Below are 115,343 nucleotides of genomic sequence, written 5' to 3' on the forward strand. Positions count from 1 at the left end.
TGCCACGTTGTTTATGACGTGATGGCGTTCTTAATTTGAGGCCCCTTGGATGCGCAGTGGCAAGCAGGAAAGAATCCGGGCGGTGGAACGGTTTCAATCGCGGAAAGCGAGCATTACGCTACTGGACGTCGCTTCAGATTCGTCATATATTCTTCCGCCCGCAGGCGTTGTCGTGGTCGCCTGGCGGAAAGGACCCGGGCGTGTGTCCGAGTGGCCAAAGGAGACGGGCTGTAAACCCGTTGGCTCTGCCTACGCTGGTTCGAATCCAGCCGCGCCCAATCAAAACTCGTGTTTCCTCCGTGGACGGATCGCCACGGTCGATTTGCCTTTGCTGACGGGCCGGCCGGGCGAATCCAGGGCCATGGGCAAAGGATGCCACCGGTCGAATGAACCTTCCCAACCAGATCACCTTGGCACGGCTGGTTCTGGCGATCGTGTTCTTCTGCCTCCTTGGTGTGTTTGAATGGCCTCGCCGGGTCGATCAGGCCTGGATGATCGAGTCCGCCTTCTGGCTTTTTATCATCGCGGCGCTGTCGGACATTCTCGACGGCTACCTCGCGCGGAAGCAGAACCAGGTCACGTCGTTCGGGCGCATTCTCGATCCGTTTGTTGACAAAATTCTTGTTTGCGGCGGATTCATCCTGCTTCTGGGGCCGGGCTTTCATGACGAAACCGGCGCGTCCGTGACCGGATTGGCGCCTTGGATGGTGGTCGTCATCATCGCGCGCGAGTTGCTTGTCACCAGCCTACGCGGATTCAGCGAAGCCGGCGGTACGCCCTACGCGGCCAACCTCTGGGGCAAGGTGAAGATGCTGCTTCAGTCGATTACGATTCCCCTGATTCTCAAGTCCATCCATGCGTGGCGCGATATCGAGTGGGTCATGACCACCCGGAGCATCATGATCTGGATCACGGTCGGCGTCACCATCCTAAGCGTCGGGTCGTACCTTGTCGCCTCGCGGCAGGCGCTCTCGCAGCGCGCCCGTGGCTAGAATCGGAGCGCGCCGGTGATTGATCTCGTCAAGGCGATGGTCCTCGGAGTGATCGAGGGCCTTAGTGAGTTCCTCCCGATCTCCAGTACCGGCCATCTCATCGTCGCGATGCCGCTGCTCGGGGTGGACGGCGAACAACCGGCGTGGAAGGCTTTCCTGTATTTCATTCAGATCGGCGCGATCCTCGCCGTGCTGCTTCATTTTCGCAGGCACCTTCTGTCGGCCGTTTTGTCCGTGCCGCGCGGCGGAATCACCAGCCACCTCATCACAAAACTTGTTGTCGCCATGCTGCCTGCGGCGGTCATCGGCCTGCCGCTGAACGACTACGTCGAGAAGATTCTCGAAAAGCCCGTCCCGGTCGGAATCGCCCTGATCCTCGGAGCGATCGCGATGATTCTGATCGAACGGAAGTACCGTCGCACCACCGGGCCCGGAATCGACGACGTCACCCTGCGCCAGGCGTTTCTGATCGGCCTCGCACAAGTTGTTTCCATCATTCCTGGTACCAGCCGCGCCATGGCCACGATCATGGGAGGCATGGTCGTCGGCCTCCCTGCGCCGACCGCCGCGCAATTTTCATTTTATCTTGCGATCCCGACGCTCCTGGGAGCAGGTGTTCTCAAGCTCATCAAACACCGTCACGCGATCGGGTCCGAGCAGGCAGCGGTGCTGGCAGTCGGATTTGCAATCTCGTTTACCGTGGCATGGGTGGTCGTAGCCGGCTTGATGAAGTACCTGCAAACACGCACGCTGACTCCTTTTGCGGCCTATCGCATCATTCTGGGGCTGGTCGTCATTGGCTGGTGGCTTGGGGTTGAATAGCCCCCCCCCGGATCGTTGCCCGCTTGCGGGTGCGGTGGAACCGCAACGTGCGGCTCTTCTCGTAGATTGTCTTAACCACGCGCTCGCTCAACAGGGAAAGCGGTCGATCGGAATCGTGCCGCAAAAATCGAGTGAGCACGGCGCAGCCGCCGCGCAGAAATTGCGCGTCGGAATGATCAAGTTGCCTGAAATGGGTTAATGGATCATGCGCAGGCAGGCCGGCCGCCGAAGGCCATTGATCGCCGGAGCCTTGGAGCAAAAAAATTGTAAAAATTTTTCGAGATTCCTCTGGAACACGACGGTGGATGGAGGTATATTTTCCCCGCCGCAAGAGTTTCAAGGAGGAAATGCTCGAACTCTTTCATTCCTCGGCAAGGATGCCGAGGCTCGAATCTGCACCCACACTGTTGACTACACCGGTCAGTTCACGGATGGACCGTGCGCGCGCACTTCCTCCTCGGGTTCGCGCGCAGTGCCAGCAACGGAGTGTGAGGCATGAATTCCTCTCGCGGCGACGTCAAAGGGCTTTGGAAGAAGTACTTGAGCAGCCGAGCGATCAAGATTCGCAATCTGCTCGTCGAGCACTACCGCCCGCTGGTGCACATGCAGGCGGCCCGGCTTGCCCAGAAGCTCCCGGCACAGGTCAGCTACGACGAGATCTGCTCCGCCGGGTACGACGGCCTGATGGAAGCCGTCCAAGCCTACGACCCCAAACACAAGGCCAAGTTCGAGACGTTCTGTCAGCAGCGTATCCACGGCGCCGTCATGGACTGGCTTCGTGCGCTTGATGGCCAGTCTCGCACCGTGCGCAGCTTTGAAAAGCAGAGGATGTTGCACAAGGAAATCCTCGATTCCGAGCTGGGCCGGCCGCCGACCGAGACGGAGTTGTCGGCACACATGGGGATCAGCCACGAGCGCTTCGCGGAACTGTCCCGGTTGAGCCGCCTGGGGCACGAGGTGCATCTGTCGGCCGTTCAATCCGACGACGACAGCCATCGTGGTTCGCCGAGCGGGTGGGACGTGTCGGACGTTCACGCCGTTGATCCTTCGCAGCGGATCTCGCGGCAGATGCTGACCGACTACATCACGCGGGGGTTGAACCGGGAGGAGCGGCTCGTGCTCGTGCTCTATTACACCGAGGGTCTGACGATGGCCGAGATCGGTCTCGTGCTGGACCTGTCCGAGTCGCGGGTCAGCCAGATTCACAAGGACGTCATCGCCCGGCTGCGCCGCCGTTTTAAGGACGAGGTGGCCGAACTGGTGGCTTGATCGACTGCCTTGTGGAGAGGGAAAGCCAGATTTATGACGCCGGCAGGCCTTTGCCGGCTGGGGGGGCTTATTGTTAGTGAGGGATCGGGGCATCCTTGCGCCTCGTGAACGGTCGCGTCCGTGTGGTGCAGCCGGTAGTCTGTCCTTGCAGCTGCTTGTCTTCACGTGCTACGCCGGCCGGTTCTGATTGGTTCGAAAGAAATTCACAAGGCCGCCGCGAGGGGTCTGGATGCATCGGTAGTTGTTGCTACCGGGATGGGGGCATTCAGTCCGCCAGCGGAGGGGTACCGGAGAGCCGATTCGTCTCGGCCATGGCGCAACAAAGAAGATCGGCCCCGCAAGGGCCGTCGAACTTACGCCTTCAATTCGAGGCGCGGTCGTACATCCGACGCGATGCCCAAGCAAGGGTTATTGACCTACGGCTCGCCTTAACGGCATGGTCATGCATCGCGGGCCACCCAGGCCGCGCACCAGCTCCGAGCCGGAAATTTTCAGCACGTTCACCCCGGCGGACTCCATCGCCGCGATCGTGCGGACGTTGCGCCGATAGGTGCAGGCGACGCCGGGGGCGATGGCGAGGATGTTTGTGCCGTCGGTGCGCTGCTCGCGATTGGCGAAGTGCTCATCGCCGCCGCCGGTGCGGATGACGCGCAATTCGCGGCCGAACTCGTCGCTCAAGATCTCCTTGAGCGATCGCGAATCGACTTTTTGCACGATGCCGCCGCCGCCGTCGGTGGCGATCTGCGTGATGGGCATGGCGCGTTCCATGATGCCGGGGTACCAGACCACGACGCCAATATCGACTATTGTAAAAACCGTGTCGAGGTGCATGAACGTCCGCTCGGTCGGGATCGGAATTTCGTAGAACCGCTTCGCATGACCGCCGGCGAAGGCCTTGCGCGCCAGCGCCTTGATCGTCTCGCTGCGCGTCCGCTCGCTGACGCCGACCAGAACGGCTTCCTCGTTGATCACGATCACATCGCCGCCTTCGATGGTGAAAGGACGATCCTCCAGCGGGAATTGTGAACCGCCATAGGCGATCGTGTGGCCTTCGAACTCGGGATGATGCTCCAGCACCGCCCGCACCAGCAGCGTCTCGCGGACGCGCTCGGTGTAGTGCATCTTGCAACTGACGACGCAGCGATTGACCACGACGGCCGGGTCGCGGCTGAAGTAGGCGTTGGGTATCGGTGGGAGGATGAACGTCGTGCGGACCGCGCCATCCAGCACGCTGCGACCGGTCAACTCCGCGTATTCACCGTGAGTCAAGCCTCGGAACAGGATTCGCACCAGTACGTCGTCGGGCGTGCGCGCGGGATCGAGCAGATCGGGCGCGATGGCCGGCGCCTGCGCCGCCGTGCAAACCTGTTCGACGACCTTGGCCTTGACGAGCGGCTGCCCGCGAAACAGCTCGAGCAGCAGAGACTCCAGGTACAACACGCGGATGTCGTGATCGATCATCTCGCCGACGAATTCATCGTGTTCCTCCTGCATGCCGGTGAGGAAGGGGATGTCTTCGAACAGGAAGCGTTTCATGTTCTCATGCGTCAGCCGGTCGATTTCGTCGCCGGGCCGATGGACGAGCACGGTTTCGAGTTTGGCGTATTCGTTGGGGATGTAGAGTTGCATGGGTGATTCGCGTTAATTGCCTGTCGCTCAACGGAATACGGTTGAATCCGGGGATTGTACGGGCCGATCGCCGAATGCGGAAGCCGCTATCTCGATTTGACGGTGCTTCGATCGGCGGCTTTACCGCGGTCTCGGCAAGCGTCACAATAACGCAGCTTTGGCTGATCCGTTCACCAGAAGGGGATGCCCCATGCGATTCGACACCATTGTTGCCAACGGCACCGTCGTCAATGCGAACAAATCCACCAAGGCCGATGTCGGCATCATCGGTGAGACCATCGCCCGCGTCGAGAAGGGCCTCGCGAAAAAGGCCGCCGCCGACGGCACGCGGATCATCGACGCGACCGGCTGCTACGTCATCCCCGGCGGAATCGACGTGCACGTTCACCTCGCGCTGCCGTTCTGCGGCACGACGTCGTCGGATGATTACAACACCGGCACTCGGGCCGCGGCGCGCGGCGGCGTCACGAGCGTGATTGACTTCGCTATTCCATATGCCGGCGAGTCGCTGCAACAGGCAGTCGATAACTGGATGGCCAAGGCCGACGGTAAGGCATGTGTGGATTACACATTCCACGTTGCGTTGACCGACTGGAAGCGGCACCGCGGCGAGATGGCCGACATGGTGAAAAAGGGCTTCCCGACGTTTAAGCAGTTCATGATCTACGCGCGCGAGGGCTGGCAGGCGGACGACGCGGCGATTTTCGGAGCGCTGGAGCAGGTGCGCGATCTGAACGGCATGTTGCTGATCCACGCCGAGAGCAGCCGCGTGCTGGATGAATTGATCGAGCGGCATCACAATGAAGAGGAGATGCGCAAGCTCGGGGCGCAGCTGCACAGCATCACGCGACCGAACTTCATCGAGGCCGAGGCGATTCAGCGCGCGGTGACGTGGGCCGAGGCGACCGGCGGACGGTTGTACATCGTGCACATGTCGACGGCCGAGGGGACGGACATCATTCGCGCGGCGCACAAGCGAGGATTGAACAACGTGTTCGCCGAGACGTGCGCGCAGTACCTGGTGCTGGATGATTCGCTGTTCGAGGGGCCGGACGGACACCTGTACGCCTGCTGCCCGCAGATCAAGAAGAAGCGCGATCAGAAGCGGCTGTGGAAGGGTCTGGCGAGCGGTACGGTCTGCGTTGTCAGCACGGATACGTGCACGTTCACGCGCGAACAAAAAGCAATGTGGCAGGGCGACTGGACGAAGATTCCGATGGGCCTGCCAGGGCTGGAGACGTTATTGCCGATTGTCTATACTCACGGCGTGCTGAAGGGCAAGCTCTCGATGCAGGAATTCGTAGACAAGGTGTGCACCAGCCCGGCGAAGATCATGGGTCTGGGCGATCGCAAGGGCGCGATCAAGAAAGGATACGACGCCGATATCGCCATCATCCACCCCAAGCACCGCATCGAAGTGAAGCCGTCGGAGATGGAGACCAACGCCGATTGGTCGCCTTACGAGGGATGGAAACTGGCGGGCTTCTCGCGGACGACGCTGTCGCGCGGGCGCGTGATCGTGGACGATTACAAGTTCTGCGGCCAGAACGGCTGGGGCAAGTGGCTGCGGCGCGAGTCGGCCGGCGTGGTGTAGCGCCGACAACGATGAATCGTGAACGTCCGATCATGCCGAGCGATCGTTGAGATAATTGTGTTCCAGCGCGTCAAAGAGCCGCGAGCTTCAGCTCGCGCGGCGCTGCGTACTGCGCGAGCGTTTCCGCGCGTCAAAGAGCCGCGAGCTTCAGCTCGCGCGGCGCTGCGTACTGCGTGAAGCGTTCACGCGCGATCTGCGCGAGCGTTTCCGCGCGTCAAAGAGCCGCGAGCTTCAGCTCGCGCGGCGCTGCGTACTGCGCGAAGCGTTCACGCGCGATCGGTGAGCCGCGAGCTTCAGCTCGCGCGGTGCTGCGTACTGCGTGAAGCGTTCACGCGCGATCGGTGAGCCGCGCGGGCTGAAGCCCGCGGCTCCTTGGTTTTGCCCGCGGCTCCTTGGTTTTGTCCGCGGCTCCTGGTTTTGCCCGCGGCTCATCATGACGTGAAGGCACCAAGTTTTGGACCTGTTTTCAAAACAGCGTGATGAAGCCATGCGGCGGGTCAGCCCGCTGGCGGCGCGGATGCGCCCGCGCACACTCGACGAGTTCGTGGGGCAGCGGCATTTCCTCGGACCGGGCAAGCTGTTGCGGCGATTGCTGGATGCGGACCGGCTGACGAGTGCGATCTTCTACGGCCCGCCGGGCACGGGCAAGACAACGCTCGCACACCTCATTGCCGAGCACACGAAGGGCGCATTTGAAGCGACCAACGCCGCGTCGATCGGAGTGAAGGAAATCCGTGAAATCATCGCCCGCGCGAAGGAGCGCGTCCTCGGCGATGGCCGGCGGACGGTGCTGTTTCTTGATGAAATCCACCGCTTCAACAAGGCGCAGCAGGACGTACTGCTCGGCGACGTCGAAGCGGGCGTGATCATTCTCATCGGCGCGACGACGGAGAATCCGTTTTTCACGGTGAACGCGCCGCTGGTCTCGCGCAGCCAGGTGTTTCAGTTCGAGCCGCTCTCGAATGAAGACATCGTGGCGCTGCTGCATCGCGCGGCCGCCGATGCCGAGCGCGGCTTGGGTGCGCTCAAGGTGCAATTATCCCCGGAGGCAGCGTTGTTTCTCGCCGAATCCAGCGATGGCGACGCGCGGCGGGCGCTGGGCGGTCTGGAGGTGGCGGCGTTGTCGCAGCGTGCCGCCGCGGAAGGCGTCGCGGGCGCGGCAAAAGCGACGGGTGAACCGCTTCTTATCACGCTGGAAATCGCGCAAGACAGCATCCAGCGTAAGGCGATTGTTTATGACGCCGCGGGCGACCAGCATTACGACGCGGCCAGCGCGCTGATCAAGTCGATGCGAGGCAGCGACCCGGATGCGACGGTCTATTGGCTGGCCCGCATGCTGGAGGCCGGCGAGGATCCGCGATTCCTCGCCCGGCGAATCGCCATTTGCGCGGCCGAGGACGTGGGTAACGCCGATCCGCTGGCACTGGTCGTGGCGAGCGCTGCGGTGCAGGTGACGCTGCTGGTCGGCATGCCGGAGTGCCAGTTGCCGCTGGCGCAGGCGGCGATTTACATTGCCTGCGCTCCCAAGAGCAACGCCAGCGCGATGGCCATCTGGAACGCGGCGAAGGACGTGCGCGAGGGTCGGACGATTCCCGTGCCGCGGCATCTTCGTGACACCCATTACCCCGGATCGAAGCAACTGGGCCACACGGGTTATCAATACGCCCACGATGCGCCGGGTGGCGTCGCGGCGCAAGACTATCTCGGCGTGGATCGGTCGTACTACACGCCGACCGATCGCGGTCATGAGCGCGTGATGGGAGAATACCTGGCGAAGTTCAAGGCGCTTCGCGAGGGAAAAGCGAACCCGCCTTCCGGGCAGGCCAGGTAACGATGTCTACCTTATGCCTTTATGAAGTCAATGCAACGTGCGCGGACGCCGCGACGGCGGACGCATGGGTGCGATGGATGCGCGACCGGCACATCGCCGACGTGGTGGCTGCGGGGGCGATGTGCGGACGGGTGTTGCGGATTGACGGAATCCCGCATGGGTTCGTCGCGCAGTATGAGTTTGCCTCGCGCGCGGAGCTGGAGAAGTACCTTTCGCATCACGCGCCGCGGCTGCGCGCCGAGGGGCTGGAGAAGTTCGGCGATCGCGTCCAATGCACACGGCGGGTGTCGGAACTGATTGGCTGATGGGCGCGTCAGAATTCCTGCGCGCGAAACGCCCGGCTCCCGACGCGCATCGCCAGGCCGCAGGAAGCCAAGCCGAGTGTCACCATACCGGCAAACAGCCCGCCGCTCACGAGATCGAGCGATTCCAGGCTGCCGTTTCCGACGAGCCGGACGCAGATGCCGCCCATCATGGCCGCGTTGGCCGCCACCAGGGCCACGCTCGCGACGAGGTTGACCGTGCCGCCCAGGCCCGATGCGATGCGGCTGGTGTTTCGCTCCTGATAGCTGGGCATCCGCGCGCCCAGTCCGATCGCCAGACCGCACAGACCGATGCACGTTGCCGTCACGCCCCCCAGTTGCACGAGCGCCATCGCCGGGGGCAGGTCCAGTGCACGAACAGAAAGCGCCGACACGACCAGCGCCGCCAGCATCGTAATCGTGACCGCGTACGCCAGTTTGGCGCGAAGCACGCGGGGCCGATCGAACGGGCACAGCCCCAGCAGCCACATGTTCTTGCCTTCCATGGAGATCATGGGAAAGACAAAGCGGCTCGTAAAGGTCGAGAGGATGAGCGTGACCGCGCCGAAGCTCAAGAAACAGATCAGCGCCTGCCACGGAAGGGAGAAGCCGTCCGGCCGCGTCGTCGGGAGATAGAACAGATACAATGCGAGAAGACCGAAGAGAATGACCAGTTGCGACCATTGCAGCGGATCGCGCAGAAACGCGCGCACGTCTTTCAACACGAGCCAGCGGGACGGCTCCGGCAGATAGAAGAACAGCCCGCGCGTGAGCAACGCCGAGAATCGACCGGTGTAGCCGCGCGATCGGCTCAAGCCGCTGTGCGCGTTGGCATACGCGCGAAGCAATCGCGCGCCGACGATTGTCACCGCGGCCCAACTGAAGAACAGCGCGGTGGCGATCGTAACCGCGAGGTAGAACGAGGCCATGGCGGGCTGGTCGTCGATGGCGAAGCGGATCGTGTTCGTGACCCAGGTGGAGGGGAGCAGGGCGGCCTTGAGATATTGCAGTTCGCCAAGAAAACGATGCAGCCATTCTTTGGAGTCGAGCGAGGAGATGGCCCAAAGCCGGCCCCACCAGAGAACGACGCCGATCAGAACCGCACCGCAGGAGTAGATGAGAGTTTGCTTCGCGACGCGCGGCAGGTACATGGCAACGAGCAGGGCGGCAACCAACCCCAGCGCGCCGGGAATCGGGACGAACCCGAGGAAAGCCAGCAGGAACAGGGCATAAAACCGCGGCGGCAATCCCTGAACCTGTCCGATGGCGATCATCAGGGGGATGCCGAGCAGGATGAGCGACCAACTGGAGAGAAACAGCGCTTCGAGGTACATGACCGCGACGACGCTTCGCGGCTGCAATGGTGCGGAGAGAAGGAACGCCGGCTCGGCGCGGGCGAACAGCGCGCCGTAAACAATGACGGCCGTGGAGAACGCGAGCAGCGCGGTCATCGCGAGGAAGAACGCATGAAAGACGTAGGGCATCGCGATGACGGCTGGTTGCTCGAAGCGTCGCAGGAACGTGAACACATGCGCGAAGACGGCGTAGAGCAGCAGCCAGATCACGGCGACAAAAAAGATGATCAGCAGCAGTCGCATCGGCGACTGATCGAGCAGCTGGCGCACGCGGTTGCGCAGCAAGGTCGCCTTGAGGCGAATCAGGATACCGATGCCGACCTGGGCATCGACGATCGCGGGTGCATGGCTTCTGGGCAGTTGGGTCATCGCGCGTGGTTGGAACATCAGGTTCTTGGGACGACATCCGCCTCGGTCATCTCCTGGGGCTCATCGGGGCGGGTCAGTTCCAGGAAAATATCTTCAAGCCGATGCTCGCGCTCGGCTCGAGCGCGCAGCTCCGCCAGCGTGCCGCAGGCGACGATCCGTCCGTGATGAATAATCGCGATGCGGTCGGCGATGGCCTCGGCCACGTCGAGCGTGTGCGTGGACATCAGCACCGTGCGGCCGGCGTCGGCGCGCTCGCGGAACAGCTCCTTGACGGTGCGGACGGAGCGCGGGTCCAGCCCGACCATCGGCTCATCGACGACCAGCACGGTCGGGTCGTGCAAGAGCGCGCCGGCCAGCGCCACCCGCTGCTTCATGCCGTGGGAAAATCCTTCCGCGAGATGATCGGCGAAACCAATGATCTGAAGCCGCCGCATCAGTTGTGCGGATCGCTGCGTGATCGTCGCATCGTCCAATGCGTACATCCGCCCGACGAAGGACAAAAACTCCCGCGCGGTCAGCTTTTCATAGAGAAACGGCTGATCCGGCACATAGGCCAGCATCGCCTTGGCTGCCTGCGGTTCGCGCGCAATCGAGCGGCCGCATACGGCGATCTCGCCTTCGTCGGGCGTCAGCAGGCCGCAGAGCATTTTCATGGTGGTGGTTTTGCCGGCCCCGTTGGGACCGAGGAACGCGAGGACCTCGCCGGCCGAGGCCTGAAGGCTGACACGATCGACGGCGCGCAGGCGTCCGTAGCACTTGGTCACATCGCGGATATCGATAGTGATCGAGCGAGGTTCGTTCATGAGCTTCATCGACCCTCACGCCGGCGCGAACGATCGCGCGATTCCTTACGGGGCGTCGATATGCGCGTCAAGGTCATGGCTGCTCTGCGCGCGGCAGCGTCGTACGGTTCATCGAGCAGAATCCATTTGCCCAGAAACGGCAGCGTGACTTCCTGGCGAAGGATGCGGCCTTCGTCATCGGCCCAGGCGATTGCGCCGCGCGTTTCGATTCGATAACACTCCAGCTCCACACCATTGATCGACTGCTGCTCCCGCCGCGTGACGCGCGCCAGCTCGGTTTGAAACTCCATCGCCTCGCCTTTCAGCAGGGCGAGCGGATCAAGCAATCGCAGCCGCCAGCTTTGGCCGACGTGCAGCTTGCCCATGTGCGTGAAGGGGCGGAGCGTTTCACTCAACACGCTCGAGGTGCGCCCGTCGAACGGCATGGTCATCGTCGAATCGCCCAGGCGAACCGTGCAGGCGAAATCGGAGCCGAATCGCTCGGCCGAGACTCGAACAGGCATCGGCCCGCCCATGAGATTGAGCTTGAAGTCATCGAGCGTGTTGTCGCCGCTGAAGATCACGACGGTCTCAAGCAGGAGGGGTCCGGAAAAGGGCGCGAGACCCGTCACCTTGCCGATGTCGAGTTGGGAGAGGCTGTAAACGGTGGTGACGTCGGCCGTCGGCGTGGCGTTGACCCAGGTGGTGCCGACGCGGTCGCCGCGTTCGTTGAAGATGCCGGTTTGGAAGTCGCCGGCGCGCAGGGCACGGCCGGGAGAATCTTCGGCGAGCCAGTAGGGCAGCACGTCACGGTGGACGAGCGCCGCCATGGCGAGGGTCCAGGTGATGCCGAGCAATAGCCCGATGGTTCGATTCGCGGAAATGGCCAGCCCTCGCGGTGGTTGAGCTTCGGCTCGAATGCGGTTCGACGCGCCACGGTGTGGCCCTCGGATTCTATGGAGCATGGGGCGAGGGGGTCAATTCGCGCCACGCCGCATGGCACCGTTCGATTGATTGGCCACGGGCCTGCCGGGTGGCCGGTCGGCTCGCATCGATCGCGTGTCGCGGTGACAATTCGTGACCAACGGTCCTGGGAGGCTTGCAACGGGATGATTGGGATGTTGCCGAAATGGTTCGCGCGGCGAGCCTGGCGCCGCTACGCGGCGCTGACCTTGCTCGCGACGCTGGGCGTTTTCGCGGCCGGCGCCTTCGCGCTGCTGCGCACGCCGACCTGGTATGCGCCACCTGCCATTGCGACGGACCAGCGTCAGCGCGTGCGGAACAGCCTCGTCGAGGCCGAGCAGCGATTCACCGAAAGCCTTCGCATGAATCAGCCATTTGTCTATCATCTGTATGCCGAAGATGTCAATCGCTGGATCGCCATGCGGCGCGAGATCTACCCGCTGCTGGACAGCCTGACGCCGCCCGAGCTGGGGGAGCCGTTCGTGGTGTTCGATGATGGGGAGATCACGGTCGCCGGGCGCTACCAGCTCGGCGGCGTCCGCGTCATCGTGTCGCTGGATTTCTCGGTTGGATTTCATGACGGCGCGATCGAGCTTCGCGCGTTGGCCACCCGGTGCGGTTCGGCGCGCGTCCCGCTCGACGTGAGCCGCCTTGGAATGGAACGCGCCGTGAACTATCCCGAAGGCAAGCTGTGGCCAGGCAGTCCGCGGATCAGCGGTGACCTTGTCAGCGGGCTACGCGTCGACGACGAGGGCTGGTGGAAGAACGGCGGCATGGCGTACCGCGTCACCGATCTGATGGTTGAGCCGGGGCGGATCAGCCTCACGGTGCAGCCACTGGGCCGGCGGCCTTCTCCTCGCTAACCGTCGCCGCAATGACATTCCAAGCTGTTTCAAAACCCCCTCTCCCTTTCAGGGAGAGGGTCGGGGTGAGGGTGAATCATTTCATTTGAACCACTTTTCCCCCTCATCCAATCTCTCCCCCAAGGGGGAGAGGAGTTTTGAAACCAGTTCTCACCTGTTGGCACAGGCGTCTCGCCTGTGATGCACCTGCCGCGGCGGGCGCCACGCCGTCTGGATCAATCTGCGGTCCCGCCTAGTCAGGGACCGATTCACACTGGTACGCATCCCCGTGCGCATCCATTGATTTCAAGCGATAGCGGCCCGACAGCTTTCCGCCGCGAAATGTAACCAGCCAGTCCCGCCCGTCATCGACCGCCGCGTCGCAGTCACCGGCGTCATGACGAACGACCTGCCCTCGATCGCCGGATACCGGCCCTTCGTAATCGAGGTAAACGCGACGGTGATTGCCGATGCGCTGACATGGCAACGAACCGTCGGCCGCATCTTCGGGGGGTTGCATAAACTTCCATGTCGCCAGGTCCGGTCCGAGATCAATCATCAGGTCAAAATGCAAACCGGCCGCATCGGTGTGTTGGAGGACGACGAATCGCCGGGGGTTCTCGGCCCTTGGAGAGGGTGTGAGACGGCTGTTCATTCAAGTGCGTTCCGATGCCGATCCGACAAGAGGCGTTTCATCCCAGCCGGTGCCCGACTCGACCGGTCGTCCTTGCGGCTGCCTCGCGGGAGTATTAGCATCATGCCTATGTTAACGAAGGTCGTGCGAGCCGGATACTCAACGCCGTGGCGCGGTACCAAACACCGCATGGTGGTTGCGTGCGCGCTGGCGGTTCTGGCTGGGGCCGGTTGCGGTCGGCCGACCAGCGGCTACGACGAGCTGATGACCGAAGGTCTTTCCGAGTACGAGAATCAACGGTACGCCGAAGCGATCGCGATGTTCAAGAACGCGGCCGAAGCGGATCGGGAGCGGCCGGAGCCGTCGTATTACACCGGGTTGGCTTTTTTGAAGATGGCCGACAAGCAGTTTCGAGAGGATGATCTGCCCGGGGCGCTGCGGTACTGTGATCGCGCGCTGTCGACCTTCGACGCGGCGGTGGGGGCGTTCCCTGGATACAGCCGGGCACAGCAGGCCAAGGCTGACGCGCTGGTGTTGAAGGGCAAGCACAAAGACGCGCTGGAAGTCGCGACGTGGGCGGCGTCCTATGTCGGCCCGCAGGCGAAGATGCACATCTTCAAAGCGAGGCAGTTCGCGCAAGCCGGCGAGATCGACAAGGCCGAGTTGTATTTCAAGCAGGCGGTTTCGGTCGAACCGGAGAACCCCGCGGCCTATGCGGAGCTGGGCTTGTTCTACATGCGTTGCGGCAACGACGCCGAGGCGGTCAAAGCGCTCCAGAAAGCGCACGCGATGCGTCCCGGTTCGCCGGGAGTCGTAGCGGCGCTGGCGCGATTGGGCGCTTCGCCGGCCTACACCACACCGCAGCCTCCGGCCCGACCGTGAGCGCGCTGCCACCGGCTCGCCTCGATTTCCGTTTGGGAGGCGACAAGTCGTGACTGCTCGATTTAATTTCGATGAACGCGTTCGTACGCACCTGTTGCGTGCCGCGCGCGATGCCATCGAGGCGGAAGTTTGTGGCCGGCCCCTGCCCAGGACTCCTGCGGACGAATCCAATTATCCGAATCATGGCGTGTTTGTGACGCTTCGCAGCGGCGAACGGCTGCGCGGCTGCATCGGCACGTTTCATCCCGAAGGCGATTTGATTTCCACCATTCGGCGCATCGCCGCCGAGGCGACGCACGATTCGCGATTCACCGGCGCGCCGCTGGGGCCGCGAGACCTGGCGACGCTGCGCATCGAATTGTCCCTGCTTTCGCCGCTGAAGCCTGTTCGGGATGTCAGCGAAATCGAGATCGGCCGACACGGTATTCACGTGGCGGTCGGCGGTCGCCGCGGCTGTTTCCTGCCGAGCGTGGCGACCGAGCACGGCTGGGATGCGCCGACGTTTCTGTCGGTTTGCTGCGCCGAAAAAGTCGGTGTTTCGCCCGATGCCTGGCGCGGTCCCGATGCCGTGGTGAGCGTGTTTGAGGTTGAGAAGGTGCAGGAGTAGGCACGAAGGAGATGGAAAAGAGCCGCCGCAGGGGACGTCCTCGACGCATCGAGGAATCTGCCCACGGCTTCCTCACGCTTCTCACGTTGCCAGCTCGTTCACATGGGCCGCGACGGAATTTTGCAGCGCCGTCAGGTTGTACCCGCCTTCCAGCGCGCTGATGATCCGCCCCTCGCAGAATTCGTCGGCCACTTGTTTCAAGTGCCGCGTCATGGTCACAAAGCCCGTCTCCGTGAGGCGCAGCCCGCCGAGCGGATCGTCCCGATGAGCGTCAAACCCGGCGGAGATCAACACGAACTCCGGCTGAAAGTCGCGCACCGCCGGCAGGGCCACTCGTTCAAACGCCGCCAGGTAATCGCGTTCCGATGTGGCCGGCGCGATCGGGATGTTGAGCGTGAAGCCGGTTCCATCGCCCAGGCCGCATTCGTTCGCCATGCCTGTGCCGGGCCAGAGTGGATGCTGGTGCAGCGAGATAAACAACACCGACGGGTCGTCGTAAAAAATCTCCTGCGTGCCGTTGCCGTGATGCACGTCCCAATCCACCACGGCGATTCGATCGATGCCGTGTTGCTGTTGCAAGTAACGAACAGCAATGGCCACATTCGCGAAAATGCAGAATCCCATCGCCTCCTCGGGCCGTGCATGGTGCCCCGGCGGCCGCACGGCGCAGAATGCATTGCGGACAGCGCCGCTCATCACATCGTCGGCCGCGGTCAAAAGCGTGTTCACCGCGTGCACGGCAGCGTCGTAGCTCATCAGGCAGGCGATCGTGTCGCCGCTGTCCAGCAGATGCCGGCCGTGTTCGATGTCGTGGCGAATGCGATCGTGGTAGGCGGCCGTGTGAACGCGTGTGATCCATGCGCGGGCATCGTGAGACTGGGTCGGGCGGTGATTCAAATCGGGCACGAGCGGTCGCAGGGCGTCGGGCGCGAGCACCTGCGCGCGGGCGATGCACTCCACGTGATGACCGGTATCGTGTTCGAGTGAGGCGGCGTCCCAGTAGTAACCGGTGTGCGACATGATCGCACCATTAGCCGGCCTGTTTGATGGCGGCGACAAGATCGAGGATGGCCTTCTTGCCGTCGCCAAAATACATGAGCGTGTTGGGCGCGGCGAAGAGCGGGTTGGGAATGCCCGCGAACCCGGGGCTAAGGCTGCGCTTGACCACGACAACGGTGCGAGCCTTGTCCACGTCGAGAATCGGCATTCCGGCGATGGGCGACTTGGGATCGGTACGGGCCACGGGGTTCACCACGTCGTTTGCGCCGATGACGATCGCAACGTCGGTTTGTTCAAAGGAGGGATTGATCTCGTCCATTTCCTTGACCTTGTCGTACGGGATGTTCGCCTCGGCCAGCAGGACGTTCATGTGGCCCGGCATGCGTCCGGCAACCGGGTGAATCCCGTATTCGACCGTCGCGCCGCGCGCCTCGAGTGCATTAGCCAGCTCGCGCACGGCGTGCTGTGCCTGCGAGACGGCCATGCCGTAACCCGGAACGATCACCACGCGGCGCACGCCGTCAAAGAGCATGCCCAGTTCCTCCGCTGAAGCGGACTTGACCTTGCCGCCATAGACATCGTCGGCCGACGCGCCGCCGGTGGCGGTACCCAGTTTGCCGAAGAGGACATTGCCCAGCGAGCGGTTCATGGCCTTGCACATGATCTGGCAGAGGATGATGCCCGATGATCCGACGAGCGAGCCGGCGATGATGAGACCGTAGTTGTTCAGCACGAATCCCGTGGCCGCGGCGGCCATGCCGGAATACGAGTTGAGCAGACAAATCACCACCGGCATGTCAGCGCCGCCGATGGGGGTTGTCACAAATACGCCCAACACCGACGCCAGCACAACCATCGGGAAGAACAACCAGAGCTTTGACAAATCGTACGTCGCCCAGACGGAGAGCGCGATCGTCGCGAGCAGCAGCACGGCGTTGGCGAGTTGCTGCGCGGGAATCACGTTTCCATTGGGAACCCACTTCAGTTCCTGCAACTTGCCGGCGGCGATGAGGCTTCCGAAAAACGTGACCGCGCCGATCAATCCGGCGGCCATGGTCGATCCGACAAAGAAACGCATCTCGGTGATGGCCGCCGGATCCGTTGGCGGATCGCCCGCGCCCATGCGCGCGATGAGTTCGCAGGCGGCGACCAGAAGCGACGCGCCGCCGCCGAAGCCATTGAGCAGGCCGACCATTTGCGGCATGCCGGTCATGGGCACGCGAACCGCGAGAACAAGTCCCGCGATGCTGCCGACGACGAGGCCGATGCCGATCAGCCAGTACCCCAGGCCGGAGATATCGGGGTCTTCGTAGGCGACGTAGCACGTGACGGCGATGGCGACGAGCATGCCAAGCGCGCCGGTGACGTTGCCGCGAACGGCGGTACGCGGGTGACTCAAGCGCTTCAGCGCGATGATGAAACAGATCGATGCGAAGAGGTAGAGCGCGTTTCGGACGGCTTCTGACACGTATCAGCCCTTTTTTTTGAACATGCCGAGCATGCGGTGGGTGACGGCGAATCCGCCGACGACGTTGATCATCGCGAAGATGATGGCGAGGATGCCGAAGGCAATCGTGATGAAGTTGAGCTTCAGACCGGCGGCGAGGATCGCGCCGATAATGGTGATACCGCTGATCGCGTTCGAGCCGGACATGAGCGGCGTGTGCAGGGTCGGCGGCACCTTGGTGATCACTTCGAACCCGACAAAGGTCGCCAGGATGAACACGGTGACGGCCGTTACGAACATCGACGCCGGCGAAGGAGCCGCGGCGGCACTGTGGGTTGCAGCGCCGTCGGCCAGCAGGGCCGTCGAAAACATCAACAGGTTCATGATAATGAGAACTCCTTCTTCGCGCGGTGCGATTCGTCGCGCCGCGACCGCTTAAGCCGGTTGCAGGGCCGGCGCGCCCAGGCCCATGATTTCGCGCAGGCGCGGGCTGACGATCTGCCCCTCGCGCGTGATCAGCGTATCGCGAATGCACTCGTTGTCCATGTTCATGACGAGTTCGCCGTTCTTGACGATGTCCGCCAGGAACGACGTGACGTTACGCGCGAACATCTGGCTGGCGTGGTAGGGAACGGTCGCCGGGAGATTCACCGGCGCGAGGATTGTGACCCCGTGCTTCACGACCGTCTCGCCGGGGCAAGTCAATTCGCAATTGCCGCCCGCTTCGGCTGCCAGGTCGACAATCACCGACCCTGGCCGCATGTGCGGAACCATGTCGGATGTAATCAATCGCGGCGCCGGTTTGCCGGGGATCAACGCCGTGGAAATCACCACGTCGTTGTCCTTTACGTGTTGCGCGATCACTTCGCGCTGCCGCTGTTGATACGCGGCAGACATCTCCTTGGCATAGCCGCCCTTGTCCTGCGCGTCTTCCTGCGGCGCGTCCACCACCACAAACTTCGCGCCGAGGCTCTCCACCTGTTCCTTCACAACCGGCCGCACGTCGAACGCCTCAACAACCGCCCCCAGTCGCCTGGCCGTTGCAATCGCCTGCAACCCCGCGACGCCCGCGCCGAGCACCAGCACCTTTGCTGGGGTGATCGTTCCGGCGGCCGTCATCATCATCGGAAAGATGCGCACCAGCTCGTTCGCGGCGAGCAGCACCGCCTTATACCCGGCAAGGCTGCTCATGCTGGAAAGGACGTCCATGGCCTGCGCACGGGTGATGCGAGGCATCAATTCGAGGGCGAAGGCCGTCAGCCCGCGCGAGGCGAGGTCTTTCACAAGGTCATGCCGCACGAGCGGATTGCACATGGCGATCAGCACCGTGTCCGTCCGCATCCGATCAAGCAAATCCGGTGTCGGCGGGCGGATTGAGACAATCAGATTGGATTGTTCGCAAACGGCTGCGGTGCTGTCGACCAGGGTCGCGCCGGCCGATTCAAAGGTCGAATCGGGAAAGCCGGCGGCGTTGCCCGCGCCGCGTTCCACGACAACATCAATGGTGAGTTTCTTGAGTTTCGCCAGCACCTCGGGGACGAGAGCGACGCGCGTCTCGCTTTGGCCGATGGCGGAGGGGATACCGAGCTTCATGATCGCCTTTCGCGTGGATCGAGGTCCATTCTTCCCGAAGGGTTTTTCGGCATGATGGCAGAGGATTTTACTGGCAACCGGCTTCGTCGCAACCGTGCCCGGTCGACCGCGTTATGCGCAATCTGTGTCATGAGCCGCGTTTGTGTTAACATGCCTCTGTGTCGGCCGAGGTGATCTCGGCCCCGCGTGAGAACTCCCGACGTATCGCATCCTGCCTTCGGTCAACCCTATGCGAGACCGCGATGAGCAACAACTGTTCCGCGCCGTCCGCGAGGGCGACGAAAGAGCATTTGAGCGCGCTTATCACCTCTACCACCAGCGTGTCCGACTGATGGCTTGGCGGCTGGTTCGCCGCAGCGACCGCGTGGACGATCTTGCAAATGAGACTTGGTGCCGGGCTTTTAACCGGCGAAGCGATTACGACGGCCGCACGCCGTTTTTGGTATGGTTGGCGGGGATTCTTCGAAACATAAACCGGGAATCGGCGCGAAAGTACACTGGGGATGCGTCCGGACCCGCTGTCGGCGAAACCGAACCCGCATTGGACGAAGCGACGCCGGAAGCGATTGCGGCAGATGCCGAAGCGCTGGCGGGGTTGAACGACTGTGTCTCGCGATTGCCGGAGTTGGATCAGACGATCGTGAGGCTGCGATTTTTTGAGAATCGCACGTTAAAGGCTGTGGCACAAGAAGTTAGCATCCCAGAATCCACGCTTCGGGACTCCCGTTTGCCCGGCGTGCTGGAGGCCTTGCGGGTGTGCATGGAAAAAAAAGGCATCGATTTTTCACTTTTTTCCGCGCTGGGAAGGGGGAATTTGCAAAGAGATATAGAGGACTAAGATGGACTCCGCTCACAACAAGCTCCAGGCATTGCTCGGCACGCTGGGAGAGGCTCGCGAAGCGGGCTGTTTCGCAGCGGCGGCGGGCTTCCCTTGGCAATCGCCGCAGGCGAAGGTTACCGGCCTTCTCCGAAGGCGAATGGCATGGGTTCGCGTGGGGCTGCCTCTGGCGGCTGCGGCTGCCGTGGCGGTGTTGTTTGTGGGGCCCAGCTTGGTCAAGACAGTCAACACGGTCGATCGAACGTCCGTGATCCCGACGGGCACCCAGCCGCTCGAAGTGGCCGAACTGGCGACGGCCGGTCCGGCAGCGACCTCCGCCATGGCGGAGAATTGCGACTACAACGGCGACGGCGTGGTGGACGGTCGGGACATTCAGGCGTTCATCGATCGGCTGCGGGACGGCCGAGGAGATCCGCAACTCGAGGCGGAAGCACTCCAACGCTGTCTGCTGGGCAGGTCTTAACGCCCGGCTAGATCTCTTGCAACGTGAGGCCGGATTGGTGCTTACCGGAGCGCCAGTTCGGCCTCGCGTTTTTTACTGGGCGAAAAGCAGCGGGCCGTAGGGTGCAACCCGGAGCGGATTGGTTGTGCAGCTCACGCTTCGGTGCAAAAGCTTAGCATACAGCGTGCAGGCAACGCGTCACAGATAGCCTGAAAAGGTTTAACCGCTGCCCAAAGTCGGCACGCGATTGGGCTTATGATCGATATCGCTCTCGTTCGGTTCTGGTACGGTGCTTTTTTCTACAAGCTGTTTCAAAATCCCTGTCCCTTTCAGGGAGAGGTTCGGGGTGCGGGTGAATCATTTCGTTTGAACTACTTTTCCCCTCACCCAACCTCTCCCCAAGAGGGAGAGGAGTTTTGAAACCAGTTCTACAATCATAATGGTTCTTCTGATGGTTTCCATTGGCCGTGCTGATCCAGCAATTGGTAGGGACCGAACGCCGCCTTGTAATTCATCCGATCGCATTCGCGGATGTAGTATCCCGCGTACCAATAGGGCTTTCCCATTTGTCGGCAGAGGTCGATTTCCTTCAATGCGCTGAAGGTGCCGAGGCTGCGGCGGGCGTGGGCGGGGTCGAAGTAGAAATACACGCTCGACAGCGATTGCGAAGCGATATCAACGATGCCGACTCCGGCGACGGCCGATCCGACGCGATAGACCATCTCCAGGGAATGCACGGGCGATTGATAGAGAAACGCCTCAAATTCCTCGCGCGACTCCACCGGGTTCGACGCGTGATGATCGCGCTGATAGGCTTCGAAAATGCTATATTTCTCGTCGTCGGGCTGTGGTTTACCGATTTGCACAGAGACATCGCGGTTGCGCCGCTCGGCGCGCCGCTGCGATCGGCTGGGGCGAAAGGTCGCCACGGGCACTCGAATCGGGACGCATTCGCGGCACGAATCGCAGGCGGTGCGATACACCGCGATGCCGCTGCGACGAAATCCCGCGTCCATCAACGCCTGATAATCTTCAGCGGTTAGCGGCGGGTTGGTTCCGATCGGCGCGAATGCCTGCGGCACGGAGTATTCCGTTGTGGCGGTTCGATCCGGCAGGTACGAGCAGGGATGCGGCTCGCTCTCAAAGAGCGGTAGGGCGATGGAAATTCGTGGTTCAAGCGGTGCGGTCACGGTGATTGGTTATCGATAAACATTGCCTAACGAGCGTCAGATCGCATTGTAGCCGATCGTCATATGGGAATAGCATGTGACAGAGCGGTGTTCAACAAAGAGGCATTACGCTGTCGTCGCGAGGTTCACCGCATCGCCTTTGCCGCAGCGCATCGGTGGGATAGCTTTGAGAATCGCATTGACACGGTTCGCGAATCAGCCTAAAACAACCATGTGGGGTGGGTGTAGGGCTGGACCGTAGCCACTACGCCATCGGGGCGCACCGGCCCGAGAATCCAGGGATGGAGCCGACCGCGACCGCCGCGATCGGGATGACCAGCCTGACGAACGTCAACGAAGCGGCCGACCGCGAATCACGAACATGACGCGGTCGGTTGTGGACAGGAGCGAGTGACGGACATGACGCATTCTTCACCGATGCCGCTGGCGGTGGCACTGGACATGGCCAAGCGTCTTCGCCATGAGTTGATTCGCCACATGACGCCGGAACAGCAGCGCGACTTCATGCGGCTTGAGAATCTTCTGGCCGAGGCGAACAAGAATCACCAGGCGGCGCTTCTCAAGGCCAAGCAGGAATCAGCCACGAAGGCCGCCGTCCAGCCCGCCACGCACACCCGCAAGAGCTTCTGGGGCCGCTAGAAGCCAGTCCTCCTGTGAACCAGCGCGGCCCGTCGGCCGGTCATGCGCGGTTTGATCCGCTCGGATTTCGCACGTACCATGTCGCAACGTGAACGGGGCAGACCTGCCACGTTTTACCATGGATGCCCTTGCGCATGTGCGGATTCCAGCCCCTACCAACCTGCCGGATTCCTCTGCGCCGGCGGGCTGCGGTGCGAGGATCGGTGCCGGCATTGCTGCTCATCGTGATCTCGCATCTGCCGGCCGCGCGCGGCGAAGAGCGAGCGATCACCGAATTGGTGCCAGCCGACGCGTTGATCATGTACTGCGCGAAGCCCTACACGTGGCTGGATCAACCGATCGGGCGTGCCGAAGGGACGACGCAGCCGACGGGCACGGCGGCTTCGATTGCGTCAATCGTTTCGGTTCTGAACACGGCGGGCCTGATTCCGGCGGAGGGGCAGGTCTTCGCGGACATTGCCGGCGCCTTGCCGCTCTTGGCGCAGTTTGAGCACACCCTGGCTCTGCTGGACGTGTCGAGCCGGATCGTGGAACAGCCGCAGGCTTCGGTGTCGCGAGCGGGCGGGGAGGACGTAGACATCAGCCTGCGTCTGCGCAACATGCAGGCGGCGATGATATTTCGCACGCAGGGTCGGCATCAGGTGGTGATCGATCAGCTTCGGCGGGTGACCGGGCGTTATACCAACAACGAAGTCGCGAAGCTTGAAAAGGGTGAGATCCAGGGCGTCCGCTTCGACCGATTGGTGGATTCGCGCCTGCCGGGTTGGGCGGTATGGGAATGGGGCCAGGTCGGCGAGTTTTTCGTCATCAGTTTCGGGGCCGACGCGTTCGTGAAGGTGGCGGGCACGGCGTCCGGGAAGCATCCTTCGATGAATCAGGATGCGTGGTATCGCAAGGCATTTGAACGAACCGACGGCGAGCGAGCGTTCGCGCATTGGTTGATTGCGTTCATGCGGTTGGAAGAGGCGCTGGGGCCGCAGGCCGGGGGACGGTTCGAAGCGGTGACGCAGGCGTTGCAGGCGGCGGACCTGGATCGGGATCTTTGGACGATCGGCGCAGACGGCAAGCGATTGAGCTGCCATCGCTGCTACCAAAAGGCCGGCAGGGACGTCGTGCAGAGTTACAGCAACCCGCAGGCGTTTTCGCAGGATCATCTGCGGATCGTGCCGAAGGAAGCCGAGCACATTGCCGTTATTTCCGTGCCGACAAGCTGGCTGGTGGACAACGTGCCGCGCGGCTGGCTGGCGGCGCAATCGATCAGCAACGTGCAGAAGTGGCGGCGAGCCTGGCGTCAGCTCGAGCGCGACAGCGGCGTGGACATCGGCGGCAATCTGATCAGCCATTTTGGTCAGACAGTTGTCTTGTACGACTATCCGCCGCATCCGCTCAAGATCCCATTCGCGTTCACGTTGGCGATAGAGATCGACGATGCCAAGGCCGTGAAAGCGGCGACCGATGCGCTGCTGGATGCCTGGACGCGCTACCTCGACGAGCGCGCCGAACGAAACAAGACGACGCTCGTGCGGATCAAGGTTCGCCGCGATCCGGACAACGTCTGGTATCTTCAGGCCGGAATCCTCGGCCCCGCGATGAAGGTGATGGACCGGTATGTCCTGATCAGCTGGTCGCCGCAGGCGCTGCGAGAGTGCGTGGAGTACATTGAACAGCACGACAAAGCTCGTCCCAAGCCATAGCCGGCTCCGTGGCCGGCCCAGCCGTACCCGTGTCCCGCCGGTTTTGTCCCCGACGTTACCGGTCGCATTGACTTTCTCCTGACGGGATGATAAATAAGATACTTGCAAACCATTACTCCGATTCCGCGCTCGGCAAGCCGAGGGCCCTCGGAGCAACCAGTACCGGCCAGCCGCTTCCGGGGGGACCGCAGGCGCAACCGCAAACCCGGCCGGTCTATCAGCGAGGTCGTCAGCGTGGCTGGAAATTCGTCTGGCAAGATGGGCGTCGTTGTCGGCGTGGCCGTGGGCGTACTCCTGGCGGGCGGTCTGGCTGCGACACCGTATTACCTGCCGATGTTTCAGGGGAAATCCGAGCGGACCGAGGCAGCGCTCTCGGAGCAAGTCGAGGGCCTGCGTCGTGCGGTGTTGGCGTTGGATGAACACCTGGCGACCATTGCGGATGTGACGGCGGGCCGGGCGGAGTCGCCCGAAGTGACCGCGAAGTCGGACGAACTGTTCCCATCCGTGGTTCGGGCTCAACTCGAGGACACGGCCAAGCTGCTTCGCGCCGCGGCTGAACAGGACACCCAGCGCGGCACGGCCATGACCGCGGCTGGCAAGATTCAGTCGGGTTTGCCGAACGCCAAGGCGGCGTCAAGCGAGCTTCGCACGCGTCATATCGCAGCTCATACAAAAGTCTTGAACGACGCCGAGGCGCAAGTGCGATCGCTCTCGTCCGCCGAGGGCGCACGGGACAGTCTCGCGGCTGTCCGTGTGCAGGCCCTGATTGCGTATTGCAAGGCTCGAATCAGCCGGAACCGTGCGGCGTTCGAGCGTTGGCAGGCGCGGCAGTACCGCGATCGCGCGTTGGAAATGGTCGACTCGATCTCCGACCTGCGGATCCGCGTGGCATCGGCCGAGGCCCGGATGCCGACCGAGGCGATGGCGGACGTGGAGGAGAGGATTCAACAAGCGGGCCGGCAACTGGAAGCGCTCGAGAAGGCGGAGGTCGCGTTGGCCGCGCAGGTATCAGAGCGCAAGCAGCAGGCAGAAGCGCTGGAACGCGAGGCGGCCGACGCTCGAATCGCGATGACGTCGTATCAGGGCAAGCCTGGAGCGCTTCCCGGGGAGTATGAGACGCTTTCAAGCAAGGCTCGCGAGGCCGAAGCGCAGGCGATGGCGCTGGTGAACGGCACGTTGGAAGGCGCAGTGGCGTTGCAGAGCGAGACGGGCGCGATCGAACCGCCGAAGTACTCCGGCGGAACGCGGCGGGTGGGTCTGCGTGATCTGGAGCTTCAATTGGCGGCGCTCACCGAGCAAATTGAGACGGTGAAGGGAATTCGCACCAAGCTGCATGCACACCTCGACGACCTGAAGAAATCGGCGCAGCGACTCGAGGCAGACCGGGAGGCATCCGCAGAGGCACTTTCGTCCCTGACGCAACGCAGCAATGAACTGGTCTCGGAATCCGCCCAGCACGATGAGGCTGCGCGCAAAGCAGAAGAGGCGGCGTTGAAGGCGTTTGCCGATGCGGGTCGGCTGGCCAAGCAGGCTGCAACCCTCGCGGCAACCCGCGCTCGTGAAGCCGGCACGGCTGCATCCGAAGGTCGCACCACACCCGACGAATGTCTTAGTCGCGTGGCGACCGAAGGCGACACGGAAGGCACCATGCACTTTCTTGCGGCCGAGATCGCTTATCATACGGGGTTGACGCACGTGGCGCGATTGCGAGCGGCGATGGATCAGGCCGTTGCGACGGGGGTGATCGAAGGCAAGCCCGTCTCGGTCGATGAGCAGGTTGCCACGGAAGCCCGCAAGGCTGCGCGCGCGCAACTAGCTGAAGCGGTGACGTTGTTCAAAAAGGCGGGTACGGCTATCAGCAAGACCAAGGCCGACGCGATATCGGGGAAGAATTCGCTTTGGCAGGTGCAGGTCGGCGAAGCGGCGGTCCACATGCTGCTTGCCATTGTTGCGGAAGGGGAAGACGAGGCCCTGGCCGAGCAGAAACTGGCATACGATCTACTCAAGGAGGCCGGCAAAGGCCGTGAACAAAGCCCGCTGTTGATGCCTGCATTGGACGCGTTGGAGTTTCTCCAGCAGTCGCCAAGTTGAACGAATTCAAAGCCACCCCATTTCAACATTCATGCTCACAAACTCCGATGGGTTCAGCGATCCGCCGGGGTACGCTGCAACGTCAGCGGGCAGACTAACCGCTCCGCCAAGTGAACGCGGGATGGCGTTTGGCGAAGGCAATGGAAAGCCGCTATCATAGATCGTTTGTCGAGACCGACCGAGGCTGACTCATTGGTGAGCCTGCCCGCAACGATGAAAGGGAGTCGTATCGCATGACCGTCGCAACCGCCGCCCGCGAGGATTACAAAGTCGCCGACATGAGCCTGGCCGCCTTCGGCCGCAAGGAAATTGAGCTGGCCGAGCACGAGATGCCCGGCCTGATGGCGATCCGCAAGGAATACGCTTCGCAGAAGCCTCTGGCCGGCGCGCGGATTACCGGGTCGCTGCACATGACGATCCAGACGGCGGTATTGATTGAGACGCTGGCCGAGCTGGGGGCAGACGTTCGTTGGTGTTCGTGCAACATCTTCAGCACGCAGGATCACGCCGCGGCGGCGATCGCCCAGGCAGGCATTCCCGTCTTCGCGTGGAAAGGCGAGACGCTGGAAGAATACTGGTGGTGCACGCTTCAGGCATTGACGTGGCCGGACGGAAGCGGGCCGACGCTGATCGTGGACGACGGAGGCGACGCGACGTTGCTGGTCGTGAAGGGCGCGGAATACAATCGCGCCGGCAGCGTACCGTCACCGGATACGACTGATGTGGAAGAGATGCAGATCATCCTCAAGCTGCTGGCGGCGGAGCAGAAGCGCGATCCCAGGCGGTGGATCGGCGTTGAGAAGGGGATCGTCGGAGTCAGCGAGGAGACGACAACGGGCGTGCATCGGCTGTACCAGATGCAGGAGGCGGGGACGCTGCCCTTCCCGGCGATCAACGTCAACGACAGTGTGACAAAGAGCAAGTTTGATAATTTATATGGATGTCGCCATTCACTGGTGGACGGCATCATGCGTGCGACCGATGTCATGCTGGCCGGCAAGGTGGCCGTGGTTTGCGGCTACGGCGACGTGGGCAAGGGATGTGCCCAGAGCCTGCGCGGCCAGGGCTGCCGCGTCATTGTGACCGAGATCGATCCGATCTGTGCGTTGCAGGCGGCGATGGAAGGCTACCAGGTGCTGACGATTGACGACGTGGTCGGCACGGCGGACATCTTCATCACCGCGACGGGGAATCTGAACATCATCACCGCGGACCACATGAAAAAGATGAAGCACAACGCCATCGTCGGCAACATCGGCCACTTCGACAACGAGATCGACATGGCCGGCCTGAAGAAGTTGCCGGGCGTCAAGCGGATCAACATCAAGCCGCAGGTGGATGAGTGGAAGTTCCCCGATGGGCATTCGGTGATCGTGCTGGCCGAAGGGCGATTGCTGAATCTCGGCTGCGCGACGGGGCATCCGAGCTTCGTGATGAGCAACAGTTTCTCGAATCAGGTGATCGCCCAGATCGAATTGTGGCAGAATCACAAGAAGTACGAGAAGAAGGTGTACACGCTGCCGAAGCACCTGGATGAAAAGGTCGCGCGGCTGCACCTGGAAAAGCTCGGCGCGAAGCTGACGAAGCTCTCAAAGGAACAGGCGGCGTATCTGGGAATCCCGGTCGACGGTCCGTTCAAGCCGGAACATTATCGTTACTGACGGCGCGCATCGCACGATGCGATGGCCGTCTGGATTGTTCATTTTCGAAGCCGTCGGATTGCGATCCGTCGGCTTTTTCGCGCGCGGTTCAAATGCTATTCTCCGTTGCGCTTCCTCGCAATGCGTTTGCGGACCGAGGGGAGCGGCAGCGTGTTCAGCACCTGTTTAGCTTCCAGGCCGGCCCGCCGGGCGATGGTCACGCCGAACTTCATTTGCTCCATTTGAATCGCCGCGTGCGAGTCGGTGTTGATCGCCACCATGACGCCCGCGTCCCGCGCCATCCGCGCGTGCAGGTCGTTCAGGTCCAGCCGCTGCCACGACGAGTTGATCTCCAGAATCGTGTGCGTCTTGGCCGCCTGCTTCACGACCGCAGCCATGTCGAGGTCCATCGGCTCGCGTTTGTTGATCAGCCGCCCGGTGGGGTGGCCGAGAATGGTCACGTACGGGTTTTCCATCGCCTTGAGCACGCGAGCGGTGATCTTCGCGCGATCCTGTCGCTGGGCCGCGTGAACGCTCGCGACGACGAGGTCACACGCGGCTAGTAGCGAGTCGGGATAATCGAGTTTTCCGTCGGCGAGAATGTCGCACTCACAGCCGATCAGCACGGTGATCGTCTTGTGATCCTTATTCAACGCGCGAATTTTCTCGATCTGCCGCCACATGCGATCGATCGTCAGGCCGTTGGCGATGGCGCTGGAGCGGGAATGATCGGTGATGGCGATGTATTCGTACCCGCGCTTCGAGGCGGCGTCCGCCATTTCGGCGGCGCTCATGGTTCCATCGCTGGCGGTCGTGTGCATGTGGAGGTCGCCGCGGATGTCGGACAGTTCAATCAGCCGCGGCGATTCTTTCAATTCCAGCTCGCCGCGGTCTTCGCGCAGCTCCGGTGGAATCCAGGGCAGACCCAGCTTCTTGTAAACGTCTTCTTCCTTTTCGCCCGCGACAGCCTTGTCGCCGGAGAAGAGACCCCACTCGTTGAGCTTGAACTTCTTTCTCACGGCCAGCTCGCGCAGCCGGACGTTGTGTTCCTTGCTGCCGGTGAAGTATTGCAAGGCCGTGCCGTAGGACTCGCGCGGGACGACGCGGCAGTCTATTTGAAGCTCTCCGCCGCCCCGGCGCTCCACAAGAATCGAGCCTTTCGTTTCGCCGGCCGCCAGAACACGCACCGCCTGTGGCAGCTTCGTGAACACCTCGATTACGGCTGCACCGTTTTCGGATTCGCAGAGAATGTCTACGTCACCGATTGTTTCGCATCCGCGGCGCAGGCTGCCCGCTGCCTCGGCGCGGCGCACACCCGTGATCTTTCGCAGGGCGGCAAGAATCTCATCGGCGAGGGTCCACGCCACGCCGAGCGGCGTGCGATCGCCGGAGCGTTCGGCGAAGTCGATCCCCTTGGCGATCTGCTCGACGCTCTTTTCGCCCATGCCCTTGAGTTTCGCCAGTTCACCGGACTGAATCTTCGCGCGGAGCGCATCCAGTGAATCGACGCCCAGTTCTTTCCAGACCAGCGCGATTTTCTTCGGCCCCATGCCGGGAATGGCGCGAAGCTTCAGCAGCCCCGGCGGAATGGACGCGCACAGCTCCTCGTGCATCGTGATTTTGCCGGTCGAGAGAAACTCTTCGATCTTGGCGGCCATGCTCTTGCCGATGCCGGGCAGGTCAGCCAGCCCGCCGCGCGCGGCGAGTTCGGCCAGCGGCTCGGTCACGTCTTTCAGGCTGCGCGCGGCCCGGCGGTAGGAATTGACGCGGAAAACCTGCTCGCCGTTGATCTCAAGGATGTCGGCGATCTCGTTGAAGAGGCTGATCAGGTCGCTGGTGGCGGGCATGTAACGAATATATGGCTGGGGCGGGCAAATGTCATGTCGGCACCTGGCACGCGGCGGTGCGACTGGTCCGGCAGGCCGGCTCGGCGCAAGGGCCACAGGTCGCAGCGGCAGGTATTATTATTGCGCAAAGTCCGTCGCGGACGCCTTGCAAACGCGCGCTTCCGGAATGCCGATATTCGTGGCGAAGCAGAAAGGGTTCTCATATGGCTTCGAATGGTGCACCGCGTGCGAGTACAGGTCGACAGGAAATCCGACGCATCGGCATTCTGACCGGCGGTGGCGATTGTCCGGGTCTCAACGCTGTCATTCGAGCGGTGACCAAGACCGCGCTCTTCGATCACGGCTGGCAGGTTTTCGGAGTCGAGGACGGCTACCTGGGGCTGATCGAGGACAAAGTGCGACCGCTCACGGCTGGCGACGTCAGCAACATTCTGACGCGCGGCGGGACGATCCTGGGCACGAGCAACAAGGCGGAGCCGAGCCGGTATCCGATCGGGGTCGGCAAGAAGGGGGAGCCGGTCTTCGGCGATGTGCGCGATCGCGCAATGGCGACGTATGAGAAGTACGGCCTGGATGCGTTGGTGGTCATTGGCGGCGACGGCACAATGAGCGGGGCCAACGGGCTGATCGAGCTGGGGATGCGTTGCGTCGGTGTGCCGAAGACCATCGACAACGACCTGATGCACACCGAGGTCACGTTTGGATTTCAGACGGCGGTGGAAATCGCCACCGAGGCGATCGACCGGCTGCACACGACCGCGGCGAGCCATCACCGAATCATGGTGGTGGAGTTGATGGGTCGAAACGCCGGCTGGCTGGCCCTGCACGCCGGCGTGGCGAGCGGGGCGGACATCATTCTTATACCGGAGATACCGTACGACATCGCGAAGCTGTGTGATTTCTGCAAGGATCGCAAGAAGGCGGGCAAAAAATCGACGATTGTCGCTGTTTCGGAGGGGGCCAGGCCGTTCGACGGCGAGGCGGTGGTCGACCGGACGATCGCCGACAGCCCGGACCCGATCCGATACGGCGGTATCGCCAACGTGCTGCACCGGCAGTTGGAGATGTGTTCAACCATCGAGGCGCGGGCGGTGGTGCTGGGGCATGTCCAGCGCGGTGGGACGCCGTGCGGCTACGATCGGGCGCTGGCGACGCAGTTCGGCTTTCACGCGACCGAGCTGCTGGCTCGCGGGGAGTACAATCGGCTGGTCGTCGTCCATCGCGGGCGATATGACAGCGTGCCGATCGGCGAAGTGGCCAATCGTCAGCGCGTCGTTCCGCCGGACGATGATCTCGTTCGGGCGGCCCGCGCCGTCGGCACCGGGTTCGGCGACTAGCCAATGCTCCGAATACGCAGCGGTTTGCACGCGTGAGGCTCTACGAGCAACCGTGCAATCAGTCGGAAGCGCCTTTCAAGTTACCGGCCGTTGGGCGATCAGCGACGCCGCGATGCGCCGCGGCGAGACCAACCCCTCACGTGAGACGATAACCCTCCAACTGTTAAAGAATGAGGCCAGTTCGCCGGGACGCAGGACGCGCTCCGGCCGGGCGGGTTTGCCGAATCGCTCGCGTTGCGGATCGACGAACGTCTCATAGCAGACGAATCCGCCGGGTCGAACGGCCTCGGCCAGCGCGGGCATGAGCGGGCGATGCAGAAAGTTGAAGCAACACACGGCATCGAACGCACCCGGTGGAATCGCTCCTGCAATGGTGACATCCCGCACGCTTGCAGCGAGTCTCACGCCCGTACGGCGCGCAAGGTCCGTGCAACGCGTCACGGCATCGGGCAGAATGTCCCACGCGGTGACATGCAGACCCTGTTCCGCGAGGAAAACAGCGTCGCGTCCGGCACCGCAGGCGATATCCAGCGCGATGCGGCCTTTCACATCGCCCCATTCAGCTTGCATCGCAGCGATCAGTTCGTGCAAGAGACCGTGTGGTCGCCAGAGGCGTGCGGTGGATGCGCCGGAGACCATTGCCTCATCGTTCCATCGCACGTTGTCGGGAGCGATGACTTCAACCAGCCGATCACGGTCGTGAAGGATTGCGGCGGCTTGCTCGGCTCGCAGCGGATCCATGTCGAACAACAAAAGGGTTTCATAAGGCGGAGGCAACTCGTGAATGCGATCGGCCAGTTCCTCCAACGGAATGTTCACGGCACGGGGATGGTGTGCGGCGAGGAAAAGCGACTCTCGACGGACATCGAGAAACAGCGCGTCGCGTTGGTATAGATTGTCGGATGCGGCGTATGGCTGCACAGTGAATCCTCAACGGCGAGCAGGGTGAAGCGCCGGCCTCAAGCGATTATGATTCCGGTATGACCAACGTACCAACCGGCCTGAACGACGACCAGCTTGCCGCATGGGCGACGAATCAACCCGCCACGTCGCCGGCGTTTCGTCCGACCGATCTTCGACTCGATCGGCGGGAGGGGTTGACGGTCACGTGGGGCGATGGTGTGGTGAGCCGTTATCCACTCGTGTACCTCCGCAAGCGGTGTCCATGCGCGACGTGCCGAACGGAACGGGAGGCTTCTGGCGCGAACGAACGCGGGGCCGCGAGCGCTGCGACCTCGTCGGCGGGAGCGCCGGGGAAACGGTCGATCAGTCTGACGATTCTGCCGGAGGGCATTGATCGCGCCACGCAGTTCGTCGATGCGAAGATGGTCGGGTCTTACGCCATCCAGATCACCTGGGGCGACGGACACAGCACTGGGATATACGATTTTCGCTATCTGCGCGTGATCGCGCCGCGCTAGCGCCGTAGTGGAATCGCAGAAAGATCCATAGGGTGTGGCGCCTGCCTGTGCGTGAATCACAGGCGAGACGCCTGTGCCACAAGTGAATGCTCATTGCGGCGCCGCTGAAGGCAATCAGCTTGGCTGCATGGGATTCATCCGGCGCTGCCGGCAAGATGGCGCTGAAGCGTGTGAATCGCGTCCCGTGCGCCGTAGAATCGCGGATGGATCTGGAGGACCCGGCGATAGGCCTCGAGCGCTTCTTTCTCGCGGTGCAGGGCGACGAGGCAATTGGCGCGCAAGGCATGCGCCGCGAAGTGATACGGGTTGATCGAAATCGTGCGGTCGGCGTCGCGCAGCGCCTGGGCAAAGGCCCCGTCGAGGTAATAGGCCTGACCTCGTTGGTGGAACGCCTCGGCGAATTGTCGATTCGCTCGGATCAACGGCTTCAGTAGTGCCGCCGTATTCTCGGTGACGCCCGCACGGATCGCTTCGGCGATGCGCCACAGCGCTTGGTGCTCGAGCGGAGTACCGGCGCGGAAGCTGATGGTCCACATCGCCTCTTCAGCGGCTTCCACGACTTGTTCGTCCGCGTGATGCAGCAGGGATGCCAGGCGAGGAAGGCTGTCGGCGTGGCCGATAAGCCCGATGCATCGCGCCGCCGTCGCGACGACGACCGGGTCGGATTGGTCCAGAAGCAACACGAGGCATGGGACGGACCAGCTTTCGCGCAGGGCGCTTGCCAGACCGTCACGGTCGCTTCGTGCGAGGTACGGGGTCGCCAAGTCGAGCAGCCGGGAACCGGCGACGGTGTTCTCATCCATGAAGGGCGCCTCCAATGAGCCGTCCTGATGCAGCAATGTCCAGACAAACGTCTTGCCTTGCGCGGCGATCCGCGTCGAATATGGCAAGCACGGGCCGGGAGGTTAGAAAGGGAGTTCCCCAGCCCGCCACCCGGAATCGGGTGCGGCAACCAACTATACGCCTGTGAAATCCGCGGAATCAAACACGCAGTGCATGGCTGGACAGAAGTTTATGTGTTAACATCCGGCGATTGTTATAACAATGGGTTTCCGCTTGAAATTCAGCGGTTTCCCGCCTGAAGGGCATGGCCGCTCATGCATCCCGAGCAACTCAAATCCATCCTTGTACGCGTTCAAAAAGGCGAACTGCCCGTTGGTGATGCCATGTCCGCGCTGGCGAAAATCCCGTTCGAGACGTTGGACTATGCCAAGGTGGACCACCACCGGGCGCTGCGGTGCGGCTTTCCGGAAGTCATCTTGTGTCAGGGCAAAACACCGGCGCAGGTGTCAGGGATTATTGAGAAGCTGGCCGCAGCCGGGGGGAATGTGCTAGCCACTCGTGCGTCGGCGGAACATTATTCAGCGGTGTCTGCGACTGGGCTTGCTGTAACGTATGACGAAGTATCGCGCTGCATCACCTTGCGCCAACAGGCGAGTCGTCGCTCGCAGGGGACGATTGCGCTGGTTTGCGCGGGGACGGGTGATCTGCCGGTGATCGAAGAAGCGCGCGTCACGTGTGACATCATGGATCAGCGGACCGCGTCGTACTATGACGTGGGGGTGGCGGGCATTCATCGGTTGTTGGCGCATACCGAGGAAATACGCCGGGCGCGCGTGGTAGTCGTGGCGGCGGGGATGGAGGGGGCGCTGGCGAGCGTGGTGGGCGGACTTGTCGAGGCACCAGTGATAGCCGTGCCGACGAGCGTCGGATATGGAGCGAGTTTCAAAGGTCTGGCGCCGTTGCTGACAATGCTGAATGGCTGCGCGCCGGGGGTGTCGGTGGTGAACATCGATAACGGATTCGGCGCGGGCTATCTTGCGTCGATGATCAACCGGATGGCAGAGAGTGCGTCGGAGGCGCAACGTCCGTGAAGTCAAAAAGCGAATCGCTGCCGAGGCTTCCGCGACGGGGTCGCGACGCCCACAAGGGGGATTTCGGTCGCGTGCTCGTGATCGGCGGCTCGCGCGGCATGGTCGGCGCGCCGGCACTGGTGGCGAACGCCGCGTTGCGCAGCGGGGCGGGCCTGGCAACGGTGGCGTGCCCGGCGACGATACAGCAAGCCGTGGCGGGTCTTTGCCCCTGTGCCACCAGTCTGCCGCTGGCGGAGGATTCGACCGGCCGCGTCGATTTTCGGGCGGCCATGCGTACGTTGCGGCGTGAAACCTGCCTCGGTGCGAAATCAGCGGCGACCGTGGCGGCGATCGGCCCGGGATTGGGTCGAGGGAACGCGCGGAGCGACGCGAGTTTGACACAATTGATGGAGTTCCTGGCGGCGTCGGGGGTGCCGCTGGTGGTTGATGCGGATGCGCTCAATGCTTTGCCGGTCATCGCGCTGGATGCGGCGCGTGGCCGTGGAAAAGGCGGTCGGATTCCGCGATTGGGCCGTGCCGTGCTGACGCCGCATCCGGGCGAGATGGCGCGCCTGACCGGTCTGACGACGCAAGCAGTCCAGGGCGATCGGCGTGGCGTGGCGGTGCGATTGCAGAAGGCTCTCTCGTGCGACGGAGCGGAAGTTGTCATCGTGCTGAAGGGCGCGGGCACGATCATCGCCGGAAGCGGTCGCGAGACCATTAACGCGACCGGCAATCCGGGCATGGCCACCGGCGGCAGCGGTGACGTGCTGACGGGTGTCATCGCCGGCTTGATCGCACAGGGCATGAACCTGTATGACGCCGCGCGGCTGGGGACACATGTTCACGGCTTGTCGGGGGATCTTGCTGCACAAGAGCTTGGCGAGGCTTCGCTCATCGCGACGGATATCCTGATGCAGTTGCCGGGGGCTTTTCGAAGAATACGAACCTAATCGGCGGATGGCTGACTGGAGGGCGCGTCGGATTCGTCATCGGGCATGGGCGTCGGGTGAGGCGGGGCGTCGAGGCTTCCGATGTCTTCGATGCGCGCCAGCTCGACGGGCACTTCGATTCGTTGAAAGCGTCGTTTGATGGTCAGGACGACCGTCTCGCCCGCGGCGCGGTCGCTCAAGCGGCGTTGCAATTCCGCAAGATCGCCGGTGGGTTTTCCATCCAGCGCGATGATTTTGTCGCCGTCCTTCAGTTCGGCGCGCTGTGCGGGCGACGGCTTGGCGATGCGCGCGATCTTCACTCCGCGGGATTGTGGCAGCAGTTTATCGAGAAAGCTCAATGCATCGTCCGCTTCGTCCGGTTCCAACATGACGCCAATCTTGCCCGGCTCGATGTTCTGCCCGGCAGCCAACCGCTCATGCACGGCGTCGATTCGATCTTTGTAGATCGCGAACCCAATGCCGCCGTCGTACCACTCGGCCCCGGCCAGCGCGCCGCCGCTGCCAGCCATCGGCACGAGGATGCCGATCACGCGGCCATCCAGGTCAATCAGCGGACCGCCGTAATTGGCGGGACTGATTTTTGCATCCGTCTGAACGGCGTTGCCGTTTCGACGATTCAGCGCGGAGACAATCCCGACGGACACAAAAGTCTGGCGCGTGCCGGCGCCACGCGTGCTGCCGGTCATGCCTTTGCCACAGGCGATGGCGTACTGACCGATGTGCAGCTGCTCGCGCGGCGTCCAGGCAGGCACGGGCAGATCGCGAGCGTCCACCTTGATGAGTGCCAGCCTGCGAATGTGATCCCGCGCGATAAGCTTCGCGACAAGGCGGCGGCCGTCGTGCAGGACGACGGTGATGACGGATGGATCTCGCGCGAAATTAAAGCTGCTGGAGAGGATGTGACCGTCAGCGGACAGGATGACGCCGGTCGTCGGCCCTTCGGCCAGCCGGAAAGACTCCTCCATGGGTCCGCGGCGGGCGTCCTGGCGGATCGGTTGCGCCCCACCGATGGTCTCGATGATGACTATCGACGGTTCAACGGTTGCGAGCGCGGCGCGAACCACGGCGGACAGATCGCTGCTGGCGACGGGAATCGCCTGCTGTGCCGCCGCTTCATGCGATGCGTGCAGTGCGCACGCGAGCGAGAGGCTGGCGAGGAGCGCTCGCAGCATGCTCGAGTTCCGGCCGCTCGACCGGTGGCGACCGGTGAGGCCCGTTGGATTCCACGCCTGCCTCACGGTTGGCCTCCTGTGGGTTTGGCGGTGACGGTGACTTCGACGGTGACGATCTCCGTGCCGCGTTTGAGTGTGAAGGGGACGCTCTGACCGGGGATCAGAGTTGCAATCTGCTTTTGATAATCTGCGGCATCGGCGACGCGACGGCCATCCACCGCGATGATGAGGTCATCGGGTCGAATGCCGGCCCGGTCGGCGGGGGAGTCTCGCCGTACTCGTCCGACAAACGCCCACGTTTGACGGTATCCGAGCTTGGAGAGCGTGAGACCGATGTAAGGCTCGCTGGCCGAGGTTGATGCGCGGGCGGTCGGAGCGGTTGAGGCGGAATCCTGTGCAGGGACCGCATCGGTTGTGGCCGCGCCGCGAGCCGGGACTTGCTCGAGGAAGGCGATCAAGTCTTCGCCGGGAATCGCATGATTGACGCGTGTATTCGTCGCGGCGGATTCGACGATCAAGCCGACCAGCCCCACGAGCCGTCCGGCCGCATCCATGAGGGGGCCGCCCGCCGCGCCGGGGTTCGCGGTGATGGCGTCATAGACGAGCACAGGTCCGGGGTAGTCGTATTCCTGTGCGAGGCGTCGCGCGTCAATGGTCGCCTTGAAGCTGAAAACGCCGCGCGTCAGGGAGACGCTTTCATCGCCCTCGGCGATCTTGAACCAGTTGCCCAGCGCATAGACCGCGTCGCCGGATTGCAAAGCGTCGCTTGGATGCGGCGGCAGATGAGGCAGTCCCGAAGCCTTGATCCGAAGCAGGGCGAGCTTCCGGGCGTCATCCTGCCGGACCAGTTCGGCTTCCTGTGCCGTTCCGTCGTGCAAGACCGCACGAATCGAGCGGCCCGCGAGCATGACGGACAGGTTTGTGAGAATCAATCCATCCGGCGAGACGAGGACGCCGGAGCCGTAACCCTGCTGGCGTCCGACGCTTGCGCCGTAGAGTTTCACCACCGCTGGAGCTGCGCGGTCGAAGATTTCGTGGGCGGTCAGCGAGCGAGCGGGGACAGCCGACGACTGCGATTCGGTCGGCAGGGTGTCGCCCAGCGAAGCCGTGCAAGCGACAAAGAACGCGAACAGGGTCAGCGCCAGGCGATCGGTTCGATGTTCTGTGAACAAGCGAATCATGAATACCCGATATTCAAGGCCCCACCGCTATTGCGGAATCGTATTGTTCCTCTGCGACCAGGCGATCATCCTCATGGATGCGCCGCCGCATGGGCAGTCGCAGCGTGCCGCTGCGCTTGACTTCGCCGTATTCGTAGCGCGCTCGCACCGCCTGGGTGCCGTGTGTGAACTCGACAAAAAGCAGTTCACCGGTTTCGTCATCCAGCCCAATACGCGGCTGGTGCACGTCATGTTTTTTCAGCTCCAAGACCACTGCGATGCGACCATCAACTTCATCACTGCCGACCACTTGAAACGGAGATCGCGGGGCGTTCGGCTCGGCCCCGTACAGTTCCCACCGAATCATCCGTTCGATGTCACTGGGCGCAGCGCCGGGCGGCAAATCAGCCGTGCCCGGCGGTTTTTCTTCATCTCGCTCAATTGGAATGGGGGCGTTGCCGGGCAGGTCGACGTTGAACCGCCGTCCCGACCATTCCAGCTTCATGGTTCGGTTCAGCGCGTCACTCCCGCCGCAGAACTCGATGAACAATTTCAGCGCGCGGCGGACGGCGCGACGATTCGCCTCGCTGTCCGGCGGGATCGGTGCAAAGGGGTCGGGCATCTTGCGCTGTGCCCCATCTCGCGCGCCGCGCGGGCGGGGCAGCGGCGAGGCTTCGAGCCGGCCGCGAAACTTGATCGTTATATCGCCGCGTTCCAGAACGGCCTCGACCGGCCACCCGGCGGGATAGGTTCCCAGAAGCGACAAAAAGTGATTTGCCGACCGAATCGGCGTACCGGCGAACTGCCGAAGCCGATCACCGACCCGGATGCCGGCGCGTGCCGCGGCACAATCCTTTTCAATTCGGTCAACGGTTACGCCATCCGGCCCATCGGCCACGGTAAAGCCGGCGGCGCCGTGCTGGGTCGTCAGACCGGCACGTAATGCGGGAATGAACCGGCGAATCTGGTTGATCGTGATCGCATAGCCGACTCCGACATTGATGCGCCCGCGCTCCTCGATGCTGACGCGGCCGTTGATGCCGATGAGCTTGCCCGTCATGTCAAACAAAGGCCCGCCCGAGTTTCCGGGATTGATCGACGCATCGACCTGAATGCAGTCGGAGTAGATCAAGGCCCGACCGGCGCCGGGCTGATAGCGATGCAGGCCCGAAACAATGCCGAAGGTAACCGTCGGTGTGAAGTCCTCGGCGAGCAGGAAGGGATTCCCCAAAGCGAGGGTTTCGTCCCCCACGGCCAAGGTGTCGGAGTTTCCCAGCGTGGCTGCATGAAAGGGCGAATCTGATTTGAGGCGAAACATCGCGACATCGCCGACCGGGTCCAGCCCGAGCACTTCGAGCGGGTAGAGGTTGCCGTCGGCCAGACCGCCTTCGCCTTCGCGCGATGGCAGGAGTGGTGCGACGACGTGATAGTTGGTCAGACCGTATCCGTCGGCGTCGATCAGGACGCCGGACCCTCCTCCGGCGCGATTGTCCTTTGGAAAAATGCAAACAACGCTCGGCGTCAGGCGGCGAATCAGTTCGATTCGAGCCGACTGGGCCACCTGCACGCGCGCGCGGCGCGCGGCGAAATCATCATCGCCGGGAGGCGTTGAGCCGTCGCCCGCGACGTGGCCGGCAAGGAGAACCAGGGTGACGGCGAATCCCATCGCAGGCATGTCAATCGTCCGATCGTTCAGCGGCGGTTCGCGGTTTGACAAGAATAGGCTCGCCCCAGACGGCATGATCGCCGAAATCCAGATCGTCCGTCGGATCGCATTCCAACTCCAGCAGGCGGGCGCCGGCCAGCCTCACATTCACCGGAAGCGGTGCATCGCGCCGCCGCAGCACGGGTGATTCGTAGGCCACGCGGCCGTCAAGCTTGACACGAAACACGACGCTGGCACGTTCGGGAGCCGAATCGTCGATGCCGATGGAGGTCGAAAAACGCTCATAGGAGTCAGCCAGATCGTACGCGAGGAGGGTGTAAGCGTGGACGCCTAACCCGCGTGGAAAGGTCTGACCACGAATCATCAGCGGCTGACCTCGTAGGTTCGTATTGCGCCCGACTGACCAGGTTGCATCGAGGACCGAGCGAATCTGCGAGGTGACGGGCGTAAGATCGACCAGTGACACGACGCGCGCGCTGGAGAGGTCGATGCGTTGCACGATTGACAGGGGGAGGTCGATCTGTCCAATCAGGTCACTGGCGACAAGAACGCGCTCGGCACGAATCGCGACCAGCGTTCCCGCGATGCGATCGCCGTCCTGAAGCGTGATGCGCGCCGGAGGCTTGTGTCGCGGGGTCTGCGAACCGAACACGATGCCGACGAGAGAATGGATCGGCGCGGTTTGGAGCTTGCGACCGACTCGGAATTTGCACTGATCCGCAGCGAGCGATTCAACAGCGCCGGGAACCGCCAGCACGTTCCCGTCTCGCGCGAGGAGCAGAACGTCTCGCCCCGGCTCGCGGCGGGCCAGGCGTTGATCGAAGTCCGCGGCATCTGTGCGGCGAAACCGAATCCCAGCGACGGCGGTGAAAGGAATCGACAACGTATCGCGCCAGAGCGGGTTGAATGCGAATGCACCGGGCGCCTGGTCGGAAGGCGGTTCGACAACACCGCTTAGCTCGGTTCCATCAACGAGAGTGACGACGGAGTCGGAAGGTTGCGCGTCCGCGGCAGGCGTGTTGCGGTTGGTCGGTGCATGGTTCAGCTGGATGCCGGCGATTTCCGACAACGGTACGGCGCGAGGCCCGCCCTCGGCCGCAGCCTGAAGCCGCTTGTCAGCGATTTCCAGATCGGCGGCTTCGAACGATTCGCCGGCAATGGTTTCGATTCGATAACGCGTGGTCGTGGAGGCGGCCGCATCGGGTCCCGCGTACACCGATGCGAGCGACAGCGAAACGAAAGCACCGGCGCATCGAATCGCTGCGCGGAGAAGGGAGGTTGCGCAATTCGTGCGGGCAGGACGTTCAATCGCCAGTGAGTTGGGCGGGGGCGTCACGACGGCGGCTGGTCCTTTGCAAGTTGACGATAGTATTGTTCCAGCAAGTCGCGGTACTGACTGGGGAACTGCCGTTGCAGCGTCTGGATGATCTGCTCGCGCTCGCGCGGCGGCATCTTGCCCCAGGCCTCGCCCGGCGCGACGCGCGATCGGCGCAGCGCCGTGTCGCCCGGCGGCGCGCCGGACGGGATGCGCGACTCCTTCGCACCGGAACTGGGCTGCGGCTTGTTGCCTTTTCCTCCGCCGCTGGGGGATTTCTGCCGCGCGTTCTTCTCGTTTTCCTCTGCCTCGTGAATCATGTTGTCCAACAGGGCGACCGCCTGCTGTTGGCGTTGCGCGACCGGCTCGCCGGTCTCGCCCAGTTCGATTCGATGGTGTGCGTACGCAAGCAGATCGCGCACGTCCCCGAGTTTGCCGGGGATGCGCCGATCGATTTCGGTGACGATCTGCGTGGCCGTGACGCGCAGCCGCTGCGGCGCTTGTGGATAGGTTTGGAGGAAACGGGTCAGGATGGCTTTGGCCGCGTCGTAGCGAAGCTCGCGAATGTAGCTGTAGCCCAGCATAAAGAGCATGTGATCGGCGCCAGGTGCGTAACGGTCCAAGGGGGCGTATCGGTTGAAAATCGGCTCAAGAACGGCCAGCGCGCGAGGAAACTGTTCCATTTCCACCAACGCGGTTGCGGCGAGGTTTGCAGCATTCACGACCATGAAGGGTTCGTCGCCGGCGGCGGCGATCCGCTCGAACCGATCGGCTGCATCGGCGATGCGTTCGTCCTCCATGGCTTTGAGGGCGTCGGCGAAATCGGGGGAGCAGACCGCCAAGGCACTATTGAGAAATTCACCGGCGTTGTCGAAAGTCGCGCCGGAAGCCTTCGCAACAACAAACTCCCTTGCCGCAGCGGGATAGGCCGCATGGGCACGCACGGCTTCGACGAAGTTTGTGACGATTTTCTCCGCAGCGCGTGGTTCGACCGCCGGAACGGTATAGGGCGGTTCGGGCGAGGGTTGTGCGGAGGGTTGCGATGCCGCTGGCTGGCTCTCGGCGGGTGGAGTGGATCGCGGCGAGCCGGATTCGGGGGCCGCGCGGACTGGCGCGAACGACCAACCGGTGAACAGTCCAAGTGTCAGATATATGCCAGTTGTTTTTCGCATGGTGTGATGGCGCGGCGACCGCTGCCGTCCTCTTATTGCGTTCGGGTCAGGCTCTCGTGCATCTGTTTTGCCATTTCGGAGACTTGTTTCTGTCGTTCGGCAAGCCGTTTGAGTTCCTCCGCCAGCTTCGATGGGTCGTCGTTGCCGGTGCGCAGCGTATTCAGTCGCGAGGTTGCGGAGTTGATGCGCACCTGACAGGAACGCAGCAGCTTCAACTCGGCCGAACCCGGCAGAAGGGGCGGGTTCTGGTCCTGCGACTGGCCGCCTTCGGATTCGTCCGGAGCGGATTGCAACTCCTCCTGCTTCTTCTTGACGGCCTCCAGCAATTCGCGCAGGGCTTCCTCGATTCCCCGTTGCAACCCCTGCGTGATCTCGGCTACGTCGGCCGCCGCGAGAAGATCCCCGGCGGCGCGGCTGTCATCGCGAATCTGGGAGACGATCTGCGGAAAGGCCACGGTCGTGCCTTCTTCCTTCAGGATCGTCAACGCCTGGTCTGCTTCCTGCGAAATCCACTGCTGCCCGGACGCGAGATCGGCCAACGCCAGCTGGTCGGTGCGTTTCCAATTCGTACGGCCCAACTCGTGCAGTGCCCCGGTTGCTTTCAGGCACTCAAGCTGTTTCGCCAGCATCGCAGCGAAGCGCGTTTCCAGCGCGGCGAGCAACATCTCCTGTTGCTCCTTGCGAAGCTGCTCGAGCGTGTCATTCAATAGCTCGCGAGCGGCCTTGAGTTTCTTGAGCGCTTCGGCCTGCTTCTCCGCCGCGTCCTTTGGCTTATTCTTTCTTAATTCGTCGGCGGCCTCGCGCTGCAGCGGAACGGCTTTCTCGACTTCCTGCTGGCCGGGCAGCGGTTTATTGTCGCCCAGGTCCTGCTCGGCCTCGTCCTGCGCGCTGTCCGGTGAATCAGACGGTGATTTCGGCGGCGATGCGCCGTCCTGCGACGGTTGACTATCTTTTCGATCGGACTTGTCGCCCTCGGCGGGGCCACCTGCGTGGCTGGGTCCGTCGGCCTTGGCGGGGTTCTTGTCGGCTGATTTCATCTCGCCGCCAAGCTGCTCCGTCTCGCGTGCGGTTTTTTCCTGCTCGGCTGCCTGCTCGCGCGGCGAGGGGGTTTGGCCATCCAGCCGGAGTTGCTGGTCAATCTGTTCGATTGCTTCCTTCAGCGCGGTCTCCGCCTGTTCCTGTGCCTGGGTCGCGCCGGCCGCATCGGCTTGGTCGAGACGCTCGCCCGCCTGCTTCATCGCATCGGCGGCGTTCTGCGCAGCCTGGGCGGCTTGTGTTGCCGGCGACGACGCTTCGCGCGGGAGGTCATGCAGGTTTGCGGCCTGCTTCGCCGTGTCTTCCGCGAGGCGGCGCTGACGGGCCGCTGCGGTTTCGGGAGGCACCGCGCCGGCCTGCGTCTGATTTTTCAACTCCGTCTGACGCTCGGCTAGTTCCTGAAGCGCGCGCTGGGCGACTTGGAGCTGTGCATTGCGGGCCGATGCGTTGGCGGCGGCCTGCGCCTGATCCAGCTCCCGCTGCTGGTCCTTGATCACACGCTCCAGGAATTCGCGCGCGCCGTGCAGCCGCTCCATTTCGTGCTTGCGAGCGGCCGAGTCGTCCGGCTCTTCGAGGAGATACTTGAGCAGGGTTTGCAGGTCGCCTGCGACGGCCTCCTGTTGATCGCGAGCGTCGGCGTATTGGCCGGCCTTCAGCGATGAAATAATCTCGTCTATTTTCTGCCGCACCAGCATGCTGCGCGAGGCGCCGAGCGCGCCGAGAAGCTTTTGCGCCTTTTCCGGCTCGTTCTTGCGAAGTGCCTCATGGAGCTGGAACATGCGATCTTCCAATCGCATGACGCGATCCCGTACAAGGGCCTGACGTTCGGTCAGCGGTTGTGCATCGCCGGAGGAACCTCGTGTTGCGGCGGCCTGGTTCGTCGGAGCCGGCGCGGTATCCTGCACCGGCATGGCGACGGAGTACGGCGCCGTGAGACCGCCGGCGTACAACGCCGCACATAGAACGATCCATCGTGTCGGTTGAATTCGCATCACGGCTGCGGCTCCGATGGGGGTCCGTCGCGGGCGGGCTTCGAGGTCGCACCGCCCCCGAGCAGGCGATCAATCTCTGATTCCAACTGGGTCTGGGTCTGCCGGGTCACGTCGCCATGCAGTCGGATGATGTCGCGGAGCAGGGTGACCGCCTCGTTGTACCCTTCCCATTTTAGCATGTTGGCAAGGACCGAATACATGATCTCCAGAATCGCGGCATGGCCTCGTTCGATGGTATCGGCGATTTGAGTGTCGCCGCCGCCGGCCAATTGCCCGAGCTGGTCTGCCACCCCTGGTAGATCGCTGGAAATGAGCCGCCCCAAGGGGGCCAGAATGCCCGCGTCCAGCCGCCGTCGAACGATCGGATTGTCGAGTTGGTTCGTGCGAAGCTCGGCGAGGATCTGTTCGAATTGCCTCCGGATGGTCGTCATGCGTACGGCGATCTGGCGCTGGGCGCGTTGTTCCGAGGCATACTGTGCGGCGAAACGGGCCGAGCCGAATTCCGCGCGGGCCTCGTCGTTCAGATTCATGACGCGGTCACGAATCTGTTCCTGCGTCTTGATGAGTAACTCGAACTCGCGTCGCCACTCGCTCTCACGCCGGCCGAGTTCGGCAAGCAGTTCCTCGGCGGTGACGATGCGCAGCGTGAACGCGGCGCTGCGACCCAACCCCGGTTCAGACAGGATTGCGTCGCCGTCGGCCGTCGCGGTTGTCGTGGTAGTCGGCGGGGCGGCCGACCCAGCGGGTTGGAGATCGCGTGCCTCGACGAGTAGCGTCAGCTGGTCGCCGGGCTGAAGCGTCAGGGGGAGCAGTTGGAGCACGTGGCGCAGTTCGAAGCGCGTCTGGCGCGGTTCGAGACCGGGCAGGGCGACCGTCGTTTGCAACAACGCGGCAGCCGCGTCGATGCCGGAATCGGGCGCGGGCCCCTCGATTGCTTCACACTTGCGAATCCTGTAAACGAGACTCACGTCTTTCATTCCCAGGTTGTCGTCTGCTTGAACGGCAAGATCGATCACCGCCTGTGGCACGACGGCATCGCCCGCACCGGGGAGAGACAGCTTGACTTTCGGAGGAGGGTCATTGACGAGACGCAATGCAAAGGTGACGGGGCGCAGATCCGAAAGGCCTTCCTGATCGAGCAGATCGAAGTGATAACTGCCGCTTTGCACGGGCTGGAATTCCGCGGTGAGTTGGTGGTTTTCTTCGAGCTTGGCCGGTATTTCCAATCCGGTCGAACCACGAAGCGTCGCGGCGCGAAGCGGTTTGCTGGTCTTCGCGATGAGCGCGATGGTTGAGCCTCGCAAGACCTCGGCCGCCGACTGACCGGCGGGCAGCGCGAATCGTTCGACGCCGGAATAGGCAGGGGGCGTGATTTCCATGCGTACCGAGCGGATCGACGGTCGCATCACACCGACCACGTTAAACCAGCCCGTCGATTCGTCTGCGCCGAAACGACGAATCAGCAAACGGAGCTTGAACGATTCGTCGAGCGGCCCGTAGTCGAGCACAAATTGGCGTTCGCCGCGCAGGGCCATGTCGCGCACGCGGGACTGGCCGTCCGGCGCGACGATTTCCACGGCAACACCCGGCGGGACGGCCCCCTCCGCGGTGACGGCCAGTGTCAGATCATCGCCGAGTGGCCAGCGAAGCAGACCATCCGAGAAGCCCTCCAGCGCAAGGCGGACATTGGACGGCCAAGGTTCATCTTGCAGCAGCCAGTTGCGAGCGAGATACACGCGCGCGTGGGAGCTTGCCGCCGCAGACAGCACGCCAGCCGTGATCAGGGCGACCCCACCGATCGCCAGGGAGCGGTGCAATCGGCTGCGATTGAAGACTTCCGACGGGTTCAGCGCGGCGGCGTCTTTCATCGCCTGCCGCATCAGCTCGGCGGCCAGTGCGGGCGAAGTTTGGCTGGGCAAATCGCCGCGCTCGGCAAAAGCAACGGCGGAAATCAGGCGGTCGTGCAGGTCAGGATGGCGCCGTTCAAGGACGGCAACGACGTGCTCCGCGCGAGGCTTGGCCGCGACTGCCCACCAGACGTGGCGGCGTAGCAGACGAAGCGCCAGCGCAACGATCGCCAGCGTGACGACAACACGTGGGCCGACGCCCAGCGCCAGCAGGCGATCCAGTGCGAATTGAGACAGCAAAAGGCCGATCAATGCAGCGAGCCACACGGCGGCTGCCGCGAGCAATGCCCGGCGGCGCGCGGCACGGGCCACGCGCGTCAGCGGCGCGAGCACTTTCGCTTCAAAATCCGCCAGAATGGAATCGCGCGGACCGGTCATAGCAACCTCGCTTGCCGGCGCAGAATCCATTCCGTGGTAAGCAGTGCCAGGAGGATGCCGAAAACGGTTGCGTTGTCCCAGAGCGGTCGAGGTCGCTCGCGCGTGACTTGCGTGCGACCGGCGTCGGGTATCAGTTCGCCCAGCGCGCGAGCTTCGTCGACGTGGAGGTATCGCCCGCCGGTGGCTGCGGCGAGTTGTTGCAGCGCCGCGAGATTGAGCGCCGTGGCGCGCATTTCAAGATCGGGGCGGACGACGGGCAGCTCACGAGTGAGCACGGCGGGCGCGGCCCCATCCATTCCCGGTGAGGTGAACGATACGCGATAGATCCCCGGACGGTCGGCGGTAAATCGTGCTTGATAATATCCTTCGCGCCCGGGGATCGGGACGGCGTGAATCGTGTGGGAGGGGTCGAGTGAATCTGATTCGCTGGTCGACGCCGGTTCACCCGCTGTGGCGGCGCTGGACGGGGGCTCCACGCGAAGCTCCAGCTCGGGTGCGATCAAAGGCCCGTAGCGGGCATCCAGCGCGCGAAGGGTCAGCGGCACGGTCTGGCCGACCTCGTATTCATCGCGCTCGGTGAGAATCTGGCCGCGGCTGCGTCCGCCTGCCAGGCGGCCCTCGACAAGATAGCGGATCGTCTGAATCCAAAAGCGGTTGAAGGGTCGCTCGTCGGCCTGCCGCCAGCGCCACGTTGAATTGATGCCCAGCCATGCGGTCCGCCCCGCGCCGACGAACTGGGTCGCGAACAGCACCTGCGGACCGGACGCGCCGATCATCCGCGGGTCGCTGTGGCGCATCAAGACCGACGCCACGGGCTTTTCGCGTCGGACAGGAAAATGCCAATAGATGCCGTCCAGGCGCGACCAGATGGCTCGATTCTCGATCGGATTCCCTGCCAGCCGGAGGATCGGATCAAAGATTGCCTGCTCGGGGATCACGATCGGCCAGGCGCGGGTCTGTACCTGTCCAAGATCGTTCAGCACGATTTCCGCGTCGGGATCCGGCACAATCGGCAGCAGTTCCACGAGGCTGGTTGTATGCGGATTGCGAAGGAAGCGGGCGGTGTATTTGTTTCCGGCCTGGAAGAGCACGCCGCCGCCGTGCTCGCTGACAAAGGTGGCGACGAGACTGGCCCAAGTGGGGTCGAAATCAGCGGGGTCGGCATCCATGAGAATGAGCGCGTCGTACTTGAAAAGCTCCTCCTGGTTCGCGGGGAGTGACGTTATTATGACATCTCCCTCTCGCACGGCATGGGCGTCGGCGGACTGAAGCCAGAGGCTTACGTCGATCCCCGGGTCGCGCTCCAGCATCCGTGCCAGGTAGCGGTAGTCGTATGAGGGCGCGCCCGAGACCAGCAGGATCCGTACCTTGTCATCGAGAATCTGCACCGGCGGGATCAAGGCACGGGCGTTGTCCGTCGTGATGGATTCGTCTTCCAGCGGATCTACGCGTGCGACTAGGCTTAGCGCCCCGGGGGCGGATGCGTGGTGCTCAAACGTCACCGGTTCGATGATGCCGGCGGCGGACGGACGCACCGATCGATTGGCCACGAGACGCGGCGACGACGGTCCGGCCTGTTCCCACAACTGAACATTGATCGATTGCTCGGCCAGTCCCTCGGCCTCCAGTCGCACGGAGACGTTGAACGGATCGTTCTTGAAGGCGTGACGCGGTGCCGAGAGCTCTCGCACTGCGACGTTGACCGGCGGCGCCGGATCACCGATGCCCACGGCGTACAGCGGCACGCCGCGCAGCTTGAGCATTCGCGCGATGGTATCGAGGGATTCGCCCTGGTTGATGTTCCCGTCGCTTAGCAGCACGATTGCCGAGGCGGGGGCGCCGCCGAGGCTGTCAAGTGCGGTGCGTACCGCGGCAGCGAGATCGGTGGCGTCGGTGTCGGCGGGCGCAAGCCCCGGTGGTTCATCGCCGTTGCGCACATTCGGCGAGATCGCCTGCCCCTCGGTCGCGCGCGGAAGATACCCGCGCTCGACAGGCCGGCGGGCGAAGTCGAATCGTCGGACGGCGTTGCGCTTCGCCAGTGAACGAAGCAGCGCGGAATCCTCCGCATGAAGCAGGGTCTCGACGACGGCGTTTCGGCCGGGGTTGCCCGCGTCCAAGTCGATCCCCGCGCGGCGAAGGCGCTCCGCGTCCTCTTTGTTTCGGTAGCGATCGGTGAGGGTCATGCTGGCGGACCCATCGGCCAGCAGGATCGTGACGGCATCGAGTCGTCGATGAATGTATTTGACGAGCACCGGCTCCAGGCCGATCAAGCCGAGCAAGACCAGCACCCCGGCGCGAACGGCGATCAGCACGCCGCGGAATCGAGCCGTGATCCGGCCGCGGGCCTCGCGCCGATACATCCGCACGACGAGAACGAGGCAGATTGCCGTGGCCAGCGCTCCGAAGAGCAGGGCATTGCCGGAAGACCAGCGCGCAAGCTCCAATTGGTTCTCGATTCGTTCGGTTCGAGCTGCTTGTGCCAGGATGTTGACCATGTCGCCGGACATTTATCCTCGCGTTCCAAACCACCATGCCAGGGATTGTTCGGTCATCAGCACAACCACCGCGATCAACAGGATCGGCCACCACATCTCCGTGCGCAACGCCTCGCTACCGGCGATCATGGAGTCCATGTCTCGCACATAGGTGAACGGCACTTCCGGCAGACCCGCTTCCAATTGCGCGCGCGTCGCCGGTGCGAGATTCGATTCTCGCGTGTCGGGATTGACGCAGCCTCGCCGTGGGCGAATTAGTCCGGTTTGTGTCATCAGGAGGATTTCATACGCCCCGACCTTGTCCGTCTGATCGAACTCAAACAACGCGCCGCTTTCACTGGTCCGCGCACGCAGCGGCCATTCAGCAGTGACCGGATAGTCCGGTCCGCGGACGATGGCGGAATCCGAAAAACGGGCAGGATCGACCGGGCAGATCAGGGGGAGACCGACGATGGTTTGAAGCAGCGCGCCGGGCGAGCGGGCGATGTGCTGCACAAGTTCCAGCATCATCGGGACGTAACTGAAGCTCGAAGCCCAGTTGTTCCAGTCCTGATCGAGGGATGATGTCAGCATCACGCACTTCCCACGGCCGAATGGGCGTTCGACAAGCAGGGGAGATCGCGCCTCATCGCCAAGCCGAATCAACACGCGTGGCCTGGCGCGATCCTCCGACGGCGCGGAGTCGGACCGCATCGTGGCGGTGGTCGGGGGAGGCTCGGCCTCACGCAGCGTGAGAAAAACGTCAAATTGCACCTGTCGCAGCGCGCCCGCGAGCGGATCAACAAACGCACGAAGCGCCGGATGGGTTGCATCCCATTCGAATGGAAACAGAGGCCCACCCACCGCCAACGCCTCGATCTGCTCTCCCAGTGCCAGCGGAAGCGGTCCATTGCCGCCGCGATAGAGCGATTCGTTGTACCAGTCCAGGTCGAGTTGCTTGCCCGCCGCGATGAGGAGCCCGCCGCCGTTACGCACAAACAGCTCCAGTTGATTCCGGCCGGCGGGATTGAGTCGCGCGACGTTGGCAAGCACGACGACGTGAAACGACGAGAGGTCCATTCCATCCAGGTCCGCCTCCGAAACGACGGTGAGGTCGTTACCGCTTGCGGCGCGGCCGGCGGGGCGCAGGGCCGTCCGCAGGAGGTACACCTCGTCGCGGAAGGGGTCACCGCTGGGTTCGCCGTCGACCAGCAGGACGTTGACCGCCGTTTGCACGTCAACCGCGGTCGCGCGGCGGTCGTCCAACGGCAGGGGGTCGCGCGCAGCGGCAACGCCGGCGAGCTGGCCGGTCAGGATCGAGGAGCCTTCGGCGGGAAACGTGATCTCAAGCGGTTCGCGGCGCACCTCGCCCGCAGCGAGTCGACCGATGTGGACCGGCGGAATGACCTGGTCGGCCAATGACAGGCTCAATTCCAGTCCGCTGACTACTTCGGATGAGTAATTTGCCAGCACCGCTTCGAATCGAGCCGGTACGCCGGAAACGACCTGGGGCTGCATCGCGCGTAGCTCCACCAAAGCAAGATTGGCCGGCGTTGCGGACGAAACGTCGATCAGCACGACATCCAAGTTGCGCGACGGTGCGCGCAGCCGGGCCAGAGCGGCTGCGGCGGGCGTGGGGGTGTGAGCCGGATCGGGCGACGCCCAATCGACGCGCTGAAAATCGCTGATTACATAGAGCGAGGCGTTGGCCTGTGTTGCTGCCGTGCGAAGGGTCTGGTCGATCGCGTCGAAGGCGATGTCAAACTGGGCTGTGCGGTGGGAGGGCTTCGCGTTCTCAAGCGCGTCGTGAATTCGCCGGGCGGCTTCGCCGTCGAGGCGCGGCACGGCGACAAGGGGCCGGGTCGTGCCGGAGGTGAGCCAGATCGAAACAGCGTCGCTTGATGATTCTGCGGCGAGAAGCTCAACGAGGCGGTGGGTCGAATCGACAGCTCGCTGGAAGGTGGTCTGGCCGGCGCCGGTTCGTGCGGCCATGGAAAAGGAATCGTCCAGGATGATGATGCGTTCGCTTCGTGGAGCGGCGCCGATCAGCGAGGCCAGCGATCCGCGCGACAGGAAAGGCCGGGCGACCATCAGCGCAATGAGCAACACCGCCAGGCAGCGCAGCGCCAGCAGAATCAGTTGCTCCATGCGGACCCGGCGGCGGTTTTTCTTCAGGGCGTCGAGGAGGAACTCCATGGCCGCCCAGCGCACACGCCGAAAGCGCCGGCGGGAGAGAAAGTGAATCAGGATCGGGCTGGCGACGCCGAGCGCGCCGGCCGCCAGGGCCGGATTCATCAGAAAGCCGGAGAGCCAGGTCAGCATGGGTGACTCCCGGTGGAGAGAGACGTGGGATTGGGATGTGAATTGATGATTGTCGTCATGCGATCATGCCCTCGCCTTCACGCGGTGTGAGCGGGCCGCGAGGTATTGTCGCAAGGCGACGTCAATCGGTTCCCCGGTGGAGAGCTGCAGGTAGTCGGCGCGTTGATTGATGCAGGCGGAGCGAATGCGCTCCAGGTGACGATTCAGCGCTTCGAGGTAGCCCGAGCGCAGGGACTGCGGATCGACAAACAACTCGGTGCCCGCCGCCTCGATCCCTTCAAACAGGGTGTTGTCCATGAATGGAAACGTGCGTTCGTCCTGATCGAGGACATGCGCCACGATCACTTCATGATTGGTCTGACGCATGCGCTCGATGCCGGCGATCACATCGTCCACGTCGGCCAGTAAATCGGAAATGAGAACGACGACGCTGCGCCGCCGAAGCCGACCGGCCACTTGCGCGAAGGACAGCCGCGCGTCGGTGGGGCGATCCAGGCGGGCTTGCTCGAGGTGGTGAATAATCGCCTGCAAATGAGCCTGATTCGATAGCGGTTGAACCTCATCACGCACCGCGTCGTCAAAAAGCAGCAGCCCGACGGCGTCCTGTTGCTGCGTGAGGAGGTAGGCGAGCGACGCCGCGAAGGTCGCCGCATACTCGAACTTCGTCATTCGGCCGGACTCGATGGGGTGCTCGGGATAGCGCATCGAGGCGGAACAATCAAGCACGAGGTGCGCTCGGAGATCCGTCTCTTCCTCGTATTGCTTGATGTAGAATCGATCGCTCTTGCCGTAGACGCGCCAGTCGAGATGGCGAAGGTCGTCTCCAGGGACGTACTCCCGGTGCTGCGCAAACTCGATGCTGTGGCCTTGATACGGGCTGGCGTGCATGCCACTGACGACGCCCTCCACGACGAATCGCGCGCGCAGCTCCAAGTCGCTGATGCGCGCCAGCACGTCGGGATTCAGATAGGGTTTATTCGAGTCGGGCATATCACTTCCGATCGCATGTACGATCGATTTTCTGAAGAGGGTTTATCACGAGAATACTTTCGCGGAGCGTGTTTCATCCGCCGATCCGCCCTGGTGCGGCGGCGTGGCTTCCAGTAATTCCGCCACGAGTCGGTCGGGGGTGTAGCCCAGCGCCTGCGCGGCGAAGTTCGGAATCACACGATGCCGGAGCACCGGCGCCGCCAGCGCGCGCAGGTCCTCGGTCGATACGTGGTAATGCCCGCGCAAGACGGCGCGGGCCTTGGCGGCGAGGATCAGGTACTGCACCGCGCGCGGTCCCGCGCCCCACGCGACATTCTTGCGAATGAACTCCGGTGCCGTCGGGTCGGCCGGACGACTTTTGCGGACCAGATCCACGGCATGGCGCACGATGGGAGGAGCAATCGGCACGCGGCGCACGATGCGCTGCAACTCGACAATCTCCGCGCCGCTCAAGAGGGAAGCGACTTCGGGGGTGGTTTCGGTCGTTGTTCGTTGAGCGATTTCGCACTCCTCATCATACGTGGGATACCCGATGAAGACTTTGAACATGAAGCGATCCTGCTGCGCTTCGGGAAGAGGATAGGTGCCTTCCTGTTCGATGGGGTTTTGGGTTGCGAGTACAAAGAACGGCTCGTCCAGCGCATGGCGAACGCCGCCGACGGTGACCTGTCGCTCCTGCATCGACTCGAGCATGGCGGCCTGGGTTTTGGGCGGCGTGCGATTGATTTCGTCTGCGAGGATGATGTTCGCGAACACCGGTCCTTTGAGGAAGCGAAAGACGCGGCTGCCGGTCGCACGATCTTCGGCAATGACCTCGGTGCCGGTGATGTCGCTGGGCATCAGGTCGGGTGTGAATTGAATGCGGCTGAAACTAAGCGAGAGGCACCGCGCCAGGCTCGAGATCATGAGCGTCTTGGCGAGACCGGGCACGCCCTCGATGATGCAGTGCCCGCCGGCGAAGAGGGCAATGAGCAACTGCTCGATGACGTCGTCCTGGCCGACGATGATCTTGCGAAGTTCCTCTCGAATGCGGCGATGGGAATCGCGGAGCTTCTGGGCGGCGACGAGATCGGCAGAATCGGGCGTATCATTCGATTGAGTTTGCATGGCGTCCTTTCCGTGGCGGCGGTGGCCGCGCGAGGGTATGGTTCGTCTAACGCTGCATGATCGGAAGGTTGTTGTAGGGGAGCTGGAGGATCATCAGGGCGATGGCCGTGCCGTAAACGTGGCCTACGGAGTCGCCATCCCAGGAGCCGTCCTCGTTCTGGGTCGCCAGGAGATGATCGCGCACCTTCGGATAGTACGCCTTCCAGGTTTCTTCGCCGGCGAGGTAATTTACCTGGGCATAGTATAAATGGGCGTAGAACCAGTGGCCCCAGGTGCCTCCGCGGTTTTCGCCGATCCCGATGTTCTGCTTGCAATAGCGCAGGGCATTGAGCGCCAGCGGGTTGTTGTATTGACCCGCGTTGAACCAGCACGCGACGGCCGCCGCCGTGATCGGCGGACGTGAACCCGTCATGCCGACGCGGTAGGCGATCCCGCCGTCGGGCTGCACCGATTTCTCAAGGTACTCCATGGCGTGATCAATGACTTTTTTCGGCACGGCGATGCCTGCGTTGCGCGCCGCGCGAAGCCCTTGCACCTGTGTCACGGTGACCGACCCTTCATCGCCGTTCATGTCGGGTGTGTACAGCCAGCCGCCGAGATTGCTCTGCGAGCGTCCCGTCAGTTCGACGGCTTTCTGAAGCGTGAAGCGAATCTGATTGAGGCGATCGGCATCGTCTTCCATGCCCATCACTTCGGCGAGAAAGAGCATGGAGAACCCGTGCGCGTACATCGAACGGGCTTCTTCCTCTCCGGCGCGACAGATCAGTCCATTGCGCTGTGCGGAACGAAGGATGAACGTAAGCGACTTGCGAAGGTGGGGGGCGTAAGGCCCCTGGGTCGGCGTGCTCCCCGAACCCGCCAAAGCCAGGCCGGCCAGGGCAGTCATGGAGACCGGATACGTGCCCAGACCGCCCTGTTCACGGAAGGCTCCGTCGGAAGCCTGTCGCGCGGCGAGGAATTTCAGGGCCTTATCGATTCCGGCCTGCGTCGGGGGCGTCACCAGCGGCGGATGACGGGCGAGGTCGGTCGGCGCGGCGAACGACGCAGCGGGTGCGGAAAAGATCCCGTCCTGCGCGGGCGCTCCGACGAACAGGAGAAAGAGTGCCAATATTACGGCAGTCATGCGTCGCCAGCGTCGCATTCGATTCATGGTGTCGGTTGCCCCTCCATGGTTCCGCGATCCACCGCGGGGTCGCGCGGCGGGCCGGGTGCCCTTTGCAGAACATAGTAACCTTCCGACGCAACCGCCACGATCCGGTCGTTGAACACCAGCAGATCGGTAAACAACCTCGCCCGACCGAACTCGTCGGCAGCCAGATCGCGGTTGTGAACGAATGGCGCGGCCAGCATGCTCTTGCCGGTGGACTTATCCAGCACGTCGAAGGCTGCGACGTCAAGGTGGGAGGCGCCGCGGTCCATGAGCTGGCGCGGGGCGTCGGGTCGAATTCGGTATTCGATGATCGGGAGATAATCCGTAGAGGCACGAAGCATGCCGGGGCTGATCACGGCGAACCGGCCGAGGTTGCGTTTCCAGAGCAGCGCCTGCGATTCCAATTCGTAACATGCAACGAGGTAGTCCGGGGGATCGTCATCGGTGTTGGTGTGCAGCACCAGCCGCGCGCCCGAAGTCGTCACACGCGAACCGGACGACGCCCCTTTCGGATATTCGACAACTGCATCGGCCGGCGGGAGCAGAAGCCCCGTGGTCTCAAGGTCGGCGATCACGTCACCAGTGGATGCGCGAACGACGGCGATGCGTTGGCCGCGATAACAGACGCCCACCAGTTCGCGATTCAGCGGAAGCAATCGGCGAATGCGCCCGCTTACACCTCGCTCCCACAAGACTCGACCGGTGGAAACATCCCGCGCGGTCACCTTCTTGAAAGCCGCCTGACAGACGATTGAGCCAACGATCGTTGGCGCCGCGTCCCGATCGCGAAGTGTGATCTCATCGGCCACTTCCTCTTCATCTTCCGAAGGCGGTGCGGAAGGAGTCAGGCTGAATTGACGGCGGATTCGACCGCTGAAGGGATCGAGGACAAAGACCGTGGCCGAACGGCGATCAATCGCGACGATCTGGCCGTCCGCGACGGACAGACTTTCCAAACGGTGATTCGGGAAGGTGCGCCGCCAGAGTGGCGACGCGTCCATCCGCGCGGGCACAGCCGTCAGAACATTGGCACGTGTGGCGTAAACAAGAATGCCGTCTGCCTGGACCATGGACGGCTTGGGCAGTTCGCTCGATTCTCCCTCAAGCGGAATCGGTGGCCAAGCCGCCCGGCCGGTAAGCAGCCCGACCGCAGCCATCTGCCGCGCACCGGAAAGCAGGGCAACACAGCCTTCGGTTGCGCTGTCGGCGGGGCGTATTGATACGATCCGCTGCACCGCCGGTTCATCGATCATCTCGAGGGTTGGCTCGAGGTCGCAAGCCCAGAAGACTTCGGCCTGGGCCTTGCCGCGCACGTCGACCCCTCGCATTTGTCGCATGATACGAATGGGCAACAAGTCAGCATGGATGTCCAAAGGATTGGCGGGATCGAAGAACGCGGTGACGTCGGAGGGGTAATAGGCGGCGACGACTTCATACGCGCCGATCTCGAGATAGGGCGGTGTTTGCAGGATGCGCGGGCGATTGCGCGGGGCATCGGCAGCGATGGGCCATTCACTTCGTAGAAATTCGATAAGCTGTGAGACGGACTTGCCGCGGTATGATGCGGGCAGTTCGGTCAGGGTCTCCGGTACGACGTCACGCGCGAAGCGCGTAGCCAGTTGATCGAGCACGCGTCGAGCGCCGGCCGGCGTGCGCGGGAGTTGATCCCCCGGGGTCGCGTAAGCCCGGAGCAACAACACCAGCGCGGCCAATTCTGAAGACGCATAGGAGGTTTCGAGCGTCGCGCTGCCCGCGGTGACGGCCTTCCGCGCCGTCGTACGCAGGACGCGCTCAAGGTGAAACACGGCATTCTCAAGGGACCCTTCCGCCCAGTCGCGACGGGCCAGCGCCACGTCCAGTGACGCGGAAGACGGCGTGAAATTGCAGGCATCGGTGATGTGGCGGCAGGCGTCGAGGCGGGATTCATTCAGCGCTGTTTGAAACACTCGGCGCACGGCGGTATCCATCGCGATCTGCGTCTGCGGATCAGCGGCATTCCACCAGCGCTGGAGCCGCTCGGCGATGGCCACCGTGGCGCTGACGCGAAGCTCTGGAGTGAATGAGAGGGTCTGCAAAGCCACGCTCGCGAGCAAATTCAGTGCGCGATGGAAAGCCTCGCTCGATTCACCGCGGTCTGCGAAATGATCGCACTGGGCCAACCCCGCGGCGAGAACATCGCGCGGTGCCATGGCGGTGGCGACTGCTCGATCGATGAGTTCGCGCGCGGAGGGCGGCGGCGCGTCGACCGCGAGCTGTAGAAGCGCCTCCACACGCTGATGGGCGATACGCAGGCGGAGGTCGTTTTCAGGCGTTTGATCGATGGGACGATCGGCCGTAGCGAGGAGGCACTCCTCGGCGCGGTCGAGTTGTTCCAGGGCTTCGCTCCAGCGGCGATCCAGGGTAGCAAGCCCGGCGAGTCGCAGGTGCGCGGTGGGATCGCGCGGTGACGTTGCGAGCTGCGCCAAGGCTGCGGCTTTCGATCGTTCCACGTCGGGAAACTTCGCGAGCTGGACAGCGCTGACGCTATACAAGGCGCCGTCGTGTACGAACAAGTTGCCCAGCGCGTGGCTCGATGGTTTGAACGGTTCGGCCGGCTGGCCGGTTTGTGCGTCGAGTGTTTCCAGGCCATCTCGGGTTGGAACGAATAAGCGCCTGCCGCAGAGGGCCGGTCGACCGGTGAGCTTCTTTTGGGAATAGGACCAGAGGCTGCGTCCGGTGTTGAGATCGACCGCGAGGACACCGGTTCCAGCGAGGAAGACGCGTTGCGTATCGCATCCGGCGATATAGCGATGATCGCCGCGGGGGAAGGACCATTTGAGCGTTCCGTCGCGGCGGTCAAACGCCTTGAGAAATCCGCAGTCCTGCGCGGCAAGGAGCACGAAGCGGCCTGCCCGGATCGGAGGCGTTGTCAGCCATTCGTCTGGTTGAACATACGAGATCTGGACGGTGCCCAGTGGCATGGCACGACGAGCCGGCGCAACTTCGCCGCTGCGGCTGCGTTCATACATGGCGAGCCAGCGCAGCGCGTAGTCATGCCGATTCAGCGCGACGAGCAGCCCCGCGGCGGTTGGAATGTAGATCGTCGTTTCGTCAACGCAGGGCGTCAGAACTGTGTTAATGGCGAACATCCCTTTGTCGGCCGTTCCGATGAGTACTTTGCGTACGATCCGGCCCTCGGCATCGAAAACGCCGAGCATGAAGTCGTTCTCGTGCTGATACGTTGCAAGAAGTCGCTCGCCGACGACGATCGGCGGCGAATAGAAGTGTGCAAAACGCAATTCATCTCCGGGTCTGCCCCCGCGGCCGAGGGTCCATCGCACCCGGCCGCTGCGCGCTTCGAAGGCGCGAATGGAATTCGGCTCGGGTTCCACCGCATCATTGGGCGGCACCGTGCCGTCTCGTGCAGGAAACAGCTCACCCAGTGTTCCGTTCTGCTCGAGTACGAATACCATGCCCAGTCCCGAGGTGATCGCGCCGCGGTATTCGTGGTAGAGGCTTCGCGTGGAAAGTTCATCCAACCGGCCGCTGTTGTCGGATTGGTACATTCGCACCAGCCGCCGCTGCGCATCGATGCGTGGGTCGCGCTCCGCCAGGCGCGGATGCGATTTCCACAGAAGTTCCAGCGTTGCCAGATCTCGGGCCATCACCCCCTCGGGACAGGTGACAAAAAGCGCCTGGCCATCGGAGGTCGCCTGCCAAACCGGAGGCCGACCGGTTCGTGTGATCAGGTTTGTAATCGCATCGGGCGTGAGTCGTCCGGAACCGGGGAGGGAGTCCTGCCAGAGCGCATCCGGCGTCACCGCAGGGGACAATTCGATGGAAGGGAGCAATCCACCGGTCGGTGAATCGTCCCGAGCAGCTGGTCCCGCGCGCTTTATTTCGACATACCGAGAGATTGAATCGAGCCGGGCCTGCCAATCGGCGGGCAGGCCGCCGGACTGATCGCGCGTCAAGTGTCGTAGCTTGGCCAGGGCATCGTCAGCTTCATTCATCTGCCCTGTTTGAGCCAGGGCCAGGGCGCGCAATAACAGAATCCTCGAGGGGGGCATCGTGTGGCCGGGCAGGTTCTCGAGTTGGTCAAGAACGTCCAGTGCCTCAAACGGCTGATCGATATCAAGGAGAACCGCGACAAGATGCGAAAAAGCCTCGGGGGCGATGGAAGTCATCCGGTAAAGACGAGTCAGTTTCCGCAACCGTTCCACATCCTGCGACGCGCTCGCCTGTGCGAACTCCTGCTGCGCGACCGGATCGAACAGGAGGCGATAGGCCTGGAGGCCTTCAGGAGGCCATTGAGCGAATTGCCTCTGTGCCGCTTCGGCTGCCGAGACAAACGTCCGACCGTCCAATGTGACCGTGCGGTCGGGAAACTGCTCAATGACGCGGGAGAGCGTATCGACCGCGAGTTTCCATTGCTTGTCGGCTGCGGCATCGGCGGCGCGCTTCAGCCACGATTCAGCATCGGGATCACTGGGCGGAATCATGCCCTCGCCATCGCGACGAGGTTCGATCCGTAAGGTGAGATTGGCGGCGGGTTCCTGGGCGAGACACAGACGCCCGGCCTCCCAGTATCCGGGCAGGGCGAGCAACGCAAACCATACAGCGGTGTATCGAAACAGGGCAGAATCCATTCCAATTCAACAGGCAGGTTCGCCTTTGCCGCGCGTCACCGAGGCGGCTGTATCTTAAACACGCATCCTTATAACGTATACTGACCCTGCATGGACCAGGTTCTCCCCGCCCCCAAGCACTCTCATGGCCGCGCATGGCGGCATCTCCAGGGACTGCGCGAAGCCCTTGGGCTTCTGACCCCGGTACCTTGCGCGTCCGGCGACATGCGAAGGATTGCGTTGGCCGTGGGCTGGATCGTGCCGATCGGCTTGGCGACCGGAATTCTCTGGGCCGCGATCTTTCGCATCGCGTGGAGGCTGTATGGGGAAACGGCAAACATGCGCGTCCTTCCCGCGCTCGTCATCGTGCTGGTCGAATGCCTGCTCACCGGGCCGTTTCTGGCCTTGGGACTCGCTCGGACGATGCACCTGCTGACCAGCGTCTCGCCGCTGCGAAGTCAGACGCACGACGAAGAGCCGCTTTCGCCGGTTGGTTCGCTGGCCCTGGTGCTTGCGCTCCTGGCGCAATGGGTCTTGCTGGTCAGCGTGCCGAATGCGACACCGTGGTACCCGTCCCAGACCGATTGGCGGCATCAATTCGTCTGGCTCTATCCTGCGCCGATCTATCGGCCACTGGTGTTGGCGCCGATTTGGGGCCGTTGGGCGATTCTGCTGGCGGCGTCGATCGGGCGCGCTGCGCCGCAGGCCGATGGACGCACCACGGCGTTGAGTGAGTCCGTCTCGCCCAGCACGCTGCTCGTTCATCTCATCCTCCCGATGGCGCTGACCTCGCTTTATTGCAGCCGCGATCGGAATTTGTTGACCGGCGTGATCATCGGGCTGTTCGTGTTTGCAATGACGTACATCGTCTCCATCGCCTTTGCGCGGCGCGGCGGCGGGCAGACGCGGCATTCGCTTTTTGCCGCAGCGCAAGTGGCCCAGTTGACGTTTCTCATGCTGTATCGAGCCTTTTGGCCGTTGATCCATGGTTGAGTTGCATCGGAAGATCGCCCGCTCGGCGCGGTGGGTCGTGTTTGATTGATCTTTGCAGTAGTGACCGGCACTCGCCGATCGTTCATGCGTAGTTCAGATATAGACATCATGGCCAAGCCCGCGCTGGTTCGGCCGGCGTCGCCTCCGGCGGGCGATTTGCCATCGGCTCAAAGTTCCAGCGATCGCATCGTTGCAGCGCCTGCGCCGCTCATGTGGCCGGCCGTCTTTGCAATGGTCGGCATCGCGATCGACAACGCCTTGATGATCCCGCTGTGGCTCGCGATCCTTCCGGTGGTGCTCGGCGCGGTTTGGCTGGCTTGGCGGCGCGGCGGCGGGCGTGCCTGGGCGGTTGGTGTTTGCCTCGCGTCGGTTTCGGTTGGCGCGGTGCGTCACGCCTTGAGCGATCGGTGGCTTGCGCAGGATCACCTGGAACATTTCACGCGTGCTGAACCGGTCCTGGCAACGGTGCGAGGCGTCGTGCTCGGCGATCCGATCATTCATGAACCGAATCCGGATACGCCGCGCGCATACGACAGCGGCCCGCGGACGCGGTTCCTGCTGCGGGCCACTGCGATAGAGGGAACCCATGGTGCGTTGGCTGCGTCAGGCGTCGCGATCGTGACGGTTCGCGCGCCCGTCGGATCCATCGACGTGGGCGATGCCGTGCAATTGACCGGCTGGCTGCATCGCATTCTTCCGCCGCGAAACCCCGGTGCCTATGACTGGCGGCTGCACCATCGTCGCGCCGGAGTTCGCGTCGGGTTGTCCTGCGATCACGCGGAGAGCGTTCGCATCGTGACGCGGCGGGCAGTCGGCGGATGGATGCGTTTGCTTCAGGCACTGCGAGATCATCTGCGGGGTTATCTGGTGGACGAGGCGTTCGACGAGGGCGAACCTGAAGCGGGCGTTCTTGAGGCCATGGTGCTGGGGCAGCGTGGGACGGTGCAACGCGCCATCAATGAGGCATTCGTTCGCACCGGAAATTCGCATTTCCTTGCCGCCAGCGGCACAAACGTCGGATGGGTCGCGCTCATCGGCTGGTGGCTGACGACACGCGTCGGAGGAGTCCATTATCGCAAGGCGGCCGTTGTCGTGGCCGCGCTGATTCTGGTTTATGTACTCATCGCCGAGCCGCAACCGTCGATCTGGCGAGCCGGTGTCATTGGGCTGCTCGGATGCTTCAGCGTCTACCGAACCGGCCAGCCCCATGTTCGCAATTGGCTGGCATGCGCCGCGCTGTTGATTCTCCTGTTTGATCCTGCCGCGTTGTTTCGACCGGCGTTTCAGTTGAGCTTCCTGGCGGTGCTGGCGCTCGCGGACATCGAACCGCGCCTCGCACGCGGTGCGGCGATGGCCTGTCTGCTGCTTCGCTGGCCGGTACTGGCCGCTCGGTTCGATCCGCGACGGCGAGTATCAGCACGACCGATCTTGCTCGACCTGGAGGAAGGCCGATCACTGCGGCGCCGCCTGATCGGTGTCTTGCCCGTGCGGCTCGTCACGACCTCTGTCGCCATTTGGCTGGCCGCCGCGCCGCTCGTGCTCTATCAATTCAATATGCTGACGCCGTGGGCCCCGCTGGGAACGCTCGCGCTGTGGGTGCTGGTCGCGCCGCTTACGTGCGTCGGATTTCTGACAGTTGTCGCCGGGCTGGTGATCCCTTCCTCTGCGATGATTTTCGCTCCGCTGTTGGAGTGCGGCACGCGCAGCGTCCTGGGGCTTGTTGGGCTGCTTGAACAACTCCCCGGAACGATGGTGCACGGCCGCAGCCCATCGGTCGCATGGACGCTGTGCGCGTACGGCATCCTTGCATGGTGGGTCTATCGGCCCGGTCGCCTTTCGCATCGACGTTGGCTACCTTGGGCGGCGGTTCTTCTCGTGACCTGGTGGTGGATCCCGCCCCGATGGGTACTGCGCCAACCCGGCGCGCTCTCGGCGTGGTTCCTCGCGGTCGGCGATGGAAGCGCGACCATCCTCGAGCTTCCGGACGGCCGCGTCATCGCATTCGATCTTGGCACGCGTTCGTCCTTTGACGCCGGACCAACGGTTCATGCTTTTCTGGAGAGCCGGGGGATCACCCGTCTCGATGCTGTTTATGTGTCGCACACGGACTTTGATCATTACAGCGGAATCGAAACGCTGCTTCGCCGCATAGCGATCGGTCGGATCGTCATCACCGATCATTTTGAACCCTTCGCGCCGCCGGGGAGTTCGCCGAATCTGTTTCTTGCGTCGGTACGCCGAAGGGGTGTCCCGATCGAGATTGTGACGGGGCACGACACGCTCGAACTGGGGCCTGGGCTGGATGCAAGGCTCCTTTGGCCGCCGCCTCGGAGCGAGCGTCAATTCGCCCGGCCTAACGACACGTCGATGGTGATGAAGCTCACCTGGCAGGGGCGGTCGATTCTGCTCACCGGCGACATCGACTTCATCGCCATGGCAGGGTTGCTATCCGCGTCAAAGCCCGACGCCGGCGATGCGCCGCCGCGCGTCGATTTGTCGGCCGATGTCCTGGCGCTCCCGCATCACGGAAGCGTCGTGGGGAACACCGCCGAATTCATCGCCGCTGTAAACCCGCAAGTGTGCATCCGGTCAACCGGACAGCGCCGGGCTTTCACCACCAGTGGAATCGAGGATCTTTGCGCCGGGCGGGTTTATTTCAGTACGTCCGAGGTCGGTTGTGTTCGCGCGCTGATTCGCGACGGCGCCGTCAAGGCCACGAGCCATCTGGTCGACGTGCCTCGGTCCGCCGTGCCGTATCCATGAATGCGATTCATTCATTATACCGATCGGCCGGCGCTGCATGGCGACGTACGACGCGGGACGGTTGGCCGCGGCGCGCGCTTGGCCCTACGATTCCGCAGGTGAACGCGCCGCTACCCATTTCGCGCCTGACGATTCATCGGCTGGCCATTCCGATGAGGCAATCATTCCGCCACGCGGCAGCGCAGCGCGCGGTAGCCGAGCCGCTGATCGTCGAGCTGGAGCTTGCGAATCGGATCGTGGGCTACGGCGAAACACATCCGCGCGAATACGTCACCGGCGAATCGATGGACGCCGCCGTCGCGGCGATCCGGGATGTCTTTGTACCGCGACTGGTTGAGATGCGACCGGCGAACTTCGGTGAGGCCATCGAGGCGGCCGACAGCTTGCCGTTTAAGGGCGCGTCAGGGCGCGTACTGAATGCGGCGCGGGCGGCGGTGGAGTTGGCGATCCTGGATGCGTATGCGCGAGCGTTTGAGAGATCGTGGGACAGCATCCCGGGCTATCTTGCGGATCAATCGCTGGGTCCGCCGGGCAGTCGCGCAACGGCGCGATTCAGCGGCGTGGTCTCGGGGGAGCGCGCCGACCGCGTGGCACGGTCGATTCGCAAGATGCGCGTGATTCGCCTGCGACACTTCAAGCTCAAGGTCGGCGACGAAGCCGACGACGAACGAGTAAAGAGCGCGACGCGCCTGCTGAATCGCTCGCTCGCCACAGGTCACGCGACTTTGCGCGTCGACGCCAACAGCGCGTGGACCCTCGACGTCGCGCGACAAAAGCTCGCTGCATGGGAGGCGCATCCGATTCTTTGCGTGGAGCAGCCGTTGCCGCGCGGTCGACTGGAGGATTGGGCGACCCTGGCGCGCGAGTCGAACCTGCCGCTGATGGCCGATGAATCGCTGGTCACATTGAACGATGCGGAGCAGTTGATCGCCCATCGCGCCACGACGTGGTTCAACATTCGCATCAGCAAGAACGGCGGCCTGCTGCCGGCGCTGCGCCTGGCTCTGCTGGCGCGGCGGCATCGTGTCCAGTGCCAGCTTGGTTGCATGGTTGGCGAGACGAGCCTGCTTTCGGCGGCGGGGCGGTGGTTCCTGCAATGGACGCCGGAGATCGAGATCGCAGAAGGCAGCTTCGGGCGGTTCCTCTTGCGCGATGATATAACGGACCGGCCGATCCGCTTCGGCTGCGGCGGTGCGTGGACGCCGATGACCGGCCCGGGGGTGGGGGTGAAGGTGAACGCAACGAAGCTGGCGACGCTGGCGTCGCATCCGAAGGACGTGATCGTCTTTTGAGTGTGGCGATTGCGATCGCTCACCAGGCGGCTCCGTTCGAATGGCATGGCCGCGCAGTTGGCTGCCATGCGATTCTACGTTGCAGGAAAAGGTGCGTCCTCGACGCACCACGGGCCAACGTCACGATCCGTGCATCGCATCGTGGCATTGCGATCCGTGCATCGCACCGCAGCCCTACTGCTGAAGTGTGCGATCGCACGTCCCGCGCCCACGTCGAGCGCGCCGAGGCATCAGCAGCACCGCCGGGGCGAGGAGCATCGCGGCGGTGGTTGGCTCGGGGACGTAATTGATGTGAATGACCGGGTTGGGCCATTCCCCGCCGGCAATCTGGAAGCCGGGATTCGCGCCGAAGGCAACAACTCGGCGGGTGTTGAAGGGGGGTTGGACAGCAGGCTCGAAACCACCGAAACCCTCGGAGCCGGCGCGAAGCTGCATCAGCGTGCCGGGTGCGATGCCGGCCTGCGACGTCAAAACGTAACTGTGCAGGTTGTAGATGGTCGGCCCGGCCGGGATCGGGCTTCCGCCCTGCGGCAAACCGACAATGAGCGATGACAGCACGCCGTCGGGGCGGTTCTCAACTGGGGGCAGAAGATGATTGGTAAAGGGCGCCCCCGCCACGCTTGTTTCAGAGAGGCTCAACTGCGTGGCCGCGCCGGCCGGATCGCGAATCCAAAGCGAATAGTTGGTGAACGTGCCGTTGGCGATGAACGCTTGAGTAGTAATTCTCCATTTGCACTCGCCAACGGTGGCGTTGCAGCCGAGGTCGAGGCGCGTATAGGTTGTGCCCTGTTGTTGCACGAAAGCATTTGGAGTCAGTGCCTCTGCAATCTGCCAAACGACGATTTCTGCGCGGATCGCCGTTGGTTGAATTAGGCAAACAGCCACACTCAAAGGGAAAAACCAACGCATGATGCAACTCCCCTGACCAGTTATTCAGTCGTGAACGATCGTACTTCGGAACCCGCCGTATTTTCGCAACTATCTCGGGCAACAACGCGCCAGTGATAAAGTGTGTTGGCCTGCAATCCCGTTGCCTGCCATTGCGTATTCGTCGTTGTTGCGGTCGGGTTTGTCAAGGGAGTGCTTGCGCCTATATAAACAACATAGTCGTCCGTCTCATCGCTTTCATCCCACGTCAGCGTGACGGTGGTCGAGACGCCGGTGGCCTGATTCGCGGGGGAGAGCAGAATCGGCGTGCCGGGGTTGCCGTCGTTCGTTGGAAGGTTATCGGGGAACACGACATTGCTCGGCGAGTTGCCGGTGATGAGCTGCGCGGCACGGAGCGCCTGATCGTAATCATCCAGCGCGGGCTGCAAGATCGGCAACCGACATCCCGCGTTGGCCAGCACATGCGCCTCGACGTCCTGGGCATCGAGAATCGTGTCGCCGCTGGGCATGGGCCACGTCGACGATCGCTCAAGAACGGCTACGGGTCGAAGCGAACTACGACGGTCCATGTGGTTGGGCCTCCTGCGCCCAACGACGCGCCAACGGGACAGTTCTCGCCGCCCGATTGCCCGTATGGGCGGCAAGCCCGCCTCCACAAGATGACAGCAGTATAACACAGTTGCCGAAAGCGTGTCAAGGGAAATTTTCGGACTGTTTGCGGTTTGCCATAAGCCCTGTGCCCGCCGCCGGTAACCGCACGCCACGTAGAAGCAGTGGCCGTGTGCCGGATAGGAGCCGTGAACCGTCAGCCGTATGCCAGAAGCCGTGAGCCAATAGCCGTGAGTCGTAGGCCGTGTGCCAAGTCGTGGCCGTGAGCCGTGGTTCAGACAGTAGCCGTGAACCGTCAGCCGTGAGCAAAGGGCCGCAGGGCAGCGGCCAGTGGTCAGGAGCTAATGGGTATAGAGGACAGCGCCGAGGGGCGTCAGCGATGAAGCGAAGGCAATGTCGAATGGTAAGTAGCCTGTGAGCGGCGGAGGCTGGTCCTGGGGGCGGGTAGATCAAAGGCGATAAATAATCGGCACGAGGATCGCGGTGCCCACGAGCCAGATGAGATTGAGCGGCAGGCCGGCTTTGAGAAAATCGCCGAAACGATATCCGCCGGGTCCGAAGACCATCATGTGGGTCTGGTAGCCGATGGGTGACGCGAAGGCGCACGAGGCGGCAATCGCAACGGTCACGGCAAACGGGTGCGGGTCGACGCCGAAACGATGCGCCGTTTGCAGCGCGATGGGAAAGACCAGTGCGGCCGCGGCGTTGTTGGTGAGGATTTCCGTGAGAACGGCCGCCATCAGATAGATCACAACGATCGCGCCGGTTGGCCCCCATTTAGAGAGGAGCGGCATCATGGCGTCGACGATTCCGTTGGCCGCGCCGGTTTTTTCCATGGCGATGGCGAGTCCGAACGAGGCGGCGATGACGAGCAGGACATCCCACTGCATAGAGCGTCGGGCCGCAGCAACCGGGATGCACCGCAGGAAGACGAGCAGCACCGCCGCGCCGAGTGCGATCAAAACACGCCCACGGTCCAGCCTCGCCACAAGGGAATTCGGATCCGCGTTGTCGCCCAGTATGTCCGGCAAGGCCATCGTGACGATCATGGCGATCAGAATAACCAGGGCGAAGACGGCCTTGTCGTGGCGCACCGGCTGATCGGGGCCGACTTCACTGATGAGGTAGAAGTCGGGGTTGTTGCGGTGCGCTCGGACAAAGCCGGATCGCGTCTGAAGCAGGAGCGTATCGCCCGCGCGAAGCACGATGTCACCGATCTTGCCAGTCAGGCGCGCGCCGTTGCGATGAACGGCGATGATGGCCGCGTCGTAGATCGTGCGGAAGTTCGCCTCGCGGATGCCGCGTCCGACCATGGGCGAGGACGCGCTCACAACGGCCTCGCACAGATGGCGAAGTGGACGCCGTGCGGCGTCGGCGGGGGTGTTCGGCGCGGGAACGAGGCCCTTGATTTTCTGTAAATCGACAATTGTACCAACCACGCCGACGAAGACGAGGCGGTCGCCGGCACGGAGAATTTCATGCGGGCCGACGGGCGAGACGATATCGTCACCCCGCGTGATGTCCACGAGAAACAGTCCGGGCAGATGGCGCAGCCCGGCCTGCTCGATGGAACGACCGATGAGCGGGCAACTGGCTTCAACGAGCATTTCAACGGTGTACTCGCGTCGTTCTTCGCCGAGTTGTTCAAGGAGCTCGCGGCGGCGCGGCAGGAGCCAATTGGCCCCGCCAAGCAGGTACAGCAACGTGATGATGGTGATGGGCACGCCGACGGCCGAAAGCTCGAAGAAGCCCAGCCCCTTCATGCCGGCGTCCAGCATCAGCCCGTGGATGACGAGGTTGGTGCTCGTGCCGATGAGGGTGCAGACGCCGCCGGCGATGGTGGCGTAGGAGAGGGGGATGAGCACGCGCGACGGGGGAATGCGAAACTTGCGGCACCAGTCCATGGTCAGCGGCAGCGCCATGGCGACGATCGTCGTGTTGTTCAGCCAGGCCGACATGAAGGCGACGGGCGCGGTGAGGCGCAGGATGCTTCCGCGCTCGGATCGGGGTGGCTTGAAAATCAACCGCGCGGCGCTGTCGAGCGCACCGGTGTCGCGCATGGCCGACGCCACGACGAAGAGCGCGGCGACGGTGAGCATGCCGGGGTTGGCGAATCCGCTGACGGCCTCCTGGGGCGTGATGATGCCTGCCAGGGCAAGCACGACAACGCCGGAGAGGAAGAAGACATCGGCGAGGTGCGGCTTTCGCGCGAGCGCGATCAGCAGGAACGCAATGACCCCGAGGGTGAACCAGGCTTGGGTGGACATCGTGCGGTCGGCTCCGCGAACGGATCCGGATCGACCCGGCCAAGCACGCTACAGCGACGGGAACAGCGGCGGGCCGGCGCCTGGGGATCGCGTGAGGAATAGTAAGCCCATGAGGAAGGCAATGGCAGTGAGTATGGGAATGAGCCAGATGTTCCGCTCGACGCGGGTCCAGTGAATAAAATCCTGCAGCAGCGTGGGCCTGCCGTTCATAAGGTTCGGCTCCCGTGGCGATTCGATGATCGATTTCGGCGTGCGCGCCGGCCAGATGGTATCGGCGGCAGGAGGGGGGCGAACTTGAACGATTCAAGTGCTCCGTGATTAGTTGAATGCGGCGACGCAACGAGTTACCATGCGTGCTTTGTTATCCGACCGAAAGGAGCAATTCAATATGCCTGCGCAAGTTGCAATCGTCATGGGGTCCAGGTCGGATTGGGACACAATGTCCCATGCCGCAGAAACGCTGAAGTCGTTCGGCATCGGTTGCGAATGCCGAGTCCTCTCGGCGCATCGCACGCCCGACGCCTTGTTTGAGTTCGTTTCGGGCGCTCCGGCTAGAGGCGTGGAAGTGTTTATCGCAGCGGCCGGCGGCGCAGCGCACCTGGCGGGCGTGGTGGCTGCGAAAACGCTGCTGCCCGTCCTGGGAGTGCCGATCGAGTCCAAGTCGCTTCAGGGGCTGGACTCGCTGCTGTCGATGGTGCAGATGCCGGCGGGGATCCCGGTTGCCACGCTGGCCATCGGCAAGCCCGGAGCGATCAATGCGGCGCTGTACGCCGTGGCGATCCTCGCGCTGAAACAGCCGGCGCTGCGCGAGGCACTGGATCGCTATCGCAAGGAGCAGGCGCAGAAGATCCTGGCCAATCCCGATCCGTCGAAGGGTTGACCGCACGCCGTAAAAGTGGGTGGTCACAGGCGGGCGATTCGTGAAAACAAGACTTCTGTCTGTAAGTCCCGATTCGCCCGAGCCGGCGGTCTTGCGCGAGGCGGCCGATGTTCTCCGCGCCGGGGGACTGGTTGCCTTTCCGACTGAAACGGTCTACGGTCTCGGGGCCGACGCGCTCAACGCCGAAGCAGTCCGTCGGATCTACGAGGCCAAAGGGCGGCCATCGCGCAATCCGGTCATCGTGCACGTCCGGTCCATGGAACAGGCGCGCGAGCTGGCAGCGCACTGGTCTCCGGTGGTCGAGGCGCTCGCCGAGCGCTACTGGCCGGGGCCGATTACCTTCGTCGTGAAAAAGCACTCGTGCGTACCGGACATCGTGACCGCCGGCCGAGACACGGTGGCACTACGCTGTCCGAGCCATGCCGTTGCAATGGCACTCCTGAAGACGGCTGGTTGCCCGATCGCCGCGCCCAGTGCAAACCTCTCCGAGCAGCTTTCACCGACCACGGCGCAGCACGTGCTCCAATCGCTGGACGGTCGGATTGACCTGGTCCTCGACGGCGGTCCGGCGCAGGTGGGGCTGGAGTCCACAATCGTTGATATGACGACGCAGCCGCCGAGGTTGCTGCGCCCGGGGGCGATCACGGTTGATGCGTTGTGCGACGCATGCGGTCCGATCACAATCGGAGCGGCGTCGATCGCGGACAATGAAGCGTTTTCCTCACCCGGCCAAATGGCTCGTCATTATGCGCCGCGTACGCGCCTGATTTGTTGTGAGGGAGCAGCGGCCGGTGCGATGGTCGAGGCGGAAGTGCAGGCGGGCCGGCGTGTCGGGTGGTTACGCTGGACAGAGGAGCGTTCCGTCGCGGCGACGGCGAAAGGCAACTCCATCGCGGCGGTGATGGATATGCCGGCTGACGCGGCATCGTATGCCGCTCGGCTCTACGCGGCGTTGCACGAGCTGGACGCGGCCCGGTTGGATCTGATCGTTGCGACGCTGCCGCCCGATTCGGAAATCTGGCGGGCCGTACGCGATCGGCTCCTCCGCGCAGCCGGTACGGCCTCGCCGTCAACGCCTGCTGTTAACAATGTGCGCGAAAATTGAGGCACCGAGCATGGAGCATCGCCGGGTTGATCGTCGCGGGTTGCAATCGAGCACGGGCGGCATAGAATGAAAAACCACACGGGGCGGCACCGAAGCGGGTCGCCTTGGGCGAAATCGCCCGCACCGGAGAGGTGGCTGAGTGGCTTAAAGCAACGGTTTGCTAAATCGTCGTACGGGTAACACTGTACCGGGGGTTCGAATCCCCCCCTCTCCGTTCGATGCGCTGTCGCACGCAGCATCGCGCATTTCCGCGCACCCTTTTTTCCGATATCGCTTTAGACATAGCCGTTGCGGCGAATCGGATGTCGGGCTATCATCCTCCCGGTAGTACCTGCTTCCCGCCGATCACGCCGCGCGACTCGACTTCCGTTCTCGCGCTTGCCTGCGATGATTCCGATGCGAGACGCATACAAGGATGACCGTCTTGCAAACCACGCAACGAACCGATCCGGCGTACCTTGAACACGATCACGGCAACAACGATCAAATCAACGATTTGACACACGCTCCTCAAAGACCCAAGCCTGGGTTCCTCCCGATCCTCCCAGACATGTTGCGCGACGAAGTCGGCGGGCCGGTCGAACACGGCCATGCCCCCGGCGCGCTCGAATCCATCCCGGAACTCTCTCGCGCGCCCGTCCTCTCGCTGCCGGTGCGCATCACCAATCTCATCGCCATCATTCTTCCATTCGCAGGGCTGATCACCGCCGTCGCGCTCATGTGGGGCAGGGGGTTTGACTGGCTGCACATGGGTCTTTTTGTCGGCATGTACGGCATGACCGGCCTGGGAATCACCATCGGCTTCCACCGGCTTTTTACGCACCGCGCATTCGAAACCACGCGGCTGATCAAACTGATGCTCGCCGTGCTGGGCTGCATGGCGGTGCAGGGGCCGGTCCTTCGCTGGGTCGCGACGCACCGCCGACACCATCAGCACAGCGACGAACACGAAGACCCGCACTCGCCGAACCTGCACGGCAACGGCTTCATCGGCCTCGTCAAGGGGATGTGGCACGCCCACATGGGCTGGATGTTCAAACCCGACTCGCCGAACCTGCTCAACTACGTGAACGACCTCGTGAAGGACGGCCTCGTTCGGCGCGTGAGCATTCTGTTTCCGCTGTGGGTCGTCGTCGGGATGGCCATTCCCGCCGTTCTGGGCGGGGTGATTTCGCAATCGTGGACCGGAGCGCTGCTGGGGTTTATCTGGGGCGGACTCGTGCGCGTCTTTTTCGTGCATCACGTGACGTGGAGCATCAATTCCGTGTGCCATATTTGGGGCACGCGCCCGTTCCGCAGTCACGATGAAAGCCGCAACAACTTCATCTTCGGCATCCTCGGTTGGGGTGAAGGCTGGCACAACAATCACCACGCCTTCCCCACGTCGGCGCGCCACGGACTGCGCTGGTGGGAGTTCGACATGAGCTACGTCATCATCCGCACGCTCGCGGCCCTAGGCCTCGCCTGGAACGTCCGTGTTCCGTCCGCCGAGTCGATGGCGCTGAAGATGCAGACCTGATCCGAGCTGGGCCGTCGAGGTGTTCGTCCGAGCCGAATCAATCACGTCCCGGTATGTTTTCTCGCGGGATAACCGTTCAAACTGCCCACGTCGTCATTTCGCAAACGACGTGTCGAACCCCATCGTGCCGTGAATCTCGCGCTCGTTCCGCCGCATCACCGCGGCGTCTCGGACCAACGAATCGGTCGGATGGCGCACACAGATCGGAAAATCCCGGCAAACTCCGCGCCTACATCTTGAACACGATCCTTCCATGCTTGGTCGAGCGCGAAATCTTCTCGTGCGCGTGCAATCCCGCCAAGACAAATTCCACGCAACTGGCGCGCATGGCGGCGTCTTGTGACGGGTTGATCTCGAATGCCTTTTCCCAGACCGGCGGGACGCGTTGCAACCGTTCGACGTAATCGGCCGACGGCAGCAGGTCACCCACTTCGATGGTCACGCCCTTGCCGAAGATGTCGGCGATCTCATCGAAGCCGTGTTTGTCGCAGTATTCGTCAAACACTTTCTTGACAGCCGCGACAACGACGGCGTCGATGACCTGTTCCTCGCTCATCTGGTGGCTGCTCATGGGGTCGAGTTCGAGTTTGCCCATGGCGGACGCGGCGAGGTGGCCCAGATCGCTGATGCGAGGAACGGCGTGGGGCTCGCGCAGAACGGCGGCGCGGCGGCGGGCACTGGCGATCATGGTGCGATAGTTGGCGATGGAGAAGCGGGCGCTGACGCCGGATTGCGTATCGACAAAGGGCGACTTGCGAGCTTCGAGGGTGATCTGCTCGCAGATTTCCTTCATGAACAGGGGCACGCGAACTTCGGGCCGCAGCGCGTGGGCGGGGCGATCATTTTCGCCCTCCTTGAGCGGGATTCCCGCCTCCTGCTCCATGATCGCGATGCCGATTTCGCGCTCGCGCGGGTAGTGCGTGCGGATCAGTGAGCCGATGCGATCCTTCAGCTGCGGGATGACTTTGCCGCTGCGGTTGTAGGTCGATGGATTGGCGGAGAAGAGAATCGCGATATCGAGATCGAACCGCACCGGATAGCCGCGAATCTGCACGTCGCGCTCTTCGAGAATGTTGAAGAGTCCGACTTGTACGAGTTCGTCCAGCTCCGGCACTTCGTTCATCGCGAAGATGCCACGATTCATGCGCGGGATCAGCCCGAAGTGCAATGCTTCCTCGGCGCTCATGCTTGTCCCCGCCGCCAGCCGCGCCGGATCGATCTCACCGATCACGTCGGCGAACTTCGTGCCTGGTGCGAGCCGCTCGGCATAGCGATGCTCACGCGGCCACCACGCGATCGGCGTGCGGTCGCCTTCGGCTTCGAGCAGACGGCGTCCCTCGCGCGTGATGGGCTTCATCGGATCGTCGTGCAACTCGGTGCCGGCGATGTAGGGCACGACCGGGTCGAGCAAGCGGACCAGCCCGCGCATGAGACGGCTCTTGGCCTGCCCTTTCTCGCCGAGAAAGAGCATGTCGTGCTGGGCAAGGACGGCGAGGCAGATTTCGGGAATGACGGTGTCGTCGTAACCGAGGATTCCGGGGAAGATCGTCTCGCGGGCGGCAAGCAGCCGCAGCAGGTTGTCGTGCATCTCTTGCTTGATGGTGCGAGATCGCCAGCCGGCGGCTTTGAGTTCGCCGAGAGTCCGTGGGAGTGATTCCGCAGGTTGGGCCATGATGGTACTATTGTAAGGCGCTGGCAGGGCGTCAGCATTGGCCGAGCGATCAATGAACGATTTTGCAGGAGTCCACCCATGCCCGTGAGCCCGCCGATTGATTTAAACGCGTGGATCGAACAGCACCGAGCCGATTTCAAGCCGCCGGTGGCGAACAAGTACCTGTATGACGGCCGCGACTTTTTCGTGATGGTCATCGTCGGGCCGAACGCGCGGAACGACTTTCACATCGTTGATTCCGAGGAATACTTCTACCAGCTCAAGGGCGACGTGAAGGTGCGATTGATCGAGGGAGGCAAAATCGTCGAGCATGTGATCCACGAGGGCGAAACGTTCTTTATTCCGCCGAACGTGCCCCATTCGCCGCAGCGGCCTCCCAACACCGTCGGCGTGGTTGTGGAGCGTCGCCGCCCGCCGGGGGAGAAAGAGCACGTTGTCTTTTATTGCGAAGGCTGCCACAACGTGGTGGAAGACATTCATTTTGATTGCGCGGACATCGTGCAGCACTTCGCGCAGGCGATGAAAGACTTCTGGGCCGACGACAAACGGCGAACGTGCAAACACTGTGGCAAGAAGGTGGAGAAGCCGGAGCCGATGCAGGCGCTTTGACGCGGCGGACTGATGCCACTCGATCGAATCGACATCCACACTCACATTCTCCCGCGCGAATGGGAGGACTTCGACGCGAAGTTTGGCTACGGCGGCTTCATTCGGCTCGATCATTACAAACCCTGCTGCGCGAAGATGATGCAGGGGCATCGCGTCTTTCGCGAAATCACCGACAATTGCTGGGATCCCGTGCGGCGGATCGAGGAGTGTGATCGCGCCGGTGTGACGATGCAGGTGTTGTCAACCGTGCCGGTGATGTTCAGCTATTGGGCCAAACCGGCGGATGCGTTGATGGTTTCACGCGTGCTGAACGATCACATCGCCGCCGTCGTGCGCGATCATCCGACGCGATTTGCCGGGCTGGGCACTGTGCCGTTGCAGGATCCCGATCTGGCCTGTCGTGAGTTGGAACGGTGCATGAAAGACCTGGGATTGCGCGGTGTGCAGATCGGCACGCATATCGACGCAAATCGCTTTACAAATCGCGCCGACATCTGGAACCTCGACGAGCCAGCCATCGAGGTGTTCTGGGCTGCCGCCGAGAAACTCGGCGCCGCCGTTTTCGTACACCCCTGGGACATGATGGGCAAGGACCGCATGCCGCGCTACTGGCTGCCCTGGCTGGTCGCCATGCCGGCGGAGACGTCGCTGGCGATCTGCTCGGTTATTTTCGGTGGCGTTCTGGATCGCTACCCACGTCTGCGCATCGCCTTTGCACATGGCGGCGGGGCGTTCCCGTCGAGCATCGGCCGAATCGAACACGGGCACCGCGTGCGGCCTGATCTTTGCGCGGTGAATTGCCCGGCCTCGCCGCGCGAGTATTTGAGAAAACCAGACGGCACCCCCGCGCGATTCTATGTGGACTCCCTCGTCCACGATCCGGTCATGCTGCGATATCTGATTGATCTCTTCGGGCCTTCGCGGATCGCGCTGGGTTCGGATTATCCCTTTCCGCTGGGTGAGTCCCGGCCAGGAGAGCTGATTTTGTCCATGGCGGATCTGTCCTCCGAATGGCAGCAGCAACTCCTTAACAAAACTGCCCGAGAGTTCCTTCGGTTGTAGCTTCAAGCGCTCGCGGACCAGCGTGCTCTGCATGCCGGAATCGAATGTTCGTAACTTCAATGAAGGCAACATATTACAACATGGCTTCGCAAAAATAAACGCTAGATTGCCGCCAAGTCCAACTTGCAAACCATCCGCATATCCACTAAAAGGGCACGATTCAGGAAACTCCGGACGGGCTGGCTGCTCCAAAGGTGGGCAGGCAAGGCGCCTATGACCGGGCGGCGAGTTAGCGGAGTCGTCGAGGAGTCGATGAAGTTCGTTCTGATCGACCGCATCGTGAGTTTGGAGCTTCCCTCGAGGATCGTCACGTCCAAATCGCTGACGCTGGCCGAGGAGTATCTGGCCGACCATTTTCCGACGTTTCCGGTGATGCCGGGCGTGATGATGCTGGAGGCGATGGTTCAATCGGCGGCTTGGCTGGTGCGGGCGGGCAGTGCGTTTCGCCACAGCGTGGTGGCGCTGGAAGAGGCGAGGAATATCAATTACAAGAGTTTCGTATCACCCGGGCGCACGCTGGAAGTGACGGCGGAGTTGGCCGAGGCGGGCGACAACTGGAGTGAGTTCAGGGCCTTCGGTCGCAGTGGCGCCGAAGAGATGGTCAAGGCAAGGTTTCGATTGCGGCATTACAACCTGGCGGATGCGAACCCCGCCATGGCTGACGTGGACGCCCGACTGATATCCGATGCGAAGAAGACCTTCGCGTTGTTGGGCGGTCCGGGCGCGATGAAGTCGGCGGCCGCGTTGAACGTGTAACGGTCAAGTCCGCAGGGAGGACGCTTGGTATGGCAATGAGTCGTGATGAGGTGTTCAGCAAGGTCAAGGATGTATTGGTCGATGCGCTGGGCGTGGATGACGATGAGATCAAGGAAGACGCCACGCTCACGGGCGACCTCGGCGCCGAATCGATCGATTTCCTGGATATCGTTTTTCGCCTGGAGAAGACCTTCTCGATCAAGATTCCGCGCGGGGAGCTGTTTCCGGATGACATTCTTCAGAACCCGGAATACGTCGAGGGCGGCAAGATGACGGCCAAGGGGCTGGACACGCTCAAGAAGGCGATGCCGCACGCCGACTTTTCCGGCTTCGAGAAGGACCCCGACGTCGCCAAGATGCCGAATCTCTTTACAGTCAAGACTATTGTCAATTATGTGACCAACAAGATGGCGGCCTAGGTTCCGTGCGCTGGATCTGGATCGACAAATTCGTGGAGTTCGAGTCGGGCGTTCGTGCGGTTGCGATCAAGAACGTCAGCCTGGCCGAGGAGCACCTGCACGATCACTGGGCGGCCTACCCGGTCATGCCCGCCAGCCTGATGGTCGAGGGAATGGCCCAGACAGCCGGCATCCTCGTGGGCGAAGCGCGTGATTTCAAGGAAAAGGTCATTCTCGCCAAAGTCAAGCGTGCCCGGTTCTCGCGGGAAGTGCGCCCGGGCGAACAGCTCCGCTACGATGCAACGATTGAGCAGGTCTCGCACGAGGCCGCCAGCACGGTTGGCCGGGTGTTCGCCGATGGCGTCGAGATCGGGCAGGTGGATATTGTTTTCTCCCATATTGACAACAACCTTAGTGGGTTGCAGTTCCCCGAAGAGAATTTCGTGTTCACCGACGATTTCAAGTCGCTCCTTCGCACCTACAATGTCAGCCGAGGGGCGTCCTGCAAGGCATAAGCCGCTCCATGAACGGGCGCGGCGCAGCGCCTGCGGCGAGGCCTTCGGCGGACGGCAGTTACTACGCGGCCAAGCGAGGAATTGACAGCTATGTCCAGCAAACGCGTCGTTATCACCGGCCTGGGGGTGGTCAGCCCGCTGGGCATCGGCATCGAGCCGACGTTTGAGGCCCTGGTCGAAAAGCGGTGCGGCGTTGGGCGCATCACCGCATTTGACCCGGCAAGGTTTACCTCGCAAATCGCCGGCGAAGTGCGCGAGCTGCGCGTCGCAGACGCCATTCCCAAGGGCTACCGCAAGGCGGCGAAGGTCATGGCCCGCGACATCGAATTGGCCGTGGTCGCGGCCTATCACGCGGTCAAGGACGCCGGCCTCAAGACGAAATGCATGGCTGAACGGGGCGAAGGCGAAGGGCTTGCAACGGTCGATCACACGCGCTTCGGCGCGAACATCGGTGCGGGTCTCATCTGTGCCGACCTGACGGAACTGGCTGGCGCGCTGGCGACGTCCGCCGAGCGCCCGGGCGCATCAAGCGATCGCGGCTTTTCGCTCAAGAAGTGGGGCGCCGAGGGGATGAACAACCTTACCCCTTTGTGGCTGCTTAAGTTCCTCCCGAACATGCTGGCCTGTCACGTGACGATTGTTCACGATTGCCAGGGGCCGTCCAATACAATCACCTGCGGCGAGGCCAGTTCGCACCTCGCGATCGGCGAAGCGTATCGCACAATTCAGCGCGGCACGGCCGACATCTGCATCTGCGGCGGTGCCGAGAGCAAGCTCAATCCGATGGGGCTGATGCGCCAGTCGCTGTTGAACCGGCTCGTGACGGACTCGAATGATTCGCCGGCGACGGCCTGTCGCCCCTTTGACACGTCGCGCAAGGGCACGGTCATCAGCGAGGGCGGAGGCTTGCTTATCCTCGAAGAGCTGGAACACGCAAAAAAACGCGGCGCGAAGATATACGCGGAACTGATCGGATTCGGCGCGGCAACCAATGCGAGCCACTGGCTGACGCCTCAAGCCGACGGCCGCGCGATCGCGATTGCGATGCGCAAGGCGCTTGCGGACGCCGGCGCGACGCCGGAGCAAGTGGGCCTTGTGAATACGCCCGGCATTGGTACAACGGCGCACGATGCCTCGGAAGCGGCCGCGATTCACGCGGTCCTCGGTGATCGCGCCAAATCGGTGCCGGTGCTGGCGACAAAAGGATCGATTGGCAATAACGGCGCCGGCAGCGGCGCGATTGATCTGGCGGTGGCCATCATGGCGTTGAAGCGCGGTGTGATTCCGCCATCGCTGAACACCGCGAAGGTTGATCCGGCGTGCAATCTGAACGTGGTGCGGGGTGATCCGACCGATTGCCGTGCGGACCTCGTGCTGTCGGCCGCGGCGGCGCTGTCCGGCGGGCAGACGGCGGCCTTGGCGATCCGGAGGTATCAGGAATGAGCGCGAGCGGTAAGCGAAATCGAGCGGATAAGCGCGTGGTCATCACCGGCATGGGTTGGATCACACCGCTCGGGCACGACATCGAGACGGCTTGGGCGCGAATTCTGAAGGGCGAAAGCGGCATCGCGCCGACGACCATCTTCGATGCGTCGACGTTCCCGACGCAGTTTTCGGCGGAGGTGAAGAACTTCGACCTCGAGAAGTTTCTCGGCGCCGACTACGAGCACCACAAGACCGTCAGCCGACAAGCGGGCTTCGCCTTGGCCGCGGCGAAGATGGCGTGGGAATCGGCCGGTCTGCAAAATACTCCGTCGATCGACAAGACGCAGATCGGCGTTTATCTCGGCGGCGGCGAGGGACCGATGGACTTTGACAACTTCACCGCGGCCGCCGTCGATGGTTGGGATTATGCAAAGAATGATCTGGATGCCCAACGCTGGGCCGAAGTCGCTTACAAGCGGCTAAGTGAAATCGTGGAGGCCGAGCAGGATCCCAACATGGCCGCAGGGCACATCGCGCAACTCTTCGGAGTGGAAGGCCCGAATTTCAACACCCTGACGGCCTGTGCCGCCAGCACGCAAGCCATCGGCGAGGCGACCAACCTGATCCGCCGCGGCGATGCGAAGATCATGATCTCCGGCGGGTGTCACAGCATGATTCACCCGTTCGGCGTCACCGGCTTCAACCGCCTCACCGCGCTCTCGACGCGAAACGACTCGTGCATCACCGCGTCGCGCCCGTTTGATCGCACGCGCGACGGCTTCGTTCTCGGTGAGGGCGCGGGCATGCTCATTCTCGAAGAACTGGAGCACGCCAAGGCGCGCGGGGCGCGGATCTTTTGCGAGGTGGTCGGCTTCGGTTCGACCGCCGACGCGTTTCGCATCACGGACATTCACGAGGACGGCCGCGGAGGGATCGCCGCCATGCGCGGCGCGATGGCCGACGCCGGATTGAGCCTGACTGACATCCATTACATATCGGCCCACGGCACGGGCACGAGCGAGAACGACAAGATCGAAACGCTCGCCATCAAGGGCGTCTTCGGCGAACACGCGAAGAAGGTCCCCGTCAGCAGCGTGAAATCAATGCTCGGTCACCTGATCGCCGCGGCCGGCGCGTGCGAACTCATCACCTGCGTGCTCGCAATTCGCGATCAAGTTCTGCCGCCGACGATGAACTACGAGACGCCCGATCCCGAGTGCGATCTCGACTATGTGCCGAACGCCCCGCGCAAGACGACCGTGCGCACGTGCCTAAGCAACTCCTTCGGCTTCGGGGGGCAGAACGATACGCTGGCGGTCTCGGCCTACGAGGCCTGATCAGGCCACGCAACGCGTCAGCGCCCGGTGGTGCCCGCGTTCTCCCGATTTCGCTGGACCGCGATGGCTTCCAGCGTGCGTGAGGCCGCCGGCGCGGGCGGCTCGCCTTCGTCGGTCTCCTGCTCCTGCCGGTGCAGCTTCGCGGTCAGCGATTCCCAATCGATTACCAGGCGACCACCGGTAGTCTCGTGCTGCTTTTCCCAGTTCATCAACAAATCGAGGCAAGCGTGGTCGATGTAGTCCAGCCGTTCGAGATGAACGTGCAGCTCGGTGTTTGGGCGGATCGTCTCCAGCGCCGACGCCAGCTTGGGGAGTGCCATGAAGGTGGCCGCGCCGCGCAGGTACATCTGCGTGCGGTTGCGCCCGAATTGATCGTCCACGCGCACGTCGAGATGCGAGAACATGTAAAGCAGTTTCGCAACGGAAAGCCCGACGCCGACGAGCACGCCGGTCAACAGATCGGCGACTACGATCGAGCCGAGCGTGGCGAGAAAGATCCACACTTCACTGCGGCCGTACTGTCGCAGATCGCGGATGGCCTTGATGTCGACCAGCTTCCAGCCCGTGAAGACGAGAATGCCGGCCAGGCTGGCGGTGGGAATCATGCGCAGCACCCACGGCAGGGCGGCGGCAAAAAGCAGCAGCCAGATTCCGTGAAGGATGGCCGAGGCGCGGGTCCGAGCGCCGGCATCGATGTTGGCAGCGCTGCGAACGATGACTCCCGTCATCGGCAACGCGCCAAGCAGGCCGCAGATCATGTTGCCGACGCCCTGCGCAGCAAGTTCTTTGTCGTATTTGCATCGGGGGCCGGAGTGCAATCGATCCACGGCCGTGGCGCACAGGAGTGTTTCGGCGCTGGCCACGAAGGCGACGGCGAGTCCGGCCAGAATAATCTGACCATCCAGCAGTCCTTTGAGTTGGGCGACGCCGGGAAAGCGGATGGATTCCGCAAGGTTGTCGGGTAGCGGCACGAGATTGATCTGGATGCCCGACAGGTAGGTGACAAACGTTGCCAGCAAAACGGCAACGAGTGGGCCGGGAATGCCCCGAACCTGTTTCGGTACGAGTCGCCACAGCAAGATGACCACGATCGTCAGTGCACCAACGCGTGCCGCGAAATGATGCGGCGAATCATCCATCGGGACGATTCCTTTCCAAACGGCTTCCGGTATTGAGATTAAATTGGCCAAGCCGCTTCCCTTCGGAGCATCGTCCACCATGACGTGGAACTGACTGGCGAAAATGAGCACGCCGATGCCCGAGAGCATTCCGCGAATCACCGCGGGCGACACGGCGCGGAACCACTGGCCGAGTTTCAGAACCCCCGCGAGCAGTTGCACCGTGCCGGCGATCAGCACGATCGTGCCGAGGATCGCAACGCCGGAGAGTTCCTTCGGCCCCTCTCGCTGCACGATCTCGTATATCATGACGCTTAGGCCGGCCGCCGGGCCGCTGACTTGAAGCGGCGCGCCGGCGAGCAGGCCGACGACGATGCCGCCGACAATGCCGGTGATGATGCCGGCCGCCGGCTCGACGCCCGATGCGATGGCGATACCCATGCAAAGCGGCAGGGCGACAAGAAAGACGACAATCGACGCCAGCAGGTCCCGCCCAAGTGTGGCGGCGCTGAACCGGGGCGCTACGCCGTTCGCCGATTGGAGCGGCGGGGTGGTGTCAGCATGCGCTGCGCTCATCGACTCCTCCGTGCGCGCTTTGCGGATTGCGCCGTCTGACCGCGTTGTGTGAGCGAACGGAACTGATTGGAAACGCAGTCATAGGCAGCCACATCCCCGGTCGCGATGTCGTACGTCCACGCATGAAGTCGCAGATTGCCCGCCGTCAGTTTGGCCGCGACCGACGGATGCGTCCGAAGGTTGTCCAGCTGAATGAGCACGTTGCGCTCGATGGCGAGCCTCACCTGTTGCTTGAGCGGCAGGTGCCCGTAATTCGTCGAGACGACGCGCCGAGTCCCTTCGGCGTGACGTAACCACGAAGCGACCGCCGGCAGGCCGGTAAGGGGCGTCGGTTGCATCAGGGCGTTCATCGCACCGCAATCGGAATGGCCGCAGACAATGATGTCGATGACATCGAGTTTGGCGACGGCGAACTCGATGGTGGCCGATTCGCTGTCGTCGCCGGCGTGGTAGGCCGGCACCATGTTGCCGGGGTTCCGCATGATGAACAGTTCACCGGGATCTGTCTGCGTGATCAGGTTGGGGTGCACGCGCGAGTCGCTGCACGCGATGAACAGAGCGCGGGGCCGCTGCTGCTTGGCGAGCTTTTGAAACAGCGCCTTTTTGGCGGGAAACACCTTGTCGTGAAAATGACGGACGCCTTGAAGGATCTTATCCATTACTGCTGAACTCCTTGTCGCGGTGATGTTGGTCGCTTCGTCGTGAAAAGCAACAGCGCGGCATGGACCGCGAATCTGCAACGAGTTTGTGAACCAGCTCAAGGGTAGGGGGCCGGTCAGGGAAAACGGGCCGGCGGAAGGCCCGTCAGCGGTTGCGATGCACGGGATTCGTCGCGGCGTGAACAACCAAACAACCTCGTCGCGATCGGCGCCCCGGCGGAACCGCGCAGGCATCAACACAGTAGGGGAGCGCCCAAGCCGTTGCGCAGGTCGTGTTCGGCCGCCACAATCTCCGGAAGATGCCTCCCAGACACGTCCGTTCCGGCTGGGCGCCACGGTGGCTTTTGGCCGACGTCGCAGTACCGGTGATGAAACTCCTCGTCGCGGGGCCGCGGGGCTTCTTCTTTGATCTCGTTGAGATTCGTCGGCCGAGATTCTTCTTCTGATCCGGTTTGCGCGGCGCGTACCACGCTGGGCGATATTGAACCCCACAGCGCGGGCACGCCCAAGACCAGCAGGAAACAGCAAACCAGTGACATCCAGCAATGCGCTGAATGCGTTTGAATGCAGCTAAGGGTGCGGGCGAGGAGCTTCAGCATTCGTCCCTTCATCATCTCGCGAAGCTGTTCTGGCGATCGGCGCTGGCGGCAACTTGCCAAGCCCAATGATAGCAGACCTGCCCGGCCAAGGCCACTCGACAATCGGCACTGATCGCGGTTCGGATTGAAACACAAGCGCTACCAACACCCGTCAATCCGACGTCGGAACGGCGGACAGTGCTCCGGTGGTAGTGTGCTTTGTCAAGCAGGTGCTTGTTCGCTACGACGGCGAAACATCCAGCCGCTGTTCCAATTGCTCGTCCACCCGCGCGCCTTTGATCGTGAAGTACTTCGCCTCGGGGTGGTGCGTGATGATCGCGCTGGTGCTTTGTTCGGGTTCGAGTTGATACTCCTCGCTCAATTCGATGCCGATCCGCCCCGGTTCAAGGAGCGGCCAGAGCTTCGCCTGGTCCTCGAGGTTCGGACAGGCGGGGTAACCGAAGCTGTAGCGGCTACCGCGATAACCCTGCCGGAACAGGGCCCGGACATCGCGTTCGTCGTCATCGGCGATACCCAGTTCCATGCGAATCTGCTTGTGCATGTACTCGGCCAGCGCCTCGGCCGCCTCGACCCCCAGACCGTGCAAATGCAGATAGTCGCGATACAGGTTTTTCTCAAACCACTGCCGCGCCACGTCGCTGGCGGCGCGGCCTACTGTGACGATGTGAAATGCAACGACATCGGTCTCACCACTTTCGAGCGGGCGCCAGAAATCGGAGAGGCATAGATAAGGCGGCGTCGGTTGACGGGGGAAGCGGAAGCGCATGATTTCGCGCCCCCGCGCCGGTGGCGAACCGTCGGCGGGGGGGGCGTACACAATGAGATCAGGGCCGTCGCTGTTGCACGGCCAGTAACCATAGATTGCCTGCGGCACGAGAATTTTCTCCTTCGCGCAGCGGCGGGCGAGGTCGTGCAGAATCGGGCGCACCTCACGGCGAATGTAATCGTCGTATTCATCCTTATTGCGACCGGCCGGTGTGTATTGCCATTGGACGCCGAAAAGCATTTTTTCATTGATGTACGGCATCACGGTTTGCAGATCAATCTTCTCGATCACGCGCGAGCCCCAGAAGGGCGGCTGCGGAATGGGGTTGGTCGTCGCCACGCCGCTGCGCGGCGGCGCTTCCACGCCGAGCGGTACGGGCACGCCTGTGCCGGTCTTGCGCCGCGGTGCAACAGGTGCGTCGGCTTCCACCAGCGGCTTGCCGTCTGCGAGCCGGTTCATCAGGGCGAGGCCGTCGAAGGCGTCCTTCGCGTAGGCGAGCGGACCTTTGTAGATGCCGCGCAGGTCGTCCTCGACGTAGCTGCGCGTCAGCGCCGCGCCGCCGAGGATCACGGGCATGGTCAGGCCGCGCTCGTTCAGCACGATCAGGTCGTCGCGCATGACAAGCGTAGATTTCACGAGCAGGCCCGACAGCCCGATGGCGTCGGCCCGGTGCTTCTCGAAGGCCTCGATCACGTTGGCGATCGGCTGCTTGATGCCGAGATTGTGCACCGTGTAGCCGTTGTTGGTCAGAATGATATCGACAAGATTCTTGCCGATGTCGTGCACGTCCCCCTTGACGGTGGCAAGGACAATGGTGCCCTTGCTGTCGCCCTGCACGCGCTCCATGTGCGGTTCGAGAAAGGCAACGGCGGCCTTCATCGTCTCGGCGCTGGACAACACGAACGGCAATTGCATCTTGCCCGCGCCAAACAAGTCGCCGACGACTTTCATGCCGTCGAGCAGGATCGTATTGATAATCTCCAGCGGCTTGTGGCGCTGCATCGCCTCGTCGAGATCTTTCTCCAGACCGATGCGATCACCGTCGATGATCCGCTGCTTCAGCCGCTCTTCCACGGGCAAGTAGGCGTTGGACTTCTTCTCCGCGCCGAGTTTCTCACCCTCACCAAAAAGCTGAATGAACGCCTGCAACGGGTCGTAGCCCTCGCGCCGCCGGTCGTAGAGCAAATCCAACGCCGTGTTCCATCGTTCATCGGAAATCTTCGTCCGCGGCAGAATCTTGCTCGCATGCACGATCGCCGCAGTCAATCCACGCTGCATCGCTTCGTGAAGAAACACGCTGTTCAGTACGGCCCGCGCGGCCGGAGACAAGCCGAAGCTGACGTTGCTCAATCCGAGGATCGAGCCGCAGCGCGGCATTTCCGTCATGATTCGCTCGATGCCGTCGAGTGTCTCCAACGCGAGCCGACGATCGGCCTCCGTGCCCGTCGTGACCGGGAACGTCAGGCAGTCGAACAGAATGTCTTCCTCGGCGATGCCGTACTTGTTGGTCAGCAAATCATGCAGCCGCTTCGCGATCTCAAGCTTGCGATCGGCGGTTTTGGCCATCGCCTCGGTCGGATCCTCGTCGATGGTCAGCGCAACCACCGCCGCGCCGTACTTGCGGAGCAGCGGGCAGATACGCTCGAGTTTCTCTTCGCCGTCTTCCAGATTCACCGAGTTGACGATGCATTTCCCGCCGGCACGCTTCAGGCCGGCCTCGAGCACCTGCCACTCGGTCGAATCCAGCATCAATGGCACGGTCACGTCCTGTGCATAGCGCGCGATCAGCTTATCCATGTCGGGCACGCCATCGCGCCCGACGTAGTCCACGCACACATCCAGCACGTGCGCGCCTTCCTTGACCTGCTCGCGGCCGACGTCGACCAGCCCGTCGAGGTCGCCGGCCAGCAGGAGCTCGCGGAACTTTTTGCTGCCGTTGGTATTGCTCCGTTCACCGACGATCAGAAAGCTGTTGTCCTGCCGCAGGGTGACCGCCTGGTAAATGCTCGATACGCTCGGCTGGTGGAGCGGTTTGCGCGGAGCGGGCTTGAGACCATGAACCGCTTCGACCACTGCGGCAAGGTGTGCGGGCGTCGTTCCGCAGCAGCCGCCGACGAGATTGACGCCGTCGGTGACGACGAACTCCTTCAGCCAGCGCGCCAATTCGTTTGGCGTCAGTGCGTAATGTGTTCTGCCGTTTACAAGTTGCGGCAGACCGGCGTTGGGCACAACGCTGACATAGCGCGTACAATGGCGGCCCAGAAACCGAACGTGCTCCGACATCTCCTGCGGGCCGGTCGCGCAGTTCAGACCGATCACCTGCACCTGCGGATAGGCTTCCAGCGCCGTCATGGCCGCGCCAATCTCCGTGCCGACGAGCATCGTGCCGGTCACTTCGATCGTCACCTGCGCGATGATGGGAACCTGCCGGCCGGCTTCGTGCATGGCGCGGGTCGCGCCGCAGATCGCCGCTTTCGTTTGCAGAATGTCCTGACAGGTCTCAATGATGAATGCGTCGACGCCGCCATCGAGCAGTCCGCGCGCTTGTTCGGCGTAGCTGTCTTCGAGGATGTCAAACGTCGTATGCCCCAGCGTTGGCAGCTTCGTACCAGGCCCCATCGACCCGAGTACGAATCGTGGACGATCGGGCGTGGCGAAGCCGTCGCAGGCGCGGCGCGCGATCCGAGCGGCCGTCGCATTAAGCGACCGCGTCTGATCGGCCATGTCGAATTCGGCGAGAACAATTTTGTTCGCGCCAAAGGTGTTGGTCTCGACGCAATCAACGCCGACGCGCAGGAAGTCGGTGTGAATGGACTCAATCAGTTCCGGCCGGGTCTTGAGCAGCACTTCCGGGCAGTTCTCGCAGCCGCAGTAATCCTTTTCGACGGACAAGTCGTGCGCATAGATGCTGGTGCCCATGGCGCCGTCGATGACGACGACACGCTGGGAGAGCAGGTTCAACAATGGGTTGTTTGAAGACCAGTGCATTTCGTCAGTATGTCTCGCAGGGCACGACATTGTAGCCGAAACACCTGCATGGGTGGGATCATCGTCGTTGTTGAATGCCGCGTTCAGGCAATCGAATGTTGTACCGCAATTAGTGCTTTATCGACCCCTGCGGAGGAAACATCCAGGTGCGTCACTCCGCGAAGCCGCGTCGGCTGCAGGAGTCCGCTAAACCGTACGCCGTACGACGCGAGGCGCTCGAGAAAAGCCGAACGCGTCACACCCGTCCCGGCGATGTCGAAGATGACTATATTTGTCTCAACAGCCGGCCCGTCCACGGAGATCCCCCGGATGGCCGCCAGACCCTCCGCCAGCTTTCGCGCGTTGGCATGGTCCTCTGCCAGCCGCTCCACATGGTGCTCCAGCGCGTAGACACCCGCCGCCGCGAGAATCCCCGCCTGCCGCATCGCGCCGCCGAACGTGTGCTTGTACCGCCAGGCCTGCGCGATGAACTCGCGTGTCCCGGCTAGAACGCCGCCCGCCGGACACCCCAGCCCCTTCGAAAGATCAATCCAGCACGAATCGAACGGCTCGCAGTACGCCCGCGCGCTCGTTCCGCTTGCCACCACAGCGTTCATCAGACGCGCGCCGTCAAGGTGACACATCAACCCGTGCTTCCGCGCGATCGCAGCGACGGATCGAATCGCCTCGATCGGCCACACCCGCCCGCCATGAAGATTGTGCGTGTTCTCGACGCACACCAAGCGCGACCGGGGAAAATGCGGATCGTCCGGTCGAATCGCCGCCTCGACCTGCTCCGCTGTGAAGACGCCGGTCTTCGTTTCAATCGCCCGCACCGCCGCTCGGCTGTGCACCGCCGGACCGCCGCCTTCGAAATGCACCGGGTGACTTAGCGAATCAATGATGATCTCGTCGCCCGGCCGACAGTGAATCGCATGGGCGACCAGGTTGCACATCGTCCCCGTCGGCAGGAACAGCGCCGCCTCCTTGCCGGTCAGCTCGGCGACCATTTCCTGAAGCCGGTTCACCGACGGGTCTTCACGCTTCTGCTCATCGCCCACTTCCGCCGACGCAATGGCCCGGCGCATGCCCTCGGTCGGCCGAGTCTGTGTGTCGCTGGAGAGGTCGATCGGAAACCGGTTCATGGGGACATTTCCTCCGTGGCGGCCTTCATTCTATGCCGAGCCGTCCGCCTTTGCAGACCGACTTGCCGATGGTATATGCTGTAGGACGAGTGGGGAGAGGCCCTCCCCGTGCATGGAGGCCGTCATGAAGGCATATCGTCGTCGAAAATGGTTTGCCCTTGCCGCGCTGACCGTCGGCACCGCAATGCAGCTTTCCACCTGCCGCGAGGACCTGGCCCTGTTCGGCCTGCGCACGGCATTCAGTTCAATCACGCTGCCGATCAACGAGCTGATTCGCGCCTTGATCTTCGGAGCGGCCGTCTAGCGCGAATCGTCCGGCTCATGGCACCTGCCTGCCTTGAGGCGCATGACGCCGTTCCCACAATTCCTCGGCTTCAGGTCTGCGAACGTACAACGGCACGAGTTCGTGCGCCGGGGTGAACGTGCCTGCTTGAGCCAGTGACCATCCGATCCGATGCACCATCGCAGCACGGGGCCACCACAACGATTCTTCGAGTGCCACGGCGCCGGATGCTTCGATTGCCTCGCTATGATAATTCACTCCCTCTCCAGTCACGTACCAATGCCCGCCCGCCAGCAACTCCGATGGCGTGGTGAGCAGGGGGCCTTGCCGTCGCTCATATCGTCCGGCGCGCATTTCATACAACGCGCCGAAAACCTGTTTACGCTTGGCGTCCAATACAACTGCGAGCCGATCAGGAGGATTTGAGAGCGAGCGAGCGTTTTCCGCGATCACATCCAGCGTCGGTACCGCGACGATCTTCACGCCGATCGCCAGCGCCAGGTGACGAGCAAACGTGACCGCCACGCGCAGTCCCGTAAAACTCCCCGGTCCGATCGACACGTAACAATGATCCAGGCGCGGAACCTGACGCGCATCGTCAATAAATTTGCTGCCCAGTTTGCGACACAGGGCGGCGGCCGCCGGAAGCATTTCACGAGCGTGTTCGGCATCGGTCGCGAACGCCGATTCCAACGCGAGCGCTTCCCCCAGCGCCAGCGCGACCGAACCGCGTCGGCCGCTTGTTTCGATGGTGAGAATGCGTGGAAGTGACATCGCGGAGTGATCCGATCAATGCAGGTTGCCCGCCGAATCCGTGCGGAAGCGCCTTCGTCGTGTCTTTGTGCCCCGAACCACTTGAGAGTAGGATAGGTGGGCTTTTGAATCGCGTAAACGGCGACGAGCACGCGCCAAATCGCGATCATTCAGGACCCTCGCACATGCCCGCATCCCGATTGGTCATACAAGACTACGCCGGCGTCACCGTTGTCACGTTTTCCGACAGTTCGATTCTTGACACGGCGACCATCGCTCAAATCGGCAACGACTTGTTTCAGTTGCCGGATGTTCAGAACAAGCAGAAAATCATCCTCGATTTCATCAACGTCAAGTTTCTTTCCTCGCACGCACTGGGAGTTCTCATCACGCTGAATAAAAAACTCACAGCGATCAAAGGCTCCCTTTCGATTTGCAGCCTCCGCCCAGAACTGATGAAAGTCTTCACCATCACCAGCCTCGACAAGCTGTTTAAGTTCTTCCCGAACGATGCGGCGGCTCTCAAATCTTTTGGCGTTCACATCAAATAGATCGCTCCGTTTTTTGAACCGCCCCGCAAGGCTGTCTGCCACTTGCGGCTGCCGATCCGCCCCGATACCATCCACCTCTTCCCCTCGGTCGATGCGGCCGCCGGGCAACCTCGCCGAAGCGAATGGAGTCCTACATGTTGAAACGCAGTATGGTTGTTGCAGTCGGCGTCGTTTCGCTCGGTGCCGCCTGCACCGTGCCGAGCATTGGAATTCCGTGCTCGTTGAATCTCAACTCGCCCGAGTTCGGCTTTGCGCTGACCATGCCGGCCGGGTTTGCCTGCGGTTCGGTGGTAAACGTGCCGACGCCGGTGATCGTGGCCTGGGTGAATTACGTCAACTCCGCCGCCGACAGCACCGCCGATGTCATCGTGGTAGCAAACAGCGGTGGGGATGGCAACGGAAACGGTGCCGAGCCGCCCGGGCAGAGCGAGGACCTGGGTGAGTACACCTCGACCGGCAACATTGTCTTCGGCCTGGCCAAGACCACGTCCCAGGGGCAGACGACTTATGCCGGCGTGACCGAGTTGAGCGGACAGCGGCTTCTTTTTGTGGGTCTTCGCAAGGCCGGAGACGACGCCTCGCAGCTCGACGTGCTCAAGTCGATCCTCGATACGGTTCAGAAGCTGTAGCGCTCCGCGCCGGCGGCGCGACCGCTAACCGCCGCAACAGGCCCTTCGCGTCGTGACGATCTTTCGCGCCAAGCTCGTCTGCCCGGTTGAGGCGCCGCCGATCCTCGACGGCGCGCTCACGGTCGATTCGAGCGGTCGCATCGCGGCCATCGGTCCTGCCTGTGATGCACCGCCCGGACCTCGTAACGACTTGGGAAATTGCGCGATCTTCCCGGGGTTGATCAACGCCCACGCGCACCTCGACCTTGCCGGTCCGCGCGATGAAATCAAGCCGCGGTCCCTCTGGGACTGGTTCGAGTCGTCGATTCTTCCCCGGCGGCTTGTCACGTCCGACGATGTTCAGCGGGCCGTTGCGACCGGCGCGGCGGCATCGCTTGCTTGCGGCGTGACGTGCATCGCGGACGTCTCTCGAACAGGAGAAGCCGTGCCCGTGCTCGCGGGCACGCCCTTGCGCGCCCGCTGCTTCGTGGAGTTGATCAGCGGCGCGTCGCGTCCGCCCAATGACCTCGCCTCGCTTGATGAAGCCCTGCACCAGCTGACGAGGTTTGAAAGAACTCATCAACTCGAGTTGGCGGTTTCGCCGCATACGCCGTACACCGTTTCGCGCGAGGATGCCGCGGCGACGGTTCGTCAGGCTCGCGAGGCGAACGCCCCGCTCATGACGCACTTTCTGGAGACCGGCGAGGAACGCGCATGGCTGACGGCGGCCGAGCGCGCTTCAGTGGCCGCCGCCGTGGTCGAGCGATTCCTCGCAATGGCGAACCTGCCCACGCGCGGGCTGCCCGCTCCGGATTCGCCGCTGGCCTGGCTGCGCGAAACGGGCATGTTGTGCGAGAGCGGCGGTCCTGCTCCCACAACAATTTTGGCACATGTCAACTATGTCGACGATGCCGTTCTTACAGCAATTGCCCGGGCCGGCGTGAGCATCGCATACTGCCCTCGCACGCATGATTATTTCGGACACCCACCGCACCGATGGCGCGACATGCTCGCCGCGGGCGTGAATGTTTGCATTGGCACGGACAGCCTTGCGAGCAATCCCGACTTGTCCATCCTGGAGGAGCTTCGATTTCTACGCCGTCACGCGCCCGAAGTGCCGCCGAAAACCCTCATGCGTCTCGCTACACTCCACGGTGCGGCAGCGGTGGGGTGGAGCGACGCAATCGGCGAGCTTGTCCCGGGCCGATTCGCCGATTTCTTCGCGGTTCCGCTACCGACCATCCTGCCAGATGACCCCATCGGCTGGCTGCTTGATTCAGATGCCGTGGCAGTCGAAACGTGGGTGTGGGGCCAGCGCGTGGGCAGGTCGGACGCCGCCATTTATTGACATATGTACTATTTGCAGGTGCGGGGCCTCCCGCCGCCGTCGCGGTAATCACGCCCGCTGAAATGACTTGCATGCATTCCGGCCCTAACGTCCGCGAACACTTGCTCTAATTGCTTAAAAATGATAAACTTACGTACTCGGCCAGGTGCTCCGGAGCTACGCGGTTCCCCCCAACCGCGCCCGGACCCTGGCCCTTTTTGGTTGCTCATGGATGCGACCTCACTCCCGTTTTCTCCGTTCGGCCTGATTCGTCGTGTTCTTCCGTCCCTGTTAGAGTCCTCTATGTAATGATTCGACTCGATCGACTTTCGTGCCTTCTCTTCTTCCCTTTCATCGCATTCGGCGCGGCGGGATGCCTCTCCGAGCAGTCGTTCCCGATGCGAGAAGGCGATCTCGCGCCGAGGACGGTGGTCCATGCGCCGAACACGCCGCCACCCACCGCGCGCGAATGGCTTGCACAGGTCAGCACGCAACTCCAACACCTCTTGCCGCCCGGAACAACGCCGCCCCTCGTGACCGATGAATTGACGCGCGATGGCAAGCCGCTCGATGTCATGGCGCATTTCGGCCGCAACCCTCGGCGCCTGCAACAACTCTTCGGCAATTTCAGCGGCATCGTTCACACCGCCCAATGCGTCGGAGCGGGCTTCAATCCTGGCGAGGGCGCTCCGTGGCCCGGCTTCGAGGAGGTCTGGATTCCCGTCCGCGATGATTTGTCCCTCTGCGGATGGCTCGCGATGGCCCGCGAGGGCGGCCGTTCCGAGGCCCCGATCCTCGATTCCAATTGCATCGTGTTGCTGCCGGGACTGCTCGGCAATCACGAAATCAATCGCACGCGCGATCTGGCCCGCGCGCTGCTTGACAACGGACACCACGTTCTTTCCATCGAGTTGCGCGGCCATGGCAAGACCGATCTCCGTTACCCGGACATCGGTTACAACTTCGGCGTCACCGAAGTGCAGGATCTCATGATCGTCTCGGAATGGCTTGAAGAACATCCGCACATCCGTGGCACCGGACTCATCGGGTTCTGCTGGGGCGCGAACACCGCCATGATCGCCGCGTGGTTTGACGGCCGCTCATCCGATGATCCGAATCTGTCACCGCGGCAACGTGACATCCTCGGTGCGCCCCGCCCGGGACGTCATTTTTCCGCCGGCGTGATCGCCTTCAGCCCGACGCTGCGTTTCGAGGAAATCCTGGAAATTCTCAAGTCGCCGCGCAGCATGACGCAGGAACCAATGTACGCCGGATTGCAGGACATGGTCCGCGGCCGTGCGAAGCACAAAGGATACCCCAATCCAAGCGGCGACTTGCGCTGGTTGATCGATCGCGAATACGAACGAAGCATTCTTAATTACCCCGATGCGGTGGAAGAAGGGCTGACGTTTCTTCGCTGGATGCCGTTTCAAGACCCGCGAGCCCACGGCGATCAAGCTTCCGTCAAACCCGCGCACGACAAGTCCTCGTCCATCAGAATCCCGACCCTGATTGTCGCCGCCGCAAACGATCCCCTCGTCGGCGGGCAGCAACTGGCCGATTACATCGCCGGCGTGAAGAACCCAAACGTCGCCGCGCTGCTCACCCCTGGCGGCGGCCACGTCGGCTTCGCCGCGTGGAATCGGCAGTACTACTTCAATCTGATTCTCGCCTTCTTCGACACCCGCCACGGCCCGGGGGCGCAACGCCCGTAGCCACTAAGAGGAGCCGCAGAATGATTCATAGGGTGTGGCACCCGCCGCGGCGGGTGAATCACAGGCGAGACGGCTGTGCCACAGGTGAATGCTCATCGCGGCTTCACTTAGCCTCTTCCCGATAGCGGTCTGCGCCCTTACAGGCCGGGGAATACGTGCGGCTTCCTCGAAGCAGCCCGGATTCACTCAATCCTCGTGCCTTCCCCGGCGGGTACGGTTGACTACTTCTCGCTGGCCACGGTCCACGATCTTCCGGACCACGACTCACGGCTATTGGCTCACGGCTTCTGGCATACGACTGACGGTTCACGGCTTCTATCCGGCACACGGCCACTGCTTCTACGTGGCGAGCGGTTACCGGCGGCGGGCACAGGGCTTATGGCAAACCGCAAACAGTCCGAAAATTTCCCTTGACACGCTTTCGGCAACTGTGTTATACTGCTGTCATCTTGTGGAGGCGGGCTTGCCGCCCATACGGGCAATCGGGCGGCGAGAACTGTCCCGTTGGCGCGTCGTTGGACGCAGGAGGCCCAACCAATGGACCGTCGTAGCTCGCTTCGACCCGTAGCCGTTCTTGAGCGATCGTCGACGTGGCCCATGCCCAACGACGGGGCTGACCTGACATTGATGCCGCAACAGGTGTTCGATCAGGTCATGGCCAACGCGGGATGTCGACTCCCGCTGTCCAACCCGGCATTGGACTCGTACGATCAGGCGCTCCGTGCCGCGCAGCTCATCACCGGCAACTCGCCGAGCAATGTCGTGTTCCCCGATAACCTTCCAACGAACGACGGCAACCCCGGCACGCCGATTCTGCTCTCCCCCGCGAATCAGGCCACCGGCGTCTCGACCACCGTCACGCTGACGTGGGATGAAAGCGATGAGGACGGATGACTATGTTGTTTATATAGGCGCAAGCACTCCCTTGACAAACCCGACCGCAACAACGACGAATACGCAATGGCAGGCAACGGGATTGCAGGCCAACACACTTTATCACTGGCGCGTTGTTGCCCGAGATAGTTGCGAAAATACGGCGGGTTCCGAAGTACGATCGTTCACGACTGAATAACTGGTCAGGGAGTTGCATCATGCGTTGGTTTTCCCTTTGAGTGTGGCTGTTTGCCTAATTCAACCAACGGCGATCCGCGCAGAAATCGTCGTTTGGCAGATTGCAGAGGCACTGACTCCAAATGCTTTCGTGCAACAACAGGGCACAACCTATACGCGCCTCGACCTCGGCTGCAATGCCACCGTTGGCGAGTGCAAATGGAGAATTACTACGCACGCGTGGATAGGCAACGGCACGTTCACCAACTATTCGCTTTGGATTCGCGATCCGGCCGGCGCGGCCACGCAGTTGAGCCTCTCTGAAACAAGCGTGGCGGGGGCGCCCTTTACCAATCATCTTCTGCCCCCAGTTGAGAACCGCCCCGACGGCGTGCTGTCATCGCTCATTGTCGGTTTGCCGCAGGGCGGAAGCCCGATCCCGGCCGGGCCGACCATCTACAACCTGCACAGTTACGTTTTGACGTCGCAGGCCGGCGTCGCCCCCGGCACGCTGACGCAGCTTCGCGCCGGCTCCGAGGGTTTCGGTGGTTTCGAGCCTGCTGTCCAACCCCCCTTCAACACCCGCCGAGTCGTCGCATTCGGCGCGAATCCCGGCTTCCAGATTGCCGGCGGGGAATGGCCCAACCCGGTCATTCACATCAATTACGTCCCCGAGCCAACCACGGCCGCGATGCTCCTCGCCCCGGCGGTGCTGTTGTGGCCTCGGCGCAGGACGCGGCATCGCGCGTACCGACGCGGCAAGATGAGTGAGTCAATCGTGTAGGTCGGGTCAGCAGGCCCGACAAGCCGAACGCGCGATCCCCGCGCTCGTTGCGACGACTTAACGCTGCACAATCCCCATCCGTCGCATCTGCTCCATCGCCTGCTTCGCCCAGCCCTTGTTCGCCAGCGGACTGGCGGGACTGGGGTGCAGGATGCGGCCGATCGTCACGGGCAGGCCGTTCAGCGCGGTGGTCGCGCGCGCCTCGACGAACCCGCCGACGGCCACGACGAACTTCGGTCGGTAATATTCCGCCAAGTCGCGCAGCGCGCCGTCGCACGCGGCGAAGAGCGGCTCGCGCTCGCGCGCCGGCAGCTTGTCCGGCGTGAGGTTCTTGCCCGATTCCTCCATGAAACAGAGTGGGCAATAATTCAAGACCATAAACCGGCGGAAAAACTTCTCCGGCGTGCCGAACGCATCGCGCGCCCAGCCCCAGATTCGCCGACCGCTCACTTCGCTCCGCTTGCACGCCAGACCCAGGATTGGTCGCTTGGGGTGTTGGTCAACCGGCGGCTTGATGCCATCGCGGATGCCCAGCCAGCCGCGTACAACGTTGACCTCGCCGAACGGGATACCGGTCTGGGCCATGCCCCAGGGTCCGGGGTTCATGCCGATCAGGAGGACTTCGCGGGGGCCGTCGCCGAATTGGCGAAGGTACGTCGAGAATGCACCGAATGCATAGTCCAGCGGGTTATAGACCTTCGCAACGGGAGAGCGGAACCGCAACCGCCCGACCTTCTGGGCCAACTCCTTTGAAATCGTCAGTGGACGCATGGCGGGGATCATAATCGCCGAACAGGAGGAGGCCTCGGGCCGATCTGAACGGGACCGAGCTAAACTCGACTGCGCGTTCACCCGCTGGACAACCCGGCCGCCGATTTCATACAGTAATGGCGCGTTGAGTCTTAGGCCGGACCAGTCAGTTTCCGAACAAGGCGCGTGCGCCGACCCCAGTGGGCGGCGCGGTCGCTGTGTTGAATCCGCCTGCGATCCGCCGCGCCACCCGTGGAGGGGTGCTTGAAGCCGACCGAGTGTTATCGCGTGCTGGGATTGAAGCACGACGCTGAACCGCGCGAGTTGCACCGCGCGTTCAAGCGGCTGGTGCTTCGTTATCACCCGGACCGCTGCGGCGACGACCCGGTCAGCCGGGCGCGCTTTTGCGAAGTCACCGAAGCGTACGCGGTGTTGAAGCGGCTGCGCGAACGACCGGCGCCGACCGATGAGCCGATGGACGTTTGCCCGCGGTGCGATCGCGTGGAGCTGCTCTTCCGTACATTGGGCGGCGGGCGGATGTGCGCCGACTGCCTGCTGAACCGTCGCCGGCGGCTGCTGCCCATGACGCTGTGGGAGTCGATCCGCTGTGTCGGAGTCATGGCACTTCAGGCGCTGGCGCTCTACTTTATCGTGTCAACGATCTGGACGGGCGACCTGCAACACGGGGCAGCCGCCATGGCCTGCGCCCTGGGCGGGTTCGGCGTGCTGGCGTACCACGCCTGGCAGGCCGATGTCGTCGAACGCTGAATCCGTTGCGAACGTCATTCGCTCATAAACCCGCAATAATCAAATCCGGCTATAGTGTCGCTGGTTTCGATTCGCATTCACAGCGGATCTGCCACGGAGTGCATCGCGCATGACTCAACTCATCGCCTCGATTACCGCGGATACGGCGTCCGGCGCGGCCGAGGAAATTCGCCGCGCGCGGGCGGATGGCGCGACGATGATCGAACTGCGGCTGGACATGATGGATGGCGTCGCCGATCCCGACGTGCCCGCGTTGCGCGAAATCGCCGTCGCCGCGAACGTCCCGGTTCTTCTCACGCTGCGTTCCACGGCCGAAGGCGGGCATTGGGACGGCAGCGACATGGACCGCATGAGCCGGCTGATCGCGCTGGGCGGATCGGCGGATTACCTTGATATCGAGTGGGCATCCTGGCAGCGATCAGCCAATCTGCGGCAGAAAGTCATGCTCGCGCTGGGGCGCGGCGTCGAGGGCGCGCCGCCGACGGATTCGGCACGGCGGCTGATCCTTTCGCGGCATGACCCGTCGGGCCGGCCGCGGACAATGCAGGCCGATCTCCTGGGAATGATGTCCGAATCGGCGTGTGACGTACCGAAGCTCGCCTGGCGCGCGAGAACGGTGCGTGACAATTTCGAGGCATTTGAGCTGATGCGCGGCGCGCCGAGGCCGATGCTGGCCATCTGCATGGGCGACGAAGGGCTGCCTTCGCGCGTGCTGGCGAAGAAATTCGGCGCGTTCGGCTCCTTTGCCGCGATCGAACCAGGCGGCGAAGCCGCGGCGGGACAACTCACGATCACCGAAATGCGGCAGCGCTATCGCTGGGATCGGATCGGTCCTGCGACACGCGTCTACGGATTGCTCGGCGATCCGGTGTCGCATTCCATCGGTCCGATTGTCCATAACGCCGCGTACGATTCCCTTTCGGAGAACGCGGTGTACCTCCCGTTTCGCGTGGCGGCGGGGTACGAATCCTTCAAGGCATTCATGGTCGAAGTGCTGGCTCGGCCGTGGCTCGACGTGCGCGGCTTTTCGATCACAGCCCCTCACAAGGAAAACGCGCTGCGCTGCGCGCGAGAAATCGGCGCAACCATTGACGAAAATGCGGCTCGATGGGGCGCAGTAAATACATTTGTCATTAACACAGATGGATCGTTGCGAGCCGCGAACACCGACGGACCGGCCGTGCTGCGTTGCGCGACCGAACTGCTCGGCGATTCGTTGAGGGGGCAGCGCGTGGCCGTGGCCGGCGCCGGCGGCATGGGGCGAACGGTCGCCGCGGTGCTGCATGAGGCCGGCGCCGACGTGACGGTGTTCAATCGAACGGAGGAACGAGCACGTTCGGTCGCCAAAGGGCTTGGCTGCAAGTGGGAACCGTGGGACCGCCTGCTGCGCGATCCGACGGATCTGTTTGCGAACGGCACCACTCTGGGCATGGAAACACCCAAAGCGGCTTCCGGCCAATCGCAGACCGCGCTACCTGTTGACCGCCTCACGCCCGGGACATGCGTCCTGGATACGGTCTACGGGCCGGGTAGCACGCGGGTGGTCACCGAAGGGAAGCGACTGGGTTGCCGGGTACTGGACGGCAAGGCACTATTCGCGTTTCAGGCGGCTCTCCAGCAAGAGCTGTGGTTTGGAAGGTCGTTAGACGAATCTGCCCTGTTGAATCTGGTTGAATCCTCATGTTCCATCGCGATACACCGCCGCCAACTCCCTTCAGCATAATCAGTTGCGACGTCCGATGAATTGTCGTAGGCTTGAGCAGCCGAACCTGGGAAGGATAGCCCGCACCCATCTCCTGCACGGCAGCAGGCGGATGCCATTTGCTTGGAATGGCACGATCCTGTTTGACCAATCGGGACATTCCGCCCAAGATGCTCGGTTTATCCCGGCCCTCGGTGCGTAAGGAGATGCACGGCCCGACCAGCGCCGCCTTCTTTGAGATGAAGATACTTTTCGCCACCGACCTTCATGGAAGCGAGCCGCATTTCGCTCGCCTGACCGCCGTCGCGGGAGAAGTCCGCCCGGACGTTGTGGTGCTCGGCGGCGATATGCTGCCCGACGATTCGGCACTGGATCGCGCCAACATGGGCAAGGGCCAGCCTTCCTGGGTCCGGAATCAGTTCCGAGGCATTGCCGCAGGGATCAAAAGCGCCACGGGCGGCAAACCGATACTCACGGTTTTCGGCAATCATGACTGGGGAAGCAGCGTCACCGCGATGAAAGAGCTGGCCGCCGAGAGTCTGGTGGGAATCCTTGATTTGACCACGCCGGCCATCATAGATGGCGTCACGTTCCTGGGGTATTCCAGCACGCCGCCGACACCGTGGTTCGTGAAGGATTTCGAGCGATTGGACATGCCGGGTGATAGCCCGCCGCTGCTGGGTGGCGCGCGGTGGGATGCTCGCTTTAATCGCCCCTCGATGCTTAGCGCCGAGACGCTGTTCAACACGCGCAGCACAATGAAGGAAGAGCTGGCAGACCTGACGGCGCCGGCGGGAATCTGGGTGTGGGTGGCGCACTGTCCGCCGCACGCGTCCAAGCTCGATCAGTATCACGGCAATCATTCTTGGGGCTCGAAGGCCGTCCGCGAGGCGCTCGAGCGCTTGCAGCCGCACCTTTCGCTGCACGGCCACATCCACGAGTCGCCCAGTGTGACCGGCGCAATTCGCGATGCGTTCGGGCGAACCGTGGCGGTCAACCCGGGGCAGACGCGAAGCGTGCTGCACTATGCGGTCATCGATTTCGACGCCGCCGACGGGACGGTCGGGGACGTTCGTCACGGGCAACGCGCGTGAATGTTTTTTTGATCGGCTATCGCGGTTCCGGCAAGAGCACGACCGGGGCTATCCTCGCGCGCCGGCTTGGATGGACATTTGTCGATCTGGATGAACTGATTGAGAAGCAGGCTGGAAAATCGATCGTGGAACTCTTCCGTGACGAGGGGGAAGATGCCTTCCGCCAGCGAGAGCGGGCAGCCCTGGAAAGCATTCGCCGTCAGAAGCAGCAGGTCATCGCCCTGGGAGGCGGAGCGATCATCAGCCCCGAGGTGCGTACCTTGGTCAAGCGAATGGGCAAGGCGGTTTGGCTTCAGGCGCCGGCGGCGATCCTGCATTCACGGCTCCAAAAGGACGCAAAAGCCGGAAAGGTCCGGCCCGAGTTGCTCCCCGGTGGCGGGTTGCAGGAAGTCGAGACGAAGCTGAACGAGCGTGCTCCGCTCTACCGCGCCGTGGCGAACCACATTGTGGACTCGGTGTCCACGCCGCCCGAAGACATCGCCGAATCCATTGAGCTATGGCTTGATGCGAACGACGCCGACGCGGCCGCGGACGAGCCGCCGACCAAACTCTGACGAGGACGGATTCTTGGCAGCGGGAGCGTGGATCATACCCGTGGGCGTTCTCGGGGCACTCGTCGGCAGCTTTCTGAATGTTGTCATCTTTCGACTTCCCCGCGGCTTGTCGGTCTCTTCACCGGCGTGGTCGTTTTGTCCGCGTTGCGAAAAACGCCTGCTCCCATGGCACAACGTGCCGATCTTCGGTTGGTTATTTCTGCGCGGGCGATGCCACTTCTGCGAGCAGCCAATTCCTGTTGTTTACCCCGTCGTGGAATGCCTGACCGCGCTCACGTTTGTGATCACGTGGGATGCCTGTTTCATCGGACGGGCCGACGTCGCTGCGGGCGCTGAACCAGTCCATTGGGCCTATGCGGCGTCGCTCATCGTGATGTACGCGGGCCTGATCGCTACCGCCGGGATGGACATCGAGTCGTACTCGTTGGACATTCGCGTCCCGCTTTTTACCCTCGCCGTCTCGGCCATTCTCCGGGGTCTTCAGGGCCTCGCCGAGCCGCATCAAATCGGTAACAACAGTTTGCCGCCGGGTCTAACGTGCGTTGCCTTAGCGGGGGGGGCCGGATGGTTATTGGGTTGGCCGCTGACCCGGCATCTTGCAAGGCGCCCGACCGATGAGGATGCGACCGGGAATTCCGAGTCGGCGCCACTGGGACAAGGCAGCGACTCCGCAGGGCGTGAAACAACGGCAACAAACCCGGACGGATCCGTGACAGCTCCCTGTCAAGCTGCCGTCCCGCTGGAGTCAGCGCCCGCCTCGTTTCAGCCGTTACCGGTAATTCTCCTTGCGGCGGCTTTACTGGGCCTGGTCGTCTGGGTCGCCGCAGCCCCGCAGTGGCCGACGCAACTCGCGGCTTTCCATGCAGGCCAGGTTCGCGGGTTAGTCGCCGTTTCGATTTTTCTGATCGTCATGATCCTCGCTTCCATGGTTGCACGCGATGCGGATGACGAAATCGTGACAACGCTGGAGCGCGAGCGGGTCTCTGCTCGTGCGATCGCACTGCGGGAGCTGATTTGCTTAGTCCCGGCAGTGGCGGCCGGCATCGGGGTGTTCGCCCTGCTTCGCGGCAAAGAGTGGCTCGGCCTTGAATGGGCGGCGCTGCTGCGGCAGTTCATGGGTATCGAGGGCAGCCTCACCGGCGCGACGGCGGGTTTCGTTGGCGCGTCGCAAGCCCTCGCGGATGCGGCGATTGCCGCGGCATTGGGATGGGCCGTTCGCATCGGCGGGACGCTTGCATTCGGCAAGGAGGCATTTGGGACGGGGGACATTTACCTGATGGCCGCCATCGCGGCCGCCGGCGGCTGGTTCATGATGCTGATCGCCTTTTTCGCGTCGGCTCTGCTGGCTCTGGTCGGCGTTATCGCGACCTCCATGCACAAGTCGGCGCGAGCGATTCCGTTCGGCCCCTGGCTGGGACTGGGGGCCTTGGCCGCACTGTATCTGGAGCGACCTCTGACAGGTTGGTTCGGCCCGGCGGGGGGTATGATCTGGGGTTGGCTGACTGGGCAGAATCGGATCGGAACCTGGTAAACTCACAGCGCGTTTCGCGTGATGTGCGTCCCTTCCGCGAGGAACAGACCGTGAAGCAAATCATTGTTTATGCGAAAGTTGCAGTTCTTTGTGTCGTGGTGCTGTTCGTGCTGCTCGTCATCTGGATGAACCGAGGTTACACGACGCGTTTCTGGCCTTGGGCGGTCGATGCGGAGGTTTCCACGCTCTGGCTGATGCTGGCGACGAGCGTGGCGTCGGTGGCAGTGTTCTGGGTGACATCGAAGATCCGTCGGGTCTTCTTCGAGTTGGCGGAGGTGCGACGCCACAGGGCGGCCCAAGAAGCGGCCAAGGCCCAGACCGCGCGGCAGGCTGAACTCGCAGCGGCGGAGCATCGTATCGACGAGAAGTTGCAGCGCGCTCTCGGTGCGAAGAACTCACAGGACACAAAAATTGATTGACGGCAATTCCTGCGCGTGCTAAAAACACTCGTATGTGAAATACGGGCGCGGGTGAACCCGGCCCGACTCGGCTATTTGCAAGAACTGCGCTGGGTAGAGTCAAAGGCGCAAGAAAGCCCATCTCAACGACGCGCCGTTCAACCAGGAGGAACGATCATGACAGGGATGACACGCGGACGATTGTCTCTTTTTGTGCTGGCCGGAGCGGTCACCGCTTTTTCCGCCATCGGCTGCGGTCCGGACGCCAAGGATCGCAAAATCGAAGACCTGACGGCGGAGAACAACAGCCTCAAGAGTGAATTGGAAGATCGCGATCGGCGGCTGAATGATTCGCTCGTCAAGGAGAACGAAGCCCGCTCCACCATTGACGAGTTGAATCAGCAACTCGCGAAGATGCGTGCCGAAGGCGCCAAGGGCGGCGACGTCGACGGCTGGGTCACCATGAAGAACTTCGACATGATCTCGATTCCCGGCTCGGTCTTGTTTGAATCGGGCAAGGCAGACCTGACGCCGGCTGGCCGCACCAAGTTGCAGCAGATCGCCTCGGATATTCGCGCGAAGTACCCGGATCGTGACATTTACGTCTTCGGCCACACGGACGATCAGCCGATCCGCAAGAGCAAGTGGAAGGACAATTGGGAGCTGGGCGCGCATCGTTCGCTGACGGTCATTCGCGCCATGCGGGATGCCGGCATTCCGAACGAATATCTCGTGCAGGCGAACTGCAGCCAGTACCGCCCGCGCGTGGCCAACAGCGGCGAGAAGAACCGGTTGCAGAATCGTCGCGTCGAGTTTTACGCGGTTCCGCGGCGCGGTGGCGACATCGTCGAGAAGACCGCTCGCAGCTCAAGCGACGAGTAATGAAGCTGCCGAGCAGGCTCGAAGCGGGAATCGACCGATAAACGGGCGGTTCCTCGTTGATCGGGATTGTACGACGCGTAATTAAATCAAGCGGCATCGGCCTCTCGCGGAAGATATACAATAGCGAGTCGCCGATGTCGCTTTTTTGCGCTCGGTTGGACCGCGCGCCGGCCGCGCAATCGACGGGGATTGGCATGATCGCGATTCTCAACTATGACACCGCTGACACGCAGGCGCTGCATGACGCGCTGTCGGGGTTGGGCGTGGCCCAGCAGCGCGTGGATTCCCTTGATCAACTCGATCGCGCCGCACGGATCATTCTTCCGCATGGCGACTCCTTTGCAGCGATGATCCACGACATCCGCGACAGCGGTTATCTGCCCGTGCTTTTTCGTGCCCTGGACCAGGGGCGGCCGATCCTGGGCATCGGCCGCGGGATGCATTTGTTCTTTGACGTGTGCTACGACAAGGGCCAGCATACCGGGCTGGGCTTCATCCCGGGGAAGGTCACGAGTCCGCGCGAGCGCGCGGCGCCTAGTTTCGCGGCAGCAACGACCGAGGCGCAATCGCAGGGGGTCCGGTGGACACGGCGGTCCGTGCTGGTCCATGGAGTGCCTGCGGGGGCGGCGTTTCATTTCGAGTGTGACGAGCTCGCGGAACCGCTCGATGACCAGATGGCTCTTGCGCAGACGGCGTCCATTTCTTCGCGAACCGCGGCGGTGGAGGATGGGCCGGTCTTCGGGGTTCAATTCCTGCCGGAGCGGTCGGGCGAGGCGGGTAGCATCATTTTGTCTAATTTTATCCGCGCGCCCTTGAGATAAGCCGGTTTGTTCATGCGGCGATTCGGCAGCAATTCGAACGCCGCGCTATTCCCCGGGCTCTTCACGACTCATGACCACCGGCGAACGCGAGCGTGCATCCGGCTTGCAGCGCGGGCAGGGTCGGCGGCCCTCTTCCATGGCCTTGGCCGGCGACGCAAAGATCACCAGGTTGGAGGCGAAGATGCTTCGGCCGCAATCGGCGCTGGCGAGATGAAACACCGCCCCCGATCGACTGGCCACGTAGTGAATGTTCGGGATGTCAAGCAGGTAGGGCACCTGGGGCCACGGCACCTTTGCCTCGTCGAGGGATGCGTACCTCACAGGCTCGGTCGAGATGTTGGGCGGAGTGTGCTTCGTAGAATCGGGTTTCAACGCAGAGGGTCCCGGATCGCGCGGCGCGACATCGCTCGATGCGTTCCGACCGGCCCCATCGTCACGCATGATCGGGGCATCGCTAACCGTCTGCTTGGCGACGGTCTCGATGATCGGCTGTGAGTACTCGTCGATCTGCGAATTCATATCGATGAAGTACCAGAGCACCGCAGCCGTTCCGAGCAGTGCGCCGATGATGGAACCCGAAATGGCGATCGACGCGGCCGTGCGTCGCTGACGAGATTTGGCTTGCGGGTCTTCGGCTGCGACTCGCTCCAGGGCAACCGCCAGTTCGTCCGCGCTGGTGTACCGCTGCGCCGGATCAACGGCGAGGCATTTTCGCAATAACGCAGCCCCGGCTTCGGTCAGACCTGGGATCTCTTCCAGCCTGGGAAGCGGCGGGTTCTGGTGCAGCTCGATCAACTTCGAACGGCTGTCGGCGTGGATCGGTGGTGAGCCGGTCATGGCATAGAGCATGACCAGGCCGAAGCTGAAGATATCGCTAAGGCTGGTTGTCCCCTGACCCTTTGCGGTCTCCGGCGCGATCCAGCCCAGCGAGCCGACGGCCTTGCCTCGGATGCGCCGGCTGGCTGACTCGTGTGCCACGTCGGCCAGACCGAAGTCCATGAGCTTGAGGTGCCCATGGTCATCGAACATCAGGTTTCCGGGCTTTACGTCGCGATGAATGATTCGGTTCTTGTGTGCCAAGGCGAGCGCTTTGGCCGGACCGATCATCAGTTCAAACACGCGTGCGGGGGGGATTTTTCCGTGCCGATCGATGTACTCTTTCAGCGTGCCGCCTTCCATCAGTTCGAGGGCGAAAAAGATGCGGCTGTCGTCTTCGGCAATCTCGAAAATCGAGACGACTGCGGGATGTTGCAGCTTCGCCACGGCGCGCGCTTCCTGCATGAACAACTCCGTGTTCAGGCAGGTCGAATCGCCGTCGGGCCGGCGCTTGCGGGAAAGAAGCTTGATGGCCACATCGCGATTCAACACGTCATCGTGGCCGCGCCATACCACTCCCATGCCGCCTTGGCCAAGAATGGACAGGATGCGATAGCGGCCCAGCGTGCGGCCAATCAGACTCGTGTCGATGGCGACGCTCGGCGCGCCGGCGCGCGGCGGCGAACTACCTTCAAGCGGCGCTTGGGCGGATGACGGCGGGTCGGTCCTGGCCGCGGCGACATCCTGAATGCTGCGACGGCGAATCTCTGACAGGCTAGATGGATCAACTTCCCGGGCGCGCCACTCGTGACGACAATTCTTGCAGACGAGACGACGGCCAACGAGGCGCGGCGCGATCTTGTACGCTGCTTCGCAAGATGGACAGGTGACGCAAACCCGGCGACCGGGATCATTCACGTCTGAAGCGCGGGAATCTGCTGCCATGCGGCATCGCCCCGAAAACGTCACCATTCCAACCGCGACTTTCCGCTCCGTTTGCCATTGCAAACCGGAACGACTCCATCTTCCATCTTAATCATACGCACCCCGGGGGGTATTCCCCAAGAGCAAACTTGTGCCGTGAATATCGGGCTCAATCGCCGTCGTCCCACGGGTTGATCGATTTTGTTGGGTTTGCGAACCGGATTGTTCGGCCCCTTTAACGCTAACCACTGCGATATTTCTCGCATCACATCTAGGGCGACAACGGCGGGCCGGTCAACTGGCCTTCGCGGTGGCGCGCTTCGTACTGCTCTCGCAGAACCCGGTCTTCGACCGAGATCCTCGCGGAAAGCAAGAGTGAACGCCCCAACCGCTCCATTTCTTCTGCCGCGAGCCGAGCCGTCAGGATGCGACGCAGATGGTGACGCTCCGTGTCATCGAGCGGAAGGTCGTCAGCCGGTATCAGCCGTTCCAGTTTTAAAACGTGGTACGACCCTTCGGCTTCCAGAAGGTTTGAAACCTCCCCAGGCTTCAGCTTGAATGCGACGTCGACAAAGATCGAAGGCACGGTCGGATCGGTTCGCGAAAAGGGCGGCAACATGCCAAGCTTTTCCCGCGAGATGATGTTCTGGCTGAACTTCATCACGAGATCTTCAAACCGCTCGCCCTGATCGAGCCGCTGTTTGATCTCCTTCCAGAATCGCGGCGCGGCGATCTGGATGTGCCGCACCTCGACGCGCTCGCCATGCACGCGAGCGAACTCCTGCTCGATCATTTCGTCGGTGATCTTTAATCGGCTTTCGACGATCTTGCGAAGGTACGCCTGGCGCTGCATGGCGAGGTGCAATTCGGTTCGCGAAACTCCGCGCGATCGCGTCCATTCTTCGACCAGTTGTTCCTTGCGCGCCGGCGTGAGGGGATCGGGATCCTTGCCGTTGAATCGATCGGCCTGGAGCGTCAAATCGTACTCCCGGTCGAAATCGGTTTGCGAAACCGACAAGCCCAGGCGGGCCGTCTCCTGCCGCGCCAGGCGCAGCAGCAGCTCCTGCTGAAGAAACGCCAGCCCGCGGGCCTCCATCAGCTTCGCCGTGAACTCGGCTCGATCAATCGGCTCGCCATTGACCGAAGCGATGGGGCGGCTGAACGCGGAACGGGTTGCCGGCGGCGGCGCGGCGTTCTGTTCCGTCGCCGGGGACGAGGCAGGTTGCACAAGTCGATCGCGCACGCTAAGGGCATTCGATCGGCTTCGCTCGCATCCGACGATGAAAAGAACCCCCAGGCATGCCGCCGTGAGCAATAAACGCGGAGAATGAGAAGCGTGCTTCATCGGCGTTGTCGTCCTTGATCAGGCGGCTTCGAATGGATCGGCGTCGGCCTTGCTCATGGTGATCGAAGCGCCGGGCAGATGATGCTTGAGTTTGAGTGAAAGCGGAATCAACACCGGGCGCTCGCTCGCCCAATGCCCCAAGGCAACGGCGCAAGCGCCGGAGCGGCGGTAGCGAAGCGCATCGTGATGGCGGATCTCGCCGGTGATCACCACATCGCCGCGGCCGAGCTGTACCCCCGGAACCTCGAACGGGAGTGATCCGGCTGCGCCGGCGCAGACGAATGCGCGTGAGACCTGGGCGCCCGGCTCGCCCACGATGGCAACTTGTTCGGCCGAGACCGCGAGTTTCATCGCCCGAGCCAGATCACCCAGCGCCTGCGGTTTGCTGAAGGACCCCATCCGTCCCTGGCCGAGGGCAGGATCCGCCAGCGGCTCAAGCGGATATACGTCAAACGCCGGTTCCTCGTAGGGGTGGGCTGCGCGGAGCGCCTCGATCACCTGGGACAACCGCGACTTGGGCAGAATGACTTCCAGCCGCGTTTCGTCGACGCGCTCCAAGCGGCCGCGCTCGCCAACTGCGGGATTGGTTGAATCGGTGCCGAAGAACGTGCCTTGTCCCGAGAGGCGATAGCTGCATTTCTCGTACGCGCCGATCCGCCCCGCGCCGGCCGCAAAGACCGCCTCCGCGACTGCATCGGTGCTTTCGTGGGGGACAAACACAACGAGCTTGCACTGCGCTGCCGGTGGAGCGGCGGCTGAAAACGGCTGAACGCGCGTCAGGCCCGCCAATTCGGCGAGCGTTTCGTTCGTTCCACCCGGCGCGGCGTCGAGCGCGGTATGCGGCGAATAAATGGCGATGCGACGCGAGAGTGCCTCGGCCGCGAGACCCTCTGCGGTGTCGCGTGAAACGCTGAATCGCTTGACCGCGCGAAAGATCGGAGGGTGGTAGCTTACGATCGAGTTGCAACCTAATTTGACGGCCTCATCAAGAACTGCCGGGGTGAGATCAATCGTGAGCAGTATGTATTCCGCCGCCCATTGCGGATCGCCCACCAACAGCCCGACGTTGTCCCAATCCGCGGCAGCCCAGGACGGCGCGATCGCTTCCATGGCGCGACAGAGCTGGGCAACCGTAAGCGGCTGGGCCGTGGCCATCAGTCGGGGCACTCCGAGGCGACGAGAATGTCAAACAAACTGGTCAGTTTCCCCGTGACAGGACCGGGAGCGCCGTCTCCCACCGTGTGTTTTTCGATGGCGGTCACCGGCATGATCTCCAGCACGCTCGCGGTCAGGAAAACTTCGCTCGCAGCCAGCAGCATGTTAATGTCGATCGGCGTTTCGGCAACGTCGATGCCGTTCGCGCGAGCCAGTTCGATGACCGCTTGGCGCGTGATGCCGGGCAGAACGGGTGTGGTTGTCGGCGGCGTGAGCAGGCGGCCTTCGTGAACAATAAACGCATTCGAGAATGCCGCCTCGGCGAGCAGGTTGTCGGTGTTGAACCAGAGCGATTCCTGGCAGCCGCGCTGTTGTGCATCGCGCATCGAAAGCAGACGCGGCAGGTAGGAAAGCGTCTTATGGCCCGCGAGCGGGTCGAGCCGGCTGGTTCGATAGGGGCTGATGCAGACGCGCATGCCAAAGCGATACAGTTCGGGCGGATACGGTTGCAGTGGTTGTGAGGTAATCAGGATCGTTGGGCGATGTTCGGCTTCGCCCGCCGGGTTGATCAATCCGGGGCGTGGCACGCTCCCAGGTGTTGCGGTGATGCGCATTCGAGCATCGGTCAGATTGTTGGCGGCCAGCAGATCATCCACCGCGCGAGCCAGTTCCCCTGCGTCGAAGGGGACGACCAGCTCCAGCGCCGCAGCCGTCGCGAACATGCGATCCAGATGAGGTCGAAGCCGAAACGGTTTTCGACGATAGACGCGGAACGTTTCGAAGATGCCGGCAGCATGGGTGAATCCGGCGTCAAACACGCTGATTCGCGCGGCATCGGCCGGGACAAGCTCGCCATTGAGATAAACCCATTCGCGACGATCAGACATGGGCGGCGGCTCCGTCTGTTGCGTTGATCGTGGCGGAATGGATAACGCATCGGGCGTGGATTTCGCGTTCGAGATCGCGACGAGGCAATGGTGGCTCACTCTCGCAGGAGCGGGATTCGATCGCCGCGAGCATGCCGACGGCCTTGGCATTCAGTTCCGCCAGTTCCTCATCCGGCACCGAATCGGCAACGATGCCGCTGCCAACGTGAAACTGAACCGTACCATCCTGGTGCGCCGTCATGGTTCGGATAGCGAGATTGAGCATCAAGTCGCCGTTGAGCCCGACCCATCCGATCGCGCCGCAATACGCCCCGCGCGGGGCGGCTTCGAGTTCGTGAATGATCTGCATCGCGCGAACTTTCGGCGCGCCGGTGATCGACCCGCCGGGAAACGTCGCGCGGAGCAGATCAACGGCACCGCAGCCGTCGCGCAAGCGCCCGGAAATCGTTGCCGTTCGATGGAACACGTGCGGAAGCGCTTCGATCTCCCCATCGCTCACGACCCGAACCGAGCCGGCTTCGCAGACGCGGCTCAAGTCGTTCCGCTCGAGATCGATAATCATGTTCAACTCGGCGCGGTCTTTCGCGCTGTCGCGCAGCGCGCAGCGGGCCGTTTCGTCGAGCAAAGCGTGACCGGTGCGAGGGCGCGTCCCCTTGATCGGTCGCGTGACGACGTCACGCCCGGTCTTACAAAGAAACAATTCGGGAGACGACGACGCGATGGCGGGCAGGTCGCCATGCGGCGCGAGATACGCCGCGTAATCGGCGGGGTTGGTTGTCGCCAATCGGGAGTATAATTCGTGTGGATGGAGGCTTGTTTTCGCCGAATACCGGCGAGACAGATTTACCTGAAAGACGTCGCCCGCTCGGATGTAATCCAGAGCGCGGCGACAGCGATGCAAGTAATTCTCCGGTGAGTCGTCCCATCCGCCGGAACGCATCGCAACGTGGCAGGGAGGTGGTTCGTCGAAAGCATCGGTCTCATCGTCGGAAAGCGCCTCGAGCCACGCGGCCAACTTTGCCAACCGCGCTTCGGCGGGGGGGCGAGCTGTCCCCGTTAACGCGTGTGGCAGATCGGCCGCAACCATTGACCAAACCCCGGTCACATGATCACAAAACAGAAACGTGTCATAAAGCGACCATCGCGCCAGTTCGGAGGATTGCGAGAAGTGCCGCCAGTCGGCCGCCGGCTCGACAAAGCGGCCGACCTCGTAAGCGATGAACCCAATCCAAGCCGCCGAGAAGGGCAATTCGGGCGGGATATCACCGCCGTGCCGCGTGCGCCAAATGGATTCCATCCTGTCGAATGGGTCAAGCGTTGCGGAAGCCGAGATGCTGATGCATTGGACCGGCTCGGCGGTGAAGATTGAGAATCGCCCTCCCGGACCAGTCTGCTGAAGAGACTCGAGAATGGCCGCGCCGGGTAGTCCGGCCCAGGCCCGGCGCAATAGAGGGAGGTTCACGGGTGCAGCTACGGTCCGTGAACAACGTGGGATCGTCACGGCGTTATGGGCCGGAATCATGGTGGGAAGTATAGCTACGGGGCCGTGAACATCCTATCGGGCCAGCCGTCGACGCTTTGCGCCCGGAACACTTGAGCCGGCGCGAGGGCCTCGTATAATGTACTGTGGAGTCTGCGCGGGGCGGCGGACTTCACCAACAAGCCCGGGGGCCTGACTTAACGTCGGAAGGACTACGCTTATGAAGACCCATCGCCGTGCGAGGGCGATTGCGCTGGCTGCCGCAACCGAACGCTCAACCGTTCTGTGGCTGATCGCCATACTGCTGGCCATCATCGCGACGGTACTCGTGATGCAGGCGGGGGGGATGATCGGCGTCCGGCCGGCCTATGGCGACACGCCGATGATGGGCGGGCGCGGCATCTACGCGTTCACCGGTCCGATCGACAACAACCGCACCGGCCTGTTCATGATGGATGTCGATAACAGCACGGTCTGGGCCTACGAGTATCTTCCCAGCACGCGCAAGCTGCGGCTGGCGTTCGCCCGATCGTTCACGTTCGACCGTTATCTTGAAGACTATGGTCTGGATGAGCAGACCGCCCCGGCCAAGATCAGCCAACTGCTGACCATGCAGCGTGAGCGCAAGGAGCGCGATGCGCGCGGCGGCGCAGGGGCTGCGGACGACGCCGATGGATTGCTGACGACCAGCCTGCCCGGCATGCCGACCACGCAGGAGAACGCAGCAGGCACCGAGGCACGAGCCGAAAAGTAAAGCCGACCGCGGCGAGCACCGCGGCCTTTGCCAGCGAAATGGGTGGAACCGATGGCCAGTGATTACCTGACGCTCGATGAAGTTTGCGAAATGCTCGGTAAAACGCCCACCGACGTGAAGCGTCTGGTGGCCGACGGCCAATTGCGCGAACTGCACGATGCGGGGACGGTTTTTTACAAGCGAAGCGAAGTCCTTTCCATCGCGGAAAAGGAAGGCAGCAGCATCGTCAACCTCGCCGCCGACGATGAACTGGGCGCGGATGGGTTGAAGCTGGACGAGCCGGATTCCTTCGCTTCGGCGCTCTCGAGCCTTGCCGATTCGTCGTCCGGACTGGATTTGATGGACGCCAGCCCCAGCGCGGTCGAGGCGAAGTCGCCCTCCGATTCAGCTTTGGGGGATTCATCGCCGCCGCTCGAACTGACCGCCGAGGAATTCCCGGAGGAATTGCCCGCCGCGCCGAAGGAAATGACCTCCGAAATTGATTTGCTCCCCGATGACGAATCGGAAGCCGAGCCCGCAAAACCCGCGACACGATCCGCGGCGAACGCCCCCGCTCCGGTGGATCTCGAAGTGCCCGACCTGGGCTTGAGCGGTTCGAGCATCATCAGCCTCGAACCCGACGTAGACGACATGGCCCCGGCGGGGCAGAAGTCGGCCGCGCCCCCGCCACCCAGGAGTGAAGGCAAGGCCTCCAAAGGCATCAGCGTCTTTGATGACGACGAGATCGAGATTCCGACCGATCCGATGGGCGAGACGCGCATTTCGTCGGGCATGGACGAGCTGGAAGCCGTCGGCAGCGGCAGCGGTCTGTTGGATATCTCCCAGGAACCCGATGATTCCAGCCTCGGCTCCGAACTGCTGGACGTGATTTCGCCGTCACCCGAGGCCGGCGAAACGGCCGACGAAGGCAGCGGCGTGGAAATCGTCGAAGGCGCCGAGACCGTCGAAGACAGCGGCGCCGAAGTGGCCGCGCCCTACGACGATGCCGAGGCCCAGCCGGTGGCAGCGGCGGCCGCAGTCGCCGCGCCGCGGCGTGTGTCCACCGCAGCGATGGCGGGGGCCATGCAGATAAACGTCACGCTCGTGCTGGGCGTGCTGGCGATGGCGCTGGTGGGCCTGGCGGCGGCGGCCAACGTGCAAGGCGTCTGGCCGGCTTTTCTGGAGCCGGTCGCTCGCGGCGTGGTTTATGCAAGCGTCTTCGGCGGCCTGGCCGTCGTGGCGATCGGCATGGGCGTCTGGGGCATCCTCGCCGGGCGGAAGTAGGCCAAGAGCGAATCCACCGTGCGGCGGACAAGGAGCCGATCGGTTCCGTAGGGCGGGTCAGGCGCATCGACCCGCCATTTGAATCTCCACTCCGCTTGGCGTGTGTCGCAACCTCGTCGAGCACATGTAGCCAAATAGCGAAACATTACCCCTTCGACAACCAGTCGCCCAGATTGTGCAATGATCATGTCTTGATTTCGCATAGTAGATTTTCGAATTAGTATCTGCTCATAACCCATTGCCCCCCCTCTACTTATGGCCTGACCCCACATGGGTGATCAAATTAATATTGCAATTCTCATACAATGGATTATGATCGACCGCGTGCGATTAACTTGGGCTACACTCTCTTGAGTGTTTGGAGACAATCGCATGTCAAAGTTCTTGGAATCGAAGAATCGGATCGGGCTATTGGGAGGGTTGATCAGCCTGACTTTCGCAATCGCGGCAGCGAATGCTGGCGATGTCTTGCTCTATACAGACAACTCACCGGGCGCGGTGCACTTGGCTTTCGCGCTGCGCGAAGCATCTCTTGAGGCCGGTTGTTCCACGACGACTTGTATTACGCTGGTCGATTTTGCGGCTCGCATCAACCAGGCCGCTTGGGCCCGCATCATTGTCGTGGCGGCCTACCCCGCCGAGCCGCCGGGCTACTTGGCTGACTTGCGCTGCGTAGCTGAAGGTGGTGCGCTGGTCGAGTTGTACTACTGGCGACCGCGGTCGGACGATCCTGTGACTGGCAATGAGCAGGTGTGGGCAACGACATTGGCAGCGATTTGGCAAGCCGGTCAAACGACATCGGTGATCATGTTCGAATCGCGTGAGACCAATCGCACCGACCCTTTGGTCCACCCTGGGTATGTCGTGCCGGAGATGAGCGAGACTGTTCTTGCCCACGCCGAGACGGTCAGCCCATGGGAAATGCCGGAATTGGTTGGCGGAACGGCCTCCAACCCGACGGCGACGCCGCGAAACGTACCCGGCGGGTCCGGCGAATGTGTGCAGACTCTGCTTGATGCGCTTCAGGGGGCCGGTGCGCAGTTTCCGGATGACACCGGCAAGTGCAACGAAGCTTTTGGTCCACATCCAAACGACATTCCACCGCGGCCCGGGGATCCCATTCAACTTGTTGATTGTCTGGCCGGCGCAGCGGGAGACTATGCTAATCTGATCAAGGCAGCTCTTCGACGTTACAAGGTGTGCCTCGCCATCGCGACCCCGACGAGCCAGCCAGCGCAGTGAGGCCGGCCGTTCAGTCGCATGGACGCAAGATCAGCCCGGCGTTTTTTCCGCCCGGATCGGTTGCTGCGGCGGCAACATGCAGATGGCCGCAGTCGCCGCGCCGCGTCCAGATTGTGCAATGATCATGTCTTGATTTCGCATAGTAGATTTTCGAATTAGTATCTGCTCATAACCCATTGCCCCCTCCCCCTCTACTTATGGCCTGACACCACATGGGTGATCAAATTAATATTGCAATAATGGATTATGATCGACCGCGTGCGATCAACTTGGGCTACACTCTCTTGAGTATTTGGAGACAATCGCATGTCAAAGTTCTTGGAATCGAAGAATCGGATCGGGCTATTGGGAGGGTTGATCAGCCTGACTTTCGCAATCGCGGCAGCGGATGCCGGCGATGTCTTGCTCTATTCGGATCACTCGCCGGGGTCGCTGGCCGCGTATGTCGCGTGGAATGAGTATTTTGAAGAGAATGAGGATGTCGTCTTCCTTGTAAACACGACCGGCGCCTTTGAAACACTCCTTGGCACGGGGCCATGGGACCATGTTGTCGTTCTGGAGCGGTTTTCAACTTCGCAGCCGTCCTACCTGGGGTTGCTTCAAGATGAGGCTTGGATGGGCACGCCTGTGGATTTTGAAATCTGGCATGATAATAACGTCGCTCAATCGGATCGGACAATTGTATCGGCCGTCTCGGCCCTTGTCGCGTGGCGCGACGAGCGAACCGCCATGAAGTACACAAACCGAACCGCGCCCCCGGCATGCATAGAAGTCGGGTTTGGATTCCCTGGTTTTGAGTCGATTGAATTGGCAAGCCCATCGATCCTGCTCGAAGTCCCTCCCTCAACCGAGAATGCCATTCTGTCATTAATCTCGCTCCTGTATGAACCTGGTTGTAGAGGCGAGTGCCTGGAAGACTGGAAGAAGGACATGGGAATCTGTACAACCAACTACAATACGCACACCGGAAACTGCTACGCGGCGTATCCCGTGCCACCCGCTAAAGACATTGAAAACCAGACGAATTGCTTGAATACGGCAGCGACGGATCAGATTAACTGTCGCAATGGGGCACGGAATCGCTACAACACATGTTTAGCGGCTTGTCCCCCATCTCAGTGATCATGGCAGCGCGATATTTCGATTGAAGCCCAGAATGGTGGCTCGGTCGCATCGACTTACTGATCGTCCTTGATGGTCGACCAGTTCGGGTGCCACCAGCAAAGGAGCCGATTTCTGGGGTGATTGGTTGGCAGGTACAGCCGATGCCCGTTAACCCGCTTTTTGGCATCCTCGCCATCGGAAGTAACCCGCTACAGCAAAGCCATCAGCGTCGTGCATACGTGCTCGACTTGCTGCTCCGTTAGATGATTGTGAAAAGGAAGGGCGATGGTGCGATCGGCGATGCGTTCGCAATTCGGGAAGTCGCCGGGTTTGAAACCATACTGATCTCGATAAAATCGCTGCAAGTGAATCGGGGCGAAGTAATTGCTGCACCCGATGCCGCGTTCGCGCAGGGCGGCGATGATCCGCGCCCGGTCGTCGGCCGTGTACTCGTCGGCCAGTTTCACCACGAACACGAACCAACTGATCTCGCATTCCGCGTTGATTTTCTGGAAACTGACGCGCTGCTCGCCGCCGAGCCGCTTGATGTACCACTCCGCGACGCGCCGGCGCTTGCCCAGGATTTCATCCACGCGCTGCATCTGCACCGCGCCGATCGCGCAGGCCACATCGCTCAACCGATAGTTGTAGCCCAATCGTTCATGTGAGAGCCAGCCCATGCCCGTGTCGCGGCCCTGGTTGCGCATCGACTGGCACAATCGCGCGATCTCGTCATCATTTGTGACGATCATGCCGCCTTCGCCGGTGGTGATCTGCTTGTTGGGATAGAAGCCGAAAACGCCGGCCTCGCCGAGCGTGCCGGACATGCGGCCGCGATACTTGGCGCCAAGCGATTCGCACGAGTCCTCGATGACACGAAGCCTGTGCCGCTTCGCGATGGCGTTGATCGCGTCGAAGTCGGCCGGCTGGCCGAAAACGTTGACGGCGATGATCGCGCGGGTCTTGGGAGTGATGGCACGCTCAATGGCCGCCGGGTCGATGTTCCACGTGTTCGGATCGATATCGACAAATGAAATCTTCGCGTGCTCGAACAACACGCAATTCGACGACGCGACGAACGAGAACGGCGTCGTGATCACCTCGCAGCCATGACCGATTTCCATGGCGCGAACCAGAAGATGCAGCCCGCAGGTGCCGCTGGAGACGGCGACGGCATGTTTCACACCGATGTACCGCGCGACGGCTTCCTCGAATTTCGGGACGGCCGGGCCGAGCGAAAGTCGCCCGCTGCGGAGGACTTCCGTGACGGCGTCGATTTCGGCCTGGGTGATATCCGGTCCGGACAAGTCGATGTTCATTGGGTGTGGCTCGGTTCAGGTTGGTTTCGGGGGTCTTCCCTCGGGATAGATGTCGGCCAAACGGCCGGAACGTTCAAGGTGATCCCCCGAAGATGCGGTTACAGAACCATACGATGCGGGTTGGGCGCTTTGTTCTGGCGAAACGGTCGATAAGGTAGAGGGCCGGAGGGGGTCCGTCTACCCGGCAGGCGGGCAGGGGGCCTGTGAATTCCCGCGGCAGGAGCCGATTTGGCTTGACAGGTCTTCACAAAGCCCGAATAATCCCCCAAGGAACTGGAGTGAGGCACGACATTGCCATAGCAGGATGAACGGTATCGCACTGTGTTTGCGCCTGCGAAGCAGGGTGCAGTCGGCACATAGACGGCGGCAAGGGATGGCCGCCGAATTTTAGTGCGAGAGATTGTGATTTTTTTCACAAAGGTGGCGGCTGGGTACAAACCGCTGCGCTGTGACAGATGACTGACAACACCCATGAGTCGAATCTGACGCAGCCCTCCGGCGAGGGAGCGTCCTCCGCGGCGCCGGTCGTCGAACCGATGACGGCCACGCTGATGGGGCGGTTGTTTGTCGTTCCTGCGGTGATTGTGTGCATTCTGCTGGGGGTCGCCGTGGTGGTCGTGATGTTCGGGTCGACGACGGTGGACAAGCCGCTCACGGTGGCCGAGCTGCTCGACAAGGTCGAATTGAGCGGCGGCGAGCGCACACTGGGCATGCTGCTGCCGCAGGCGAAAGACTCCTGGCAGGCGGCGCAGGAGCTGGCCCGGCGGTTCAGCGAAAAAGACAAGTATATCAAGTCGGACGAGATCGAGCCGGCCGCTGCTCGATTGATCAAAATGCTGGAACGGGAGCCTCCGCGCGGGACGCAGCGTGAAGGCGCCGGTGGCGCGGAGCTGTATTCGCGGCATCTGTTCCTGATCGCCGCGCTGGGCAGATTGGAATCGCCCTCGGCTGTTCCGGCGTTGACGAAGCTGACGCGCGATCCGGACTGGGAGGTTCGCCGAACGGCGCTGGTCGCCCTGGCGAGCATGCACGGGGTCTTGCAGGCACGCGCGGCGTTGCCAGAGGCTCTGCGGCTGTTGAACGATGAACAGCCCGCCGTGCAGATCGTGGCTTGTGCCGCGATAGCCAGTCTGGTTGATCCGGCGGACGCCATCGCCCGCGCGACGGCGGCGAAGGCCTTGGCCGAGCGGCTCGAAGCCCCGCGCGAGGTTCAGTGGAATGCGGCCATGACGCTCGCTCGCCTGGGCGACGCACGCGGG

Annotated in this window: 98 protein-coding genes and 2 tRNA genes (2 of these 100 cut by a window edge); 56 read left to right on the forward strand and 44 right to left on the reverse strand. The window is 62.6% G+C overall.

Features of this window, described 5'->3' with window-relative positions:
- The 4 genes from HRU71_00275 to HRU71_00290 form a co-directional block, all read left to right on the forward strand.
- On the forward strand, positions 1–39 hold the final stretch of the coding sequence (locus tag HRU71_00275; protein QOJ02015.1) for a CPBP family intramembrane metalloprotease. The gene continues 786 nt to the left of window position 1, outside the view; only the last 39 of its 825 coding nucleotides appear in the window; the start codon falls outside the window, past its left edge; its stop codon occupies positions 37–39.
- Positions 40–196: 157 nt separating this feature from the next.
- Positions 197–278: transfer RNA gene (locus HRU71_00280), tRNA-Tyr, on the forward strand.
- Positions 279–386: 108 nt separating this feature from the next.
- On the forward strand, positions 387–992 hold the full coding sequence (pgsA, locus tag HRU71_00285; protein ID QOJ02016.1) for a CDP-diacylglycerol--glycerol-3-phosphate 3-phosphatidyltransferase: 606 nt from the start codon (positions 387–389) through the stop codon (positions 990–992).
- Positions 993–1,007: 15 nt separating this feature from the next.
- Entirely contained in the window at positions 1,008–1,814 is an 807-nt protein-coding gene (locus HRU71_00290) for an undecaprenyl-diphosphate phosphatase (protein QOJ02017.1), read from the forward strand.
- Here the strand turns inward: HRU71_00290 and HRU71_00295 are convergent.
- Positions 1,786–2,154 carry a hypothetical protein gene (locus HRU71_00295; GenBank protein ID QOJ02018.1) on the reverse strand — a complete coding sequence of 123 codons (369 nt, stop codon included), beginning with the start codon at positions 2,152–2,154 and terminating at the stop codon, positions 1,786–1,788. The genes HRU71_00290 and HRU71_00295 overlap by 29 nt on opposite strands.
- Before the next feature lie 155 nt (positions 2,155–2,309).
- Between HRU71_00295 and HRU71_00300 the strand changes: the two genes are divergently transcribed.
- On the forward strand, positions 2,310–3,083 hold the full coding sequence (locus tag HRU71_00300) for a sigma-70 family RNA polymerase sigma factor (GenBank protein ID QOJ02019.1): 774 nt from the start codon (positions 2,310–2,312) through the stop codon (positions 3,081–3,083).
- A gap of 408 nt (positions 3,084–3,491) precedes the next feature.
- On the opposite strand, the gene HRU71_00305 is transcribed toward HRU71_00300, so the two are convergent.
- The gene (locus tag HRU71_00305; protein QOJ02020.1) at positions 3,492–4,712 is read right to left on the reverse strand and encodes a hypothetical protein; all 1,221 of its coding nucleotides are present in this window, start codon (positions 4,710–4,712) and stop codon (positions 3,492–3,494) included.
- A 190-nt stretch (positions 4,713–4,902) separates the two neighbouring features.
- Between HRU71_00305 and hydA the strand changes: the two genes are divergently transcribed.
- From hydA to HRU71_00325, 4 genes are all read left to right on the forward strand, one after another.
- Positions 4,903–6,306: a dihydropyrimidinase gene (hydA, locus tag HRU71_00310; protein QOJ02021.1), complete on the forward strand. Its 1,404-nt coding sequence runs from the start codon at positions 4,903–4,905 to the stop codon at positions 6,304–6,306.
- A 55-nt stretch (positions 6,307–6,361) separates the two neighbouring features.
- Entirely contained in the window at positions 6,362–6,589 is a 228-nt protein-coding gene (locus tag HRU71_00315; protein QOJ02022.1) for a hypothetical protein, read from the forward strand.
- A 171-nt stretch (positions 6,590–6,760) separates the two neighbouring features.
- Positions 6,761–8,137, forward strand: coding sequence for a replication-associated recombination protein A (locus tag HRU71_00320; protein ID QOJ02023.1), 1,377 nt, complete (start codon positions 6,761–6,763; stop codon positions 8,135–8,137).
- A 2-nt stretch (positions 8,138–8,139) separates the two neighbouring features.
- Entirely contained in the window at positions 8,140–8,442 is a 303-nt protein-coding gene (locus tag HRU71_00325) for a DUF4286 family protein (protein QOJ02024.1), read from the forward strand.
- 8 nt (positions 8,443–8,450) lie between these two features.
- Here the strand turns inward: HRU71_00325 and HRU71_00330 are convergent, their stop codons facing one another.
- The 3 genes from HRU71_00330 to HRU71_00340 are packed head-to-tail and all read right to left on the reverse strand — an operon-like array spanning position 8,451 to position 11,802.
- Positions 8,451–10,181 carry a hypothetical protein gene (locus HRU71_00330; GenBank protein QOJ02025.1) on the reverse strand — a complete coding sequence of 577 codons (1,731 nt, stop codon included), beginning with the start codon at positions 10,179–10,181 and terminating at the stop codon, positions 8,451–8,453.
- A complete protein-coding gene (locus tag HRU71_00335; protein QOJ02026.1) occupies positions 10,181–10,966 on the reverse strand; it encodes an ABC transporter ATP-binding protein in 786 nt (261 codons plus the stop codon). Before HRU71_00335 ends, HRU71_00330 begins: the two co-directional genes overlap by 1 nt.
- Positions 10,967–10,971: 5 nt before the next feature.
- Entirely contained in the window at positions 10,972–11,802 is an 831-nt protein-coding gene (locus HRU71_00340) for a hypothetical protein (protein ID QOJ02027.1), read from the reverse strand.
- 261 nt (positions 11,803–12,063) lie between these two features.
- Here HRU71_00340 and HRU71_00345 point away from each other — a divergent pair, with 261 nt between their 5' ends.
- A complete protein-coding gene (locus HRU71_00345) occupies positions 12,064–12,771 on the forward strand; it encodes a hypothetical protein (protein ID QOJ02028.1) in 708 nt (235 codons plus the stop codon).
- Between the two features lie 232 nt (positions 12,772–13,003).
- On the opposite strand, the gene HRU71_00350 is transcribed toward HRU71_00345, so the two are convergent.
- Positions 13,004–13,405: a hypothetical protein gene (locus HRU71_00350; protein ID QOJ02029.1), complete on the reverse strand. Its 402-nt coding sequence runs from the start codon at positions 13,403–13,405 to the stop codon at positions 13,004–13,006.
- A 102-nt stretch (positions 13,406–13,507) separates the two neighbouring features.
- Between HRU71_00350 and HRU71_00355 the strand changes: the two genes are divergently transcribed.
- Together HRU71_00355 and amrA are read left to right on the forward strand one after the other, a co-directional pair.
- Positions 13,508–14,266, forward strand: coding sequence for a tetratricopeptide repeat protein (locus HRU71_00355; GenBank protein QOJ02030.1), 759 nt, complete (start codon positions 13,508–13,510; stop codon positions 14,264–14,266).
- 49 nt (positions 14,267–14,315) lie between these two features.
- Complete coding sequence (amrA, locus tag HRU71_00360) at positions 14,316–14,873, forward strand: AmmeMemoRadiSam system protein A (GenBank protein ID QOJ02031.1); 558 nt, start codon at positions 14,316–14,318, stop codon at positions 14,871–14,873.
- A gap of 81 nt (positions 14,874–14,954) precedes the next feature.
- Here the strand turns inward: amrA and HRU71_00365 are convergent, their stop codons facing one another.
- From HRU71_00365 to HRU71_00380, 4 genes are all read right to left on the reverse strand, one after another.
- Positions 14,955–15,893 (reverse strand): histone deacetylase, encoded by a 939-nt coding sequence (locus HRU71_00365; GenBank protein ID QOJ02032.1) that lies wholly within the window; start codon positions 15,891–15,893, stop codon positions 14,955–14,957.
- A 10-nt stretch (positions 15,894–15,903) separates the two neighbouring features.
- The gene (locus tag HRU71_00370) at positions 15,904–17,340 is read right to left on the reverse strand and encodes an NAD(P)(+) transhydrogenase (Re/Si-specific) subunit beta (GenBank protein ID QOJ02033.1); all 1,437 of its coding nucleotides are present in this window, start codon (positions 17,338–17,340) and stop codon (positions 15,904–15,906) included.
- A gap of 3 nt (positions 17,341–17,343) precedes the next feature.
- Positions 17,344–17,619, reverse strand: coding sequence for an NAD(P) transhydrogenase subunit alpha (locus tag HRU71_00375; GenBank protein QOJ04875.1), 276 nt, complete (start codon positions 17,617–17,619; stop codon positions 17,344–17,346).
- A 135-nt stretch (positions 17,620–17,754) separates the two neighbouring features.
- Positions 17,755–18,912 (reverse strand): Re/Si-specific NAD(P)(+) transhydrogenase subunit alpha, encoded by a 1,158-nt coding sequence (locus HRU71_00380; protein ID QOJ02034.1) that lies wholly within the window; start codon positions 18,910–18,912, stop codon positions 17,755–17,757.
- 229 nt (positions 18,913–19,141) lie between these two features.
- On the opposite strand from HRU71_00380, the gene HRU71_00385 reads away from it, so the two are divergent.
- Positions 19,142–19,750 carry an RNA polymerase sigma factor gene (locus tag HRU71_00385; protein ID QOJ02035.1) on the forward strand — a complete coding sequence of 203 codons (609 nt, stop codon included), beginning with the start codon at positions 19,142–19,144 and terminating at the stop codon, positions 19,748–19,750.
- A gap of 1 nt (position 19,751) precedes the next feature.
- On the forward strand, positions 19,752–20,213 hold the full coding sequence (locus HRU71_00390; protein QOJ02036.1) for a hypothetical protein: 462 nt from the start codon (positions 19,752–19,754) through the stop codon (positions 20,211–20,213).
- Positions 20,214–20,626: 413 nt separating this feature from the next.
- Here HRU71_00390 and HRU71_00395 read toward each other — a convergent pair whose 3' ends face one another.
- Complete coding sequence (locus HRU71_00395; GenBank protein ID QOJ02037.1) at positions 20,627–21,382, reverse strand: arginyltransferase; 756 nt, start codon at positions 21,380–21,382, stop codon at positions 20,627–20,629.
- 399 nt (positions 21,383–21,781) lie between these two features.
- Between HRU71_00395 and HRU71_00400 the strand changes: the two genes are divergently transcribed.
- From HRU71_00400 to HRU71_00415, 4 genes are all read left to right on the forward strand, one after another.
- Positions 21,782–22,021: a hypothetical protein gene (locus HRU71_00400; protein ID QOJ02038.1), complete on the forward strand. Its 240-nt coding sequence runs from the start codon at positions 21,782–21,784 to the stop codon at positions 22,019–22,021.
- Positions 22,022–22,155: 134 nt separating this feature from the next.
- On the forward strand, positions 22,156–23,715 hold the full coding sequence (locus HRU71_00405; protein ID QOJ02039.1) for a hypothetical protein: 1,560 nt from the start codon (positions 22,156–22,158) through the stop codon (positions 23,713–23,715).
- Between the two features lie 234 nt (positions 23,716–23,949).
- Positions 23,950–25,806 (forward strand): hypothetical protein, encoded by a 1,857-nt coding sequence (locus HRU71_00410; GenBank protein QOJ02040.1) that lies wholly within the window; start codon positions 23,950–23,952, stop codon positions 25,804–25,806.
- Positions 25,807–26,039: 233 nt separating this feature from the next.
- Complete coding sequence (locus HRU71_00415) at positions 26,040–27,467, forward strand: adenosylhomocysteinase (GenBank protein QOJ02041.1); 1,428 nt, start codon at positions 26,040–26,042, stop codon at positions 27,465–27,467.
- A 95-nt stretch (positions 27,468–27,562) separates the two neighbouring features.
- Here the strand turns inward: HRU71_00415 and polX are convergent, their stop codons facing one another.
- Complete coding sequence (gene polX / locus HRU71_00420) at positions 27,563–29,293, reverse strand: DNA polymerase/3'-5' exonuclease PolX (protein ID QOJ02042.1); 1,731 nt, start codon at positions 29,291–29,293, stop codon at positions 27,563–27,565.
- A gap of 203 nt (positions 29,294–29,496) precedes the next feature.
- Here polX and HRU71_00425 point away from each other — a divergent pair, with 203 nt between their 5' ends.
- Positions 29,497–30,630, forward strand: a complete 1,134-nt coding sequence (locus HRU71_00425; GenBank protein ID QOJ02043.1) for a 6-phosphofructokinase — start codon at positions 29,497–29,499, stop codon at positions 30,628–30,630.
- Between the two features lie 75 nt (positions 30,631–30,705).
- Here HRU71_00425 and HRU71_00430 read toward each other — a convergent pair whose 3' ends face one another.
- Entirely contained in the window at positions 30,706–31,551 is an 846-nt protein-coding gene (locus HRU71_00430; GenBank protein ID QOJ02044.1) for a methyltransferase domain-containing protein, read from the reverse strand.
- Positions 31,552–31,610: 59 nt separating this feature from the next.
- Between HRU71_00430 and HRU71_00435 the strand changes: the two genes are divergently transcribed.
- Entirely contained in the window at positions 31,611–32,051 is a 441-nt protein-coding gene (locus HRU71_00435; GenBank protein ID QOJ02045.1) for a DUF971 domain-containing protein, read from the forward strand.
- A 134-nt stretch (positions 32,052–32,185) separates the two neighbouring features.
- On the opposite strand, the gene HRU71_00440 is transcribed toward HRU71_00435, so the two are convergent.
- Positions 32,186–32,854, reverse strand: coding sequence for a HEAT repeat domain-containing protein (locus HRU71_00440; GenBank protein ID QOJ02046.1), 669 nt, complete (start codon positions 32,852–32,854; stop codon positions 32,186–32,188).
- Between the two features lie 294 nt (positions 32,855–33,148).
- On the opposite strand from HRU71_00440, the gene larB reads away from it, so the two are divergent.
- Together larB and HRU71_00450 are read left to right on the forward strand one after the other, a co-directional pair.
- Entirely contained in the window at positions 33,149–33,925 is a 777-nt protein-coding gene (gene larB / locus HRU71_00445) for a nickel pincer cofactor biosynthesis protein LarB (GenBank protein ID QOJ02047.1), read from the forward strand.
- Positions 33,922–34,857 carry an NAD(P)H-hydrate dehydratase gene (locus HRU71_00450; GenBank protein ID QOJ02048.1) on the forward strand — a complete coding sequence of 312 codons (936 nt, stop codon included), beginning with the start codon at positions 33,922–33,924 and terminating at the stop codon, positions 34,855–34,857. Before larB ends, HRU71_00450 begins: the two co-directional genes overlap by 4 nt.
- On the opposite strand, the gene HRU71_00455 is transcribed toward HRU71_00450, so the two are convergent.
- From HRU71_00455 to HRU71_00515, 13 genes are all read right to left on the reverse strand, one after another.
- Positions 34,854–36,029, reverse strand: a complete 1,176-nt coding sequence (locus tag HRU71_00455) for a trypsin-like peptidase domain-containing protein (protein ID QOJ02049.1) — start codon at positions 36,027–36,029, stop codon at positions 34,854–34,856. The two genes, HRU71_00450 and HRU71_00455, sit on opposite strands and share 4 nt — an antisense overlap.
- 62 nt (positions 36,030–36,091) lie before the next feature.
- Entirely contained in the window at positions 36,092–37,210 is a 1,119-nt protein-coding gene (locus HRU71_00460) for a trypsin-like peptidase domain-containing protein (GenBank protein ID QOJ02050.1), read from the reverse strand.
- A gap of 13 nt (positions 37,211–37,223) precedes the next feature.
- Positions 37,224–38,906, reverse strand: a complete 1,683-nt coding sequence (locus HRU71_00465; protein QOJ02051.1) for a trypsin-like peptidase domain-containing protein — start codon at positions 38,904–38,906, stop codon at positions 37,224–37,226.
- Positions 38,866–40,071 carry an NPCBM/NEW2 domain-containing protein gene (locus tag HRU71_00470; GenBank protein QOJ02052.1) on the reverse strand — a complete coding sequence of 402 codons (1,206 nt, stop codon included), beginning with the start codon at positions 40,069–40,071 and terminating at the stop codon, positions 38,866–38,868. Before HRU71_00470 ends, HRU71_00465 begins: the two co-directional genes overlap by 41 nt.
- Before the next feature lie 116 nt (positions 40,072–40,187).
- A complete protein-coding gene (locus HRU71_00475; GenBank protein ID QOJ02053.1) occupies positions 40,188–41,342 on the reverse strand; it encodes a hypothetical protein in 1,155 nt (384 codons plus the stop codon).
- A gap of 32 nt (positions 41,343–41,374) precedes the next feature.
- A complete protein-coding gene (locus tag HRU71_00480; protein ID QOJ02054.1) occupies positions 41,375–43,372 on the reverse strand; it encodes a hypothetical protein in 1,998 nt (665 codons plus the stop codon).
- Positions 43,369–45,654 (reverse strand): hypothetical protein, encoded by a 2,286-nt coding sequence (locus HRU71_00485; protein QOJ02055.1) that lies wholly within the window; start codon positions 45,652–45,654, stop codon positions 43,369–43,371. The genes HRU71_00480 and HRU71_00485 overlap by 4 nt, the downstream gene beginning before the upstream one ends.
- Complete coding sequence (locus HRU71_00490; GenBank protein QOJ02056.1) at positions 45,651–48,161, reverse strand: hypothetical protein; 2,511 nt, start codon at positions 48,159–48,161, stop codon at positions 45,651–45,653. Before HRU71_00490 ends, HRU71_00485 begins: the two co-directional genes overlap by 4 nt.
- A complete protein-coding gene (locus HRU71_00495; protein QOJ02057.1) occupies positions 48,162–50,450 on the reverse strand; it encodes a BatA domain-containing protein in 2,289 nt (762 codons plus the stop codon).
- Between the two features lie 63 nt (positions 50,451–50,513).
- Entirely contained in the window at positions 50,514–51,440 is a 927-nt protein-coding gene (locus tag HRU71_00500; protein ID QOJ02058.1) for a DUF58 domain-containing protein, read from the reverse strand.
- Positions 51,441–51,485: 45 nt separating this feature from the next.
- Entirely contained in the window at positions 51,486–52,547 is a 1,062-nt protein-coding gene (locus tag HRU71_00505; GenBank protein ID QOJ02059.1) for a MoxR family ATPase, read from the reverse strand.
- A 46-nt stretch (positions 52,548–52,593) separates the two neighbouring features.
- Complete coding sequence (locus HRU71_00510) at positions 52,594–53,697, reverse strand: terpene cyclase/mutase family protein (protein ID QOJ02060.1); 1,104 nt, start codon at positions 53,695–53,697, stop codon at positions 52,594–52,596.
- Positions 53,694–58,325, reverse strand: a complete 4,632-nt coding sequence (locus HRU71_00515) for a PQQ-binding-like beta-propeller repeat protein (protein ID QOJ02061.1) — start codon at positions 58,323–58,325, stop codon at positions 53,694–53,696. The genes HRU71_00510 and HRU71_00515 overlap by 4 nt, the downstream gene beginning before the upstream one ends.
- Before the next feature lie 90 nt (positions 58,326–58,415).
- On the opposite strand from HRU71_00515, the gene HRU71_00520 reads away from it, so the two are divergent.
- The 3 genes from HRU71_00520 (at position 58,416) to HRU71_00530 (ending at position 63,352) form a co-directional block, all read left to right on the forward strand.
- On the forward strand, positions 58,416–59,297 hold the full coding sequence (locus HRU71_00520) for an adenosylcobinamide-GDP ribazoletransferase (protein ID QOJ02062.1): 882 nt from the start codon (positions 58,416–58,418) through the stop codon (positions 59,295–59,297).
- Positions 59,298–59,381: 84 nt separating this feature from the next.
- Positions 59,382–62,060, forward strand: a complete 2,679-nt coding sequence (locus HRU71_00525) for a ComEC/Rec2 family competence protein (GenBank protein ID QOJ02063.1) — start codon at positions 59,382–59,384, stop codon at positions 62,058–62,060.
- Between the two features lie 98 nt (positions 62,061–62,158).
- Positions 62,159–63,352, forward strand: coding sequence for a hypothetical protein (locus tag HRU71_00530; protein ID QOJ02064.1), 1,194 nt, complete (start codon positions 62,159–62,161; stop codon positions 63,350–63,352).
- A 174-nt stretch (positions 63,353–63,526) separates the two neighbouring features.
- Here the strand turns inward: HRU71_00530 and HRU71_00535 are convergent, their stop codons facing one another.
- The 3 genes from HRU71_00535 to HRU71_00545 all read right to left on the reverse strand — a co-directional run bounded on the left by HRU71_00535 (position 63,527) and on the right by HRU71_00545 (position 67,116).
- Entirely contained in the window at positions 63,527–64,150 is a 624-nt protein-coding gene (locus tag HRU71_00535; protein ID QOJ02065.1) for a hypothetical protein, read from the reverse strand.
- 131 nt (positions 64,151–64,281) lie between these two features.
- Positions 64,282–64,809, reverse strand: coding sequence for a fibronectin type III domain-containing protein (locus HRU71_00540; GenBank protein QOJ02066.1), 528 nt, complete (start codon positions 64,807–64,809; stop codon positions 64,282–64,284).
- 489 nt (positions 64,810–65,298) lie between these two features.
- Complete coding sequence (locus HRU71_00545; protein QOJ02067.1) at positions 65,299–67,116, reverse strand: SLC13 family permease; 1,818 nt, start codon at positions 67,114–67,116, stop codon at positions 65,299–65,301.
- Between the two features lie 388 nt (positions 67,117–67,504).
- Between HRU71_00545 and purE the strand changes: the two genes are divergently transcribed.
- The 4 genes from purE (at position 67,505) to HRU71_00565 (ending at position 70,620) form a co-directional block, all read left to right on the forward strand.
- A complete protein-coding gene (gene purE, locus HRU71_00550; GenBank protein ID QOJ02068.1) occupies positions 67,505–67,996 on the forward strand; it encodes a 5-(carboxyamino)imidazole ribonucleotide mutase in 492 nt (163 codons plus the stop codon).
- A gap of 40 nt (positions 67,997–68,036) precedes the next feature.
- Positions 68,037–69,101: a threonylcarbamoyl-AMP synthase gene (locus HRU71_00555; protein ID QOJ02069.1), complete on the forward strand. Its 1,065-nt coding sequence runs from the start codon at positions 68,037–68,039 to the stop codon at positions 69,099–69,101.
- 125 nt (positions 69,102–69,226) lie between these two features.
- Positions 69,227–69,315: transfer RNA gene (locus tag HRU71_00560), tRNA-Ser, on the forward strand.
- A gap of 336 nt (positions 69,316–69,651) precedes the next feature.
- Positions 69,652–70,620 carry an acyl-CoA desaturase gene (locus tag HRU71_00565; protein QOJ04876.1) on the forward strand — a complete coding sequence of 323 codons (969 nt, stop codon included), beginning with the start codon at positions 69,652–69,654 and terminating at the stop codon, positions 70,618–70,620.
- 229 nt (positions 70,621–70,849) lie between these two features.
- On the opposite strand, the gene HRU71_00570 is transcribed toward HRU71_00565, so the two are convergent.
- Complete coding sequence (locus HRU71_00570; protein ID QOJ02070.1) at positions 70,850–72,292, reverse strand: magnesium chelatase; 1,443 nt, start codon at positions 72,290–72,292, stop codon at positions 70,850–70,852.
- A 78-nt stretch (positions 72,293–72,370) separates the two neighbouring features.
- Here HRU71_00570 and nbaC point away from each other — a divergent pair, with 78 nt between their 5' ends.
- The 7 genes from nbaC to HRU71_00605 all read left to right on the forward strand — a co-directional run bounded on the left by nbaC (position 72,371) and on the right by HRU71_00605 (position 78,394).
- Positions 72,371–72,901, forward strand: a complete 531-nt coding sequence (gene nbaC / locus HRU71_00575) for a 3-hydroxyanthranilate 3,4-dioxygenase (GenBank protein ID QOJ02071.1) — start codon at positions 72,371–72,373, stop codon at positions 72,899–72,901.
- A 12-nt stretch (positions 72,902–72,913) separates the two neighbouring features.
- Positions 72,914–73,963: an amidohydrolase gene (locus tag HRU71_00580; protein QOJ02072.1), complete on the forward strand. Its 1,050-nt coding sequence runs from the start codon at positions 72,914–72,916 to the stop codon at positions 73,961–73,963.
- A gap of 252 nt (positions 73,964–74,215) precedes the next feature.
- Positions 74,216–74,719: a polyketide synthase dehydratase domain-containing protein gene (locus HRU71_00585; protein QOJ02073.1), complete on the forward strand. Its 504-nt coding sequence runs from the start codon at positions 74,216–74,218 to the stop codon at positions 74,717–74,719.
- A 29-nt stretch (positions 74,720–74,748) separates the two neighbouring features.
- A complete protein-coding gene (locus tag HRU71_00590; protein QOJ02074.1) occupies positions 74,749–75,138 on the forward strand; it encodes an acyl carrier protein in 390 nt (129 codons plus the stop codon).
- Between the two features lie 5 nt (positions 75,139–75,143).
- On the forward strand, positions 75,144–75,632 hold the full coding sequence (locus HRU71_00595; GenBank protein ID QOJ02075.1) for a beta-hydroxyacyl-ACP dehydratase: 489 nt from the start codon (positions 75,144–75,146) through the stop codon (positions 75,630–75,632).
- Between the two features lie 90 nt (positions 75,633–75,722).
- Positions 75,723–77,075 carry a beta-ketoacyl-[acyl-carrier-protein] synthase family protein gene (locus HRU71_00600; protein ID QOJ02076.1) on the forward strand — a complete coding sequence of 451 codons (1,353 nt, stop codon included), beginning with the start codon at positions 75,723–75,725 and terminating at the stop codon, positions 77,073–77,075.
- Positions 77,072–78,394, forward strand: a complete 1,323-nt coding sequence (locus tag HRU71_00605) for a beta-ketoacyl-[acyl-carrier-protein] synthase family protein (GenBank protein QOJ02077.1) — start codon at positions 77,072–77,074, stop codon at positions 78,392–78,394. The genes HRU71_00600 and HRU71_00605 overlap by 4 nt, the downstream gene beginning before the upstream one ends.
- Positions 78,395–78,411: 17 nt before the next feature.
- Here HRU71_00605 and HRU71_00610 read toward each other — a convergent pair whose 3' ends face one another.
- The 5 genes from HRU71_00610 to HRU71_00630 form a co-directional block, all read right to left on the reverse strand.
- Positions 78,412–80,088, reverse strand: a complete 1,677-nt coding sequence (locus HRU71_00610; protein ID QOJ02078.1) for a SulP family inorganic anion transporter — start codon at positions 80,086–80,088, stop codon at positions 78,412–78,414.
- The gene (locus HRU71_00615) at positions 80,085–80,747 is read right to left on the reverse strand and encodes a carbonic anhydrase (protein QOJ02079.1); all 663 of its coding nucleotides are present in this window, start codon (positions 80,745–80,747) and stop codon (positions 80,085–80,087) included. The genes HRU71_00610 and HRU71_00615 overlap by 4 nt, the downstream gene beginning before the upstream one ends.
- 233 nt (positions 80,748–80,980) lie before the next feature.
- Complete coding sequence (locus HRU71_00620) at positions 80,981–81,346, reverse strand: hypothetical protein (GenBank protein ID QOJ02080.1); 366 nt, start codon at positions 81,344–81,346, stop codon at positions 80,981–80,983.
- A 220-nt stretch (positions 81,347–81,566) separates the two neighbouring features.
- Complete coding sequence (metH, locus tag HRU71_00625; GenBank protein QOJ02081.1) at positions 81,567–85,100, reverse strand: methionine synthase; 3,534 nt, start codon at positions 85,098–85,100, stop codon at positions 81,567–81,569.
- An 83-nt stretch (positions 85,101–85,183) separates the two neighbouring features.
- Complete coding sequence (locus HRU71_00630) at positions 85,184–86,224, reverse strand: aminotransferase class I/II-fold pyridoxal phosphate-dependent enzyme (protein ID QOJ02082.1); 1,041 nt, start codon at positions 86,222–86,224, stop codon at positions 85,184–85,186.
- 124 nt (positions 86,225–86,348) lie between these two features.
- On the opposite strand from HRU71_00630, the gene HRU71_00635 reads away from it, so the two are divergent.
- Positions 86,349–86,528: a hypothetical protein gene (locus HRU71_00635; protein ID QOJ02083.1), complete on the forward strand. Its 180-nt coding sequence runs from the start codon at positions 86,349–86,351 to the stop codon at positions 86,526–86,528.
- Positions 86,529–86,543: 15 nt separating this feature from the next.
- Here HRU71_00635 and tsaB read toward each other — a convergent pair whose 3' ends face one another.
- Positions 86,544–87,281, reverse strand: a complete 738-nt coding sequence (gene tsaB / locus HRU71_00640; protein QOJ02084.1) for a tRNA (adenosine(37)-N6)-threonylcarbamoyltransferase complex dimerization subunit type 1 TsaB — start codon at positions 87,279–87,281, stop codon at positions 86,544–86,546.
- A gap of 164 nt (positions 87,282–87,445) precedes the next feature.
- On the opposite strand from tsaB, the gene HRU71_00645 reads away from it, so the two are divergent.
- The 6 genes from HRU71_00645 to HRU71_00670 all read left to right on the forward strand — a co-directional run bounded on the left by HRU71_00645 (position 87,446) and on the right by HRU71_00670 (position 93,295).
- Positions 87,446–87,811: an STAS domain-containing protein gene (locus HRU71_00645; GenBank protein ID QOJ02085.1), complete on the forward strand. Its 366-nt coding sequence runs from the start codon at positions 87,446–87,448 to the stop codon at positions 87,809–87,811.
- Between the two features lie 134 nt (positions 87,812–87,945).
- A complete protein-coding gene (locus tag HRU71_00650; protein QOJ02086.1) occupies positions 87,946–88,440 on the forward strand; it encodes a hypothetical protein in 495 nt (164 codons plus the stop codon).
- A gap of 52 nt (positions 88,441–88,492) precedes the next feature.
- Positions 88,493–89,767 carry an amidohydrolase family protein gene (locus tag HRU71_00655; protein ID QOJ02087.1) on the forward strand — a complete coding sequence of 425 codons (1,275 nt, stop codon included), beginning with the start codon at positions 88,493–88,495 and terminating at the stop codon, positions 89,765–89,767.
- A 197-nt stretch (positions 89,768–89,964) separates the two neighbouring features.
- Positions 89,965–91,461 (forward strand): alpha/beta fold hydrolase, encoded by a 1,497-nt coding sequence (locus HRU71_00660; protein QOJ02088.1) that lies wholly within the window; start codon positions 89,965–89,967, stop codon positions 91,459–91,461.
- Positions 91,462–91,998: 537 nt separating this feature from the next.
- Positions 91,999–92,355 carry a hypothetical protein gene (locus tag HRU71_00665; GenBank protein ID QOJ02089.1) on the forward strand — a complete coding sequence of 119 codons (357 nt, stop codon included), beginning with the start codon at positions 91,999–92,001 and terminating at the stop codon, positions 92,353–92,355.
- Between the two features lie 307 nt (positions 92,356–92,662).
- Positions 92,663–93,295: a hypothetical protein gene (locus HRU71_00670; protein QOJ02090.1), complete on the forward strand. Its 633-nt coding sequence runs from the start codon at positions 92,663–92,665 to the stop codon at positions 93,293–93,295.
- A gap of 57 nt (positions 93,296–93,352) precedes the next feature.
- On the opposite strand, the gene HRU71_00675 is transcribed toward HRU71_00670, so the two are convergent.
- Positions 93,353–94,066: a single-stranded DNA-binding protein gene (locus HRU71_00675; protein ID QOJ02091.1), complete on the reverse strand. Its 714-nt coding sequence runs from the start codon at positions 94,064–94,066 to the stop codon at positions 93,353–93,355.
- Positions 94,067–94,309: 243 nt separating this feature from the next.
- Here HRU71_00675 and HRU71_00680 point away from each other — a divergent pair, with 243 nt between their 5' ends.
- From HRU71_00680 to HRU71_00715, 8 genes are all read left to right on the forward strand, one after another.
- A complete protein-coding gene (locus HRU71_00680) occupies positions 94,310–94,813 on the forward strand; it encodes a J domain-containing protein (protein QOJ02092.1) in 504 nt (167 codons plus the stop codon).
- A gap of 109 nt (positions 94,814–94,922) precedes the next feature.
- On the forward strand, positions 94,923–96,536 hold the full coding sequence (locus HRU71_00685) for a type I 3-dehydroquinate dehydratase (GenBank protein ID QOJ02093.1): 1,614 nt from the start codon (positions 94,923–94,925) through the stop codon (positions 96,534–96,536).
- A gap of 107 nt (positions 96,537–96,643) precedes the next feature.
- Positions 96,644–97,609: a metallophosphoesterase gene (locus HRU71_00690; protein QOJ02094.1), complete on the forward strand. Its 966-nt coding sequence runs from the start codon at positions 96,644–96,646 to the stop codon at positions 97,607–97,609.
- Positions 97,606–98,163: a shikimate kinase gene (locus HRU71_00695; GenBank protein ID QOJ02095.1), complete on the forward strand. Its 558-nt coding sequence runs from the start codon at positions 97,606–97,608 to the stop codon at positions 98,161–98,163. The genes HRU71_00690 and HRU71_00695 overlap by 4 nt, the downstream gene beginning before the upstream one ends.
- Positions 98,164–98,203: 40 nt before the next feature.
- On the forward strand, positions 98,204–99,694 hold the full coding sequence (locus HRU71_00700) for an A24 family peptidase (protein QOJ02096.1): 1,491 nt from the start codon (positions 98,204–98,206) through the stop codon (positions 99,692–99,694).
- Positions 99,695–99,744: 50 nt separating this feature from the next.
- Complete coding sequence (locus tag HRU71_00705) at positions 99,745–100,113, forward strand: hypothetical protein (protein ID QOJ02097.1); 369 nt, start codon at positions 99,745–99,747, stop codon at positions 100,111–100,113.
- Between the two features lie 156 nt (positions 100,114–100,269).
- Positions 100,270–100,974, forward strand: a complete 705-nt coding sequence (locus HRU71_00710) for an OmpA family protein (protein ID QOJ02098.1) — start codon at positions 100,270–100,272, stop codon at positions 100,972–100,974.
- A gap of 134 nt (positions 100,975–101,108) precedes the next feature.
- Positions 101,109–101,795: a hypothetical protein gene (locus tag HRU71_00715; GenBank protein QOJ02099.1), complete on the forward strand. Its 687-nt coding sequence runs from the start codon at positions 101,109–101,111 to the stop codon at positions 101,793–101,795.
- 45 nt (positions 101,796–101,840) lie between these two features.
- Here the strand turns inward: HRU71_00715 and HRU71_00720 are convergent, their stop codons facing one another.
- The 5 genes from HRU71_00720 to HRU71_00740 all read right to left on the reverse strand — a co-directional run bounded on the left by HRU71_00720 (position 101,841) and on the right by HRU71_00740 (position 108,444).
- The gene (locus HRU71_00720; protein QOJ02100.1) at positions 101,841–103,556 is read right to left on the reverse strand and encodes a protein kinase; all 1,716 of its coding nucleotides are present in this window, start codon (positions 103,554–103,556) and stop codon (positions 101,841–101,843) included.
- A 250-nt stretch (positions 103,557–103,806) separates the two neighbouring features.
- Entirely contained in the window at positions 103,807–104,778 is a 972-nt protein-coding gene (locus HRU71_00725; GenBank protein QOJ02101.1) for a peptidylprolyl isomerase, read from the reverse strand.
- A 120-nt stretch (positions 104,779–104,898) separates the two neighbouring features.
- Complete coding sequence (locus HRU71_00730; GenBank protein ID QOJ02102.1) at positions 104,899–106,035, reverse strand: Nif3-like dinuclear metal center hexameric protein; 1,137 nt, start codon at positions 106,033–106,035, stop codon at positions 104,899–104,901.
- Positions 106,035–106,922 carry an aminotransferase class IV gene (locus HRU71_00735; protein ID QOJ02103.1) on the reverse strand — a complete coding sequence of 296 codons (888 nt, stop codon included), beginning with the start codon at positions 106,920–106,922 and terminating at the stop codon, positions 106,035–106,037. The genes HRU71_00730 and HRU71_00735 overlap by 1 nt, the downstream gene beginning before the upstream one ends.
- Positions 106,915–108,444: an anthranilate synthase component I family protein gene (locus HRU71_00740; GenBank protein QOJ02104.1), complete on the reverse strand. Its 1,530-nt coding sequence runs from the start codon at positions 108,442–108,444 to the stop codon at positions 106,915–106,917. Before HRU71_00740 ends, HRU71_00735 begins: the two co-directional genes overlap by 8 nt.
- A gap of 178 nt (positions 108,445–108,622) precedes the next feature.
- Here HRU71_00740 and HRU71_00745 point away from each other — a divergent pair, with 178 nt between their 5' ends.
- From HRU71_00745 to HRU71_00760, 4 genes are all read left to right on the forward strand, one after another.
- A complete protein-coding gene (locus tag HRU71_00745) occupies positions 108,623–109,156 on the forward strand; it encodes a hypothetical protein (protein QOJ02105.1) in 534 nt (177 codons plus the stop codon).
- A gap of 51 nt (positions 109,157–109,207) precedes the next feature.
- Positions 109,208–110,419: a helix-turn-helix domain-containing protein gene (locus HRU71_00750; protein ID QOJ02106.1), complete on the forward strand. Its 1,212-nt coding sequence runs from the start codon at positions 109,208–109,210 to the stop codon at positions 110,417–110,419.
- 384 nt (positions 110,420–110,803) lie between these two features.
- Positions 110,804–111,661 (forward strand): hypothetical protein, encoded by an 858-nt coding sequence (locus tag HRU71_00755; GenBank protein QOJ02107.1) that lies wholly within the window; start codon positions 110,804–110,806, stop codon positions 111,659–111,661.
- Positions 111,662–111,979: 318 nt separating this feature from the next.
- Positions 111,980–112,783 (forward strand): hypothetical protein, encoded by an 804-nt coding sequence (locus HRU71_00760; protein ID QOJ02108.1) that lies wholly within the window; start codon positions 111,980–111,982, stop codon positions 112,781–112,783.
- 191 nt (positions 112,784–112,974) lie between these two features.
- Here HRU71_00760 and HRU71_00765 read toward each other — a convergent pair whose 3' ends face one another.
- Complete coding sequence (locus HRU71_00765) at positions 112,975–114,084, reverse strand: DegT/DnrJ/EryC1/StrS family aminotransferase (protein ID QOJ02109.1); 1,110 nt, start codon at positions 114,082–114,084, stop codon at positions 112,975–112,977.
- Positions 114,085–114,539: 455 nt separating this feature from the next.
- Between HRU71_00765 and HRU71_00770 the strand changes: the two genes are divergently transcribed.
- Positions 114,540–115,343: the 5' portion of a HEAT repeat domain-containing protein gene (locus tag HRU71_00770; GenBank protein QOJ02110.1), read on the forward strand. The gene runs 321 nt beyond the window's last position; 804 of the gene's 1,125 nt are visible here — the first part of the coding sequence; the start codon lies at positions 114,540–114,542; the stop codon falls past the right edge of the window.

It is taken from the genome of Planctomycetia bacterium, from assembly GCA_015200345.1.
In the GTDB taxonomy this organism is placed as follows: domain Bacteria; phylum Planctomycetota; class Phycisphaerae; order UBA1845; family UTPLA1; genus PLA3.

Bases quoted from the DNA above. Each gene is read 5' to 3' on its own strand.
- pgsA (QOJ02016.1), top strand. From the start codon at position 387: ATGAACCTTCCCAACCAGATCACCTTGGCACGGCTGGTTCTGGCGATC.
- HRU71_00300 (QOJ02019.1), top strand. From the start codon at position 2,310: ATGAATTCCTCTCGCGGCGACGTCAAAGGGCTTTGGAAGAAGTACTTG.
- HRU71_00305 (QOJ02020.1), bottom strand. From the start codon at position 4,712: ATGCAACTCTACATCCCCAACGAATACGCCAAACTCGAAACCGTGCTC.
- hydA (QOJ02021.1), top strand. From the start codon at position 4,903: ATGCGATTCGACACCATTGTTGCCAACGGCACCGTCGTCAATGCGAAC.
- HRU71_00325 (QOJ02024.1), top strand. From the start codon at position 8,140: ATGTCTACCTTATGCCTTTATGAAGTCAATGCAACGTGCGCGGACGCC.
- HRU71_00330 (QOJ02025.1), bottom strand. From the start codon at position 10,181: ATGTTCCAACCACGCGCGATGACCCAACTGCCCAGAAGCCATGCACCC.
- HRU71_00335 (QOJ02026.1), bottom strand. From the start codon at position 10,966: ATGAACGAACCTCGCTCGATCACTATCGATATCCGCGATGTGACCAAG.
- HRU71_00345 (QOJ02028.1), top strand. From the start codon at position 12,064: ATGTTGCCGAAATGGTTCGCGCGGCGAGCCTGGCGCCGCTACGCGGCG.
- HRU71_00350 (QOJ02029.1), bottom strand. From the start codon at position 13,405: ATGAACAGCCGTCTCACACCCTCTCCAAGGGCCGAGAACCCCCGGCGA.
- HRU71_00355 (QOJ02030.1), top strand. From the start codon at position 13,508: ATGCCTATGTTAACGAAGGTCGTGCGAGCCGGATACTCAACGCCGTGG.
- HRU71_00365 (QOJ02032.1), bottom strand. From the start codon at position 15,893: ATGTCGCACACCGGTTACTACTGGGACGCCGCCTCACTCGAACACGAT.
- HRU71_00375 (QOJ04875.1), bottom strand. From the start codon at position 17,619: ATGTTCGTAACGGCCGTCACCGTGTTCATCCTGGCGACCTTTGTCGGG.
- HRU71_00380 (QOJ02034.1), bottom strand. From the start codon at position 18,912: ATGAAGCTCGGTATCCCCTCCGCCATCGGCCAAAGCGAGACGCGCGTC.
- HRU71_00385 (QOJ02035.1), top strand. From the start codon at position 19,142: ATGCGAGACCGCGATGAGCAACAACTGTTCCGCGCCGTCCGCGAGGGC.
- HRU71_00390 (QOJ02036.1), top strand. From the start codon at position 19,752: ATGGACTCCGCTCACAACAAGCTCCAGGCATTGCTCGGCACGCTGGGA.
- HRU71_00400 (QOJ02038.1), top strand. From the start codon at position 21,782: ATGACGCATTCTTCACCGATGCCGCTGGCGGTGGCACTGGACATGGCC.
- HRU71_00405 (QOJ02039.1), top strand. From the start codon at position 22,156: ATGTGCGGATTCCAGCCCCTACCAACCTGCCGGATTCCTCTGCGCCGG.
- HRU71_00415 (QOJ02041.1), top strand. From the start codon at position 26,040: ATGACCGTCGCAACCGCCGCCCGCGAGGATTACAAAGTCGCCGACATG.
- polX (QOJ02042.1), bottom strand. From the start codon at position 29,293: ATGCCCGCCACCAGCGACCTGATCAGCCTCTTCAACGAGATCGCCGAC.
- HRU71_00425 (QOJ02043.1), top strand. From the start codon at position 29,497: ATGGCTTCGAATGGTGCACCGCGTGCGAGTACAGGTCGACAGGAAATC.
- HRU71_00435 (QOJ02045.1), top strand. From the start codon at position 31,611: ATGACCAACGTACCAACCGGCCTGAACGACGACCAGCTTGCCGCATGG.
- HRU71_00440 (QOJ02046.1), bottom strand. From the start codon at position 32,854: ATGGATGAGAACACCGTCGCCGGTTCCCGGCTGCTCGACTTGGCGACC.
- larB (QOJ02047.1), top strand. From the start codon at position 33,149: ATGCATCCCGAGCAACTCAAATCCATCCTTGTACGCGTTCAAAAAGGC.
- HRU71_00455 (QOJ02049.1), bottom strand. From the start codon at position 36,029: ATGCTGCGAGCGCTCCTCGCCAGCCTCTCGCTCGCGTGCGCACTGCAC.
- HRU71_00460 (QOJ02050.1), bottom strand. From the start codon at position 37,210: ATGATTCGCTTGTTCACAGAACATCGAACCGATCGCCTGGCGCTGACC.
- HRU71_00475 (QOJ02053.1), bottom strand. From the start codon at position 41,342: ATGCGAAAAACAACTGGCATATATCTGACACTTGGACTGTTCACCGGT.
- HRU71_00485 (QOJ02055.1), bottom strand. From the start codon at position 45,654: ATGACCGGTCCGCGCGATTCCATTCTGGCGGATTTTGAAGCGAAAGTG.
- HRU71_00490 (QOJ02056.1), bottom strand. From the start codon at position 48,161: ATGTCCGGCGACATGGTCAACATCCTGGCACAAGCAGCTCGAACCGAA.
- HRU71_00495 (QOJ02057.1), bottom strand. From the start codon at position 50,450: ATGCTGACCTGGCTCTCCGGCTTTCTGATGAATCCGGCCCTGGCGGCC.
- HRU71_00500 (QOJ02058.1), bottom strand. From the start codon at position 51,440: ATGCCCGACTCGAATAAACCCTATCTGAATCCCGACGTGCTGGCGCGC.
- HRU71_00505 (QOJ02059.1), bottom strand. From the start codon at position 52,547: ATGCAAACTCAATCGAATGATACGCCCGATTCTGCCGATCTCGTCGCC.
- HRU71_00510 (QOJ02060.1), bottom strand. From the start codon at position 53,697: ATGAATCGAATGCGACGCTGGCGACGCATGACTGCCGTAATATTGGCA.
- HRU71_00515 (QOJ02061.1), bottom strand. From the start codon at position 58,325: ATGGATTCTGCCCTGTTTCGATACACCGCTGTATGGTTTGCGTTGCTC.
- HRU71_00520 (QOJ02062.1), top strand. From the start codon at position 58,416: ATGGACCAGGTTCTCCCCGCCCCCAAGCACTCTCATGGCCGCGCATGG.
- HRU71_00525 (QOJ02063.1), top strand. From the start codon at position 59,382: ATGCGTAGTTCAGATATAGACATCATGGCCAAGCCCGCGCTGGTTCGG.
- HRU71_00540 (QOJ02066.1), bottom strand. From the start codon at position 64,809: ATGGACCGTCGTAGTTCGCTTCGACCCGTAGCCGTTCTTGAGCGATCG.
- HRU71_00545 (QOJ02067.1), bottom strand. From the start codon at position 67,116: ATGTCCACCCAAGCCTGGTTCACCCTCGGGGTCATTGCGTTCCTGCTG.
- purE (QOJ02068.1), top strand. From the start codon at position 67,505: ATGCCTGCGCAAGTTGCAATCGTCATGGGGTCCAGGTCGGATTGGGAC.
- HRU71_00565 (QOJ04876.1), top strand. From the start codon at position 69,652: ATGTTGCGCGACGAAGTCGGCGGGCCGGTCGAACACGGCCATGCCCCC.
- HRU71_00570 (QOJ02070.1), bottom strand. From the start codon at position 72,292: ATGGCCCAACCTGCGGAATCACTCCCACGGACTCTCGGCGAACTCAAA.
- nbaC (QOJ02071.1), top strand. From the start codon at position 72,371: ATGCCCGTGAGCCCGCCGATTGATTTAAACGCGTGGATCGAACAGCAC.
- HRU71_00580 (QOJ02072.1), top strand. From the start codon at position 72,914: ATGCCACTCGATCGAATCGACATCCACACTCACATTCTCCCGCGCGAA.
- HRU71_00585 (QOJ02073.1), top strand. From the start codon at position 74,216: ATGAAGTTCGTTCTGATCGACCGCATCGTGAGTTTGGAGCTTCCCTCG.
- HRU71_00590 (QOJ02074.1), top strand. From the start codon at position 74,749: ATGGCAATGAGTCGTGATGAGGTGTTCAGCAAGGTCAAGGATGTATTG.
- HRU71_00600 (QOJ02076.1), top strand. From the start codon at position 75,723: ATGTCCAGCAAACGCGTCGTTATCACCGGCCTGGGGGTGGTCAGCCCG.
- HRU71_00605 (QOJ02077.1), top strand. From the start codon at position 77,072: ATGAGCGCGAGCGGTAAGCGAAATCGAGCGGATAAGCGCGTGGTCATC.
- HRU71_00610 (QOJ02078.1), bottom strand. From the start codon at position 80,088: ATGAGCGCAGCGCATGCTGACACCACCCCGCCGCTCCAATCGGCGAAC.
- HRU71_00615 (QOJ02079.1), bottom strand. From the start codon at position 80,747: ATGGATAAGATCCTTCAAGGCGTCCGTCATTTTCACGACAAGGTGTTT.
- HRU71_00620 (QOJ02080.1), bottom strand. From the start codon at position 81,346: ATGCTGAAGCTCCTCGCCCGCACCCTTAGCTGCATTCAAACGCATTCA.
- metH (QOJ02081.1), bottom strand. From the start codon at position 85,100: ATGCACTGGTCTTCAAACAACCCATTGTTGAACCTGCTCTCCCAGCGT.
- HRU71_00630 (QOJ02082.1), bottom strand. From the start codon at position 86,224: ATGAACCGGTTTCCGATCGACCTCTCCAGCGACACACAGACTCGGCCG.
- HRU71_00635 (QOJ02083.1), top strand. From the start codon at position 86,349: ATGAAGGCATATCGTCGTCGAAAATGGTTTGCCCTTGCCGCGCTGACC.
- tsaB (QOJ02084.1), bottom strand. From the start codon at position 87,281: ATGTCACTTCCACGCATTCTCACCATCGAAACAAGCGGCCGACGCGGT.
- HRU71_00645 (QOJ02085.1), top strand. From the start codon at position 87,446: ATGCCCGCATCCCGATTGGTCATACAAGACTACGCCGGCGTCACCGTT.
- HRU71_00650 (QOJ02086.1), top strand. From the start codon at position 87,946: ATGTTGAAACGCAGTATGGTTGTTGCAGTCGGCGTCGTTTCGCTCGGT.
- HRU71_00665 (QOJ02089.1), top strand. From the start codon at position 91,999: ATGGACCGTCGTAGCTCGCTTCGACCCGTAGCCGTTCTTGAGCGATCG.
- HRU71_00675 (QOJ02091.1), bottom strand. From the start codon at position 94,066: ATGCGTCCACTGACGATTTCAAAGGAGTTGGCCCAGAAGGTCGGGCGG.
- HRU71_00685 (QOJ02093.1), top strand. From the start codon at position 94,923: ATGACTCAACTCATCGCCTCGATTACCGCGGATACGGCGTCCGGCGCG.
- HRU71_00690 (QOJ02094.1), top strand. From the start codon at position 96,644: ATGGCACGATCCTGTTTGACCAATCGGGACATTCCGCCCAAGATGCTC.
- HRU71_00710 (QOJ02098.1), top strand. From the start codon at position 100,270: ATGACAGGGATGACACGCGGACGATTGTCTCTTTTTGTGCTGGCCGGA.
- HRU71_00715 (QOJ02099.1), top strand. From the start codon at position 101,109: ATGTCGCTTTTTTGCGCTCGGTTGGACCGCGCGCCGGCCGCGCAATCG.
- HRU71_00720 (QOJ02100.1), bottom strand. From the start codon at position 103,556: ATGGCAGCAGATTCCCGCGCTTCAGACGTGAATGATCCCGGTCGCCGG.
- HRU71_00730 (QOJ02102.1), bottom strand. From the start codon at position 106,035: ATGGCCACGGCCCAGCCGCTTACGGTTGCCCAGCTCTGTCGCGCCATG.
- HRU71_00735 (QOJ02103.1), bottom strand. From the start codon at position 106,922: ATGTCTGATCGTCGCGAATGGGTTTATCTCAATGGCGAGCTTGTCCCG.
- HRU71_00740 (QOJ02104.1), bottom strand. From the start codon at position 108,444: ATGATTCCGGCCCATAACGCCGTGACGATCCCACGTTGTTCACGGACC.
- HRU71_00745 (QOJ02105.1), top strand. From the start codon at position 108,623: ATGAAGACCCATCGCCGTGCGAGGGCGATTGCGCTGGCTGCCGCAACC.
- HRU71_00750 (QOJ02106.1), top strand. From the start codon at position 109,208: ATGGCCAGTGATTACCTGACGCTCGATGAAGTTTGCGAAATGCTCGGT.
- HRU71_00765 (QOJ02109.1), bottom strand. From the start codon at position 114,084: ATGAACATCGACTTGTCCGGACCGGATATCACCCAGGCCGAAATCGAC.